Here is a 115,343-nt window from a genome sequence, read left to right as displayed (position 1 = left end):
TGTAGGTTTGCAAAAACGGAACATATAGAAAGGAGAACCTATTTTATTTATATTTACCTTTCTGGCTCCGTAATCAGGTAATATTTTTAAAATTTTATAACTATACAATGTTTAAAAGCTAATGGAGAAAAGACGCTGTAAAACCTATTCTTTTCTCCATTCCTTCAATTTATTTCAATTGTAATACTTCGTTGTCGCCAAAGTTTTCGTAAGACGAAGTAATCACCTGGTCTCCTACTTCTAAGCCTTCAAGTACCTCAAAGTATTCTGGATTTTTACGACCCAACGTAATTTTGCGTTTCACGGCCTTACCACCATTTTTATCTACCACATACACCCAGTTTCCACCAGTGTCAGAGAAGAAGCCACCTACCGGTAAAAGTACTGCTTTTGTAGCTTTACCTAATTCTAAACGGATAGGTGATGATTGACCTCTTTTGATACCCTCTGGTACGCCTTTGCTAAAAATCATATCAACCTGAAAACGGCCATTACGAACTTCAGGATAAATTTTGGTAATTTCTAGCGGATAATCTTTCCCGTTAAATTCAAACGAACCGCCTAAGCCTGCAAAAATTCTTGAGATATAGTGTTCATCAATATCAACACGCATCTTGAAACCGTTCAGGTCATCAATCTGGCCAATGTTTTGTCCTTGGCTGATATTAGAACCTACCTCTACATCAATTGATGACAACAAACCTGAAACCGGAGCTTTTACAACAAGGTTTTCAAGCGTTTCGCGCCACAATTGTACGTTTTTCTGTGTGCGCTCCAAAGTACCTTCCAGTTGTTTTATCTGCATAGCGGCATTTTCTTCCTGATACTTTTGCGACTCTACGTCAATTTCTTTCTGGCTTACCAGTTTTTCGTAATCACGTTTTGCCTTTAGGTAATCAGCCTCCGGAATCACTTTATCAGTATACAATTTTTTATTACGCTCGTATAAGTCTTTAGCCTGATCTGTCAAAAAGTCAAGGTCAGACATATTCTTGCGAATAGTAAATTTCTCTACTTTCAAGCGTTGGCGTGTGTTTTGTAGGTCGTTTACCAATCGGCTTGCTTCTGTTTCTGACTGTAAGAAATTAAGCTTTAAGTTCTGATTTTCTAATTTTAGTATTACCTCTCCTTGCTTCACCATATTTCCGCCATCTACAACTTTCTCTTTAACGTATCCTCCTACGATGGCATCTAAGCGAATAATTCTTAAAGGTAACACAACTCCTGTAACTACGATAAATTCATCAAAATTGCCATTAGTTACCTGCGAAATAGTCATTTTATCTTTTTCAGCATTCAGCGTTGAGCGTCTGTCTGCAAAAAGCAAGCTGTAAGCCGCAAATGATGCAAATAATACGCCACCGATGGTTAATAAGATTCGCTGTCTACTCCAGAATTTCTTTTTTATCTGCTTGTCCATTGTAATTTTAAATTTCTAATACAAATGCGTTTAGGCAAATTGTCTCTGTTACTGATTGTTAATTTACTGTCTAAAATAAGATTTAAATCTGTTCAATTATAATTCACAATGTGTGCCAAATATTTTAAACAACTGAATATCAACAATTTATAAAATAAATACATTTTAAATTTGTCCGTTTTCGGACAATCCTTGTACGCTCACGGACGAATACCTAAAGATAGGGATTTTATCAAAAAAAAATTAAGCTATTTATTATCAATTACTTATCTTCGCTTTCAGAAATTTACGCTTTGAACGGAATAATTTTTGTCGTAAAATGCGTAAAAAACACCTTTAATAAAGATTTTACTAAATCTGAACCTGAATTATGTCGAAACTTTTGATTATCGATGATGATGTAGATGTATTAAGTGCAGCTAAGTTATTTTTGAAAAGACATTTTGGTCAAGTTGATATTGAAAAAAATCCTGAGCGGATTCCGTTTTTAGTTTCTAATGGCAATTACGATGTGATATTACTTGATATGAATTTCACACGTGACGTAAATACGGGCAAAGAAGGTTTTGAATGGCTCGACCGCATTTTAGATATTGACCCACAAGCATCGGTAGTATTATTTACAGCCTACGGAGACGTTGAAATGGCTGTACGTGCCATTAAAGTTGGCGCTTCTGACTTTGTGCTGAAACCCTGGGAGAACGAAAAACTATTGGCAACCATGCAGTCGGCGCTAGAGATACGAGAGATGCGAACTGGTAAAACGCCAACTATAAAACGTAAAACCGAAAGCAAGGTTGAGATAATTGGCAAAAGCCCCGCTATGCAAAAAATATTTGAGACCATAGACAGAGTAGCTGCCACTGATGCTAATATTCTGATATTGGGCGAAAACGGAACAGGGAAAGACCTGATAGCAAGAGCAATACATGAGAAATCAGATAGAGCAGACAAGCCTTTTGTACATGCCGATTTGGGGTCTATTTCTGAAACCTTATTTGAAAGTGAGCTTTTTGGCCATGTAAAAGGTGCTTTTACTGATGCCCGTGAAGACCGCATAGGCCGCTTTGAAGAAGCCAACGAAGGTACTATTTTCTTAGACGAAATCGGGAATATTCCTTTGCCGCTGCAAGCTAAATTGCTTACTGTGTTGCAAAACAGAAGTGTAACAAAGGTAGGCTCAAGCAAAGCCAAAAATATCGATGTACGCCTGATTTGTGCTACCAATGAGCCTATTCATGCACGTATTGCACAGCGCACTTTCCGACAAGATTTATTGTATCGTATCAATACCATCGAAATCAAACTTCCGCCATTGCGTGAGCGTATTGAAGACATTGTGCCTATAGCTGAGCACTTTCTTAAAATATACCGCAAAAAATATGGTCGCCCTGTGAGCTCAATCAGTGCGGCACTTATCAAGCAATTGCAACGCTACCATTGGGCGGGTAATGTGCGTGAGCTACAACATGCTATTGAACGTGCCGTAATTTTGTGCCAGGGAAATGTGCTTCAACCGGAAGATTTCTTTGAAGGACAACCATTCGAAAACCAGCCGGATTCAGTTCCATCTTTCGACCAGACATTCCAATTGGAAGAAATGGAAAAAATGCTCATTATTAAGACCTTGAAGAAATTCAACGGTAATATTACCGAAGCAGCCAGAGAAATGGGCCTTACTCGCCAAGCACTTTACCGACGCGTAGAAAAATATGGTATCTGATAATTATTTGGCCTTCTCGAAGGCCATTTTTATTGCTAGTCCCGCCAAAACACTCGCCATAAACCATTTTTGTATTTTTATCCAGAAAGGGTTTCTTGCAAACCAGCTAGTCATTCTTGAAGCACTTAGAATAATAAGAAAATTTACCGAAAAACTAATAAATACCTGAGTAAAGCCTAACTCTAGGCTTTGACTAAGTATTGAACCGTATGCCACATTAATGAATTGTGGAAAAAATGATAAATAGAAAACCGCAATTTTGGGATTAAGCATACTTGTCAGAAAACCCATACTAAATAATTTACGGGGTGTATCATTTGCCAAACCTTGTTTTAGTTCAAAAAGCCCTGAGCTGTTAGGTAAAATGGCTTGCAAAGCAAGATATAAAAGATAACAAACACCCATTGACTTGAGCAATAGGTAAGCATACGGAATTGTCAACAATACAGCCGTTAGGCCAAAAGAAACCAGCATAATATGAATCAGAAAGCCTGCCACTACCCCAAGCAATGAAATAAACCCAGCCCAACGCCCTTGTGTAACAACACGAGAAACGAGGTAAATCATATTTGGGCCGGGTGTAATAACCAAACCAAAGGCCGCCAAAGCAAACACCAGAAGTTCTTTAACAGGTATCATTATTTTAGTCTTGTTTTGGTTTAGCAGCCTTATCATAGTTCAATACATAACTAGGCACTGGCATTTCAAATAACATTTTAGGGTCGGTTATAGGTGTTTGCGCTTGTAATTTTAAAGGTAAAACTCCGGCCCAGACTGGTACTTGATAGTCTTCTTCATCATCGTTTGGCCCTCCTGTTCTTACTTTTGCAGATGCTTCTTCTATCACAAAAGAAATAACCATAGTGGCTTTCATTTCTTTGGCGCTAGGTTCTCTGACCTCTGCCCAACGCCCCGGAATAACATGGTTTGTAAAAGCTTCTAGTGCAGCCCAACGTTCTTGCTCATCGGTTACTACAGTAGCAGGGCTGAAAATCACAACAGAGCGATAGTTAACCGAATGGCTAAAAGCCGAACGTGCCAATACCAAGCCATCAAGAAACGAAACCGTGAGGCAAACCTTTCGTCCGTCTGCCAGATTGCGCATAAAATGGCTACCCACTGAACCGTGGATATAAATTTTGTTACCAATACGGCAATAGCCCGTAGGTATCATCATTGGCTGGCCATCTTGCACATAAGCAATATGGCATAATAGACCCTCGTCTAAAATTTCGTTGATGGTTGCTTCATCATAAGCACCTCTTTTGGCACTTCTGCTGATTTTGGTATTAGGTGTAACCGGATACATAATTGAAAAAGTATAAAAGATAAATAGCTAATAATGCTACAAAAGTATATTTTCACTGGATTATCATATTCATCCATTTTTACATCATCAAGTAGTCCAGATGAAAATCCCGTTTAAGAGCCTTATTTCTTTCGATAAATCTTCTTCTGTTCCGGTTTATGTGCAGATTTCAAACGCCATTATTAAAAATATACAGGCCGGAGTTTTACAGACAAATACCCGATTGCCTGGCAGCAGGCAATTAGCCGAACTTTTAGGTGTACACCGCAAAACTGTGATTGCTGCTTATGATGAACTATTGTCACAGAATTGGGTTGAGACGCTCCCGCAAAAAGGAACTTTTGTTGCGCAAAAGCTGCCTACTCCCAACCCTGCAAGATTGGCAGAAGCTATACCTAAATCAACTATTAATACGATTCTACGAAGCCGATTAAATCAGAATAATTTCATAGCACAGCCACCTAATATTGAGCAGCGCCTGGCTTTTAATGATGGATTACCCGATGTACGCTTAGCTCCACGAGAAGAATGGGCAAGGCTTTATGCACATTATGTTCGCTATGCCGACTCACTTAGTATCAGTTATACCGAGCCACAGGGTAATATCAGGTTTCGTACACTTTTTGCCAAACATATCAACGAAACCCGAGGCATACAGGCTACTGCCGAAAACATTATTACAACCCGAGGCAGCCAGATGGGTATTTATCTGGCCGGTGTTACGATTCTGCAAAGAGGCGATGTAGCCATTGTTGGCGAATTGAGTTACAGAGCCGCCAATCTTACGTTTAAATATCTGGGGGCTGAGTTAGTTACGATTCCGGTAGATGATGATGGCTTGCAGGTAGATGCCATTGAGGAGATTTGCCAGCGCAAAAAAGTAAAAATGATTTATGTAACATCGCACCACTACCACCCTACTACTGTTACGTTACAACCCGAAAGACGATTAAAACTATTGGCACTAGCAGAAAAATACCAATTCTTTATTGTTGAAGACGACTACGACTACGACTATCATTATACCAATGCGCCTATTTTGCCTCTTGCAAGTGCAGATAGATACGGCTGGGTGATATATGTAGGCTCATTTAGTAAGCAGATTGCACCTACTTTCAGGGTAGGTTATATAGCGGCCAACGAAGCTATTATTGAAGAAATGACAAGGGTACGCCGCATAATTGACCGACAAAACGACCCGATCATGGAGAACTGTCTGGCTGATATGCTCGTAAATGGTGATTTGAAACGCTATTCGAACAAAGCCTTGAAAGTCTATAAAGAAAGACGTGATTTTACCTGCCAACTATTAAAAGATGAACTAGGCGATAAAATAGATTTCAAAATACCGAATGGTGGCATGGCTATCTGGGCAAAATTTGATGAGCACATTCCTCTACTAGCACTATCTGAAAAAGTGGCAAAGCAAGGCTTATATTTAGCCAATGGGCAAAATTATAAAATAGAACAAGCAACGCTGAATGCTTGCCGAATGGGCTTTGCCACCATGAATCAGAAAGAAACAGAAGATGCCGTAAGGATTCTAAAAAACGCTATAGGCTAGTTTTTTACGATTCAGAAAAAAATATGGCTTTGTACTGGTCGGGTTTAAAACCTACCGCCAATACTTTACCATCTTCTACCACAGGGCGTTTAATGGCTGAGTTTTTTTCGAGCATTAATTGCATAGCCGATTGCTTATCTACAATTGCGCTTTTTGCTTCAGGAGATAGTTCTTTAAATGTAGTGCTGGCTTTGTTGAGGAGTTTTTCCCAAGGTACTTGAGTGAGCCATTCTTCTAGTTTTTCGGCGCTGATACCTTCTTTTTTGTAATCATGAAAATGATAGGCAATGCCATTATCTTTGAGCCAAACTAATGTTTTTTTTACTGTATCGCAGTTGGGTATTCCGTAAACTGTAAGCATCTTGAATAGAGAACCTGTTTAAACTTATTTATTTGGCCTGCAAATTACTATTTATTTGATTATATTTCAGAGAAAAACTTCGTCCGTAGTTCTACTACGCACTTAATTTTTCCCTTTATCTAATCAAAAAATAGCCAATTTTCGGCTGCAAATAAAAAGTTTAAAAAGGTTCAAATATAAAAACGAGGAATGGGTTACACTCCTCATTTCATGAACAGGATATAATTTTTTACAAATTTTCTTTGATTTTATGATGCTTCGGCCTGCCACATTTGCAGCCCAATGCTAATTACCGAAATGGTTAAATCTCAAAAATCATTTTTCACACAAACTTTTATCAGATAGAAATATTACACGCTCATAGCAAAGTGTTAAAGCTCGTTTATCTTACGTGGTTTCTCCCCTGCCGCAAAAAGCGGATATTGGTCGAAAATATTTCGTACTACACTTCGGTAATAATTAATAGGTTTATTCACTTTTTTGTTGAAAACACCAGAAGCGTATCCACGCCAGATGAGTCGGCTACTTTCGGCATCAAGCAACGAAACCAGAATCATTCCACCACCAAAATGAAAGTTTTGTGTTTTATAGGTATCATCTTCATCGAAATGATTCACCCAGCGGTCTAAAGCAGGCTGAAAATACCCTTTATAATCTACACGGTCACGAATGATACTGTAACTTACCAGTAAACCCGGTTCTTTTTCAGTTACTTTATATCCGCGTGCTCTCATTTGTCGGCGAATAGCGTCCTGAATTTCGGTACAAACAAATGAAGTATCAATTTCACAATTCAAAAAATTGTAGGTTTTGTACTTCGTAAAGTCGGTTTCATAACTGTAATCGTTATCTACCAACAATTTAAGGGAATTACAACTTGAAAAGGCAAAGCCTAAAACAATAAGAGCAGAGAATAGATACAATTTTTTCATACGGCATACAGATTATTTTTGGTTAAATACAGCTTATTCTAAACTCATTTACAAACAATCTTACCTACATTGCACGACCGACGTCTATTCAAATATAGTAACTGTTTTATAAAAAGTCAAGATAAGTCTATTGATTGATTTTTACTTGTTTCTGTACAATGAATATACATTTTCAGCTTACCTATCTATAGCTTGTGCAGTATTCTCCAAAACCTTTTACCGTCAATTCACATAATATTCCAAAGCTCTTTTCATTTCTCCTTTTGATACTGCAATATCGTATAAACAACTACCTGCACCATTAATTAGCGAAAAACGTATTTCTTTACCTTTATTCTTTTTGTCTTGTTGGGTAAGTTTAATAATTGCCTCAAAGTCGTCGGCTTTCATCGGTACTTTCCCATATACTGAAAATATAAACTCTTCAATCTGTGCTAATGTTTGTTCGTTTATAAGTTTTCTTTCAAAAGATATATACGACTCACAGAGCATTCCGGTTGCAATTGCTTCGCCATGAAGCAACTTTTTTTTGCCTTTATCTAAAAAATAGGTTTCAATGGCGTGCCCGAGGGTATGTCCGAAGTTCAAAATCTTTCTTAATCCCTTCTCGGTGGGGTCTTGTTCCACTACTTTTTTCTTGATTTCAACCGAGTGTGCAATCAAATCAGGTAAGTCTTGTTGCGCTAAATCTTTTCTTCTTATTTCATCCCATTTCTCCCCGTCCTGTATCAAACAGTGTTTAATAATCTCGGCAAAACCCGAACGTTTTTCTCTTTCTGAAAGCGTTGCTAAAAACGTAGGGTCAATCAACACTGCTTTAGGCAAAGTAAAAACGCCTAAATGATTTTTGAAGCCCTGAAAATCGATGCCTAGTTTTCCGCCTACGCTGGCATCAACCTGAGCTAATAATGTAGTCGGGATTTGAATAAAGTCGATTCCACGTTTGTAAGTTGAAGCACAAAAACCGCCCATATCGCCAATTACTCCACCACCCAAGTCAATCATCAATGCATGGCGGTCTAGCTCAGAAGTAGTCATGGCCGACCAAATTTGCTCACAAGTGTTAAGATTTTTATATTCTTCGCCACTTTTTACAGTAATGAGCGTATGCTTAGGTAAAGCATCTTTGATGAAAGGGTAGCAGTATTTTTTTATATTGGTATCTGTCAGAACAATAATTTGGGAATAGTCTTTCTGACCCAAAAAATTCTGCAAACTTTCGGTGATAGGAGAAATAATAACAGACATCTTACCTTTGATTTGTTAAAAAACCAAAGGTAATGAATGATTTAAAGATTTACCAATTTGCTTTTGTGTCATTTTAGGGTTAAACCTGAAATGATACAAAACAAAAAGCCCAAAAAATTAATTTTTGGGCTGGTAATTTCTTGAAAAGTCTAATATTTTATCGATCGCTCTGTCAGAAGGCGAGAGTTGAACTTTGTCTAATCCTGTTTTGATATCTGCACAATCGAGGTAGAAGTCAAGTAAATCATAATCATGAAGTAAGGCTTCTTCAATGAGTTGGTTCTCTTGATTCGATGTTTCGTTATACAAATAGCGAATTACATCATCTTGCGTATTGGTAAAGGTTTGTATCATAAGCATATGCTGTTTTACTCATCATTTTTCTAAGGTTAATGAGAGCATAACGCATTCTGCCTAACGCTGTGTTGATGCTTACACCAGTAGCGTCTGCGATTTCCTGAAAACTCATGTCGTCATAATGACGCATTACCAGTACTTCGCGCTGCTGGTCAGGAAGACGTTTAATTAAATCTCTTAAGTGCTCGTGAGACTCTCTTTTAATTTGCATCGACTCAATAGAATCTTCTGCAAACTCAAGTGTATTAAACACGCTGCTTCCGTCTTCAAACACTACGCTAGGGTAGCGTTTCTCTCTACGGAAATAGTCAATTGCCAAATTGTGAGCTATTCTTAATACCCATGGAAGAAATTTACCTTCTTCGTTGTATTTACCTTCACGTAATACTTCTACAGCTTTTATAAAAGTATCTTGCAGCAAATCTTCTGCTACATATTGGTCTTTTACAACAAGATAAATGGTAGTATAGACTTTAGACTTATAACGTTGTACAAGTGTGGCAAAAGCCTTTTCATTACCGCGGATATACAATGATACTAGTTCACTATCGCTAACTTGGATTTTTCCCATTTCTGTATTTCAATTTAGTTAACGTAGAGCTTTATATCATATTGTATATTTTGGTTTTAAATTTCAGAAGTTTTTTTTTGAATGTTTAAAGATAGCTAATTAAAATGATTCTTGTCAAGTGTTTACTACAAAATTTTAGTTAATAATTTGTTAATAAACCAAATGATATTTCGACTTTATCGTTATATACCAAATATAAGGCTAGCTTGCAGTATTTAATTTTGCTTAGTTTAACCTAAATAAATAACTGAAAATCAACATCTTATGCATGCATAATATCACATTGTGTTTTTTCGGTATAGTTTTTGTAAATAGGTAGTATATCTATCAAAAAGTATTAACAAAAAATGTTACGATTGACTAACAACTTTTCCCTAAAGTTTCCTGAATTTCTGAAATTAGATAAAAAAGCTATACGAAACGGCTTTTTCGTATATGCAAAGGCTTTTCTGTTAGGGGCTGGGAAAATCCACTTTCTAAGCAAAGCAGTATTTGTACTTTTCTTAGTTCTATTCTTTTCAACCAGTGAGTCATTCGGACAAAGAGACCAGATAACAACCCAAGCCGGAGAAAAGATTCGATGCCGCATTTTGGACGAAACCGCCACGAGGTTTGTTTATGCTTATATAGCACCTAACGGAAAGGTTTTACGGAATGAAATCTTTAAGAATCTGGTAACCGATTTTAAATACGATTTTTATCCTGACGATATCATCACTAAAGGCAATAAGATTGTTTCTAAACCAAATACTAGCAAAGAGCCAACTACTAGCAATAATACTACTAAAACCCAACAAACCGATAAGACAGCAACTAACAAAAATGAAAATACAGCCAATCCAAAATCGAGTGAGAAAGTAGAGGCAAAACAGCAGAAGCCACAGAAAGAGGCAGTGGCTAAGGAAGATAAAACGACTGCCCCAATGGCTGAACCCAAAACCAAAAGCGAATATGACGATTATCTTAAATTCAGGGTTGGGGTAAGAGGTGGCTTTGGGAATATGCTCACAAAACTTAATACAGAAGACCAATTTGGACTTTATCAAGAAAAGCTTTTACGAGGCTGGACATGGGGCGCCGACTTTGCGTACTTCCCTACCGATAACTTCGGATTCGGGATTATGTTCAATAATTTTCAGAGTAAAAACAGTGCCGATAATATCAATTTTCAATATATAGAAAACGGTGAGTTGGTAAATGCTTCGGGTAGCCTGAGTAATAAGCGCTCAACCAAATTTGTAGGCCCTGTGGCTTATTTCCGTAAAAGTATTGATTTTAAGACTATGGTTATTCTGGGTCTGGCGCCTGGAGCCTATTTCTACAACGACAAAGGCTCTTATAAAGGCATTACGATTCCGTATAAAGGCTGGAACTGGGGTGGAGCTGCAACGCTGGGAATAGATTTCTTATTGGGTAATGATATTACAGGCCGAGATATTATTCTGAGCCTGGAGGCAGGCTATAATTATGGTAAAATCAGTTCTATGGATTTCAGCGATGGTAAAGGCCCTGTAAAACTCGTTAATGCCGTAGATTTAAGCAGATTAGACTTTACAGTTGGCCTACGCTTTATGCGTTATCCGAGATATTTCAAGAATTAAAAGCCCGTAAAGCCTTATAGTTAAAAAAGGTCTGATATATTCAGACCTTTTTTAATTTACAGAATCTCTTTTAATTCTATCAATTGCTTAATATCAAAAGTGGGCTTTTGCGTAGCCTCAAAATTATCAGGATTATAAAAAACCACATCCATGTTAGCATTGATAGCTCCCATAATATCTGCATCATAATTATCACCAATCATGATACTTTCTGACAATTGCGCTTTGGTTACCTGCAAGGCATAATCAAAAATCTTCTTGTTTGGCTTTCTTGCTTCGGCTCTCTCGTTGGTGATTACTTCGCCAAAATAATGCTCAATCTTAGAGCTTTTTATCTTTCTTGCCTGCACATCTTGCCAACCATTACTAATAATGTGTAGCTCGTAGTTAGGTGCCAGAAAATCAAGAATCTCAATTGCACCATCTATAAGGTGTGATTTCTGAGGAAGTAATTCTAAAAAAGCCTCGTTGAGTTTCAGACCAAATGCTTCGTCAGTATCAACGCCTAAATTAATAAGCGTATCTCTGAATCGACGGCGGCGAAGCTGTTCGTGGGTAATCTGATTGCTCTCGAGCATAGACCAATAACGTCGGTTTACAACCGAAAACTCTTGCTGAAAAGCACTTAGTTCAGAAATATTCAATGAATTTAGTTCGAAACTATGATACAATTCAGCCAAAGATTCACTTGAGTTCTTCTCAAAATCCCAAAGCGTATGATCAAGGTCAAAAAAGAGATGCTTGTACATAATAAAATATGTTTCTACGCTTAGGCTTTACCTGGGAATGTAAGTGTCAGTCTATCAACAGGTTCGTCTTTAACAAAGTGGCTTTCTACAATTTCTTCAACGTCGGCCAACTGCACGTTGCCATACCATACCGCCTCAGGGTACACTACCATCGAAGGGCCAAAGGCACAAGCATCTAAACAGCCTGCTTTTTGCGCTCTTACATCAAACTGTAAGCCTTTCTCTTTGATTGAAGCTTTAAAAGCTTCTACAAGCTCGTTACCGTGTATGCTACCACAAGATTTTTTGGGTGCAGGTTTATCGTTAGTACAGATAAATACGTGTTTTTTAAACTTCATAAAATAAAATTAAAATAAAATACGCCACAAAGGTACAAAAACTTTGTGGCGTCTTATGTGTTTTGTAAATGTTCTTTATGTTAATCAATAACTACTTAATGCAATCAGATCACAATTCTTTAATCACGAATTCCATATCTCCCAGGCTTTTTCAGCTTGCAGATGTAGCATTTTTAAGCCATTATGGGTTTTAGCTCCCTGTGCCTCACCTTTTTGTAAAAAAAGCGTCTGAACCGGATTATATACTAAATCGTATAGATAATGCTCGGTTGTCAGCTTCTCATACGGAATATCAGGGCACTGGTCTGCTTTAGGGTACGTGCCAACAGGTGAAGAATTAATAATAAGCTGGTAGTTGTGTATCTCGCTTACTAAATCTTCGTAGCCAAGCGTATCGGCCGATTTAGTACGAGAAACTATTTTGTAAGGAATCGATAAATCTTCTAATGCAGCTATCACAGCCTTAGCAGCCCCGCCGTAGCCTAAAACAAGGGCTTTTAGTGATGTATTGGCGGGGATAAACTCTTCTAAAGAAAGTTTAAAACCATAATAATCAGAATTATAACCTATCAGTTTGCCGCCCTCTCCTATCTTTATCACATTTACAGCACCCACTTTCTCGGCCGAGGCATCTAAACAATCAAGAAAAGGCATAATAGCCTGCTTGTGCGGAATAGTAACATTCAAACCTTTTAGCTCTGGCTGGTTTTTAATTAATTCAGGAAAAGCCTGAATATCAGCTAGCTCAAATAGCTCATAGGCATTGTTATCAGCAATGCCTATGAGTTCAAATTTTTCAGTAAAATATTTTTTTGAAAACGAATGGCCAAGAGGATAGCCAATCAGTCCGTAGATGTTCATCTTATTTTTTTAAGAATTTAGCTTTAATTATTGCCCATAACATTGGTGCAATAGAAATAAAGACTATACCTAAAACTACTTTTTCGAAATTTGCTTTTACCCACTGGTTTGAGCCTAAAAAATAGCCCAGAAGCGTAATGCTGGTTACCCACAAAATAGCTCCTAAAATACAGTACATAATGTACTTAGGATATTTCATACTTCCGGCACCTGCTACGAACGGAGCAATGGTGCGAACAATAGGCATAAAACGTGCTAAAATTACGGTTTTACCTCCATTTTTCTCATAAAACTCTTCGGTTTGCGTAATATATGAGCGCTTCAGAAAAAGTATTTTATCTCTTGATTTTATGTAATTGCTAAAATTTTTGCCGATAAAATAATTCACGTTATCGCCCAATAAAGCCGCCAGAATCAATAACGGTATGATAAGCGTAACATCAAGCTTGCCTGTAGACGAGGCCAATAAACCTGTGGCAAAAAGAAGAGAATCTCCTGGCAATAATGGCATCACTATCAGACCCGTTTCAACAAAAATTATCAGAAACAAGATGCCATAAGTAAGCGTATCATATTTATCAAGAAAACCCTGTAACGTAAGTAAAGGGTCTTTGAGTAGGTCTATAAGAAAATGTATAATTTCCATAAAAGTTTGCTCCCTTACCTAAAACAAGGGATACGTGTTTGGTTTTGAGATACTTAAAAGGTTTATTCGTCTTGAGTAATTCTTCTATCACTGCTGTATTTACCCAATTTGAAACGTTTTTTTGCTTTTTCGGTCAAAAAATTACCAAAGGTATCGCCTCTTAAGCCTAAACGTATGGTTTCGAGCGGAATTACTTCGTTTGGTGCTATGTTACCAACATTAACATTTGGCCCTACCAGTTTCACAAAATATACCTGTTGTGATTTTTGTGGTGCTTCCCAGATAATTTTCTCAGCCGGAATAGCGTGAATAATCTCATCTACCAAGCCTTGGCGTACTTCACCACTGCTACGGAACAAACCTACGTTTCCGCCTTCACGTGCTTCACCGATTACCTTCCATGCACCTGCATTAAGCTCGGCTTGCATCATTTCAATCCATTTGTATGGAGCAAAAATCTTTTCGGCATCTTTTGAACCTACTTCCGAAAGCACTTTGGCTCTGGTTGCTAAACGAGTAATATAAGCACATTTTTCGTCATGCGGAATCTCAATAGAACCATCAGAAACCTCGCAGTACTCTAAGTCGTATTGGTCTAATACTTTCAGATAATCTTCAAACTGGTCTCTCACCACAAAAGCTTCAAAGAGGGTACCACCAAAATAAACGGGTATACCGGCATCTTTATAAACTTTTAATTTATCTTTCAGATTAGGAGTTACGAAGGAAGTTGCCCAGCCTAGTTTTACGATATCTATGTGTGGTGCAGCAATAGACAACATATCTTCTACTTCTCTTATGCTCAGCCCTTTATCCATTACCATCGTTAGACCTGACTCCCGGGGCTTACCTGTACGTTTAGGAACTTGACTTAGGTTATAATTCATTCTTTAGTATTACTTTTTTGCAAATGTAATAATTTTTAGATTATCGTTGATATTAATCTCCTTAACTAGCAGTAAATAAAAAATGCCATAACTTGTGATTATGACATTTCTAAGAATCTTTATTTCTTTTATTAAATCATGTATTTTAATCTGATAACTTCTTTCTCTGTTAAGAAGCGCCATTTGCTACGAGGCAGGTCTTTTTTGTTTAAGCCTGCATAAGTAGTTCGGTCAAGTTTCAAGACTTCATAGCCAAAGTGCTCAAAAATACGACGCACGATACGGTTTTTACCACTATGAATCTCAATACCTACTACCTCGGCATCTGGTGTTACCAGTCCTAAATCATCAGCCTTTATGAATCCGTCTTCTAATTCAACACCAGCTTTTATGGCCTCAAAATGCTCGTCGCTAATTGGCTTATCTAATTCTACCTGATAAATTTTTCTTATTTCGTTTGATGGATGCGATAACTTTTCGGCAAGTTCACCATCATTAGTCAATAATAATAAACCAGTAGTATTTCTATCTAAACGCCCTACCGGATACACCCTTTCTTCACAGGCATTTGCTACTAAATCCATCACGGTTTTACGCTCGTTAGGGTCTTCGGTAGTAGTAATAAAATCTTTTGGTTTGTTTAGTAAAATATAAACCAGTTTCTCACGGTTTAATATTTTTTTACCATATTTCACTACATCATTTGGCTTTACTTTATAACCCATTTCGATTATAGTTTTGCCATTTACTGTAATTTGACCCGAAGCTATCAGCTCATCAGCATCACGACGTGAAGCAATACCTGCATTAGATATGTATCGGTTCAGTCTTATCAATCCATCAGAGTCTTTTTCTTCTTTTTCTACTTTACGTTGCACTCTTGCAGGCAACGAACTTTTCATCTTTTCAAGATTGTAGTTTGGTGCAAATGCTTTAGAAGAAGTTGCCTGATTCTCTCTCTTCTCTCCTTTACCATCTCTGCTATAACCTCTTTCTCTACGGTTATCGTCTCTTTTTTCAAAACGAGGTTTATCGTTTGAGAAAGAACGTTCTGTACGCTCGTTTTCAGAAGATTCGTTATCACCAAACGAACGATCTTTGTCAAATCCGCCTTCGATTCTTTTTATAAACGGACGGTCAGGGCGACCACTTCCATAAGGTTTTTTATCACCAAACGAACGGTCTTTGTCAAAGCCGCCTTCGCTTCTTTTTGCAAACGGACGGTCTCCACCAAATGTTTTTTTATCACCAAACGAACGATCTTTGTCAAACCCGCCTTCGCTTCTTTTTGCAAACGGACGGTCGCCGCCATAGGGTTTTTTATCACCAAACGAACGATCTTTGTCAAACCCGCCTTCGCTTCTTTTTGCAAACGGGCGGTCGCCACCATAAGGCTTTTTATCTCCAAATGAACGGTCTTTGTCAAACCCGCCTTCGCTTCTTTTTGCAAACGGGCGGTCATTGCCATAAGGTTTTTTATCACCAAATGAACGATCTTTATCGAATCCGCCTTCGCTTCTTTTTGCAAACGGGCGGTCACTACCATAAGGTTTTTTATCTCCAAACGAACGATCTTTGTCAAAGCCGCCTTCGCTTCTTTTTGCAAACGGGCGGTCATTGCCATAAGGTTTTTTATCACCAAATGAACGGTCTTTGTCAAATCCGCCTTCGCTTCTTTTTGCAAACGGGCGGTCACCACCATAAGGTTTTTTATCACCAAATGAACGGTCGCCACCAAATGACTTTTTATCGCCAAAACGAGGCTCTACAAAACTTCTTTCAAAACCATCTTTCTTAGGGAAATTGCCCTTAGGTCGGGCACTCGATGCAGATTTCTTGTCACTGAATGGGCGGCTATCGCCCGAAAAACTTTTTTTATCTGAGCGCTTGTCGGCTCTTGGTGAGAAAGATTTATCACTTTCTTCTTTCCTCGGTCTGCGAGGTCTTTCTGTATTTTTCATTGAGTTTGCAGCATCACTGCTGTAATTTATTGATTATCAAGTGCAAAGGTACAAAAATAAAATAATATTCCTATCAATTTATATGCTGGCTCTACTAGCATTTATAATAGCATATGCCAGTAAATACAAAAGAGGTATAAGTGCCCAAACACCTATACCTCTTTGCTGGTTTTAAAACGAAATATTATATCGGTTTAAAAATTAAATCACGGTAATCCATCATTGATTTTCTGATTACTTCGTGCGCAGCTTCTCTGCCATATACATTCGAAATCTCAATGGCATTTTTTTCGTCTGGCAAGCTCTTGTAAGTCAAGAAATAATGTTTCAATCTGGCAATAATTGCTTCCGGTAATTCAGTAATATCCTGATATTTCTGATAAATCGGGTCTGCTACCAATACTGCAATAATTTTATCGTCAGCTTCGCCTTTGTCTAACAAACACAAACCACCAATCGGAATAGCTTGTAAAAGAATATCGCCGTGCGGAATATTATGGCTAGATAGCACACAAATATCAAGCGGGTCACCATCGCCTTCTATCACTTTTTCAGCACCACGCTCACGGGCAAGTCGGGCCACTTCTTCTCCGCAGTATGTCTGCGGGATAAATCCGTATAAAGACGGAATAATGTTGGAGTACTTCTGTGGACGATCTATTTTTAAATAACCCGAATCTTTATCAATTTCATATTTAATGGTATCAGACGGGACAATCTCAATAAATGTTGTCACTGTTTCCGGGGCCTTTTCTCCAATCGGAATACCATGCCAAGGGTGCGCTTTGTAAACTGGTTTCATAAAAACTTTGATTTTTTCGGCAAATAAACACAATTCGGTTAAAATCACATACTGATTTTTTATAAACCTAATTTACAGTAGCCTTTATTTCTATAATCTGGTCGTTGTTTCCGCCATTGCTGGTGCATATATATACCTTACCATCAGGCGAAATAGCAATATCTCTTAAACGACCAAACTGGCTTGCATAATATAAAGTAGGCGCACCAATAATACTGGTGCCATCGTTGCTTAACTGGAAACTATAAAAGGTTTGGTTTTTAAGCGAAACCATCAGCAAATGATTCTGCCATGCCGGATACGCACTGTTGTTGTAATAATCTAAACCGCAAAATGCCCATGTGCTACCTCCAGAAGAAAAGATTGGCGGAATAATATTATTTGCATTACAGTAAGTTATTTCGCCGGGCGTATCGCAAGGGCCATCCACATTTGGCCAGCCATAATTTCCCTCTTTCTGAATCAGGTTTATTTCGTCTTCAATATTCGGGCCGTGCGACGAAACATAGAGCTTGTTGTTGGCAAATACCATTCCTTGCGGGTTCCGATGCCCGATACTCCAGATTGGGCTGCCGGAATACGGGTTATCTGGCGGAATACTACCATCAAGATTAATTCTGAGTATTTTACCGCTTAACGAAGAGGTATTCTGTGCCAACGAAGTATTGTTTGCGTCTCCGGTGGTAATAAACAATTTCAAATCAGGTGTAATTACCAATCGACTTCCGTTATGAATATTAGAGCCCAAGATATTATCTAACAAAATCTGTGGACTCGCCAACGTAGTGCCATTATAGGTATATCTGACGATTTTCTCTCTAACTGCCGACGTTGTGCCATAATTATAAACCACATAAACATAAGGTGAATTAGTAAAATCCGGGTGTAAAACCATACCGAGCAAGCCACCTTCTCCGTAGTTCAGTACTTCATCAATTGTTAGCACAGAAATTACCTGTCCTGTTTGCGGATTCACCCTGCTGATTTTTCCTACTTTCTCAGTCATCCAGATAAAATCATCAGGCCCCCATAAAATCTCCCAAGGCAAGCTAAGGCTATTGGTTACTCTACGGGTTTGTAACAGAGAAGTATCCCCACAGGCTTCAATACTTGCCTTAAAAATACTTCCCTGCTTTGCTTCAAAACCTGCATTGAGTGATACTTGCCTGCCTGCTTTAAAATGTACATTAGTGTTGGCATTGATAAAACTACTACCAGAAACCTGATTACTGGCTTCAAATACATGCGTACCGCTGGTAAGTCCGCTACTTACGTTAACATTTGCGGCACAAGGTGTTACTTCTACAACAACCTCGTTGGTTGATGCTTTCGAAGGAGACGTGCAATTAGCCGAATACTTTGTTGTAACCGTAGGAGAAACGCTGATACTGGTGCCCGTTTGGCCATTTGATGTACCGTTTGTAAACCAAGAAACAGAACCGTTACAGCCTGTAGCTAACAAAGTTATACTTTGCCCTACATTAATAACTGAACTTGAAGCAGACACATAAAAACTATTGTATTGCGCATACAGCAAATTTGTACTACAAAAAAGTAGCAGATAGAGGTTTTTCATGGCTGTTTTTGTTAAAATTTACGAAACTATAACTATATAACTTTTGTTTTTGTTTGATAGGCATTTGTCACGACTCTTTACTTTATGCAATACAAACTAACCTCGAATTACAAACCTACCGGCGACCAGCCCCAGGCTATTCAGAAACTGGTAGAAGGAATTAGAAACGGAGAACAAACCCAGGTTTTGCTGGGTGTTACAGGGTCGGGTAAAACTTTTACTGTTGCCAACGCAATAGCACAATTAGACCGCCCTGTGCTGATACTGAGTCATAATAAAACTTTAGCGGCTCAATTGTATGGAGAGTTCAAACAGTTTTTTCCAGAAAATGCAGTAGAGTATTTCATCAGCTACTACGATTACTACCAGCCCGAGGCTTACATTGCTACTACCAATACTTACATCGAAAAAGACCTTTTAATTAATGAAGAAATAGATAAACTTCGTCTTTCGGCGGTTTCTTCTTTGATGTCGGGCCGACGTGATGTGATTGTAGTGGCATCGGTTTCTTGTATTTATGGTGCAGGAAACCCTCACGAAATGAAGCAAAGCATCATTCAGATAAAAACGGGCCAAAACTTTAGCCGAAATCAGTTTCTCTATAAACTGGTTGAGGTGCTTTACTCCAGAACCGAAGCTGAATTTACACGTGGTAATTTCAGAGTAAAAGGCGATACGGTAGATTTATACCCAAGTTATGCCGACTTTGCTTATCGCTTTATCTTTTTTGGCGACGAAATAGAGGAAATACAGAAAATTGACCCAAATACCGGCAAGAAATTATCGACCGAAAAACATATTGCTATTTTTCCGGCCAACTTGTTTGTAACAGGGCGAGATGTAATGCACAATGCCATTCATGAAATACAAGACGAACTCGTAAAACAAGTGAAGTATTTTGAGTCTGATGGCCGCCTAATGGAAGCCCAACGCATACAAGAGCGTACGGAGTTTGACCTGGAAATGATGCGTGAACTAGGCTACTGCTCAGGTATTGAAAACTACTCAAGGTATTTCGACCGCCGCCAACCAGGCCAACGTCCTTTTTGCTTATTAGATTATTTCCCCGAAGATTTTTTGATGGTTGTTGATGAAAGCCACGTTTCTATGCCTCAGATACGAGCCATGTGGGGAGGCGACCGCTCTCGTAAAGAATCTTTGGTAGAATATGGTTTCCGTTTACCATCGGCAATGGATAATCGCCCACTAAAATTTCAGGAATTTGAAGACCTTGTAGGCCAAACAATTTTTGTAAGTGCTACCCCTGCCGACTACGAAATAAGAAGAGCCGAAGGTGTAGTAGTAGAACAGATTATTCGCCCAACAGGGCTACTTGACCCAGAAATTGAGGTAAGGCCAAGTATTAATCAGATTGATGATTTACTAGAGGAAATCCACCTAAGAGTAGAGCGAAAAGAGCGTGTGCTCGTAACTACACTTACCAAAAGAATGGCCGAAGAGCTCAGTAAATTTCTTGATAGAGTAGGAATTAAAGGCCGATACATACACTCGGAAGTGAAAACTTTTGAGCGAGTTGAAATTCTTAGAGAATTAAGGTTAGGGGTATTTGATGTGTTGGTAGGTGTAAACTTATTGAGAGAAGGGCTCGATTTACCCGAGGTATCGCTGGTTGCTATTATGGATGCTGATAAAGAAGGCTTTTTGAGAGATATTCGCTCTTTGATTCAGACCATTGGCCGTGCCGCACGTAACGAAAACGGCAAGGTGTTGATGTATGCCGATTCCATTACAGGCTCAATGGCTAAGGCTATTGAAGAAACAGAGCGCCGCCGTGGTTTACAGATGGCTTACAACGAAGCAAATGGTATTATACCTAAGACCGTCTTCAAATCGAAAGAAGCTATTATGGAGCAAACTTCAATTGCAGATAGCAAACCAAGCACTAAGACTTATTATCTTGAGCCACAAGAGGTAAATATAGCAGCCGACCCTGTTGTAGGTTACATGAACAAAGGGCAATTAGAAAAACTGCTTGAAGAAACGCAGCGTAAAATGGAAAGAGCGGCCAAAGAGCTCGACTTTCTGGAAGCGGCTCGTTTCAGAGATGAAATGCTACAATTGAAAGAAAAGATTGAGCGAGCATAAAACGCATAAAAAAAGGGGTTCAAAAATTTGAACCCCTACAATAATTTTCCAATTACTTAAAATGGCAAATCATCGCCTCCGTTTCCGGCCATTTCAATTGGTGGTGGGGTTGGCACAGGGGCAGGTTTGGGCGCGTAGCCTGTATTACTGCTGCCATACGACGAAGCCGAATCGTTATCTTCAACTGCATTGTTTGCTCTACCTCCTACCAATTGCATAGAAGTACCTCTTATTTTTTGCGTATATCTTTCCTGCCCATTCTGGTCAGTCCATTTTTCTGTTCTGATTTTGCCTTCAACATAGGCCATATCCCCTTTTTTCAGGTATTGCTCAGCAATGTTTGCTAAGTTTTCCCAAAGTTCAATACGATGCCACTCTGTTTGTTCTACTTTTTCTCCGTTTCTGTTTGTATAGTTTTCTGAAGTAGCGATGCTAAAGTTCACAACTTTACCACCACTCGGAAGTGTGCGGACCTCGGGGTCTGACCCCAATCTTCCTAAAATAATAACTTTATTTACGCCTGCCATTTTTCTTGGATTGTTTGAAATATTGACACTTTGATTAGAAACAAATTTACAAAGAAAAAATTGGATTTTTATTAAAAATTTATCATTTATTTTGGGTTTTAAGGGCTTTTTATCGCGCTTTTGTAAGCCACACTGAACCTTTCTCTATTTTTATAAAAATAGAGAAAAAGCCCCTGCTCAACTCGCTAAAAATAGCGTTTTTTTTTATTCAGAATTTCACCCTAAAGAAGCAAACTCAGCATGATGTTTCTTTAAATACTTCTCAATCAGAATGGGCTTGGGCAAGTCTTCTACTTCTTGCCATGTATAAAACTCATAATCTAGCGGCAAAGGCAAGCTAGCGGTTTCATTTAAAACCACATGCCAGAACTTGGCCTCTATGGTCTGGTGTGTAAGCACGTGTTTATACACTGCCGATTCGCTTTTAATAGTAGCAATCGGCAAAACTTCTTGCAAAAAATCATTATCTGTTTCTTCGAGCCGCAGCAATTCATCTTTGGTTTCTACCAGATAAAAATCATAGAGCCCCTCCCATATATCTTTTGGCCCTCTTTTAGCCATCAGTAGCTTACTGTTTTGCTCAATAACGAAGTAGTCAAAATAGCGTTTCTTAACTTTCACTTTCTTCGACTTTACAGGTAATACCGCCTGCTTGCCTTTAGCGTTCGCTTCGCAATCATAATGAAACAGGCAAAACATACAACCCGGGTTAGCCGGTGTACAATAAGTAGCCCCAAACTCCATAATAGCCTGATTGTGGGTTCCTGGAGAATTAGAAGAAATAAGTTCATTCGCCAATTCGCTGAATACCTTTTTGGCCTCGTGGCTTGCAATATCGGTTTCTACGCCAAATACTCTTGCTAACACTCTATAAACATTACCATCAACAACAGCTACTTTCTCGTCAAAAGCAAAAGAGGCAATGGCTGCCGCTGTATAAGGGCCTATCCCTTTTAGTTTTACCAATTCGGCATAAGTACCGGGAAACTCCCCGTTTAGCTCATCAGCAATGATTTTGGCTGTCTGGTGCATATTTCTTGCCCTTGAATAATACCCCAGCCCTTGCCATAGGCGTAGCACATCTTTTTCGTCAGCATTAGCCAAATCAACAACAGTAGCATACTTCTCAACAAATTTCTCGTAGTATGGCAAGCCCTGCACTACCCGGGTTTGCTGTAGAATCACCTCCGACAACCAAATCATGTAAGGGTCTTTGGTATTTCGCCAGGGCAAATCTCTTTTATTCCGATGATACCAGTTCTGAAGTACTTCGGAAAACGTTTGTCTTTCCAATTTTTATCGAAGTTTTCTTAATATTCTCTTATTTTTTCTTTTCCAAAAACATCAAATTACCATAAAAAAACACATAACTAGCTAATTACTAAGCGATTATGCAAAAAAATATTAAATTCTGTTTGGCAAAATATGTGTAAATCCTATATCTTTGCAAACCCAAAATAAAACCAAAGAGTTTTGAGTATGTTGAATTAATAAACCTGAGTACTTCTTAGTTAGTTTTTTACGTCCTTTCAATTCAATATTTATCTTGGTAAAAATAAATAACATAACTAAAAAAACGTTACGATCGTGACTAAAGCAGAAGTAATTTCAGCTATTGCCGACAAAACTGGCGTGGACAAGGCAAGTGTATCATCTACACTTGAGGCATTTTTCAACACTGTAAAAGACACATTAGCCCAAGGCGATGCTGTCTATGTAAGAGGTTTCGGAAGTTTTGTAAACAAAAGAAGAGCTGCTAAAAAAGCTCGTAACATTTCTGCTAAAACTACGGTAACCGTTCCTGCTCATTCTGTTCCTGGCTTTAAACCAGCCAAAGAATTTACGGAACAGGTAAAAGCAAACGTAAAATAATTTTAGTGCCCTTATGGGTAAAATTGCTCAATCATGGATAGCTTTGCGCTATCCATGATTAAAAAAACATTTATGAAACGACATTCTTTAATATTAATAGTAATAGCTATAGCCCTTACGGGCTTTCTTTATTATCGCCCCAAAGTAGTTGTAAAAAACGAAGCAAAGGCAAACCGTGATAAAGTAGCTGATAACAAGGGAAAAGCAGAAGAGCACCATGAAGGTGATGGACACGACCACAGCGGAGATATTACAACACAAGCACCGAAGCTCTCGGCTGAAGAGCAAAAACAAATAGACGCACTGAAACAAAAATTAGCTACTGCCAAAGACAAGATACCCGTGTATAACGAAATCGCAGAAGCTTTTGCTAAAGCTAACCAGTTTGATAGCGCGGCCTCGTACATAGAAAAAATTGCAGTGGCACAACCTACTACAGAACACTGGCTAAGAGCCGGAGATGCTTATTACCAAGCATATAATCTAGCTCTAAAACCCGAAAACGTAGAAAGCCTGGCAGGTAAAACCCGTGCAGCTTACAACAAAGTATTAGAAAAAAGCCCGAGGCAATTACAAGCCAAAACCAATTTGGCTATGACTTATGTACAGACTGACTCGCCGATGCAGGCAATTATGATGCTGAGAGAGGTATTGAACGAAGAACCTAACTTTGAGCCTGCTCTGATGCAAATGGGTGTATTGTCAATGCAATCAAACCAATATGCCAAAGCTGCTGACCGTTTCAGACAGGTACTAAGACTAAACCCTGCCAATGTAAATGCACAGTTTGGCCTTGGTTATAGTTTAATTGAATTAGGTGAAAAAGAACAGGCAAAAAAAATATTGCTAGACCTGAAACCAAAAGTTAAAGAGCCGACTTTATTAGAAGAACTCAACAAGACTTTGGAGAGTATAAAATAATTCATTATCTTTGCGGTTCGATAAAAACACCCTCATTTACAAATGAGGGCATATATATAAGAACTTTTTTTATTAAAATACCCTTAGGGGTTTATAATCAGTTACAAATATGCCTTGCGGAAAGAAAAGAAAAAGACACAAGATGTCAACGCACAAAAGAAAGAAACGTCTTAGAAAAAATCGTCATAAGAAAAAATAATCTTTCTTAAACTTTGATAGTCATAAGTTCTGACTTTTGCCCCTTATGACTATCAATTTCCATCAATTTAGCCAAAACAATATCTAACCTTTTGATTCTATCTCAGTTTTGAGTAACGAATTATATATCAGTACCACACAGAAAGGTGATAGAATAGCCCTAGTCCAAGACAAACGGTTGATCGAGTATCACTTTGATGAGACGGAACATCAGTTTTCCGTCGGAGATATCTATTTGGGTGTAGTCAAGAAAGTTGTACAAGGCAACAATGCTGCCTTTGTAGACGTAGGCTACGACAAAGACGGATTTCTGCACTACAACGAAATCATTTCTTATAACTCTCTCAGTAAGTTTGTTAAAGACGTTATTGCTAAGCGTCCGGTTAATCTTCGTTTAAAAGGTTTTCAGTTAGAAAAAGATATAGATAAATTAGGTAAGATAAACGACGTTGTTACCAAGAATACCCCTATTCTGGTGCAAGTTGTAAAAGAACCTATTTCTACCAAAGGTCCTCGTTTGTCGTGCGATATTTCTATTGCAGGGCGTAATATTGTATTGGTACCGTTTGGTAACTCTGTGAATATCTCTAAGAAAATAACCAATAAACAAGAGCGCCAACGTTTACATAAATTAGTTTCTTCTATCAAGCCCGAAAACTTTGGTGTTATTGTAAGAACAGTAGCAGAAAGCAAAGATTTAGATGAGTTAAGAAGAGATATTGATTTTTGTGTAGAGAAATGGGAATCGGGTATGAAAACCCTACGTGATGCCAAGCCTCGTGACCGCATCATTAGCGAGATGGACAGAGCCTCTTCGATTCTGAGAGATATGTTGAACGATGATTTCGACAATATCTATGTAGATTCAAAAGAAAACTTTGATGGTGTTAAGAGCTTTTTACATACGATTGCTCCTGATAAAGAGAAGATTTTAAAACTCCATACGGGCAAAAACAAGCTTTTTGAACAGTATGGTATAGAAAAACAAATCAAATCGCTTTTTGGGCGTTCGGTTAGTTTGTCAGGTGGTGGTTATCTGATTATTGAGCACACAGAAGCACTCCATGTAATTGATGTCAACAGTGGCAACAAATCTACTCAAGAGGGCGATCAGGAATCAACAGCTCTGACGGTTAACTTAGAAGCAGCCAAAGAAATTGCACGCCAGTTGCGCATGCGTGATATGGGCGGTATTATAGTAGTCGATTTCATTGATATGAAGAAAAACGAGAACCGTCGTTTGATTCAGGAAGCAATGAAAGAAGAAATGAAAGGCGATAGGTCTAAATACACCATTCTGCCTATTTCAAAATTCGGTCTGCTACAAATTACCCGCCAGCGTGTACGCCCCGAAATGAATATCGTAACCCGTGAAACCTGCCCTACTTGCGGTGGCACCGGAACGATACAGGCGAGCATTGTAATTACCGATTTGATTGAAAATAACCTCGATTATATTCTCTCAAAACAAAATGAAAGTGGTATAAGTATCATTCTTCATCCGTTTGTATATGCCTATTACCGTGAGGGAATTATCTCTAAACAAATGAGATGGTTCTTGAAGTATCGTACATGGGTAAAACTAACAAAAGATTCTTCTATTGGTATCACCGAATTCCATTTCCTGAATAAACACGGAGATGAAATTGAGATAACCTAATAGCTTCTTTCGTATAATTTCTCGGCTTTTATGTAGCATTCAGATTGCTTGCAAGGGATTTTAGGTCTAACTTGCCGGGAAATTATGCCTTAACCATGAACAGAAGAGACTTTATTCAAAAAAACACATTGGCGGGGCTTGCCGTTGTTGCAGCTCATGCCGGCGCTGATGCCCACACTAGTACTACTACTGAAGATACCCGAATTTACTGGGCAAAACTCCTCTACAAAATTGCAGAACCTGTATTAAAAAACCTGAGTGATAGCACCTTACAAAAAAACTGGCAGGTAGAATATAGCCCTATCTGGGACAACCGCAATGCAAAAGTAGCATTTCTGGAAGGCTTTGCCCGTACCATGACAGGTGTTGCCCCTTGGCTGGCATTACCTGACGATAATACCGAAGAAGGCAAGCTACGCAAACAGCTACGAAACTATGCTATCAAAAGCATTCAGAATAGTGTTGACCCAGCAAACCCTGATTATATGCTCTGGCGAAAAGAGGGGCAAACATTGGTTGATGCGGCTTTTCTGGCTCAGAGTTTTCTGAAAGCACCTGATGCACTATGGAAACCACTAGACGAAGCCACTAAAAAACGGGTAGCAGAAGAGTTCAGGCTATTGCGCAGAGTTGTGCCGCCCAACAATAACTGGCTTTTGTTTGCTGCCATTGTAGAAGTATTTCTATTATCGATTGGTGAAGAGGCCGACCGTTTCAGAATTGAATTTGGCCTTAGAAAAATTGAAGACTGGTATGTAGGCGATGGTTGGTTTAAAGACGGAGAGGTCTTCCACATGGATTATTACAATTCGTTTGTCATTCATTCGATGATAGTTGATGTGCTGGATACAATGATTAAAGTGCAACAGAGACAATCGCCGGATAAGAAAAACCAGAATTTAGAAGACCAATACACCAAAGCCGTAAAAAGAATGCAACGCCAGGCCGATTTTCTGGAACGTCTGATTTCGCCAGAAGGCAGCTTCCCTCCTTTTGGGCGTAGTATCACTTATCGTTTGGGGGCTTTCCAGGCTTTGGCACATACTGCACTTTTAGGCCAACTACCTGAGGGAGTCAGCCCTGCACAGGTAAGATGTGCGCTTACCGCTGTAGCAAAACGTATGTTTGGGCAAGAAGGTGTCTTCGATAAAGCAGGTTGGTTAAGTTTAGGTTTTGCGGGTCATCAACCCAATATTGCTGATTCTTACTCAAATGCCGGAAGTATGTACCTTACAACACTTGGCTTTTTACCTTTGGGCTTACCAGCCACCGACCCATTCTGGTCTGATGCTGATGCAGAATGGACACAACAAAAGGCTTGGTCGGGCAAACCATTTAAGAAAGATAAGGCTGTAAGTTATTAGGAGTTTAATTATCTCTGACTCTGACAGCAAATGCCTCGGCAGGATTTTTTACCAGTATTTGCTCAAAATCAGCATCGGTAAAGCCTTTTTGTTTAAGCAGAGGCATTAATTCTTTGAAGATATTGGTATAACCTACAAAATCTCCCCCATTGGGTTCATCGGGTTTGTACCAACCCGCATCATGCGAAATCAGCAAGCGGTTCAATGCACCGTTCGATTTCATTAAATCTATAGAGTCGGCATAGGTCTGGAAACTCCCCCAACCTATGCCATCTAAACTTACCCAAGTTCCCATTCGGGCCGCTCTGGTATATTCAGCTTTATTATTTTCAGCTTGGGCATGCACCCATACAAATGCAGATGGGCTAACGCCTATGCTTTTTAGTATTTTTATTTCTTCGAATGCAATGTTGCCGGGTCCTGTGTGTGAACAAATAGTAAGCCCCGTAGCCAAATGGGTAATTCCTGCTGCTTTTACTAGCTTCTGATGCAGTGCTGATAAGGTTTTGCCACCGTCTACGCTTATTTTTATGAATCCGGGCTTAACACTTGTACCATCAATCCCGTTCCTGAATTCTTTAATCCATCTGTCGGCCAGTTGCTCGGCAGTTTCGGTAAATGCCCATTGCGGCAAATATTTGTTATTTACTGCTCCGTAATAGCCAGTATTCGTAACTATTTGCAAGCCACTTCGCTCAGCTATTAATTTTAAAAGCTCTACATCTTTACCCAAAAAGCTAGGGGTACAATCAAAAACTGTTTGTATCCCTAAGGCTTTTACTTCTGCCAGGTACGGTAATACTTTAGCTATCACTTTTTCTTTATCCCAACGGTTCAGGTTCGTTTTATCAGCGCCTATAAAATCTACCAGAAAATGCTCATGGATTAAAGTCTTACCCATTTCTGTGGTATCTATCCAGCCATTAATCGTCATTACCTGTGATTTTTTCAATGTACAAGCCGTAAGACCAATACCTGCCAATAAAAATGAACGTCGGGAGATTTGCATGGGTATTTAGTAATTGAGTGAATTAATGATTTAGTGATTATTGTCTGAACTTTGCCGGAGCGGCGTACCGGCAAAGTTCAGACAATATAATCTCTAGTTAAAAAGTACTTCATCTATAAAGAACCAACCCGGTTTGCCTTTGTCTGAGTGCCATTTGGGTAATTTTGGTAAAGGTTTTACTATTAGCTTTATCACTTTATAGGAACCTTGCTTAATAGATACATTTATGCCCAGATTAGCATTATCCTGCATCTTTTCCGGTTGTTCTGGCATTACCTTTTGCAATTTCTTTAAATCTGCTTCGCTATTGCCACCCCAAACTTCTACTTCGGCAGGCGGCATAATATGCGAGCCTATTTTTTGCAGATAGCTGATAGTAATGGTAGTAAGCGGCACAGGCTTTTTGAATTCAATCAAGCTCACAAAATCTTTGTTCTGGTAACCCAACCATGCGGCATCCTGATGGTTATCGATAGGGCCTTTCTTTAAATCTATCAGGTTTTTTGCTCCTTTACCTGTGTATCTCGGATTAGGCTCTGAAAGCAAAATAGCTGTATCAGCACTGAAACTTGATTTGAAGAAAGTATAATCGATTCTTCCGCTGGCACGCCAGCCATCTTTGGTTGCCATTGCCTTAATGCGTGTATAATTATCTACTACCAGCGGTTTATCATAAATTGTCTGTGTAGTAGAATCAGGATTCTGGCCATCTAAAGTGTAATGAATCTGTACGTTTTTAAGCGTATGCTTCAATTCTATTGCTGTATTCTTTTTCAAAATAAACTCTTCATTTACCAGAATAGGCGGGTTAAGTTTCAAAATCTCATTCGGGTCTTCTCTGTATCCACCATTTATGGTTACTCTTGGGAATTGTTTTGAAAGCGCTTGTATAGCCACCGAATCAAGCGAGGTATTCCATACAAAAACCTCTGTCAGTGCCGGAAGTATTAATAATTTTTGTAGTTTATCCTTACTTATTTTTGTACCCGAAAGCGCAACCGAATTCAATAATTTGCATTGCGCAAGTTGGTCTAGCGTATTACCTGTAATATCAGTCTGATTCAGATTGAGTTTTTCAAGGTTCGGGAATTTCGCTATTAAGGCAATATCTTCATCTTTCACAGGCATTTTAGCCAAGCTCAATTCTACCAATTGTTCCTTTACCTTCGATAAATTCTCTAAAGATTTACGGTCGAATTTACGGCTTACAAAAAATTCAGCTTCCAAGGCAGGCGAGCCATTAGCCAAAGGTGCAACCACGCAAAAAGGCGTATTTACTTCTGCCAATGTGCTTTCAGAGGCTTCGGCAAAGCTATAAGTCTTTTCTGTGCTCTTACTGCCTGCTATTTTAAACGCTAAAGCCTTAGCCTTTGATAATGGCACATAATCTTTTACTGTCTTCTTCATGTCGGCTCCTTCCTTAATCCAGGCTGTCAGCAAGGCAACTTCTTCAACCGTTAGTTGTTCTTTACCTTTTGGCGGCATGTGTTCTTTTTGTTCTAAAGGCAAGTACACTCTTTGCAACAAAAGACTGTTGAGCGTATCACCCGCTTTCCATAAAGCCCCATGTTTCCCACCTTTCAGAATTTTCTGAATACTACTCATGTTGAGTTCGCCTTTTACTTTCTGGTCGTTATGACAACTAAAGCATTTCTTTTCCAGAATCGGTTGAATTGCTGCCTGATACATACTGCTATCTTGCGAAAAGCCTTGTATATCCTTCTTCTTTTCAAATGCTTCAAACACATAATTTTCGCCATGTGTGATAGCTGCGCCAAAATGCCCGGCCAATATGAAAAGTATCAAACCACCAACCGATGCCAGTTGAAGCATCTTTGTTTTTTGCGCCAGTTCTTCATGAAACCATGTAAGCGCATAGGTAAACAAACTTACTCCTACGCCCGTCCATTTGTGCCATTGTAGTAGATTAGCATCATAGCCCCCCTCTCTCGATAAAAAGAAACCCATCAGTGCAGCAATACATGAGCTAAGGGCTGTTATTATCAATATGAGTTTTAGAAGAAATGCATAGCTTTTAGTTTCAACTTCTTTTTTGAATAATAAGAGTAACACCAATACCACCGCAAACCCGATAGGCAAATGCAATAGCATTGGGTGTAGCCTACCAAAAGGGCTAACCCAAACTGGAATTCTTACTTTGGCTTCGAAAATGAGTAAGAAAACCAATAGAATATTGAATACAAGTAAAAGATACGAGCAAACTTTAAAAAAGCGATTCATTGATATGTTTAGGGTGCAATAGGTGGTTTGAGAAACGAAGCAAGGCTATGCTATAATGCCGGGCACCAGCTTACCTGCTACGTCAGTCAGTCTGTATCTTCTACCTAGGTGTTTATAGGTTAATTGTTCATGATTTAAGCCCATCAGGTGCATAACTGTGGCGTGGAAATCGTTGATATGCACAGGGTCTTTGATGATATTGTAACCAAATTCGTCGGTTTCGCCATAAACAATGCCGGGCTTCACGCCACCACCTGCCATCCAGATTGTGTACGCTCTTGGGTGATGGTCTCTACCGTAATTATCTTTGGTAAAAGTACCCTGGCAATAGTTTGTTCTTCCAAACTCGCCGCCCCATATTACCAGTGTTTCGTCTAATAAGCCTCTTTGTTTTAAATCCATAATCAAAGCAGCCGACGAGCGGTCTACGTCTTCGGCTTGCAATGGCATTTCGTTAGGCAGATTACCGTGTTGGTCCCAACCCTGATGATATAGTTGTACAAAGCGTACGCCTGATTCTGATAGTTTGCGAGCCAATAATACATTGGCGGCATAAGTGCCCGGCACCAAACATTCAGGGCCGTACATTTTTACAATATGGTCGGGTTCTTTCGAAAGGTCTGTTAATTCAGGCACAGCCGTTTGCATACGGTAGGCCATTTCGTATTGTTGTACTTTGGCTTGCACTTCGGGGTCGCCGTTTGTTTCAAAACCCAGATGGTTCAGTTCTGCCAGTTTATCCAGCATTCGGCGGCGAGAATCTTTGTCTATGCCATCTGTATCTTTCAGATAAAGAATCGGGTCTTCGCCACTACTGAATACCACACCTTGATGCGTTGAGTCCAGAAAACCATTTGTCCAGAGTTTAGAATAAACGCCTTGCCCATTGCCACGTCCACGAGAAAGCAAAACACAGAAAGCAGGTAGGTTCTTGTTTTCACTACCCAAACCATAGCTCATCCATGCACCCATACTGGGGCGATTGCCCACCTGTGCACCGGTTTGTATAAAAGTCAGCGCAGGGTCGTGGTTGATGGCCTCGGTATTCATTGTTTTAATAATACAGAGTTCATCAACAATCTTGGCCATATTCGGAAACATATCGCTTACCCAAGCGCCCGATTGACCGTATTGTTTAAAATCGAAATAAGAGCCAATCAAGGGGAACTTAGTCTGGCTGGCAGTCATGCCCGTTAATCTTTGTCCGCCTCTGATAGATTCAGGCAGGTCTTCACCTGCCATTTTATTAAGCAATGGTTTATAGTCGAATGTTTCTAGCTGCGAAGGAGCACCATTCTGGAACAGATAAATAACTCGCTTGGCTTTAGGGGCAAAATGCGGCAAACCCAAAGGCAATTGCGCAAGGCTTTCTTCTCCGCCTGTGAACAAATTAGGCACCAATAGCGAACCTAACGCCATACTACCTAAACCTACGGCCGATTTGCTCAGAAAATGGCGGCGGGTGATATTCAATCTGTTTTTAAAAAACTCGTTTTCCATCAGAAAAATCTATGATAAGTGGATGAACATCAGAGAGGTAGCCTACACTCTCATAATGGCCTCTTCCATGTTGTATAACATCTGTATTGTTTGCATTAAGGCTGCCGCCGAAGCTTTGTCTTTTACTGACTCATGCTTGTATTCGCCCAAATTCAGAAGCCGTTCGGCTCTTTTGGAATCTTTCTTTAGAAGGCCCACTTCATGCTCGAAATACTGCTTAATAACAGACATTTCTTTTTCTTTAGGCATTCGGCAAAGTACCTTTCTGAACGCCTTTTGGAGTTTCTCATCAATAGAGCTTTTTTCAAGGCTCAGATTCTCGGCCAGTACTCTTGCGCCTTCCATCATTTGTGGGTCGTTCATCATTACAAGCGCTTGCAAAGGCGTATTGGTGCGTACCCGTTGCACCTCGCATTGGTCACGGTTGCTGGCATCAAAAATAAGCATGGTAGGTGGCGGCACAGTGCGCTTGATAAACACATACATACCCCTACGATAAAGGTCTGACTCATGGTCTTGAACATATCTCGACAAACTACCTCTGCCCGATGTAGCCACTTCCCATAGCCCTTTTGGTTGATAAGGCTTAATACTTGGCCCACCTATTTCATCGTTCAGAATTCCGCTGCTTGACAATACATAATCACGAACATTTTCAGCAGGTAAGCGTATCCGTGACGTTCTTGCCAGAAATATATTTTCAGGGTCGGTTTTGAGGTGCTTATCTGTAATAACCGACGATTGCCTGTAAGTAGCCGACATAACTATCTGTTTCACCAGTCGCTTCACATTCCAGCCTTTTTCTTTAAAATCTACAGCCAGCCAGTCAAGCAATTCAGGGTGTGAGGGCAATTCGCCCTGCATACCAAAGTCGCCTAAGGTCTTAACAATGCCTCTGCCAAAAAACTGCGCCCACAATCTATTGACATACACTCTTGCCGTAAGCGGATTTTTATTGTCTAGCATCCATTTCACTAAACCTAGGCGGCCTTTGCCATATCGGGTAGTATCATAGGCCAGAATACTCTTGGGTAAGCCAAATGTTACTGAGTCGCCGTGTGCATCGTAATTACCTCTTTCCAGTAGATAAGTAGTACGCACTTTTGAAGTATCTTTCATCACCATTACCATCACTCTGGCTGTATCTTTCTTATTGATGAAATTCAATAAAGATTTCACATCGGCATCGGTAATAGCCATATTTGGTGGGTCGGCAAACGAAGCATCGATCGTTCCGAAAAGACCTTTTTCGGGCACCTGATTGAAAAATGCAAAAGTGCTGTAATAGTCTTTCTGCGATATAGGGTCATACTTATGGTCGTGGCATTTGGCACATTCAAATGTGAGCGCCAGAAACGATTTACCAAAGGTATTGGTACGGTCAGTAACGTATTCTACTCTGTATTCTTCATCTATTACCCCACCCTCTTGCGTAATTTTATGATTACGGTTAAAACCTGTAGCCAGTAGCATTTCTTTCGACGGCGACCCACTCCCATCAGGATTAGGCAATAAATCACCTGCCAATTGCCAACTTAAAAACTTATCGTACGGATAATTCTGGTTATAGGCATGAATCACCCAATCTCGCCAGGGCCACATCGTGCGCAAACCATCATCCTGATAACCGTGTGAATCGGCATAGCGGGCTACATCAAGCCAATAAGTAGCCATTTTTTCGCCGTAATGCTTATTTTTCAATAGTTCATCTACTACTTTTTCATAGGCATTTGGCGAATCATCTTTCAGGAAACGCTCCTGCATTTCAACACTTGGGGGCAATCCGGTTAAGTCAAGACTTACACGTTTCAACAATTGTTCTTTATCAGCTTCTTTGTTGGGTTTAAGCCCTTTTTCTTCCATTTTATGGTAAACAAAATTATCGATTTCATTTACTACCCAGTCTTCATCGGCTTTCGGGATATTGGTTTTCTTTGGTTCAATAAACGCCCAGTGAGCTTTGTATTTTGCGCCTTGTTTTATCCATTTTTCAATCAGTGCTATTTCGTGCTGAGTCAGTTTAAGATTAGACTCTACAGGAGGCATTATTTGGGTAGAATCTTTGGTAGTGATTCTCAGGAAAACCTCTGATAAATCAGGATTACCCGCTACAATTGCATGAGCTTTAGGATTATCTTTTAAAGCAGCATAAGCTCCTTCGGGCGTATCTAAGCGCAGATTGGCTTCTCTCTTATTAGCGTCGGGGCCGTGGCATTTAAAACAACGGTCAGACAGTATGGGGCGGATATGAAAATTATAGTCTACTTCGTCAGGCATGGCCGAGGTTTCAGCCGAAGCGCTCGTACAATTCCAGACAATAGAAGCTATGCTTACCGTAATAAGGCTAAGTATAAAAAAGTATTTAATTTTTACGGTTAAAGTTTTCATTATAGGGTATTTGAATAGTTTGCCTAAGAAACAAAATTAGTATTTTTTCGAGAAAAAATAAAACATTTTTAAAGATTATTAAAATATTTTAAAAATTCAATTCACACAAACTTGTCTAGACCAGTTTCTAACAAATTTATGTAAAAAAATGTAGAATTTTATACTAGCAGCAATGCTAAAAGTGAGAATAAATCACTCGAATACATGCAGAAGTAAAACTTAAAGAAGGTGAGTATTTAGCAAGTACCTATGCAAATACAATTGGCAAGCCTGATAATAAGACTTTTGAAGAGCTTATAACCATGAGTTTCGTGGTCGTTGTAAGTAAGTTTTAAAATTAGCTAATAGTTTTTTCCTCAGCCAGATATTGGTTTCGTCAACTTTTATATGGAGCATAGAACCATCATCTGAAATTATTCTGACAGCACTCCATGGAATAAGCATGGGCGGATGCCCGATTCTAAACAATGGGTTGGTTGCAAAAAACAACCCGTTGTTCGAAAACCCGACTGTGAGCGTATAATTATAATTTGATAGACCAAACTTGCCTGATTCACCAGTTAACTTCTGGTCAAGCGGAGTATCTTTTGCTGTTTCGTATTTTCTTGCTAAACCCTGCCAGCCTCCTATTGCTGCAATCAAGAAGCCAATACCACCCCACATACCTATAAAAAATACAGGAAAAACAATAACAATGGCTATGGTGAGTAATGTCTGTGAATTATCCATTTTGAGTCTGTTTTATCATTAATGTGAATTAACAGCTATTTATGATTTTAATCTGCACTGCTTTCTAAATTTTTTCTTTTTAATTTAAAGTAATTTGGAGGCGCTAGCATTTCATACCTTATTAGGTATTAAGCCATTGCATATACCTAACATACTATTTTATCAGATTTTAAGGGGTTTTATTGTAAAATTCATATATTTGTTTTAAAATTCATTGCTTTCCTATAAAATTAAAAGATGTCTAGTAATACATTTCGCAAAAAACAGCCGCCGAAGAATACGCCACGTACTCCTTCGAAAGGCCCAAGTAGCAGCGGAACTCAGGGAACTCAAAAGCCTATTGAGTTCAATGTGAGTACAGACAGCTACCTATTAGCGTTTGGTATCTTTCTACTAATTCTGTCAGTTATTCTTCTTGTATCGTTTTTGTCGCACCTCATGGTAGGCGATGCCGACCAGGATATTGTTCAACGTACTTTTAGTGCTGCCCTTGAGCAAACCGACCGCAAGCCTAGCAACATGATGGGTCTGATGGGTGCCTATATCTCACATTATTTTATTTTCGAATGGTTTGGTATAGCTGCCTTCGGCTGGTTACCTGTTATTTTCTGGTCAGGCTATCGATTGGTTTTCAAAAGAGATTTATTGCCCCAAAGCCTTAACCGCTTTACGCTGGCAACTATTTTCTATATTTTCTGGGCGAGTATTTTTGTAGGTTATTTCGTGTTATTGTTTGAGCTTCCAGCAGGTGTCTTCTGCGGAGGTATCGGGTATTCGGTCAATAAGTTTTTGTATCATGCCATAGGTTCTGGAGGTATTTTAATCATTTTACTGGCATTGGCGGCATGGGTTATTTTCTTTCATGGCTATACCAATATCGACGACTGGTTTCTGGCTAAATACTTTAACCGCCCGCCAAAAGAAGATGTATCTACCGAGCGTATCCGTAATGCGGTACAGGTTGACTTAGAGGATATAGATAATGGTTTCAGAGAACCAGTAAGGCGTACAGAACCTGTTCAGAATGACTATAACCAGGCTCAGTACGAAGAAGAAATTGAAGTACCAAAACCATTTGACGAAAAACCATTTATTGAGAAACCAATCCCGGCTCCGGTTAATAATACTGCCGTTAAACTTGAAGTAGAAAAACCAGAGCCTGTCAGAACTATTACGCCTAGCGAGCCAGTTAAAGCTCCGACTTTTATCATTGAAGATACCCGAAACAATGATACAGCAGAGGAAGACTTTGAAGGAGACCTTGACGATGATGATGTAAACGAAAAAGTACTGAAAGACTTTGGTTTATACGACCCTACGCTCGACCTCGATAATTATCAATATCCGCCTATTACTTTATTGAGCGAATACAGCAATGCCGGTGGCAAGGTAACCGAAGAAGAGCTTGAGGCCAATAAAAACAAAATTGTAGAAACGATGCGAAACTTCCAGATTGGGATTTCGAGCATTAAAGCTACTATTGGGCCAACTGTAACACTATACGAAATTGTACCCGATGCAGGTATCAGAATCTCTAAAATCAAGAATCTTGAAGATGACATTGCCCTGAATCTTGCGGCTTTGGGTATTCGTATTATTGCCCCAATGCCAGGAAAAGGTACTGTGGGTATTGAAGTGCCGAACAAAAATCGTGAAATGGTTACGATGAAATCGGTTATTTCGAACGAGAAATTCCAGAAAAGCAGCTTTGAGTTGCCTATTATTTTAGGGAAGACCATCTCGAACGAAGCCTATATTACCGACTTAGCCAAAATGCCTCACTTATTGATGGCGGGGGCTACGGGTCAGGGTAAATCGGTTGGTTTGAACGTTATCCTTACATCTCTGCTTTACAAAAAACACCCTTCGCAAATAAAATTTGTGCTAGTTGACCCTAAAAAGGTAGAGCTTACGCTATATAACAAAATTGAGCGCCATTTTCTGGCCATGTTGCCAAACTCAGAAGAGGCTATTATTACCGATACCAAGAAAGTAATCTATACACTTAACTCGCTTTGTATCGAAATGGATAGTCGCTACAACTTGTTGAAAGATGCGGGTGTACGTAATATTCGTGAGTACAATGCGAAGTTCGTTCAGCGACGACTAAACCCTGAAAAAGGGCATAAATATCTGCCTTATATTGTACTGGTAATAGATGAGTTGGCCGATTTGATGATGACAGCCGGCAAAGAGGTAGAGCAACCAATTGCCCGTTTGGCGCAGCTTGCCCGTGCCATTGGTATCCATTTAATTGTAGCAACCCAGCGTCCATCGGTAAACGTTATTACAGGTCTTATTAAGGCCAACTTCCCTGCTCGTTTGTCGTTTAAAGTTACTTCTAAAATCGACTCACGCACCATTTTAGATACGGGCGGCTCTGAGCAATTGGTAGGTAATGGAGATATGTTGCTTTCGATGGGCTCTGATATGGTTCGTTTGCAATGCCCGTTTGTTGATACGCCAGAGGTTGAAGAAATCTGTGAATTTATTGGTAGCCAGAGAGCTTATGAGTCTGCTTATATGTTGCCAGAATTTTATGGAGACGAAGAAAGCGAAACGCTTGATTTTGACCCATCAGAGCTTGACCCAATGTTTGAAGAAGCTGCACGCCTGCTGGTTACTCACCAACAAGGTAGCACTTCGCTGATTCAAAGAAAAATGAAACTAGGCTATAACAGAGCCGGAAGAATAATCGACCAGCTTGAAGGAGCCGGAATTGTAGGGCCATTTGAGGGCAGCAAAGCACGCGAAGTGCTAGTGAAAGACCTTACTCAATTAGAAGAAACCTTACGTAGTTTGAGATAATATTAATCCTTGGTACAGTTTTTTTGTCTAAGCTTAAAATAAAAATCCCGAATTAACACTTTATAAATTGATGAAGAAACTATTTTTAACAATCACTAACCTACTAATAGTTTGTAGTTTAGTATATGCACAAAAAGACCAGAAAGCTACTGCTATTCTGGATGAAATGAGTAAGAAATACCAGAATATGAAGTCGTTTAACGCTTCATTTACCTACGGTACCGAAGGCAATAACGCTAAACTGACCGATAGCTATACAGGCGATGTAATAGTAAAAGGAGCTAAGTTTCGTTTAAAAATGGCAGGTCAGGATATATTTACCGATGGTAAAGACCTTTATACCTACGTAAAAGAAACCAACGAAATAAACATTACGGAGTTTGACCCAAGCATGCAAGAAGAGCTTTCTCCTAGTAGAATTTATAATATCTACAAAAAAGGCTACAAATATGTGTTTGTAGAAGAAGCCAAAGAAGCAGGACAGACTTACGAAGTGGTTGAACTTACGCCTGAAGACAAATCAAGTAAAATTTCGAAATTACAGATAAAGGTCGATAAAAAAGACAAATCGGTGAAATCGTGGAAAGTATGGGACAAAAGCGGCAAACGTACGGTTTTCAGAATCAACAAGTTTGTAGCAAATGCCCCAGCCGACGATAAACTTTTTGCATTTGACAAAAAACTGTATCCCGGCGCAGAGGTAGTTGACCTACGATAAGATGATATACTAACATATACTAGCACCCCGATATTCAAAGCATCGGGGTGTTTTATTTTAACCTGTTTCATTTCTTAACTTTTGTCAATGCAGGGTAAAAACGCATAAGGTACTTTTGTGCTCATAATCTTTTTAATTCAATGAGTACAAATACAACAAGTTCTAATATCCGTCAGGCTGCTATTACAGTAGGTATCTCTTCTGTTATCATGTTTTTTGGTGCTATGATTGCTGAGTTTTATGCACGGCAAAATCTTATTGTTGCCAATAATGCCGATGTAACCGCACTCAATATCATCAACCACACTGGCTCTTTCAAAATAGGTATTCTAGGCTTTATTATAGTGCTTATATGCGATGTGCTGGTAAGTTGGGCGCTTTATATTTTTCTTAACCCTATCAATAAAAATATTTCATTACTTGCCGCTCTGTTTAGGCTGGTTTATACAGCTATTTTTGGCGTAGTATTATTGAACCTGATAACAGGTTTTCGTTTGCTCACCGAAACAAGATATGCTGTTGGTGCCATAAATATTCAGGCCCTTTTATTGTTCAATTCCTTTGATGACGGCTGGGCTGTGGGTTTACTTTTCTTTGGTATTCATCTGTTACTTTTGGGCTACCTGATTCTCAACTCAAGCTTTATTCCGAAACTCATAGGAATTTTACTGTTGCTGGCATCTTTAGCTTATATGACAGATAATCTGGCCAAACTCCTGTTGAATGATTATGCAAGCTATAAAAATATATTGACGCTATTCGTAGCGATTCCATCAATTCTCGGTGAAGTAGGTTTTGCTATATGGCTTTTGGTAAAAGGCAGAAAATTGAGAGATGCTATTTCTTAAGACTTATTCGTTTTCTGATTCGACTCAATGATTCGGGTTTGATACCCAGATAACTGGCTATCTGGTGTTGAGGGGCACGTTGTAGTAAATCAGGGCGATTTTTTAATAGAAGCTCATAACGTTCTTCGGGAGACGAGGCAATAAAAGTAGCAAAACTCTCTTGTGTTTTGCCAAAGTCTTGTTCCATGAGTTCTCTTGTAATAAGAGCGAGCTTAGGAAATTTCTTATACATTTCTTGCTCTCTGTCAAGATACCCCACCATAGCAACAGTATCTTCTACGCAAGACCAATAATGCGTGGCCGGAATTTGCTGGCTAGCACTGCTGAACGATGCTACGGCCTGTTCTTCAGTAAAAAAGGCCGTAGTTTTTTCTTCGCCATCGGTAAGATGATATTGCCTTATACAACCTTGCAGAATAAAATAGCACTTTGTAGCTATTTCCCCTTCATGCAATAGTATTGTACCCTTTTTAAAAGTTTGCACTATCAGATTATCAGCAATATCTTTTACCTCTTGCTCAGTGAGCGAACCGAATTTACTTAGATATTTAAGTAGTATTTCATGCATTTGCAAATAAGCAAAAAGAGTCTTTTCCTTGTAAAAGGCAAGCGAGACAAACTTAAAATTTGTCCCGCTCCGAAATATTATTTACACCCTCTCAAAAATAGTAGCAATACCCATACCGCCACCAATACACAAACTCACCAAGCCTACCGATTTATTGGCTCTTTCCATTTCGTCAATTAATGTTGATGAAAGAATAGCCCCCGTAGCACCCAGCGGATGCCCTAGTGCAATGGCTCCTCCGTTTACATTAAGCTTGCTATGGTCGGCACCTAGTTGGTCCATAAATAGCATTGGTATAGCAGCAAAGGCTTCGTTAACTTCAAACAAATCTATATCGCTTAAGCTCATTCCGGCTTTTTTCAATACTTTTTGTGTTGCAGGCACAGGGCCAGTCAGCATAATAGTAGGGTCTGAACCTACTATAGCAAAAGCCTTGATTTTGGCACGTGGCTTCAAGCTCAGTTTTTGTCCTGTTTCTTTATTACCAATCAACACCGCTCCTGCTCCATCACTAATCTGTGATGAATTTCCGGCATGATGCACATGGTTAATGCCAGTAAGGGTATTATATTTTAGCAAAGCCAAAGCATCAAGCCCCATGCTACCTATCATCTCAAAAGCAGGCTTTAACTTGCTTAAGGATTCTACTGTGGTGTCTGGTCGTATGCCTTCGTCCCGGTCTAATACTGTTAATCCTATTTCATCTTTTACGGCTACTATCGATTTATAATAAGCATTCTTTTGTGCTTCTACTGCTCTACGTACCGACTCAGCCGCAAAAGTATCTACATCGGTTCTTGAGTAGCCATATTTGGTAGCAATCAAGTCGGCCGAAATACCTTGTGGCACAAGGCTATGCTGTGCTATCAGTTGTGGATTCATCATTAATGCTCCACCATCAGAACCCATAGGCACGCGCGACATAGACTCAACCCCACCTGCAACCAGTAAATCTACCTGTCCCGACATTACATAAGCCGCCGCCATATTGATAGCCTCTAAACCCGACGAGCAGAAACGATTTACCTGTACCCCTGCTACAGTTTCGGCATAGCCCGAATCTAACACCGCTGCACGGGCAATATCACCTCCTTGCTCACCAATCGGTGACACACAGCCCACAATTATATCGTCTATATAGCTGGTATCTAAATTGTTACGCTCTTTTAGTGCTTTTAAAACCGTTGAAAGTAGTTTTATAGGCTGAATATCGTGCAGAGCACCATCTGACTTGCCACGCCCCCGGGGAGTTCTGATGGCATCGTATATATATGCTTCCATGAGAAATAGTATATGTTTAATAGGATTGGTATGCAAGCATACCTCTTTTGACAAAACTAAGAAATAGTTTAGTTTGATGCAAGCATAGAAAATATTACCTTTGCTTAGGTGCTATTATCTTCTTTTCCTCTCACATGATTTCCTTATTTCGTAACGCTTTCGGTGGCCTTTCACGACAGGTATGGCTATTGGCAATAGTGATGTTTATCAACCGTAGCGGCACGATGGTGATTGCTTTCCTGACGGTTTATCTTACTCAAAAACTCCATTTCAGTGTACAAGAAGCCGGAGTAGTAATGACCTTCTTTGGTGTAGGTTCTATTTTTGGTACATGGATGGGAGGCAAACTAACCGATAAAATAGGGTATTACCCGGTGCAATTCTGGAGTTTGTTTCTGGGAGGACTTATGTTTATTGTAATGGTTCATACGCATAGTTTTTACCCTCTGTGTGTTTGCGCATTTTTGCTTAGTGCTTTTGGTGAAGCATATCGACCTGCTAATTCTGCCTCAATTGCTGATTTTAGTACTCCCGAAACCTTTACACGTTCTGTTTCGCTCATCCGATTAGCTATTAATATTGGCTGGTCTATCGGGCCAGCTATTGGTGGGTTTCTGGCAGCACGAGATTATGAGCTTTTGTTCTGGGCTGATGGTTTTACAAATATGGGTGCCGGAATACTGGTATGGACATTTTTGAGAAGCACAAAGAAGAAAAAAGAATCAACCGAACATGTACTGGTAGTTGATAAAAAAGACTCCGCTTTACGAGACCGCACTTATATGATATTTATTGTACTGGCTTCTTTGTATGCCATTGCGTTTTCGCAGTTGTTTACAATCGGGCCACTTTTTTATAAACAAGCCTGTAAATTATCCGAAATTCAGATTGGTTATTTACTAGGCTTGAATGGATTAATAGTAGCGTTGTTTGAAATGATTTTTATTTATAAAATCGAAGGCAAATTCCAGCGCTTGTCGCTTATCAGTTTCGGCGCTTTTCTGGTAATTCCCAATTATGTTATTTTCTTGCTTACCCACAATTATATCTGGCTTATTGTAGGTATTTTATTTGCTACATTTTCAGAAATGTTTGCTATGCCTTTCATGAACGCTGTAAGCATTGAAAGAGCAAAACCACATAACAGAGGACAATATTCGGCACTTTATGCCATGAGCTGGTCAGTTGCTCAGATTTCAGCACCTTTAATAGGCACACAAACCATTGCTTTATTTGGCTTCGATGCCCTTTGGTATATACTAGGTTCTCTGGGCTTTATAGCCACTATAGGATTTGGAGCTTTAAGCAAAAAAATGACATAAAGCCCCTGCTTCCTTATGTTCAGTACAGAATAGGGTTCAGTTTCCCATCGGCGATACTTCCTACCGGCTTGCTGTCAAGCCATGTCTGCCAATCTGCTACACGATATTCGTTGGTAGGTTCAATAATTCTTATGTCTTTATCCATATAAATCATGGTCATTACCTTCCGGGCTTTACCCGATTTATTGGCTCCTGCCCGGTGGTAGGTCCAGCCTGCATGATAACTCACTTCGCCTAATTCAAAAGGCGTATCGTTCATATTGAACTGTTTCAGAGTTTCAGCCAGTAAAGATTCCGAGTCGTCTGATATTTCTTTATCTCGCCCAATTTCTACATTCTGGCTTTTTTCGGCAAATGCCAGAGGCCCCATCTCCATAGGTGTAGCTTGTAGCGGAATCCAGACCGTGATAGTATTAGGGTTTGACAAAGGCCAGTAAAACTGGTCGGCATGCCAGGGTGTAATGCCTCCCGTTGGTTCTTTATAGAGTGCTTGGTCATGATAGAGTCTCACACCTGAGACTCCCATCAATTCTGTAGCAATACGAGCCAGCCGTTTCGAAAACACAAACTCTTTTACCTCTTCATTTTCTTGCCACATATTCATGATTTGCAAAAAAGCTTTTTCATACGTTGTGCGCTCTTCCATCGGTTTTGTGAGCCTGTTGAGTTTAAAAACCCAATCGGTTATTATCTCGCCATAGTATGCCAGTACTTCGGGCGAAAGCACATTTTTGAGTTTTACATAGCCATTTTCTCTATAAAAAGCGATGGCTTCGGCTGACAAATGAAAAGGTTCATCGAGTTGATTTAAAAATGCGATTTTCTCTGATTGAGTAGACATTGTTTTATGTTAAGGTTGAATAGAGACCACAAAGTACGATAGATTTTTTCTTAGAAAAATATTTATTATTTTCATTTTTATGTATTATTTTAACGTAAAAATATCAAACATAACCCTATATATGTTAATTCGTGTATATTTTCATAGAAATAGATACACGTTTTGGCTTATTAAGCATTCAATGAAAGCCTTTTTTGAAAAAATATTAGCCGACGAAGGCTCTTCTTTTCTGACCCGATACATTGCTTTACCTCGGTTTGATGCACCTCTGCATTATCATCCCGAATATGAACTGACTCTTATCATAAAAGGGCAAGGCAGGAGATTTGTAGGCGACCACGTAGGTAATTTTGAAGCTGGAGATTTAGTTTTATTAGGGTCAAACCTGCCTCATTTCTGGCGGAGTGATACCTTTAGCAAAAACAATGAAGAACTTCATGAAGCCATAGTTATTCAGTTTTCTACCTGTTTTGTAACTAATGTACTGAATAAACTACCGGAATGTCGGTCTGTTGTTTCGCTTCTGAATGCTTCTAAAGGAGGCATCAGGTTTTCAGAAAAGCTCGCGCCTTATATATGGGAGGTATTTGAAAACGAAGGGGTAAGCCGTTTGCTAGCATTCATAAAAGCACTGGAACAATTAGCAATAAGTGAAAATCAAGAATTACTGGCAAGTGAAGGTTTTAACATTAAGCCTGATGAAACAGAGAATGAGCGTATGAGAAAAATACTGGAATTTACGCTGGAGAATTACAAAGAAGATATTTCGCTTGAAACCATTGCCGAAATCGCCAATCTGACAGTGCCTTCGTTTTGCCGTTATTTTAAATCACGCACCCGCAAAACCTATATTTATTTTCTGAACGAAATACGCCTGAGTAATGCCCGTAAAATGCTGATTGATAACCAGCTAGATATAAGCCAGATAAGTATTGAATGTGGTTTCCAGAATTTATCACATTTCCATCGGATTTTCAAAAACCAAACCGGTGTTACGCCAATGGCTTATCGCCGAGGATTTGGGTAATCACTAAACTTTTAATTTTTCTTGAAGATACCTTTAGGGTCGTTTGTTTTTTCTAACAAAGCTTGTAGAATTTCTGGGCTGGCGTTTTGAGGGTCAAGCTCGTATGCTTTATGGAAATTTTCCCAAGCCTCATCAATCTGGTTATTGGTCAGCCTAGCCAACGCTAATTGCATATACGCATTGGCAAACTCAGGAGATTTTCTGATTGCTCCCGTTAATAGCTCAAAGGTTTTATCTATATAGAGTGCCTTTTTATCAATCATATACCATTTAAGATATACCGTCGATAAATCGACCATCAGCGTTACATTTTCTTCATCATCAAGCTGTAAACCATGTTCCATCAGGTCAACGGCCTCTTCGTATTTCTCATTCTGATAGTTGATCACGCCCAAACCCCAATATACATCAATATTCTCGTCATCGAGTAGGTATGCAAGATTGAAGCGATAGGTAGCTGTATCTTGCTGCCCTTCACTCAGGTACTCCCATGCTCTTGATGAGAAAAATTCGCTTGCCTCTTTCCGGTTTTTAAAGTTTACATCACAAACTTTCAGAAACTCAGTGTCCACAGCTTTCTGGCTATCGGTTTTGTCGTATCCACCAAACAAGGGCATCAGATGGATATTTATACCGGCAGGAGCATAGTGTTTTTTGGTATTCTTTTTTTCGGTTTCCTGAATAAAAGAATTAGGCTTAGTAATACTGTGCGAGGTACTAGACGAAAAAGTACCAAAACTTGTACTTTGTGAACGAAAAACGGGTTGTTGTGCCAGCAGTTCGATCGACACAAGTACAGAGACACACGAAAACAAATACAATTTCATCACTTTTCTTGACATGAACATCGTATAAATAACGGCAGATTTGCTAAATTATTAGAATTTTTAAAAATTTTAATAATCATCCTGAAAGCTATTTTTCAATATTTTTCAGGATTGCTTATAATTGGCTCATGTAAAAAAGAAAGCTATTAGTAGCATAATGGTGAAGCACTAAGCTACTACTTCACCATATAAATCAAACTCGGTTGCATCGGTTATTCTGACATTGGCAAAATCGCCTTGACGCACATATTGAGAAGCAGGTATCAGCACCTCATTATCAACCTCCGGAGAATCAAACTCTGTACGACCAATAAAGTGCCCACCCTCTTTTCTATCGAATAATACTTTAAATGTTTTACCTATTTTCGCTTGATTCAATTCTTGTGAAATACCCTGTTGTAATTCCATAATCAAATCATTTCGCTCTTCTTTCACTTCGGCAGGAATATCGTCAGGCATTGAGTAGGCATGGGTATTTTCTTCGTGCGAATACTGGAAAACACCCAATCGTTCAAATCTCGTTTGCTCAACAAAACGATACATTTCTTCAAAATGCTCTTCTGTTTCGCCGGGGTGACCTGTAATAAGGGTTGTACGCAGGGCAATATCTGGCACAGTATCACGTATCGTCTTGATTAAGTCTTCTGTTTTTTCTCTTGTAATACCTCTACGCATAATTTTCAACATCTCGGTTGAGCCATGTTGCAAAGGCATATCAAGGTATTTACATACGTTCGAACGGTTTTTAATAACGTCTAATACTTCAAGCGGAAATCCTGATGGGTAAGCATATTGTAGGCGAATCCACTCTAGCCCTTCTACATCTGATAGTTGGTCGAGCAAATTGGCTAGTTCTCTTTTCTTATACAAATCCAAGCCGTAGTAGGTCAAATCTTGTGCAATCAGAATCAATTCTTTTGTACCTTTTTTGACAAGGTTTTTGGCCTCTAAAAGCAATTGCTCAATTGATTTTGAAACGTGCTTGCCCCTCATCAACGGAATAGCACAAAAACTACAAGGGCGGTCGCAGCCTTCAGCAATCTTCATATAGGCATAGTGTGCAGGTGTAGTAAGTAGGCGTTCTCCTACCAGTTCTTGCTTATAGTCAGCCTTAAGGGTCTTTAATAAGCGTGGTAGTTCGTTAGTACCAAACCAGGCATCAACCATCGGTATTTCTACCTCAAGTTCATCTTTATAACGATGCGATAAACAACCTGTAACATATACTTTATCTACTACGCCAGCATCTTTTGCATCGGCGTATCTAAGAATAGTATCGATAGATTCCTGCTTAGCATTATCAATAAAGCCACAGGTATTTATGATAACTATGTTGGCGTCGTCTTTTTTTGATTCGTGGCTTACATTATAGCCATTACCTTTTAATTGTGTATAAAGTACTTCCGAATCCACAAGATTTTTCGAGCAACCAAGGGTAACTATATTTACTTTATTTTTAACAGAACCTTTTGTTTTCAACTTTGTATTAATTGAGATATGATAACGTATAGAATAGCTTAACGGCTATTCAGTCTACAAAGTTCGGAAAAGAATGGGAGATTAAAAAACTTAGGGGTATTAACAGGCTTAATTACAAGTATTTATCAGTATTATTAAATATCATCCTTGCATTCGTTAGGGCAATCTTATGGCAGTTTGAAAACTGATATAAAATAAAAAAGGGTATCGGTTAAGATACCCTTCTCAATTTATTCAGTTAATTATTAAGCCAATAAGTTATTGCGAAGCAAATACTCTGCAATCTGAACAGCATTGGTAGCTGCACCTTTACGAAGGTTATCTGCTACAATCCAAAGGTTCAGGGTTTTTGCCTGCGACTCATCACGACGGATACGGCCTACAAAAACTTCATCTTTTCCGTGTGCATTGATTGGCATCGGATACACAAAGTTTTTAGGGTCGTCTTGTACAATTACCCCTTCTGTTTCGCTTAGCAATTTGGTAACTTCTGCCAAATCGAAATCGTTCTCGAACTCAATATTTACTGCCTCTGAGTGCCCGCCGATAGTTGGGATACGAACAGTAGTTGCTGTAACAGCAATGCTATCGTCGCCCATGATTTTCTTGGTCTCGTTGGTCATTTTCATTTCTTCTTTGGTATAACCATTGTCTAAGAAAACATCAATATGAGGCAATACATTCAGGTCAATTTTATGTGGATATACCTTTTTAGATGCATCGTCGTCTCCACCTCTTTCAGCGAAAAGCTGGTCAACCGCTGCTTTTCCGGTACCTGTAACCGACTGATACGTTGAAACAACCACACGTTTAATCTTGTATTTATCGTGCAATGGTTTCATCACAACTACCATCTGGATAGTTGAACAGTTTGGGTTAGCAATAATTTTGTCTTCTGCTGTTAGTGTATCAGCGTTTACTTCCGGCACAACCAATTTCTTGGTAGGGTCCATTCTCCAGGCTGATGAATTATCAATAACCGGAATGCCTGCTTCTGCAAATTTCGGAGCCAACGCCAACGAAGTACTTCCACCTGCCGAAAATATTGCCACCGCAGGCTTCATCTTGATTGCGTCTTCGTAGCCTACTACCGTAAACTGCTTACCTTTGAACTCAACCTGTTTACCAATAGATTTTTCAGAAGCAACAGGAATAATTTCGGTAACGGGGAAATTGCGTTCCGCCAAGACTTTCAAGATTTCAGTGCCTACCAGTCCGGTAGCACCTACAACTGCGATTTTCATGATTAATAACCCGCTTTTAAAGGGGTAAAATTTTAGTTAGACATATATTTACAAGAAAGCCCCAATTTTCAAAGGGGCTTGGAAATACAAAAATAATAGTTTTTTTGTTTGTTTTTCTTGGAATAATACAAAATATTTTAAAAGCTCCAGATACCCTTAGGTGTAATGCAATAATTCATCTTTACATCACCAGCATTAAGGTCTTCTATCTGCTCTACAGGTTCAAAAAAAGAGACACCAATTTTTACTACATCGGGGCGGCATTGTGCCAGAAAACGGTCATAATAACCCTTGCCATAACCGACCCTATACCCTTTTTTATCAAAAGCAAGTAAAGGCAGTAGCACCAAATCAATGTCTTTGGCATTAACTGTCAATGGTGAGCAATTTACGGGCTCAGGTACGCCAAACTTATTTTCAATCAAGATGGTATCGTCTCTTAAGGCATAATTGGTCATGCTGCCATCGTCATGGCTTTTAGGAATCACGATGTCGGCTTTGAAATCTTTTTTTAAAGTACTGATAAGCAATTGCGTATCTACCTCATTCTTTTTTTTTATTGGCAAAAAAGTATGAATTACAGCATAATTATGAACAGGGAAACTCTTGAAAAGCCAATCATGAATTTGCTTCGAATACCCTCGGATATCTGCATCTTGCAAATCTTGCCTTTTCTGAAGATACTGCTTCCTTATTGCTGCTTTGTTCATTATAAATTAAGCCTCTTGTAAAGATTGCCTTGCTTTTTCTTGTGCTTTATTTTCTTTCCACTCTTTCCACTGAGGGCCCAGCATCTTGGCCATTCCTTTGTCTACAAAAGTATGGCGTACCAAGTTCCATCCACCTCTTACAGTAGTAAAGATTGAGTCGTTTGCTCTTAAAGCCAAGCTGAAACCACCATCAACATATTTGATATAGTGCCACCAAAGCGACGGAATAAATACCGTTTCGCCATGCCCGAATGTAGTCTCATAACCCACCGCTTTCTCAAAAGCAGGGAATTTCTCGAAATCAGGCTTTAGCGGATGTACGTGGCTTTGTACCGTATATGGGTGATGATACAAATTTATGCTCTCTTCTTGAGGGAAAAGAATGATTTGCTTGCGTGTCTGAAACTGAGTCAGAAACACGTGCGAACAGTCCATGTCATAATGAAGATTTACCTCAGAATTCTGCCCTCCGAAAAACATAAACTTATAGCTTTTCAAGAAGCCATCCATGATAGTCGGAAAACGAATATCGTTTGCTAGTTCGGGTACTTTCTTGAATATATCAAACAAGAAAATACGTAAGTCGGTAGGACCTTTTTCTATCAGACTCAGGTATTCACCAAAAGGCATTGTTTTAGCAGCCTTGTAATAAGATTTTGCGTCGTGCACGTGATTATCAAACAATGGAACCTCGATTTTTCCATGATTCTCACGAAGCCAATCAAAAGTCCATTTCTCTAAAGCCGGCCAATCTTTTACTAAATCAGTAAAAACAACTGGTTTTTTTGGTTTTAAATAATTTTCTATGAACTCTTCTCGGCTTAAGTTGCTGCGTCTTTCGATAGGTATCAGTTTCATAAACAAAAAATAATTTAATTTTTATCGAATAATATCAAATCAATAAAAATACTAGAATGGTGGAGTGTTATATCTGAGTGCTATCCATAAAAACCAATGCCACAAAAAAATGGTTTCAAAAAAACACCTACTCTAGAAAATTTTTATTGCCCGATTTATACGATTTTCTTTTGGAAATAAATTTTAACAATTAGTATGCTTGCATAATATTTTCTTTACAGTATATTTGTCATGAAATTATGCTTGCATACTACTTAAATGATTACAAAAAAATCATTTAAATATACTAAATCTTTCTCTCAATTCTAATGGAATATAATAACTCACTTAACCGAAACCTTGCAAGGGTTCAGAAAATGCCAGTTTTTCTGCAAAGTTGGTTACGTGATTATTCTATCGGAAAATTCGTCAAGTTCGTTGGTACAGCAGGTATTCATTTCGAAAAAATGACCTGCCGAGAGGTCGTAATTACACTTCCAAACAAAACTAAAGTTCATAACCATATCGGGCAAATACATGCTGCTGCCACTACCCTGTTGGCTGAAACAGCCACAGGCATGATTGTGGGGATGAATATCCCCGATAACAAACTGCCATTGATGAAAAATCTCTCGGTGAAATTTATCAAGCGTAGCCAAGGCCAACAAAAAGCTGTGGCAATGCTAACCGAGCAGCAAATAAGCCAAATCAGAGAAATTGATAAAGGCGATATACTTGTAACCGTAAAAATAAGCGACGAAACGGAAGAAGAAGTTGTTATAGCAGAAATGAACTGGGCTTGGGTGCTTAAAAAATAATGTTTCTGAAATGGCAGAAATATCCTGATTAGTAGAATCAATTGGTAATAGCTAATTATTAAAATTCAAACTAATATTAAAGGCAAGAAAGATGATAACAATAGATAACTATTTAGACCAGCACTATATACACAAAAGCAACTGGCTAAGAGCTGCTGTACTAGGCGCAAACGATGGTATTATATCTATATCTAGTCTTGCCATAGGGGTAGCTGCTGCAAGTACAACAAGAGAACCGATAATTTTGGCAACAGTAGCAGGCCTGGTAGCAGGTGCTTTGTCAATGGCTGCCGGCGAGTATGTATCTGTTAGTTCACAAACAGACATAGAAAAAGCTGATATTCAAAGAGAAAGCAAAGAATTACAGGAAATGCCCGAAACAGAATTACAAATTCTGGCTCAGATTTATGAGAAACGTGGATTAAAAAAAGAGACTGCTTTACAGGTTGCCACAGAATTAACGGCAAAAGATGCACTAGCTGCCCATGTGAGAGACGAGCTAGGTATCACAGAAACCAGCCAGGCCAATCCGCTTCAAGCGGCACTTGCCTCTGGTTCAGCTTTTACTGTAGGCGGTATATTACCTCTTTTGGTAACTTTATTAAGTCCCGTAAAAGGGATGGAGTATTGGCTCTATGGCTTTACCTTATTATTTCTAACTATTTTGGGCATAATATCGGCAAAAGCCGGGGGGGCGAGTATTCCAAAAGCCATTATAAGAATCACTGTTTGGGGTACACTTGCTATGGGGCTTTCGGCATTAGTTGGTTATTTGTTTGGGGTAAATGTTTAATTGGCCGATTGTACCAACATCAATTTTTGGTAAAGCTCAGAAGCAACAAAAGCTGATGATTTGTGTTTTTTATTAAAGTGAGCCTATATTAAAAATTATGTATAGCATTGTCTATTCGTATATAGAGTATCAATTATTTACTATTTCTGTTTAAAAATCATATTCAATCAACGCATGAATCGTAGTATAAAAAAAGTAGTTGTATTAGGTGCGGGTATTATGGGTAGTCGTATTGCCTTGCACTTTGCTAATATCGGAGTTGAAGTACTATTGCTTGATATGGTACCCAAAGAGCCCAATGATGCTGAAAAAGCTAAAGGCTTAGACACCTCTCATCCGGCAGTACGCAACCGAATCGTCGGTGAATTATTTCAGGCGGCTGTTAAAGCCAGCCCTTCGCCTATTTTTAATCAACAATCGGTATCTCGTGTGAAGCTAGGTAATTTCGATGATGATATGCCGAAAATTAAAGATTATGACTGGATTATAGAAGTTGTGGTGGAGCGTCTGGATATAAAAAAACTGATTTACGAAAAAGTTGAACAGTTCCGTAAGCCGGGTACACTTATTACTTCAAATACATCGGGTATTCCTATTCATCTGATGGCCGAGGGACGCTCAGAAGACTTCCAGAAACATTTTTGCGGAACGCACTTCTTTAACCCTCCTCGCTATTTACGTTTGCTAGAGATTATCCCAACGCCTGCAACAGATCCTGCTATTGTAGATTTCTTGATGCACTACGGCGACCTGTATTTAGGCAAAACTACCGTATTGTGTAAAGATACACCTGCTTTTATCGCTAACCGTCTGGGTATTTATGCAATGGTGCAAACTATCAGAGTAGCCGAAGAAATGGGGCTAACGGTAGAAGAAGTTGATAAACTGACAGGCCCTGTGGTTGGTCGTCCGAAATCGGGGACTTTCCGTCTGTCTGACGTTGTGGGACTTGATACTACCGTAAATGTGTGTAACAACCTATCGAAAGTTTTACAACACGATGAGTCTAAAGATGCGTTCCAATTACCGCCTGTAATGGCTAAGTTGATGGAAAACAAATGGCTTGGCGATAAAACCGGACAGGGTTTCTATAAAAAAACCAAAGACGAAACAGGCAAAACAGTAATATTGGCTCTTGACCTGAAAACCTTTGAGTACAAACCATCGCAAAAAGTAAAATTTGCTACGCTCGAAGGCACCAAGAGCATTGATAATCTGAAAAAACGATTCTCGGTACTTTTGGCCGGAAAAGATAACGCAGGTGAATTTTACAGAAAAACATTTGCCGATTTCTTCCGCTATGCTACCAATCGTATTCCTGAAATAGCTGACGAATTATACAGAATAGACTCAGCCATTTGCGCAGGCTTTGGTTGGGAACTAGGTCTTTTTGAAACATGGGATGCCATCGGTGTAAAACCGATGCTCAAAATCATGGAAGACCTGAATATGAAACCAGCCGCCTGGGTATATGAAATGCTGGAAGCAGGCAACGAAACGTTCTACAAAGTAGAGGGCGGCAAGAAACTATATTATGATATTCCGAGCAAATCATATAAAGTAATTCCGGGTACAGAGTCGTTTATTATCCTTGATAATATCCGCCAAACAAACGTTATCTGGAAAAACGCAGGCTCAACAATTTTCGATTTGGGCGATGGCATTGCAGGTGTTGAGTTCCACTCAAAAATGAACACCTTTGGCGCCGAAGTTGTTGAAGGATTAAACAAGGCATACGCCATTGCAGAAAAAGATTTCAGAGGCTTGGTAGTAGGAAACGACTCAAACGAAGCATTCTCGGCAGGTGCAAACCTGGCCATGTTGTTTATGTTTGCCATTGAGCAGGAATACGACGAAATCAACATGATGATTGCACAATTCCAACAAACCATGATGCGTGCTCGATATTCATCAGTGCCGGTTGTAACGGCGGTTCATAGCCTTGCTTTAGGCGGTGGTTGTGAGCTTAATTTACATGCCGACAGAGTATTGGCGCATGCCGAAACTTATATGGGCTTAGTAGAACTAGGCGTAGGTCTTATTCCGGCAGGTGGTGGGACAAAAGAAATGGCGGTTCGTTGTTCAGACTTGTATCAGACAGGCGACCCTGAATTGAATATTCTACAAAGTGCCTTTATGAACATTGCTCAGGCAAAAGTTTCAACCTCGGCACAAGAGGCATTTGATATGAATTACCTGAAAGCCGATAAAGACCGTATCGTGCTAAACCGTAGCCGATTGATTGCCGAAGCGAAAGAAGAGGCTATAAAACTAGCAGAAGATGGGTATACACAGCCGAAACAACGTACTGATATAAAAGTACAGGGTAAAACCGGAATCGCACTTTTCAAAGCCGGAATTACAGGTATGCTTATGGGTAGATACATTACAGAGCATGATGCTAAAATTGCCGAAAAACTGGCTTATGTAATTTGCGGTGGCGATTTGAGTTACCCACAACAAGTTTCGGAGCAATACCTGTTAGACCTTGAAAGAGAGGCTTTCCTTTCATTGACAGGCGAAAAGAAAACAATGGAGCGTATGCAGGGACTATTAAGTGGTGGTAAACCTCCGAGAAATTAAGCCATAGTTTATTTCATTAAACAAAACAGTCTCCAGAGCATACAGAGATTGGTCTGGAACATTTATTAAACGAACAATAACATGAATGCATATATAGTCGCCGGCTACCGTAGTGCAGTCGGCAAAGCACCAAAAGGAGTATTTCGTTTTACCCGCCCCGACGATTTAGCGGCCGATGTCATCAAGCATCTGATGGCCAGCGTACCTAATTTAGACCCTGCCCGTGTTGATGACGTAATTGTAGGAAACGCCGTGCCGGAAGCAGAACAAGGTATGCAAATGGCTCGTTATATTTCATTATTGGCTCTAGGTAAAAGTGTGCCGGGTGTAACCGTGAACCGTTACTGCGGCTCAGGTGTAGAAACCATTGCTATGGCAGCGGCCAAAATCCATGCAGGTATGGCCGATTGTATTGTGGCTGGTGGTACTGAGTCAATGTCGCTAGTACCTACAATGGGCTGGAAAACAGCCTTGAACTACAATCTGGCTTCTACTCACCCTGATTATTATATTGGCATGGGCTTAACTGCCGAGCAAGTAGCTCAACAGTTCAATATTAGCCGTGAAGAGCAGGATTTGTTCTCTTACAACTCGCATCAAAAAGCACTAGCTGCGCAAGCCGCTGGCAAATTCGATGAAGAGATTGTACCAATAACTGTAAAAGAAACTTTCTTCGACCAAAACTCTGGCAAGAAGAAAACCAAAGAATATGTAGTTAACAAAGATGAAGGCCCACGTGCTGACACCAGCATTGAAGCATTGGCTAAACTGAAACCTGTGTTTACAATGGGGGGAAGCGTAACTGCGGGTAACTCATCGCAAACATCTGACGGTGCAGCCTTCGTGATTGTGATGTCGGAGAAAATGGTGAATGAATTAGGTTTGAAACCTATCGCCCGTATGTTGGCTTATGCCTCAGCCGGAGTTGAGCCTCGTATTATGGGTATTGGGCCTGTAGCAGCTATTCCGGTAGCATTAAAACAAGCAGGCTTGAAACAAGATGATATTGATGTAATAGAATTGAACGAAGCCTTTGCGGCACAATCTTTAGCCGTAATCAAAGAACTAGGCTTGGATATGGACAAAATCAATCCTAACGGTGGTGCTATTGCCCTTGGTCATGCTTTGGGTTCTACCGGAGGGCGTTTGTCAGTACAGGTTCTGAATGAGCTTCGCCGTCAGAACAAAAAATATGGTATGGTAACTGCCTGCGTTGGCGGTGGCCAGGGTGTAGCAGGTATTTATGAACTGCTGAATTAAGTTCTTGCTTAATATATACACATGCCTGTCAGAACGAAACCTCTTGCTTTTATTAGCAGGAGGTTTTATTTTATTAGATAGTGAACGAATTCAACACCTAAATTAACAAAGGTATTATTTCAAGTGCCTGACTTAAGTCGGCACTTCTTCATAAAACCCCTATCAATCTTTTATAAATTTTATTACTTTTGGCTTTTCAATATTCTATTCAACCATGCGATTAAAAAATAAAGTTACACTCATTACAGGTGCCGGACGTGGAATTGGCGAGGCCGTTGCTTTAGGGTATGCCAGAGAAGGAGCCGACGTAATTATTAACGAAATAGCAGGAGCCGATTACGCCGAAGAAGTAGCTGCGAAAATACGAGCAATGGGCAGAAAGTCGGAGGTTATTTATGCCGATATTTCGAAGGTATCAGAAATACGAGGAATGTTTGCTTACATAGCCCAGAAATACCAAAAACTTGATGTATTGGTAAATAACGCCGGAATTACAGGCTGGAGCGACTTCTTCGAAACCGATGAAGCTGTTTTTGATACGGTAATGGGCGTTAACCTGAAAGGCACTTTATTTTGCTCAATAGAAGCCGCTAAAATTATGCGTGCCAATGGTGGCGGAAGCATCATCAATGTGTCAACCATTTGTGCGGCTTTAAGCGTAAAAAATCTTATCACCTACTCTACAAGCAAAGGCGGCATTCATGCCATGGCCGAGCAAATGGCAGTAGAGTTGGCACCATACAATATTCGTGTAAATACCTTTGGTCCTGGCCCTATTAATGTAGAACGTAATCTAAAAGAAGACCCAAACTACCGCACAAACTGGGGCGGAGTTGTGCCACTAGGCCGCACAGGCGAACCCGAAGAAATGGTAGGCCCTGCAGTTTTTCTAGCCTCTGACGACTCAAGTTATGTATCAGGGCAATTGTTCTTCGTAGATGGTGGATGGAGTGTACAAGGGAAAATCCCAGTTAACAGTATGGATAGCCAACTGGCAAACAGTAAGTAAGTTTGAACTACACAAGATGTATTTTCGTTGGGAATATATATATACCTTGAAGATTCTCTGTGATGAGTTCGAAAGAAAAACTACTACTTTTTATACTTTCCTGCATCAACTTTACACACATCGTTGACTTTATGATAATGATGCCCCTTGGGCCTCAGTTAATGCAGATTTTTGATATTTCTCCCCGACATTTTGGCTTTATTGTGTCAGCTTATGGCATAAGTGCCGGTATTTCGGGATTTCTGGCAGCTTTTTTTGTTGATAATTACGATAGAAAGAAAGTTGTACTATTTGCCTATATAGGCTTTGTAATGGGCACGTTTGCCTGTGCTTTTGCTCCTACCCACCAGTTTCTGATTATTGCCCGTGTAATAGCAGGCACATTCGGCGGGTTGATTGGCGCACAGGTGATGTCAATAGTAGCCGATACTTTCGATTACCAACGTAGAGCAACGGCTATGGGCTTTATTACCACAGCCTTTTCGGTGGCATCGGTAGTGGGTATTCCGGCAGGTTTGTTTTTAGCTGCTCGTTTTGGCTGGCATACGCCATTTTTGGTCGTAGCTTGCCTGGGGCTTGTAGTTATATTTCTGATTGTAAAATACGTACCACCTATTGATAAACACCTGAAAAACCGTCAGGAAAAACAAAGCCCTTTTGATGCCATTACTAATATCACCAAAAACCCGAATCAATTAAGAGCCTTGTGGCTATCGGCCACTATTATGTTGGGGCATTTCAGTATTATTCCTTACATCTCCCCTACCCTTGTTGCCAATGTAGGTTTCAGCGAGAAAAACATTTTTCTTATTTATCTGGTAGGTGGTTTGCTCACCATATTTTCGGCGCCTATGGTTGGTAAATTAGCCGATAAAAAGGGCAAATACCCTATCTTTGTTATTTTTGCTATTCTTTCATTAATCCCGATTTATCTTATCACCAATATGTTTTCGGGTGCGGTGTGGGCTGTTTTGTTTGTAGCCGGAATATTCTTCATATTCTCAAACGGGCGTATGATTCCTACCCAAGCCATGATTTCTAATGTGGTAACGCCTCAGCAGAGAGGCAGTTTCATGGCTATTAATTCGTCGTTACAGCTTTTTGCGCAGGCTATTGCTGCCAATATCGGTGGTTTTATTATACATAAAACTGCATCAGGCTATATAGAAAATTATAATTGGGTTGGCTATTTTGCTATTACCATGATACTCATAAGTATTTTTATTGCCCGCACCGTGAAACCAATTGCTCAGCCAAACGTTAGTAAAGAAAGTGCCGTAAACGTTTCATAAATAACCCTTTTCAAAACCATGCTACGTATTAACAACTTATTTGCCTGTGTATTCATGTTTGTATCGTTAAATACTTTTGCACAAGACTATACAACAGAAATAGAGAAGTTCAGAGAAGAGTATAAAGCTGAATTTCTGAAGTCGAAGTTTTCGCCTCTAAAAGAAGAAGATTTTAAGTACCTGCGTTTTTATGAACCAAACGAGAAATTCAAGGTAGAATGTGAGTTTAAAGCCACCACAGGTGGGAAGCCTTTTCAGCTCCCCACTACTACAGGTGAGTCAAAAACTTATGTCAAATTCGGAGAATTATCTTTTCAGATAGATGGTAAGGCTTATAAACTGGCTGTTTATAAATCGCCGGATTTACAGCGTATACCTCAATACCGTGACTACCTCTTTATTCCGTTTAAAGATTTAACCAATGGCAAAGAAAGCTACGGTGGCGGGCGCTATATTGATCTACGCATGAAACAAATCGAAAACGATAAAATTATTCTTGATTTCAATAAGGCTTACAACCCTTACTGTGCCTTTGGTGAAGGTTTCAGTTGCCCGATACCCCCTCGTGAAAACCATTTAAAAGTAGCTATTGAGGCCGGGGAAAAGAATTATGCGAAAGAGTAATTAGTGTTAGAAATTATTTATTGAGGTGAAAGCAACCGGAATAATTTTATGATACTAGTTTTGTTTTAGCCAGTTAACTGTGTCACGAAATACTTTATCCCAATTATATATCTTTTCCATTTTTCCTGTTGCTTTATCCTCTTTTATTTCAAAGAAATTATGATCAAGCCCTATATAGGGTTTTACTATAATATTGCTTTTTTGTTTTTTTATTAACTCATACCGAAATTCGTCACAATCAATATCTTGCACACTATTGGTTCCATACACTAATAAGGCACGTGTTTTTAAGGCCATCAATTTAGTAGAAATATTCGGAAAGGTAAAAGAGGCGTAAGAGAAGTAAGTATTGCTATCAAATAATTTGTCATTATTATCTCTGTTTTGATATAAATCTAAGTAAGATTTATATAGTGAATCTATTTGTACTTGGGCCTCTTGGCTTGATATACGCATTTGTTGCTCCGAGTTTCTTATTTTTCTTGTTGCCTCCGTAAATCTATCTCCAACATGGGTTGCAAGTAGAGCTATTTTTGAAATTCTTTTATTTTTTAATGCTGTACTTAAAGCAACATTTGCTCCTTGTGAATGCCCAATCAAATAAATTTTATCCTTCTGCACATAAGGCTGCTTTCTTAAATAGTCAATTACTTCACTATACCTATCTACATAATATTGTAAATTGTTATTTTTAACAAATTGCGCAGGAACTTGAGCCGAATTATCTAAATAATATCCTTGAGTATAGGTCTCATTGATAAACTTGCTCTGCGTGCTGTCTGAAAAAACAGGTATTCCGGGCTTGGGAAGAACAACAATATTAAAGTCTTTCTGATATTTCTTTATATCAAATGGAAACATAATAGACTCTCCATTTACAAAAAGAGGGGCAAAATCAGAACCTCTGATAAATATAAGTACGGGTTTCGGGTCTTCTGTTTTAGAAATTATGAAATACTGGCTTTTTGCTTTTTCCAGACTAAAGCCATATTTATTCAATATCTGTTTTTCATTAAAAATAGCGTTTCTCTCCTGCGCAATTCCAAGACTTACCAAGTAGAAAGTTAAGGCAATTATTGAAATAGCTTTTTTAAAGCCTTGATAAATCATGATTTCCGACAATATTTCTTGTTTCATAATAATTACATATTTCATCAATTCTTATTTTCTCAAACCATTTATCAGCCTAGAACTTCAAATCGGTAAGTCTAAAACTTTAGAAACTATTTGAGTTAAATTTAAAAATAAAAAGAGTTTTTTTGATTCAATACAAGATTTAAAAATCAAAGTTTAGCAGAATGCTATTCAGGATTTTTAAAGCGAAATATTGAGCAAAAAAACTCTTTAGTTGAATACTATTAATTCAAACAGTCTCTAAACTTTCTTAGCCGGATTACCAAAAACAGTAGCATTATCTGGCACATCTTCTATCACTACCGAGCCGGCACCTACACGGGCATTTTTGCCTACTTTAATGCCTGTTACGATTACGGCACCTGAGCCGATAAATGCGCCTTCGGCTATTTCGGCACCTGTGTTTATCATAGCACCTGTACCAATGTTTACAAAGTCGGCTACTTTGGCTTCGGTATCTATTACTGCCCCTGAGTGTACAATACTATGGTTACCAATCTGAGCATAAGGATTAACAACAGCATTTGCCATTATTAAATTACCGTGGCCTAATATGGCATTTTCTGAAACTATTGAGCGGTCGTGTATGGCATTAACAGGCATCACATGGCGACGCTCGTTGAGTACTTCTACTACTTTCTTTTTTACTTTAGTATTGCCAATAGCTACAAAAGCTTCTGTTTTTTGGCCAACAATTTTCAAGAAACCATCGTCGTCTGTTTCTCCTAATACTACTATCTCTCCAATCTCGGTGTTGTGTAGTTTTTTATCATCGTCTAAAAAACCATATACCAATACATTATTACGGTTGAAAATATCCAGAGCGATTTTACCAAGTGTACCTGCTCCAAAAATCAATACGGGATTTTGCATTCTTAATTTTCTTTTATCTGAAATATTGAGTAGTCATTTCATTGCTAATAGATAAAGTATCAGATAACAATGAGTCAATTATGTGTTTGCACTATGCGTTTAATAACAATTCTTCTCGGCGTTTCCGATATAATTCAACAGCCTTCTCTAATAAAACGTTCATTGCAACGGGCATCTGGGTAGAGAGAATACCGCCATAAATAGCGGTATCTACATCTCGAAGCGATTCTTCAAGCGATTCACTCGGAAGACGGTTAATGATTTCTTTACTGGTATAAGAAGTATAAGGGCGGTTTTCAAGCCATTCTAAATGCTCTTTCCACATTACCAGTGCTCTGCCTATATTGCTGCTATCTAGCGTACCACGGGTTATTTTTTTATAAGTATTCGTAAACTCTCTGTGCCTGCGTGCAAACAAAAAAAGCCTGTATCTTTTCTCGAGCCATTTACCAAAAAATGCATAAATTATACCTAAAACCCCTAATAAACCGAGCAAATAACCAAAAATTTTCGGGTAGTTTACCTGTTGCTCCAAGGGCATTAATTTTGTATCGGTTTTCAGCATCAGCGAATCGGTACTTGTCTTAATCATTTCCCTCAGAAAAACCGAATCTAACGGAGAATATACGGCGGTGCAATCTCTTTTACCTAACACATACACCGGTAGGCTGAATCGCTGGGTTTTACTAATATCAAATGTAACCAGAGTATAAACTACGCTGTCGAGGCTTCGGTTATTGACGGTACTAGTAGTGAAATAATTCCGCCTTACCATTTCGAAGGGGTAAAAATTATAGGTTGTATCAGGAAAAAATACTTCGGCAGAAGGTGAATGATAATAACTCAATGCATAATCGAAAGGTTTACCTAACTCAACGCTATCGGTCAGAAACCGCCCGATGGGCTTTTGAGCAATTACAGTCTGGGGAGTCAACCAATAAAAAAACATTATGCAGCTAAACACTATACGCATAGCGGCAAAATATTTGATTCGATAAGATGCTTGATTACTGTACATTGGTTTACTTTCTGACTCTAAACAATTGTATAAGTTTTGATACATAATCTTCTCTTGAGTCAATAGCCAGATAGTTAGCATTATGTTGCTTACAGAGTTTCTCTAAACGCTCCTGATTATCTTCAAACATTTCTTTCATTTCCTTTTTAAAAGTTGGCGACGACGTATTAAGCCACACAGTACGTTTGCTTTCTTTATCACGCACAGGTATAATACCAAGGCTTGGGAGTTTTATCTCTCTCTGGTCGTAGATATGAATCACAACTAAATCGTGCTTACGTGCCAGGGCTTTCAGGTTATGCTCATAGCCTTTATCCAGAAAATCAGAAATCAGAAACACAACACTACGGCGTTTAAGAATATTGAGCGCAAAGCCAATAGCTGCAGGAATATTGGTAAGCTGCGATAATGGCTTCATTTTAAACAAACTTAATATGATTTCATAGCCATGTTTCAAGCCATTAGCAGGCTTAAAATAGAGTTCTTTCTGGTCTGAAAAACAATATAAACCTACGTGCCCGGCCTCTTTAATGGCCGAAAGCGAGAGTACTCCACATATTTCTTTGGCTGTATCCAGTTTCAATCTGCCGGTATTCCCAACCTCTTGCGAGGCACTCACATCGAGCATAAAAAAAACGGTCTGCTCTTTTTCTTCCTTAAAAATCTTCACATAGGCACCATGCCCTTTGGCAGTTGTAATCCAGTCGATGGTTCGCACATCATCGCCATACTGGTAGGTACGCAAGTCGCTGAATTCTAGCCCCGACCCCTTAAACACAGAACGAAAGTTTCCGTGCATCTGCGAGTCGACAGCCTTGCGGATTTTTATTTCGTACTTATTGAGTTTAGAGATTATATCTTCTACCACGGTCTTTTAACAATTAATGCGCTGATTTTTTATAATGAGCTCGTCTAAATATTTTTATTTAACGTCTGTAAATGACAGCGAATGAATTCGCTGGCTAATATAACAAAGGCGGCCGCCGCTGCGGTATTTTTTCTTACATAAGCGGACTTAAGTCCGCTTTAACTACTAAAATTGTTCCTTTGTTACTTTAGCCACCGAATTCATTCGGTGAAAATAACATCAGATAACTTTAATGATTAACAAACTTTAACGTATTCAATCTCTTATTTTTTTCCGTAATTTGTTGTTTAATCTGAAAACGAAGATAAAGTGAAAATACTGACAAAAAAAATATTCTTACATTTAGCCATTATTTCAACACTTATTTCGTGTATCGGCGACCCTAAGCCCCCTGCCAATGTGATTGATGTAAAGACTATGGGTAAAATATTGGCCGATATACACTTAACAGAAGCCAAAGTTAACAGATTAAGTTTTCAGGTATATGACTCAACCCGTGTAGTGTATATGGAATTTGAGCGCCGAATTATGGCCAAATACAAAGTAGATACTGCCCGTTATAGAGAAAGTTATAAGTTTTATGCCCAAAACCCGGCCCTAATGGTAAAAGTATATGAAGAAACACTTAATGTGCTGGACGAGAAAAAGAAAAACAAACAGATTAAAACAGATTAGATATAATCACACAGAATCTCTAAGATAAATGTTTAAAGAAAACCTTGTCATTATCCCGACCTACAACGAAATTGAAAACATTGAAGCCATTATAAGAAAAGTCATGCATCTCGATGAAAGATTCGATGTGCTGATTATAGACGATGGCTCGCCGGATAATACTGCCCTGAAAGTAAAAGAACTACAAGAAGAATACCCCAACGAACTACACCTGATAGAACGTAGTGGCAAGCTAGGGCTCGGCACAGCTTATATTCATGGTTTTAAGTGGGCAATAGAGCAAGGCTATGAGTTTATCTATGAGATGGATGCTGATTTTTCTCACCCCCCTGAAGACCTTGTGCGCTTGTATAAAGCCTGTAAGATAGATGGTTTTGATGTAGCCGTAGGCTCAAGATACATCAAAGGCGTAAATGTAGTAAACTGGCCTATGGGGCGTGTACTGATGTCTTATTTTGCCGGCGTTTACGTGCGCTTCATTACAGGCATGAAAATAATGGACCCAACCGCCGGATTTATCTGCTACCGCAGAGAGGTATTAAAAACAATACCCCTCGACAAAATCGCTTTTGTGGGTTATGCCTTTCAGATTGAAATGAAGTTTAATGCGTTTCTTTTCAAATTCAACATTACCGAAGTACCAATCATTTTTACCGACCGAACCAAAGGCGTATCCAAGATGTCGACCAAGATATTCAGAGAGGCCGTTTTTGGCGTAGTTATGATGAAAATCTGGAGTTGGTTCAAGAGCTTTAAACGCTAATTTAAACGATACCCATTTGTTTCATCAGAAACAGGGCATTCATATTTTGTGTAACACCCGGCCGTAATTTATAATCGAAAGTCATTTTATCATCTTTTATTATAATTTCGAAACAGATGTTCTTAATCTTATCTGGGTATTGGGTTGCCATGTTTGTGAGGTCTAAATCATGCGTGGCAATCATTCCGAATGCTGTTTTGTATTGAATCAGTTTTTCAAGAAACAACTCTGAGCCTTGAAGCTTATCTTTAGAGTTTGTTCCTTTCAATAACTCATCAAGAATAACAAATATCTCTTGCCCTGCTTCAAGCAGTTTCACTGCGTTTTGTAAACGCAACAATTCAGCATGGAAATAAGACTCACCTTCATCTATCGAGTCGGTAATACGCATACAAGTATAAACCTGAATCGGCTTAAACACAAAGCGTTCAGCCCTCACTCTTGCCCCTATCATGGCCAATATAAGATTGGCCCCAACTGCTCGTAGAAAAGTACTTTTACCGGCCATATTTGCCCCGGTTACAATAAATATCTGCTCGCCTTTATTAATCTTAAAATCGTTGTTTACGCTTTTATTCTTTTTAAGCAATGGGTGGCCTAACTGCTTAACATCAAGAATCACATTCTCTGAAACCTGCGGAACAGTGTAGGTATTGTTAGCAAAATCGTAACAAGCTATTGAAACCAGTACTTCCCATTCATGCAAAACATCAAAGGCTTCCAGCAAGGCTGCGCTATGTTGTTTCTTCCATAGCTCGAAACGATATGCACATTGGTAATCCCACAAGAAAAAAGCATTGAGCACAGGGCTAAAGAAGCTATTTCTGATAGCAAAATAGGCCGATATAGTAGCCAGTTTTTGAATAATAGCCGAAATATATGAAGGATTTGCCAGTGAGTCTCTCCCTTGTTTCAATACTAAAGCCTTAAATTCTTCTTTTTCTATCAGCCGGAATAACTGAATATACCTTTGTAGATTAGGCGTATTCTTGCTCATTTTTAAGTAAAGCGCATTCAGTTTCTTTCGGTTGACAAAAGAAAAGCCAGATTGTACTATAAGCGTCAATAACCAGACTTTGAAAGAAATGATACCCGTAATCCAGATACCTAGAATGACGGTATTGATGGCAGGTATCAGCCATAGCAAAACTTTCATTTTGTCCAATAAATCAACTTCTTCGCTTTTGAGCCAGGTTATTAGTTGACTATACTTTTCTTCGTCTTTCTCCAGCAAATTTCCCGTTGCCAGAAAATCAACCCGCCAGTCTATTTTATGGCTTAGTTCTTCAACGGCATCCTGTCTGGTTTCAATAGTTTCTTTTACAAGAAAAGGAAATTTGAGTTGATGGGCCAATGCATCGCTACCCGATTTTGTAATGCTTCTGTTGAGTAATTGAAAGATGGAGTGGCGGCCAAAAATATCTAAATCGTGCGCATAAAAATGTGCTTTGTTCAAATACTCCTTCCCATCGGCAAACTGTTCGTAAACACCCTCGGCAGCTAAAATCTCGTTCTCACAAACCTTTAGCATTGACTCATGATACTGAATCTTTTCGATGATTTTCTGATGGTAATTAACAAAGAAGAAGAAAGCTGATAGAACTGCTAATGCGCCTATAACTAAGATAGTACTAGAGCCGTCTCTGATAATGATAAACAAGAGGTATGCTTCTAGAATTGCCAGCAAAAGCCTTAAATAAGAAATTTGGTTAGCGGTGGTTTTATTCTTTTTTATAAATGCAGTAGCATCGCCTGCAATACGCTGATAGCTCATAATTTTGTTTTTGAGGGTTGACTCTATTAAAAATAATACTCCCTATCAGCCAAAAAAGTTCTTACTCATCAAGAATATTTTCTTCTACGCTCGATTGCTTACCTTCGTGCAGAATATCTACAATCTCTTTAATATTATAAACTGAGCGGTTGTAGCGATTGCTCAATAGTATAATAACGAAGTCTTCGCGGGGGTCAAAAAACATAATGGTATTATAGCCTTTCCACCAGCCTGTATGATATACATAGTCGGTCTGTTGTTTGGCATTTACCCACAATCTGAATCCATAGCCATAATTACGCAGGCCGGGATGCTCAAAACTACGAGGCATAATCATTTCTTTGAACGACTCTTTCTTTATTAGCACATTATCTCTCAATGCTCTATACCAATTCAGTAAGTCTTCTACAGTAGAATAAACACCTTTATCGCCAGTAATATCATCATAATAGTCTTTTGGTAAACGATGCCCGAACTGATAACCGTAAGTACGATTCACATTAATAGAATCATTTTTTGTGGTAGCAACAAAAGAGTTTTTCATACCTGCAGGCAGAAAGATGCTCTCACGCATATACACATCAAAAGGCTTGCCTGAGGCTTTTTCTACTAAAGCAGCTAAAATCGCATAATTGGTATTGTTGTAACTAAAAAAGTGGTCGGGTTTATTAAATATTGCAGGCGTAGGTTGTGCTTTAGCAAACCACTGCATCATTTCCTGATTGCTTGGGTATAGTTTTTCGCCTCTCACTATTTTATCAAATGTGTACTGATAAAACGGCAAACCCGAACGATGGCAAAGTAGGCTTCTGATAGTAACACCATCGTACGGGAAATCAGGAAAATAATCTTTTACGGTATTATCTATGCCTAGTTTGCCTTCTTCGGTCAGTTTCATTACTGCTACTGCCGTGAAGGTTTTAGATAAGGATGCCAACTGAAACTTAGATGGCAATATATTACGAACGGTATCTTTAAAATTGGCAAAACCAAAGGCTTTTTCGTAGATAATAATATCTTTTTGAGCAACCAGCACATTGCCGTTAAAACCTTGCGCCAGTTTCTTCTTCATTATCTCTTCAATCAAAGCTGCTTTCATGTCAGCTTTAATTTCTTTTCTGATTTTGGCTTCTTTCTTTCGTATGGCAACGCTATCTACAACGGGTGCAGAGGTAGTATTGTCGGCAGTTTTGGTTTGGCATGAAAAAACGGCAATAAAACAGAAGAAAGCAAAGGTATATAAATACAAACGCATTTTTAAAATCTACTAAATAAGTCCTACGATTATCCCCAACACGATTCAAAAAATCGTTTTAAACCACACACTAATTCCCTCTTACGTACTGCAAAATAATAATCATGAAAGATGTAAAAATTACACTACAGATAATTTTCAGTATTGTAATAAGAAAGAACGAAAAGCCTCCTGCTTCTACAAAAAACAAAGCCGAATGATGTATCAAAGTCAGGATAGCTACATAGCGAACAAAGCGCTCGGCGCCCATATCTTTCAGAGATATAACGATTTCGTTTTCGATACCTTTGGTTGGAAAAAGGAATTTTATGATATAGCCTCTAAGGTACCCGATAAGCACACTCGCCGAAGCATGTACCCCGGCTGTATTATAAAAAATATCGACCAGTAAGCCTGTAAGAAAACTTATCAGAATAACCCATACCGGCGAAATCTCGTCAGGCAACAATAAGATACAAGCAATATAAACGAAGCAAAAAGCCACATCAAAAAATACAAAATTGCGAAGAACCACAATTTGCAGTAATAAATAAATCAAAAACGTGACTACGAGCCTTATGACTGTTTGCGAATTCATTTAAAGTCCGGGGTATAATTACCATAGAATAGGCAATGCTTACATATTCTGTGGCTTGTCTAAAATCTTATTTTTTAATTTCAGGCTTGGTGGTTTCTTCAATTTTCTCCTGTTCGTTTTTCAACTTATTGTTCACAACATATACATAAGAAATGTTCTGAAAATCGGTTGCTAACTCAACTTCGATGTCAAAGAAAGCCTGGTCTTGTTTAGCACTCAGCTTTCGTATCTTACCCACCATTGTACCTGAGGGGAAGATAACGTTTTGCTCAGAGGTCATCACAGAGTCGCCTTGTTTAATTGGCTTAAAGCGGTCGATAGTTGTAAGGTCAATTACCTTAGGATTCAGCCCGCCCCATTTAGCAATTCCGAGTGCCTTTTCGCTTTTTGCTCTCAATGCCTGATTTCTTACTTCGCTCGATACATTAAATTCAGAGTGAAGCACCGAGTACACACGTGAGAAGTGGTCGGAACATTGCATAACCTGCCCTACTACACCTTGCGGACAAATAACACCCATACCCGGCTCTATACCATCTAGCTTACCCTTATCGATAGTCAGATAGTTTTTCGATAAATTGACTGTATTATTAACAACCTTGGCTACTTTAAATTCAAATCTTTTTGCAAAAGCCGAGTCTACCTTGTAGTAGTCTCCCTCACGGCCTTTTGACTGTTGCATGGCTATTACCGCATTTTTAAGCTCGGCGTTTTCTTTTACCAATTGGTCGTTTACATTACCCAGGTTCATGTAGCCCTTTACATAGTTTGAGGTCTCAAGGGTTTTAGCAGCATAGTAGTTTGAGGTATTAAAAAAAGAAACTTCCCAGTAGTAGTCATTTTTTACTATCAACCAGAAACTAACTAATTCTAAAATTACAAACAATAGGAAATTTCGTATCCGAAATATTAAACGGAAGAGTTGCGACATAAGTCTTTTTGTATTGAAGAGGTAACCTTAAAAGCAAAAGTGCTAAATACAATTTAGAAACAAATAACCCCACTCCCTAAATCCCTCTCCCCAACAATGGGGAGAGGGACTTTCTTGTTCCCCTCTCCACTGTTGGGGAGGGCTAGGGTGGGGTAAGCCAAATAACACTTAGCACAGGAAATCTTATAAGATATCCCCTTGAAGCTTATTAAATCTACTGAACTATAACAGCTCTATATTTTTCAATGTTTTTCAAAACCTCACCAGTACCACGAACCACAGCACGAAGTGGATCGTCGGCAACGTGAATCGGAAGTTTTGTTTTGATAGCCAAACGCTTGTCTAAACCGTGCAACAAAGCACCACCACCTGTAAGGTAGATACCGTTTTCGTAAATGTCGGCTGAAAGCTCAGGCGGCGACATCTCCAATGCACGCATAATTGCTTCTTCTATTTTAGAGATAGATTTATCTAAGGCGTAGGCGATTTCGCTATAAGTAACTTTAATTTCTTTCGGAATACCAGTCATTAAATCACGGCCACGGATTTCAATATCTGCCGGAGGATTGTCAAGATCTGGCAATGCAGCACCAACCTGAATCTTGATAAACTCTGCCGAACGCTCACCAATCAATAAATTGTGCTCACGACGCATGTAGTCTACAATGTCTCTCGTAAACAAATCACCTGCAATACGAATTGACGCCTCACAAACGATACCCGACAATGCAATTACAGCAATCTCGGTTGTACCACCGCCAATATCAGCAATCATTGACCCATTAGGTTGCTCAATATCAATACCGATTCCGATAGCTGCTGCGATAGGCTCATGCACCATATATACTTCTTTTGCACCTGCGTGCTCACAAGAGTCTTTTACTGCACGTTTCTCTACCTCAGTAATGCCAGACGGAATACAAACTACCATGCGGTGCGATGGTGAAAAAAACCAGTTACGACCAGTTTCTATCATTTTTATCATACCACGAATCATTAATTCGGCAGCTGTAAAGTCGGCAATTACACCATCTTTTAATGGGCGGATAGTTTTTATATTTTCGTTTGTTTTTTCATGCATTTGCATTGCTTTGTGTCCGATAGCCAACACTTTTCCAGTAATTTTATCCAAAGCAATAATAGAAGGTTCATCTACTACAATCTGATCTTTGTAGATAATAAGGGTATTTGCCGTACCCAAGTCAATCGCGATGTCACTCGTGAGAAAGTTAAACAATCCAGCCATATCGAGCTTTATGAGTTAATGAGTTTTTTAAATTTGCCCGCAAATTTACAATTATTATTTGCAAAGTTTTGTGAAAAATAAATTTTTTACTTTTTAATTGGTTGAATAATATAAATAAATTCAACGGAATATCTCTCTATTTTATTTTAGAAGGTTTTTATTGAATTTTTAAAAGAAATTAAAATTTGCAAATAATTCTGGCTACCAACCCATACATTGGTTTTGATTGTAAATTAGCACAAATATATCAACAAAATACGTTTTCATTTGTTTAGAGATACACAAAAACAGTAATTACAAATTTACAAGATGAAATAAACAAATTACTACTCGTGAACAACATTTAGTCTAAAATCCTATATTTGCCTCATTATGGGAATTCGTTCAATACTTAGTAAACCTTTGGCGGCTTATATAGTTGCCCAACAAAAAAAATGGATTGCCCGCTCGGCACAGGTCCAAGCTGAATGGCGGCAAAAATTGGTTGAACAAGCAACCAACACCACCTTTGGCAAAGACCACCATTTTAAGGATATTCAGTCTTACGAAGATTACAAACAGGCCGTTCCTGTGCGTGATTACGAAGATGTCAAACACTACATTAACCAGATTTTAGAGGGCGAACAAAATGTATTGTGGCCGGGTAAGCCTTTGTACTTTGCCAAGACTTCGGGCACTACTTCGGGCACAAAATATATTCCTATCACCAAAGACTCTATAGGTAATCATATTGGCTCAGCCAAAAATGCCCTGCTTAACTACATTCATGAAACAGGCAAATCAAAATTTCTTGATTATAAACTTATTTTCTTATCGGGCAGTCCTGAAATGGTAGAAAAACACGGGATCCATATAGGCCGCCTCTCGGGTATTTCTACACACCATGTGCCGGCATATCTGCAAAGCAACCGAATGCCTTCTTACGAAACCAATTGTATAGAAGACTGGGAAGAAAAACTAGAGAAAATAATTGATGAAACCATCAATCAGCCCATGAGCCTTATCTCTGGTATTCCGCCGTGGGTACAGATGTATTTCGACAGAATACAGGCACGCACGGGCAAAAAGATAAAAGATGTATTTCCACAATTCGATTTGTTTGTGTACGGAGGCGTAAACTTTGAACCTTATAGGGCTAAGTTATTTGAGTCTATTGGCAGGCCGGTCGATTCAGTAGAATTATATCCTGCCTCTGAGGGCTTTTTTGCCTATCAGAACGAACAAAACGACCCGGGCATGCTGCTCTTGCTCGATACCGGTATCTTCTATGAGTTCATTCCGGCCGAAGAGTATTTCAACGAAAAACCCACACGCTTGAGCATTGAGCAAGTAGAACTAGGCAAAAATTACGCACTGGTTGTTAACAATAATGCAGGACTGTGGGGTTATTCTATTGGCGATACAGTAAAATTTGTTTCGCTCGACCCTTACAAAGTTATTGTATCAGGCCGCATCAAACATTTCATCTCTGCTTTTGGTGAGCACGTAATTGGCGAAGAAGTAGAAAAAGCCATGAAATATGCCTGCCAACGCCACCCCGAGGTAGAAGTTGTAGAGTTTACTGTGGCACCAATGGTGAGCCCGACAGAAGGTTTGCCCTACCATGAATGGCTGATTGAATTTGCTACCCCTCCGAAAGACCTGGAACAGTTTACCGAAGATTTAGATAAAAAAATGGTTGAGTTGAATGTTTACTACGACGACCTCATTACGGGCAGTATTCTCAGACGTTTGGTTATCACTTCATTAAAACGAGATGCCTTTATAAATTATATGCGTTCGCTTGGCAAACTAGGTGGCCAAAACAAAGTGCCTCGTTTATCGAACGATCGAAAAATTGCTGACGAACTAGGCAAAATGGTTTAAACATCAAAGCCTACAGCACACTATTAAATGTTCATATACTGCTATTATGAAAAGCGTATATGAACATTTTTTTTTAATTTCACGTTGAAAAATTCAAACAGCTACATCAACAATACATGAAAGTCGAACAAATTTATACGGGTTGTCTGGCACAGGGAGCCTATTATATTGAATCAGACGGAGAAGCCGCCATCATTGACCCACTACGTGAAGTAAATACTTACATCAACAAAGCGCAAAAAAACGGCGCAAGTATCAAATACATTTTTGAGACCCACTTCCATGCCGATTTTGTTTCGGGCCATCTGGAGCTTTCGCAAAAAACCAATGCGCCTATTGTGTATGGGCCAAATGCCAACCCGGCCTTTGAGAGCATTATAGCTACCGATGGGCAGGTATTTGAGCTAGGTAAAATCAAAATTAAAGTTTTGCATACACCCGGCCATACAATGGAGTCGTCGTGTTATTTGTTGTTCGACGAAAACAATAAAGAATATTGCATTTTCACAGGCGATACCCTATTTATAGGAGACGTAGGCCGCCCTGACCTTGCTCAGAAGTCAGACCTGACGATAGAAGATTTAGCTGGCTATTTATATGATTCGCTCAGAAATAAAATCCTTCCTCTACCCGACCACCTCATTGTCTATCCGGCACATGGCGCAGGCTCGGCTTGTGGAAAAAATATGAGCAAAGAAACCTTCGATTCGCTAGGGCATCAGAAACAAGTAAACTATGCCTTACAAGACCAAAGCAAAGAAGATTTCATAAAAGCCGTAACCGATGGGCTTACACCTCCACCTTATTATTTTCCGAAAAACGTTCAACTGAACAAAACAGGTTCGGCAAGTTTAGAAAAAGTAATGGAGTCGGGCATGCAAGCACTTTCACCGGAAGCTTTTGAGGTAGCCGCCAACGAAACCGGAGCCATCATTCTGGATACCCGCCAGGCTGCCGAGTTCAAAGATGCTTTTATACCCAACAGCATTAACATTGGCCTCAAAGGTGATTTTGCACCTTGGGTTGGTACACTTATCACCGATATTCAACAGCCTATTCTCTTTGTGGCTGATGCCGATATGGAGAAAGAAGTAATCACGCGCTTATCAAGAGTAGGTTATGATAATGTAATCGGGTATCTGGCTGGTGGTATCGATGCATGGAAAGCAGCAGACAAAGAAACCGACAGCATTGTGTCAATCTCTGCCAAAGAATTTGCCGAGAAATACCAGCAAGAAGATTTAGTGGTAAAAGATGTACGTAAAAACACAGAATTTGAAGCCGAACACTTGGCCAATGCCGAGAATGTACCGCTGGCTTATATCAGCGAAAACATGGCTGAGTTTTCAAAGAAAGATACTAACTATATTCATTGTGCAGGAGGCTACCGCTCTATGATTGCCTCTTCAATATTAAAATCAAGAGGCTTCGATAACGTAGTAAATGTAGAAGGCGGCATTGGGGCTATTAAGCAATTGTTACCTGTTACAGAGCTCGTCTCTTCTCACTAAAATCAGGCACTTATAGCCGCAAGGTTATAAGTGTTTTTTTTCTTATCATTCTAAATATCCTCTTAGCTAAAACTTCTACCACTTATCAAAATATTTATACAAATTACTGTATATACATATACTTTTGTAGAGTAAACCTGCTTTAGGCTTATACACACTAATTGCTATTATATGGCTACGATGTGTCTTTAATTACTAAAGTAATTTTATAGTGCGTGAAAACTCTAATTAACTATACCGTTTTATAAATATGTTACAATTCTTAAAATATGTCTTTGCGACAATCGTTGGGCTGTTTGTGTTTTTTGTGGTTTGCTTCTTTATCCTTGTAGGGATTGGCTCAATGATGTCAAGTTCTGATGAAAAGACTTTCGTATCAAAAAACTCTGTACTAAAAATAGACCTTAACCAGATTATCAGAGAGAACACCCCTCCAAACGACCCTTTCACCGAGATGTTTGGTGGCCAAGGTGCTAGCCAATTAGGTTTACCTCAACTTAAAGAGGCAATTGCCAATGCTAAACTCGACCCGAATATTAAAGGTATCTATCTACATGCCGAATACCCAAGTGCTGGCTTTGCTACTTTAGAAGAAATCAGAAGCTATCTGGTTGATTTCAAAAAATCTAAAAAGTTTGTGTATTCGTATGGTGAGGTAATGACAGAAGGCGCTGTGTATCTTACTTCTGTAGCAGACAAAAGTTATCTGACACCAAGCGGAGGCTTAGACTTTAACGGTCTTAATGCTAAATATACTTTCATGAAAGGCTTATTTGAAAAAATCGGCGTAAAACCTGAGATTTTCAGAGTTGGCGAATACAAAAGTGCTGTTGAGCCGTTTTTCAGAACTAATATGAGTGATGCCAATCGTGAGCAGACACAATCGTTTATCAATGATATTGCCGCTCGTTTCTATGGCGATATTTCTCAATCAAGAAATATTCCGATGGATGAACTGAATAATATCCTAAATAATGCTCTGATTCAAGAGCCTGCTGATGCAGCAAAATATAAATTAATTACCAATGTTGGTTACTGGGACGAGTTCGAGAAAGAGCTACGCAGTAAAATTGGGGTAAAAGAAGATGCAAAAATTGAATATGTTACCCTTAGCAAATATCTGAAAGCTGAAAAATTTGTAAAAGAAGGAAGTTTGTCTAACAGAATTGCAGTAATAGTTGGCGAAGGTGATATTGTAAGCGGCGACGGTGAAGATAACAGCATTGGCTCAGACAAAATTGTAAAAGAACTACAAAAAGCTCGTAAAGATTCTAAAGTAAAAGCAATTGTACTAAGAATTAACTCTGGTGGCGGTAGCTCTCTGGCTTCTGATGTGATGTGGAGAGAAATTGAAATTACCAAAAAAGTAAAACCTGTAATTGCTTCAATGGGTGACTACGCTGCTTCGGGGGGTTACTACATGGCTATGGCTTGCGATACCATTGTGGCACGCCCTAATACTATTACGGGTTCAATCGGTATTTTCGGAATGATATTCAATGTTGAAACGCTGATGAACCAGAAATTAGGCATTACGTTCGATGCCGTTGGTTCACACAAATACGCTGACTTTCCGTCGGCTACCCGTACTATGACAGACGCTGAGAAAATGATGATGCAAAATAGCGTGAATCATGGTTATGAAACATTTACTAGTAAAGCTGCAAAAGGACGCCGCATGAGTATCGAACAACTAAAAGCCATTGCAGGCGGAAGAGTATGGACAGGCACACAAGCAAAAGCCAATGGATTAGTTGATGTACTAGGCGGAATTGATGATGCCATTAAAATTGCAGCACAAAAGGTTAAATTAAAAGAAGGAGATTACAGAGTGAGATATTACCCAATCCAGAAGTCGGGTATCGAAGCTGTATTAGATAAATTTGGTAAAGACAAAGAAGAAGAAAAAGTAAGAGCTTATTTGGGTGCCCTTGCGCCATTTGCCAAACAAATAAAAACGCTTCAGAGCATGGATAAACTACAAGCTCGTATGCCATTTGAATTAGAAATAAAATAAGGCTTTAATAGTAAGCCGAACTAATAAAACCATAAGAAGAGAGAAAAAAGTGCTACCTTTGTGCTTTATTCTCTCTTCTTTATTTATGTAGATGCGAGAGAAAAATGCAATTGTTAAAGATTGCCTGAATCGAAATTTATATGAAACTTACCGAAGCAAAATTTGTTCAAAGCGCCTCCGATTACCGCAAAAGCCCTAAGCCTTTGCTACCCGAATATGCTTTTATTGGGAGGTCGAACGTAGGAAAATCATCTTTGATTAATATGCTTACGGCTAATAAAAACTTAGCTAAAACATCTCAGACCCCCGGTAAAACCCAGCTTATCAACCATTTTATTGTAAATAACTCTTGGTTTTTAGTCGATTTACCCGGCTATGGATTTGCCAGAGCTCCAAAGGCCGAGCGTGAGAAATGGGATAAAATGATTTGGGACTACCTGAGCAACAGAGAAAACCTGATGTGTGTATTTGTGCTTATTGATATAAGAATTGAGCCACAAACGGTTGACCTTAATTTTATTGATGCACTGGGCGAAAGAGGGATACCATTCTACCTGATATTTACCAAAGCCGATAAAGTAGGCAAGGTAACAGCCGATGAAAACATTGATTTATTTAAAAAAACAATGCTGATGACCTGGAGCAAAGTACCTCCGTATTTTGTTACATCATCTGAAAGAAAGATAGGCCGTGAAGAATTATTGAAAGCAATAGAAGACTTAAATCAGTCTTTTAAAAAATAATTTATAATTTTGCACCTGCATGAGACGTTGATTAGCAAATACAAAGGCTATATCATCTGAGAGTATCCAAACAATTTACAAAATTGGCAAGGCTATTGCCTTTAATAAAGTTTACTTATTTATCAAATGGAATTATTAAGAGACATCGCCCATATTTCGGGAAAAAGCGGATTGTATAAAATCTTAAAGCCGGGTCGTAATGGCGTAATCGTAGAAACGCTCGACGATAAAAAACAACGCGAAATGGTAAGTGCAAATGCACGTGTATCGGTTTTAAAAGATATTTCGATTTATACCGAAGACCAGAATAAATCAGTACCGCTTTCAGATATTTTTCTGAAAATCCGTGAGCTACATGGCGAGACCGTAGCCGATGAGTATAAAAACTTTTCGAACAATCAGTTGTTTGATTTCTTCGGAGAAATCGTATCAGATTTCGACCGCCAGAGAGTTTATGCTTCCGACATCAAGAAAATCATAGGTTGGTACAATGTTCTTTCAAAAAACTTGCCTGAAGTATTCACTGCATCTGCAAGCGAAGAAACAAGCGAGCCGGTAGCAGAAGAAACAAAAGCATAAGAGCTTTTTGCTTATCAACAAAAAATCCTTGTTCGGCCCCGAGCAGGGATTTTTTGTTATTACCTTTGCACAAGTGCAAGCAAAACATAAGCTCGCCCCACCACTATCTATGAAACGTATTCTTATTACAGGCGCTAACGGGCTGCTGGGTAGCGCTACTGCTAAAAGATTTGTTGAAGCCGGATTCGAAGTATCGGCCCTGTGCCGTGCCGAAAGTGATACAAGTTCACTGAAAGAAATTGCCTCAAAAATAACAATTGTTGAAGGAGATATTCTGGATATTATGTCTCTGGAAAAAGCCCTTGAAAATATTGATTACGTGGTGCATTCGGCTGCGGTGGTATCTTATGCCCCTAAAGACAAAAACCGTATGTATAAGGCCAATGTAGAAGGCACAGCTAATGTTGTGAATATGTGCCTAGCAAAAGGTATAAAAAAACTTTGCCATATAAGCTCAATTGCGGCCCTGGGTAAACCTAACGTTCAGCTGAAACTATCGGCCACCGATACCTTTATAGACGAAGAACAAAAATGGGAAGATTCTCCTATTAACTCGCATTATGCCAAAACTAAATACCTTTCTGAATTAGAAGTATGGCGGGGTAAAGCCGAAGGGCTTCCTATTGTTATCGTGAATCCGTCGGTTATTCTGGGTGAAAGCAACTGGACAAAAAGTAGCACACAATTATTCAAATATGCTTATGACGAGCACCGTTTTTATAGCGAAGGCAACCTGAACTATGTTGATGTACGAGACGTAATTGAGGCGATTTATCAATTAATCAATTCTGACATTGAAGGTGAGCGGTTCATATTAAACGGCGGAACAGTAAGCTACCGAGAGTTTTTCGAAAAAGTAGCGAAACTCTTTAACAAAAAACCACCAGTACAGAAAGTTTCGCCAATCTTAACCGAAATCATCTGGCGTGTTGAGGCTTTCAGGTCGTTTATCACCGGAAAAGCGCCTTTGATTACCAAAGAAACAGCCAAAAACTCGTTAATGAAGTTTGTTTATAAAAACGACAAGATTCGGAGGGAACTCAATTTCAAGTTTACTGATTTTGACGAAACCATTAAGCGGGTAAGTATGTTTTTATTAGAGAGTCATTGATTTTTCCGATAAAAATACGCGTTGAGCCGTAGTTTATTTCATTCATATTTGCAGAAATTTTATTGGACTAAATCCTTGACATCTGACAAAAAATACTTATATTGAATCATAATTAAAGAGTAACATTTGTCGGGATTGAGCGCTTTTAATCGAAAACACTTTAAAATCTTTATATAAAGCGGTTTATTAAGAACATAAGACCAACCCGAACAAATAACCGTATAATTACCGTCCTATGGTTGGGCCGTAAAAAACTTTGAGTAATCTTACATGCAACACGAATTCAGCGACAGATTCGAAAACTTCGATGGGGCAGATGTAAAAGCAACCGTCGAACGTTTTGAAAGAATGCTCAAAAGCCAAGAAACGGTCTTCTTCGATGAAGAAACGTATGAACAACTATCTGAGTACTATCTTCTAACCGGACAATGGGAGATGGCTATGAAAGCCTGCCGGATGGGTCTGCAACAATACCCGTATTCCCTTGACCTCCTTCTGGACCAAGCACAGGTTCATGCCAACTTTGAACAGTTTGACGACGCAATGGAAGTGCTCGACAGAGCAGCTACCTTTAACCCGTCTGACTACGAAATAACTTATATGCGTGGTGTTATCTGTAACTTAATGGGTAGTTACGAAGAAGCCATTGAGCATCTAAGAGAAGCCTTGTTGATGTCGGAAGAGAAAGAATCAGTGTACTTTCAGCTGGCGCAGACTTATCAGAACTGGCAAAAATTTGAAGAAGCCGCTCATTTTTATAAAAAAGCTATCAAATATCAGTTTAATGAAGAAATAGCCTTTTATGAATTGGTCTTTTGCTTAGAGCAAATCAATAAATTAAATGAAAACGTATCCTATTTTCAGGATTTAGTAGATAACAACCCTTATTCGCACCTAGCATGGTTTGCCTTAGGTATGGTGCATGGCAGGTTAAACAACCATAAAGATGCCGCCTATGCCTATGATTATGCCGTAACCATAAACGAGAAATTTGCTTCGGGCTGGTTCAATCTGGCATATACTTATATCAATCTGGAAAACCACCTTGATGCCAAAGAGTGTTATCTGAACGTATTGAAACACGAGAAGCCTACTGCCGAAGTTTATACACATCTGGGAGTAGCTTGCGAGAAATTGGAAGAGTATGAAGAGGCCTATCGCTATTATCAGGAGGCTGTTCGACTAGACGAAAGTTGGGACGAAGCCTGGTTTGGTATAGGGTCTTCTTTATATGAATTAAATCGTTGGCTCGAAGGCATTCATTTTACAAAGAAGGCCATTAAACTCAACGAAGGCAATGCCGATTATTGGCTTTTACTAGCCGATACAGAAGCTAAATTAGGTAACTTCACATCGAGCACTGAAGCTTATGCTTATGCGATGGGACTTGACCCTAAAAACGCCGACATCTGGTTGAGCTGGTCTTTGTTGTATTTTGAGCAAGGCGAATATGCCAAAGCTTTTGAGCTTATTTATGATGCCATCAACGAAATACCCGATGATGCCGATTTGTTTTACAGAGCCGCTATCTATCTTATACTTGATGGCAAATTCAACGAAGCTTATCAGTATCTCGAAACAGGCTTAACACTCAATTATGATGCGCATATTCAGGTTTACGATTTCTTCCCGAATCTGAATACCCAGAAAGCACTTTTCAAGATAATAGAGCAATACAAATAAAAAAGCCTGTATTCATCCCGAATTTTGATAGAGTGTTAAGTTACTTAATGCAATCAAACAATTAGAGATGTCTGTTCTTAATCTGTAAATCGGTACCGACGCTAATCGGTACCGATTTATTGCTTTATGGCACATTTTTTTATAAGAATAGAGATAAAACTACTCCAATCGTCCAAGTATCTTTGTTAGCTAAAACCTCACAAGAGGTAAGCAGATACATTGGCACTTTTAGCAACTATAGGTGCATGAGCAAAACCATACAAATTTAATCAGAAGGTTCTTTTTCATCCTAAAATTCAGGATGACTCATGTTTCCCTTAAATCGTACTTCCCACGGCTTAGCCTATCATTTCATCACCTTATCATAATTTTATTCGGTAGCTCGTTTATCTAATCTACATTTGTTCATCAAAACAATGTATATGAAAAAGCTATTTTTTATTATTCTTTCCTCCGTTTCTCTGTTTATTGTATCGTTCCGCATCATGGCGCAAGACTCCGGCTTGGCAGTAGGTGCCGATGCTCCGGCTTTTGATCCTTATCATGTTTCGGGTAAAGACAAAGGCACAAAAACCTGCCCTATGTGTAAATATGGTGCAAAAACCGATGGTTTGATACTATGGATAAACGACGATTTAAAAAATTACGAAAAAATGCTGAACTTTCTCGAAGGACAGTACTTTACCAAAAACGTCAATAAATGGAAAACCTTTGTAGTTTTTATGAATCCTAAGCATGAAGAACAGCATTTACTTAAACAAAAACTCAATGCCTTTGCGCAGAAATTAGATTTGCAAAATGTGGCTTTTACTTTCATAAACTCACCTACCGATGCAGAAACCGCCGGAGTGTATGAAATAAACCCTAAAGTAAAAAACACCATTTTTGCGTATAAAAAGCGAGTTATCACAAAAAAATTCATCAATTTCGATACACAAAGCGAAAACTTTGGTGCACTTCTGAACTTTTAATTTTCACCTTAAACAAATAAAACTATGAAAAACCAACGAATGCCACTGTTGCTTAGCCTGTTTAATCTGATACTGGTTTTATTTATTGCAGCTAAACCAAGCCAAGAAAACTTTGAGAAAATAACAGTAAAAGAATTTGAACTACTTGATAAAACAGGCGTTAAAAGGGCCTCATTCAAAACCGAAGCCGATGGCACTGTAATGATGCGGCTAATGGACAAAACAGGTACTATCAGAGTAAAACTAGGTGCTGACGATAATGGTTCGGGTTTAGTACTGCTCAACAGCTCTACTGAAGTGGGTTTGCATGCATTGGCTAAAAAAGAGGGTACTACATTGGTATTGGAAGATAAAAACGGCAAAAAAAGAGAATATTAGCCATGAAAAACTATCTTAAATACTTCGCCATTGTAGGCATCCTTTTCATTTCATGTGTGCAAGATTCAAAACCTTTTGCGGTTTTTGTAGGTAGCAGCCCCTGTGGCAATATCATCAAGCCTTTGTTGGGCATTAAAGATGAGAATGAATGTGAGTTTACAAAGTGGTCGCTTACGCTTTATCCGCAAAATACAAATGCCCCCTCGGCTGTAAAGCTCGTCTACCGTTATGGAATCGGCAAACCCAACACAAGTGGTTTTGTAGATGAACGAAACGCTGAATTTGCCGGGCATTGGACTATCCAGAAAGGCACCCAAACCAAGCCTGAGGCTACGGTGTATCAGGTAACGCTTTATGGCGTAGACAAAAATCTGCTCTTTGTAAAATTAAGCGATAAAGCCATTCATTTGCTAGATAGTCAGCGTAACCTTATGATAGGCAACTCGGGGCATAGTTATACATTCAGCAAAGCAAAACCCTGATAGATTATGAGAAATATTGCACTGATATTTATAACTTTAATGGTTTTCTGTGAGGTACGGGCTCAAGAAAATGGCGCAGAAAATGCACCGTATGTTACCACCTCATCGAAGCCGATTCCGGCAGGGAAAAATGTTTATGGCATATTTGAAGGGCGATGCGCCTGCCAGGAATTGGCTCAGGTACTAAAGAAAGAAGTTTCGCCCGATTGTTTCAAAACCAAGTGGGGGCTTGTGCTTTATCAGAATCCTGATACGCAGGCTACGACCAATTATGTACTTGAAGGCTCGTTTTACAGACAAGCCATTCGTAAAGGAACATGGACTATTAGCCAAGGTTCACAAACTGATGCAGAGGCGGTAGTTTTTGAATTGCAAGCCGATAACCAGCAAACGATATTTTTGCTTAAAGGAGACGACAATGTGTTGTTTTTCTTAGACCAGAATAAAAATATACTCACAGGCAACGAACTCTTTAACTATACACTTAACCGAGTAGAGAAAAAACCCGCAGAATGAAAATCAAACAATTAAAATACTACCTGATTCCTGCTTTCTGGCTGATAGTTACGCTGCTAATGATTGGGCAAGATTTGCTATTCAGCAGCATGAGGAGTAGTCAGGTAGTATGGGCTGATACGCTGATTTTCAAAATCAAGTGGTTGTTATACATTCCTATCACGTTTTTTGTATTCTGGTTAGGTGAAAAACTCCCGTTGCAGTCGCCTTATGTGCTTAGAAATTTACTCATTAACTTGTTTGTATCTTTGGCAATCAGCTTTCTGGCGGTAGTAGTTTATTCTATCATTGTTACTTTTTGTTGGAATCTGTTCATTGGTAAAGTGCAATTTCAAGTCATTTTTAAACGCAATCTGGCAGTTTCTCTTTTCAATGAATTTGTGAATTACTGGATAATTCTGGCTGCCCATAAAGCCTATACCATTTTTCGACAGTTTCAACAGGCCCAGTTAGACAAAGCAAACCTTGAAAAACAATTGTCTGATGCCAAGCTTAGTTTCTTAAAAATGCAGTTACAGCCGCATTTTTTGTTTAATACGCACCACAATATCATAGGTTTAATGCAAAAAGGTGATACTGAAAAAGCTACCAGAATGCTGATGAAACTAAGCGATTTATTACGCTTGAGCCTGAAAGAAACCAACGATGACCTTGTGCCACTCAAAAACGAAGTGGAATTGCTGCAACTGTATTTAGCTATTCTGAAAATAAGGTTTGAAGAACGCCTCGATTACCAGATACTTATCAATCAGGATTTACAAAAGGCTTTTGTACCTCCTATGCTCTTGCAACCTTTGGTTGAAAATGCCATAAAATATGGCATTGAGCCTTTTGCAAAACAGGGAAAGATAGAAATTTCGGCACAGAATGGGCAGGATAAATTGAAGTTGCAAGTAAAAGATAATGGCATTGAAACCTTTGAGCATTTCAATTTTGGCATTGGACTAATGAATACACAAGAACGCTTGAAAAATCTTTTTGGTGAAGATGCAAGCCTGGAAATAATGAGTAACACACCCGAAAATGGCATTACGGTTACGCTCACTTTACCTCTATTAAAATGACTTACAAAGTTCTGATAGCTGACGACGAATCGATAGCACGTGATATTCTGCAAAAACAATTGCAGAAATACCCACAGGTTGAAATAGTAGCTACGTGTAAAAACAGTAAAGAGGCATTTACAGCCATTGAAAAACACCAACCTGACTTGGTTTTTCTTGATATTCAGATGCCCGAACTCAATGGTATAGAATTAGCCAAAAGTCTTGATACAGAAAAACTGCCGCTCATTATTTTTGTTACGGCTTATGATAATTATGCCCTGCAAGCCTTTGAAGCCAATGCTATTGATTATCTGCTGAAACCTTTCGACAAAGAGCGTTTTGATAGAACTTTCCAGAAAGCATTGAAACAATTGCAACTGGCAAACAAAGAAGATCTAACGAATGTATTTGACAAATACAGCAAGTTTTTTCAGCAATTTGCTCAACCAAATTACCCCGAAATTGTAACAGTAAAAGATGGTGGCAGAATACAATTAATAAAAACTGCTGACTTAATTTACATCGAAGCCGAAGGAAATTATATATGCCTGCAAACTGAAAAATCGAAGCATTTGTTGTACGAAACGCTTTCAAGTTTTGAGCAAAAGCTCAATCCTAAAATCTTTGTCCGTATTCATCGCTCTACTATCGTTAATATCAACTTTATCAAAGAAATCCAATCTCATTTCAATGGCGATTACTCCGTATTACTGAAAAACACAAAGGTCTTACGCATGAGCCGCAATTATAAAGAAAACCTAATTAAGAATTGAGTGAATGAGCGATTGAGTGGTTGAGTAATTGCTAATTAGAGAATAGTCTAAAACGTACAAAACAATTATTCACTAATTCACCATTCGTTATTCGCCATCAACAAAATCACTCAATCGCTCATCATTAAATCACTAAATTTCTCTCATCTATCATGAAAAAGTTAGCATTATTACTTTGCTTTCCTGGGCTGCTATTTGCTCAGAAAAAAGTTGGTGGCCCTTGCGAATGCTGTGAGGCTATTTACCAAGGTATGCCCAAAAGCATATCGTGGGAAACCCATATTTCGGATAAAACCGAAGAAGGCGAGCCAATGGAAATTACAGGAATTATCTATCAGCAAGATGGCAAAACACCCGCACCAAATGTAATTTTATATGTGTATCATACTGATGCCAGAGGAAAATACTCAAGAGGAGCAGGTGAAGAATGCGCCAAGCGCAATGGCAAACTTCGTGGCTGGATGAAGACCGATAACATGGGCAGGTACAAGTTTGTAAGCATCAGACCTGCCTCCTACCCTAACGACAATATTCCGGCACATATTCATCCGGTTATTAAAGAGCCTAATAAAAACGAATATTACATTGACGAATATCGCTTTGAAGGCGATAAGTTTCTACGCAAAGAAGACATTGCCCGAGACGAGAATCGTGGTGGTAGCGGAATCATTAAACTCATCAAAAACGATAAAGGCATCTGGATTGGCAAACGGGATATTATTTTGGGGAAGAATATTCCGAATTACTAAATGGTATTGTGGCGCAAACTGGAAGTTCGCGACGCAAATTCTTTTTATTTCCTATCACTATGCCCCAATGATTTTTCTGGAGCAACAAGGTCTCTTACGAGCTGTTTTAGTTCTTTAATCTCAGGAAAACGACCTTCACGCTTACGGTCGAATATCACTTCTGCGTTCAACAAAACCTTAAAGCTACCTGCAATTTCACTAGGCCGTAGGCTTACTTCGCCAAGTTCTTCTTCAAAAGTAGTCAATAGCTCTTGCGCCATCCATGCCGAACGCATTAGCCAATGGCATTTGGGGCAATATTCAAATGTAATTTTAGGTTTCATTTCCTTATATTTTCAACCCGTGCCACGCCTATACTCGTTAGCATGAGGGCGTGGCACGGTTATGGGGTATCAGACACTAATATTTTACTTCTTCAATGTAGATAAATACTCAACTAAATCAACAAATTCTTGTTTTTGTAGCGGGAATTTAGGCATCAAAGACTCTTTTAATTCTTCCATCGAAGCAATTTCCGAACGCTTATAGGTTGTAGGCGTTGCACTACCTAAAGCCTTTATTGTTATCTCACTTTCAGCCTTGGTCAGAATCATGCCATCTACTTCACTACCATTTTTAAGTTTTATCTTGAAGCCTTCAAAACCAAAGCTAATACCTTGACTAGGGTTTAAAATAGCTGAGTATAAACCATCTTTTGATAATTTACTACCGATTTCAGATAAAGCAGGGCCAAAATTCACGCCTTCACCCTTACCTAAGTGGCAGGTAGTACAATACATCTTAAATACTTCGTGCCCTTTGTTGGCATCGCCTGTAAGTTTTACCAAATCACTGATATTACCCACCGACTTATCCACATCAGCGCCAAACATCTTCATGGCCTCTGTGCGAATATCGCCGTGCCAAGTACCTAGTAACAGTTTCTTTGCAATAGGCATTACTTCGTCAGGTACTTTATTGGCTTTTACCAAATCCCACAGAATCTCTTCGCTATTCCAGCCATTCATGGCTTGCATAGCCCTTTCACGCACTGGCAGGCTCAATTTTTTATTGTTAAATAAGCTTATCAGATAATCTGTTACAGGCTTATCGTCTACACTACCAAACATATTAATGGCTTTCAGAACTACGGCTTCATCTTTGTCTTTAGTTAGTTTCTGAAACTCGCCAATGCCATTAATTCTTACTTGCAATTTAGCAGCTTCACCTCCGTAAACGCTATCAGTCATGGTAATATTAACCAGACGTTCGTTCTGATTTTTGAGTTGATAACGCTTCACAATGTCGAGATAATCAGCCGGATTCTGTATGCTGTTTAACACTTTGGGTAATAATGTAGCATAAACCGGGTCTTTTTTGGCGCTCTCAATATCAAGGTGTTTAAATACCAATGTCATCACATCGGCAGGGGCATTGCCACCATCAAGCATACCTATCAACACCTTTGTTTTCTCAGGGCTTGTCTGGAAATCGAAAGCACGGAAATAGCGCAATTTATCATTACCAACCGTTGTTTTAGCCAATTCGGCCAAGCGATAAACATTATCAGTCGAGCGGCTTCTCCACACAATATCTTTCGATGCATTGTCTACTTTCCATTTATCGCCTACACGGGCAATATATTTAGCAAAAAAAGCATCCCATTGGTTGTCGGCAGCAATACCTAATGTTTCTAAATACCAACGGTCTTTGCCATCGTATTGCGTGGCTAGGGTTGTCCAGATGTCAGCAGCCTCGGGGCTTGTATTATGGCGAAGTGCCAAAGCTACCTCTCTGCGAATTTGTGACGATGGGTCTTCCGAAAGTTTTTTCAACATAGCCGCATCAGCCATTTTCAATTCACGAGCCAAACGGATACCTGTTATTCTGATGTCTTCATCTTTATCGGCTAAAGCAGCATCAATGTATTTTTTCTCTTCTCCTTTAATATTGCCCAACAACCATAAGGCTCTTGCACGCATACGAGAATTATCTGACTCCCAAAGGTCAACCAAAGCTTCTTCGGCCTTCTTTTGCCAGCCATTGAGTTTTGTCCATGCCAGATAACGCACCGCCAGATTCGGATTTTGCAAAGCTTTCACACAGCCTTCCGGTGTTTCAAAATCAAAAGTTGGTACCGAATAGTTTTCTCCTTTTGGAGCAATGCGGTAGATACGGCCTCTTAAGCTATCGCCCATTGCATGGCCACCCACACCTGGGTCGTACCAGTCAGCCACAAAAACAGAACCATCTGGCGCCATTGTTACATCTGACGGACGGAACCATTGGTCACGTTTTGAGCCATCAAGCATATTGTTGATAGTAGCTTTAAAACCCGCACCATCTTTTTCGGCAGCATAAGAACGCACAATGTTTGGCCCTGCATCGCAATGAATCACCTGATTACGGTATTTCTCAGGCAATAAATCCCCCTCATAAACAATCATACCTGTTGGTGAGCCTGCTCCGGTTTGCAGTAAGTTCGGCATTACACCAGGGTCGTTTAAATGCCAGTGACGTAGAGGTATTTCGCTTTCCCAGTTAGTACGGCGCTCCTGCCAGCTTGCGCCCGACATTTCATCTTTATAACCGTAGTTACCATAATCTACTACGTAGTTGATACGCACGCCTTTGTTGCCATCGTCGTCGTTATCCGACTGCCACATTCTGCCGTATGAGTCAACGGCTACTTCGTAGTTATTTCTGAAATTATGCCCCAGAATCTCTACGTCAGAGCCATCAACATTACATCTGAAAACTTTTCCTTGTTTATAGCTTGAAAACGGGCGACCTAAGTCGTCTTTCAGTTCAACACCGTTTTTATCGCTTAGTGTTTCTATTTCATTTCCGCCGTTGAAATATAGCTTACCATCAGGCCCGAAAGTAAAGGCATGAATGGCGTGGTCGTGTTGTACTCCTTTAAGATTCGTAAAGAGTATTTCTTTTTTATCTGACCTATCATCACCGTTTTCGTCGGTAAATACAAAAACATTAGGGCTACACGAAACAATAACCTTATTGCCTAATACCGATATGCCCAGTGCAGAGTTAATTTCTTCACCTTGATAAAACACAGTAGTTTTATCTGCTTTACCGTCTTTATCTGTATCTTCCAGAATCAGAATCCTATCTCCTTTTTTGTTGTAAGGGTTTTGCGGATTCAGTTTATTCCGGTAATTATACCCTTCACAAATCCAGACTCTACCCTTGGCGTCAATGTCCATGTTGGTAGGGTTCATCATCATAGGCTCAGAGGCAAACAGTGTTACTTCTAAATCAGGGTCTTCTACCTTGATCCCGTCTACTGCGTGCTCTACCTTACGTTTATCTTCTTCTGATAGTTTGGCATATTCTTCATCAGGAAGTGTCTTGGGGCTTTGTTTACAGGCACCGGCCAGTAACAAAACGGATAAAGAAAAAATGATTGATTTTTTCATTGTGAATGGTTGTATTATAGGCGTTTGAATAGATATGCGAAAGTTATAGAATAAGTGTTAATTTGACAAATAAAATAGTACCTGATTAATTCTTCATTGATACCACTCCTTTTTCTATGCTTGAACCCAGTATGCGCCTGGCTCTTAAATACCGACCTACGTTATAGGCATCATAAGTAGTACTTTCTGGGTTAAAACTACTTATACGCACCATGCCTGACGAATGAATAAACTCACTGTTGCCTATCCACATACCCACGTGTACAACCTTTTCGGGTTTTTCATGAGTAGCTTTTTCGCCAAAAAAGAGCAAATCACCTACTTTCAGATTTTCAAAGGCTACATCGTCACCCACAAAAGCCTGTTGCGAGGCATCTCTTGGCAGTAGAATGCCATTTGTTTGGTAAACCATACGCATATAACCACTACAATCAACGCCTTTCCATGAAGTGCCACCCCATAAATAAGGCAGCCCCATCATTCTATAAGCAGTTTTGGTAAGTGCTTCGGGGTTTGGGGTACTAATACGTTTCCATTCCTGCTCTGAAATTACCTCCGGTTTTGAAACAAAACCTTTGCGGGCATCCGGATATACCACTTCGTAGAAATCAGCCACGGTATCTTTTACTACAAGCAAATCGCCCCAAGTGAGGTCTGATATTGTCTGGGCATTTTCGTCAGCTTCGGTGTAGGCAAAACCAAAAGGCTTGGCAAACATCAGCTTTGGCTGGTTTTTGTAAGTATCTATTTCGGCTTTTACTTTGCGCTTGATAGTGCCACCATCTACCCAACCTATGTAATGGTCGGGCGTTTGTACCATATACCAGTTGCGTTCTTTATCTAATACTTTCAGGTTTGTCCCCAACAAAGCTTGTGTAGCCAACTCGGCGGCCTCTCTTGGTTGCGTACGAATGTTAGCTACCGATATATTCACCAAAGCATATATTTTCCCGTCTAACTGTTCTTCGTCTGGCAAAACTCTTATTCCGTCTTCTAATGTGTAGCCATTATTTTTCAAAAGACCCAGTAATTCTTTTTTGGCTAGTGGCAGATTTGTTCTCCCTACCAGCAAATTACTGTCTAATTCTACCTGAAACACCGCCACCCGTTTATCAGGCGCATACTTTTTCTTTACCTGCTCAATAATAGACTGAACAGTAGAATGTGCACCATTGTGTTGATTTACCTGTGCAAAAAGTTCATTGCTCAAGCATACAAACACAATTAAGAAGAGAAGTTTGCTATGAGTGTTTAGGGAATTGTACATGTAATATAACTATTGTAAATGATTCCAACCTTGGGCTTGTATGCTTGCCTTTGCGCCACTGTTTAATACCAATTCTACGGCTTTGTCTTCGGTCATATAACCAATAGGCGTAATATCTGATATATTTTTGATTTTGTCAAAATCCGCCTGCTTTACCGTAAATAATAATTGGTAATCTTCTCCGCCATTCAGGGCTGCCGTAACAGGGCTGATATTAAATTCAGTTGCGGTTAGCATTGTAATGTCTTCAATCGGCAATTTGTCTTCAAATATCAACGCACCCACCCCCGACTGTGTGCTTAAATGTAGTATTTCAGAAGCCAGTCCATCAGAAATATCTATCATTGCACTTGGCACTACGCCTACTTCTGCCAGCTCGTGAATAATATCGGCTCTGGCTTCCGGTTTTAATTGTTTGCCCACCAGATACGATTTTTCTTCCAGATCCGGCTGCATTGATGGGTTAGCAATGTACTCTTGTTTTTCTCTTTCTAAAATCTGTAAGCCAAAGTATGCAGCGCCTAAGTCGCCGGTTACACACAAAATATCGTTGACTTTAGCTCCACTTCTGTAAGCTACTTTGTCTTTATCTACTACACCCGTAACTGTTATAGAAATAACAAGCCCCGAACGTGAAGAAGTAGTGTCACCACCAATCAGGTCAACTTTGTAGTCTTCGCAGGCAAATTTTATTCCCTCATATATTTCATCAACGGCCTCTACCGAAATACGGTTACTAAGGCCAATCCCTACCGTAATGCTTTTGGCAATACCGTTCATGGCTGCAATGTCAGACACATTTACGGCCACAGCCTTATAACCTAAATGGCGAAGCGGTGCATAAGATAAATCGAAATGGACACCTTCTAAGAGCATATCTGTCGAAATCAGCATATATTGATTCCCAATATCTATCACGGCCGCATCATCGCCGATACCTTTTACCGATTCGGTGTTTTGTAAGTTAAATTTTGTTTTTATTCGGTCTATTAAACCAAATTCGCCTAATGTATTCAGTTCTGTTCTTTCCATAGCTCTTGTTTACTGTTTCTTACAGCTAATCTCTTTTTTTTTACAAAGATAAAAAAAGGTGAGCTTTTCAGCTCACCTTTTTACAAAGACCTTCCTTTTGTACCGTATTATTGTACAGTAAGTGTGTATGTATTAGTAGTTTTACCAGTTTTTTCGCTTGGTGTTGTACGGGTTAATATCAATTGAGTATCGTTGATATTATCAATAGTAAATTCTATAGTACCACCTGTACCAGTTGGTGCAGGGCTAAGGTTTTTCAGAATCAATTTTGTATCGCCTACCAATTCGTATTGCCCTGTAAATGAATTACCATCAAACTCTATTAAAGTTGCTGATGGCGGAGTCAATAACTTTAATTGGAAATTAGAGTAGCCGGGTCTAGTGTTGCTGGCAGCACCTTTGGTATAAACAATTGCACTACCCTCTTTTACTGTATTAGCTATCCAATTCTTTTTAATTTTCTCTGACACAGGCACTGTTTTGTCTTTTCCGCATGAAAAGATAAAAAAACTACAAGCAAATAATAAAATGGCAATCTTTTTCATAGAATGATATTTTTGATATTTATTTCAAGGCTCTTTTTTAATCAATGTATATTGCCGTTGCAGCCAAAACAGCCGACAAAGATGGCTTAAATATAAACTAAAAAAAAATGTTCTTTGATATTATTGACGTATTTTTTACTGAATAGGTTGTAATAGTAATACGAAATAAACAATCAGAAAAACGAATTAATCTGAATTTTCATTGTTTGCATTCATAAATCTTTACGACCTTTGTGAAAAATATTTAGTACACATTGAAAGAGTACACACGAAATCAGCTGGCACTTCGCAACGGACAAGACAAAGAAGAAATCTGGGTAGCCTATCAGTCAATTATTTATGATGTAACGCACTCAAGACTTTGGCGCAAAGGCAAGCATTATGAACACTGGGCTGGCCAGGACCTAACCGAAGAACTGAAAGATGCTCCGCATACCGAAGCCGTCTTTCAGAAATTCAAAGCCATTGGTAAACTTATTTCCTGATTCGTAGCCAACACTAACTATTTATTTACTCATTCACATTCGTAAATACGCATGAAACTCATTGATTCAATTATACTTTTTGCAAGTCTTGCCTTTTTAGTAATGTTTGTCGACCAGGCACTTTACAAAAAAGTGGCATTGAAAGACAGCTATTTCTTTCTGATGTTTTCTTTGTCTGGTTTTCTGTATTACACCTATCGTCGTGGTTTAAGAAAAATCAAAGAAAAACAGGAAGAAAATGCCAAAAAAGCTGAAAAGCCGAAAAGTATTCAGCAACGCCTCAAGAAAAAATAAGTATCCCCGGCAACCAGAAAACCAGTTCGCCAAGCCAACGATAACGTTGATGCAAGGAAAGCTTTTTGAAGAAAAATAAGAGAAGCAGCGACATGACTGCCATCAGTAGCTCTATCAGAAAAACTTTTTTCATGTAGCCCTCAATGCTTATCAGCAAGCTAACACCTATAAAAACCGTGATGCTTATTACTGAGAGTCTCACCCGTTTTTCGCCTATTTTTTGCGCAAAATTCTTCACATCAGGTATCTCCTGCATTTCGTACCACGAAAACACCAGAATACTTTGATGAACTAGAAGCACAAAGTTAAAAGCAGATAAATATTGCCATAAACCCAGCGCTTTGCCTACAAAAGCACTCCCGAATACAGGTATGCTGTAAAGCAACGCTGTGGCTATTTCTTTGTAATAATGATAGGCCGATGCAGTAGTTTTCTTTTGTAGCACACGAAAATAAAGCACAAGAAGACAAGAAAAAGCAATGCCGAAACCTATAACAGGCTTTGGCAGAAAGAAGACCAGAAATAAGGCTAAAAAGCCCAGCACAATAATAACCACTTGCAGGTAATACTGGTTATCAAAATGAAATTGGTGTCGTTTGTCTTGCGGTGCTGTTTTTAGGTTATCGAGCAATCTGTCAAAAATATAAATAATCCAGGTACAAATGGCTAATACTATCAATACATGCCCGTTTGGTTGGTCAAAACCATCGGGCATTTTCCAGAACATAACGCTGCTCAATACTGCTCCCGCCACTACGTCAAGGCTAAGGTAGTGTAGTATCCGAAAAATATGAGCGGCTTTAGTGTTCATGCTCTTATAACTTATTCAGCTTCTAGTATTATCTCATCGCCTACGGTTATTTTTCCCTTCTCTACCACCAATAGGTTTTGCCCGAATAATATTTTATTACCATCTTTTCTGTAGGTTGCCAGTGTTTTTAAAGGTTCTTTCCCTTTTTTGGCTGTTTCGGGGTTAATAGTTGTAAGCACACAACGGGCGCAAAGTTTTACACCTGCAAATCTGGCACTACCTGCACTAAAGTACCTAAACTTATCTTCGTCGTGAGGTTCACCCCCAGAAAAAACCAGATTTGGGCGAAAGCGCTTCATCTCCATTTTTTCGTCGAGTTTTGCATTCAGAAAATCAAGGCTTAGCTCTCCTATAATTAGCAAAGGATACGCATCAGCAAAACTCGTATGTTCTTCATGTGTAATCGAATATCTAGGGTCGGTTGGGCGTATAGAATCATCGGGTTGGTAATATAAGTAGGTTTCATTCCCCAACACTTCTGTAAACCAGGCATCGGCTTCATCGCTTACCCGCACGCCTCTCATAACGTCGTCCCAAATAGTTATCATTTGGTTATCCTCTGTCTGAGGTTCAAACGGTACTTTCAGAGGAGCAATCGCTTTTTTTCTATGGCTTACTATGAGTCCTTCAGGGCTCAGTGCCACATCTATTAGTGCCATCTGCTCATTTTCACGCTGAGTTCTGAACATATTTTCGGCATCGGCCAATACCCAACGGCGGTCGTACTGCAAGCCACGGTCTTGTACTTCTGCCTCCTTAAGGGAGATTCCGCCTAAAGATTTAATCGGATAAATATTTATTTCGGTAATAATTATTGCCATATTTACTTATATTTTTTCTGACACAACATTTCTCGTTTAAAATCGTTTGACTTATTAGGTCAAACATATAACTTGGAGGAAATTTTAAGCTTATTGCAGCCCTCTGTTTTGTGTCGGTGATTAAAACAACAAACTTATAGCTACAACCTATAAAAATTGTGGGCGTATGTGATGGCCCTATCCATTTGTACGATGAAAAAAATATTCTATCTCTTTGCATTTTTGCTCCTTTCTGATGGTGTTTTCGCACAACTTCAGCTATATAAACGAGGGCTGGCAAGTTTCGAGAAAGGTCAGTATGATTTAGCTATTAAAGACCTGGCAAAGGTAACTAATATTGCCGAAAGTGAAAAAGCGAATCTTAACTACAAAATAGCAGAAGCCTATCGTTTATCAAACCGTTGGGTTGAGGCAATTCCGTATTATGAAAAGGCGCTTGAAGCAAAAATATTGATACCCGAGGCGCATTTTCATTATGCTTTTGCTTTGAAAGCTGCCGAAAAATATGATTTAGCACTAAGTGAACTCCAACAGTTTATTGACTCTAAAAGTACAATTAAAGCTTATAACGAAAAAGCCTACCGTGAAGTAAACACGCTGAAAATAATAGGTGAGTTAAAGAAGAAACAGACCGAAATTACTTTCAAAAACCTCTCTCAATTAAATACTGCCGGAGCAGAGTTTGCGCCGATGGTACTTGGTGATGAATTGGTTTTTACGGCTTCTCGCAAGTCTAAAACTTACTCAAATGGTTTGCCTTATGTAGGCTTGTATAAAGCAAGACTAGCTCGCTCAATGGCCGAAATCGGTAAACCTGAAAAGTTTAGTGCTGCTATTTTTGATGAAGAACGCAATGAAGGTACACCTACGTTTTCTCCTGATGGTAAAACTATGATTTATGCCCGCGGAAACACAGGTAAAAGAAAAGACCTTTCGCCTGACATGGATTTGTACATTTCTCGCTTTGTAGATGGCAGCGGCTGGACAGAACCACGTTATGTAAGCGCATCAGACTCAGCTAGCTGGGATGGTTGCCCTGCATTCTCACGCGATGGTAAAACTATTTACTTTGCCTCAAATCGCCCCGGTGGTTTAGGTGGCATCGACCTTTATCGGGTAAATATGGATGCCTCTGGCCGTTTTGGTAATCCGGTTAATTTAGGTAAAGAAGTTAATACTGCCGGAGACGAGATGTTTCCGTATGTATCAGAAGACGGTAAATTGTTTTTTGCCTCAGACGGGCACCCCGGCCTTGGTAAACTAGACCTTTTTGTAGCGGTTCGTTCGGGTGGTAAAATTACGGTTGAGAACATGGGTGCTCCATACAACTCAAACATGGATGATTTTGGATTGACCATGAGCAAAAAAGGTGATATTTTCTTCTCGTCGAACAGGGCAGGTGGTACAGGTGATGATGATATTTATTACTACGAAGCCCCTCGCACACCTGATTTGGCTGAGAACGACCCTAGTAAAACACCTTTGATTCCGATTTCAACGCCTGACAGCCTTAGCAAACCAAAAGATATAAAGACTGTTAGGTACTTCCTGGCAGGTACTATTTATACCAAAAATGCCAACAATGAGAATATTCCGCTCGATTCGGTGAGTGTAAAAATTCTTACTAGTGGGCAAGACGACCCATTGAAAGAGATTGTAACAACGAAAGACGGTAAGTTTGGTCCTATTGCAGTTGAAGAAGATGGCGATTACGTGATTTTGGGGAGCAAGAAGAATTATTTGGCCAAACGCGAAGACTTTTCGATGAATGGACGTGCCATTCCGCAAGCATTGCTTACAAAAGCTATTACTGATACAACGTTTTATACTTCGTTGAATCTTGAAGAAGTAGCTTTGGAGAAGACCTTCCGTGTAGAGAATATTTATTATGATTTAGATAAATGGGACATCAGACCTGATGCGGCTCTTGAGCTAGATAAACTGGTGCAAATATTAATCGATAACCCGACTATTAAAATTGAGCTGGGCTCACATACTGACTCTCGTTCGAGCGATGTATATAACCAACGTCTATCGCAACGACGTGCTGAGTCGGCCGTGAATTATATAGCCTCTAAAGGAATCGATAAAGCCCGTATGTCGGCCAAAGGCTATGGTGAAAGTGAGTTGTTGATTAAGAATGCAAAAACTGAAGACGAACACCAAACCAACCGCCGTACAGAATTTAAAATTGTGGAAATTGAATAATTATTGAAGTCTATAAATGCAAGAGCCTCAGAAAGTTTTCTGGGGCTCTTTTGTTTTTTGGTATTCCAAGACTTTTCAAATTACTAAATAATTCAGTAACCCTGCATATATCTACTGATTTCTTAATTCAAAAGCTTAGTTATATTACCACTCAATAAAAATGTAAGAAATGAGCTAAAGAATGTAAGATTTGAGCTAATAATTGCTGCTTTTATTTCTCCAATTTTACATTAGCTATTCATAGCCATGAGTAGGTTTCCTAATTATTATCTAATCAAAAAAATATTTACGTATGAAACACCTGATTAACTTAGCACTTGCTGCCCTTATTTTTATGATGGGTTGCGAAAAAACCGAAGAACCCGGCAACCCTACCTACAAAGGCCCCGAACAATCGTTGGGTAACGGAAAGGCTTACTCATGGGTGAGTTTCGCTGCCGACAACAAGCCTACTTCTATTGGTATTACGCTTACCAAAGGCGCACTAGACAATATACCGCATAGTGGCGTAGCTTTGGTATTAGAATTACCTAGCCAGGCCGTTGGAAAAACCCCCTTCGACCACATTATGATTGATTACTTACACACAGGCCATGAGCCTCCGGGCACGTATGATGTGGCTCACTTTGACATGCACTTTTACATTCAGTCGTTGGCCGACCGTAAAGCGATTCCTGCCTACCCGGTTGCACCTGCAAAGTTTGATAATTTGCCTGCGGCGGGGTATTTGCCAGCAAATTATATCCGTCTTCCGGCAGGTGTGCCTGAAATGGGTGTACACTGGGCAAATCCGGCTTCGCCAGAGTTGGCAGGTACAGGCAAGTTTACAGAGACCTTAATCTATGGCTCTTATGATGGTAAATTTACATTTATTGAACCTATGATTGCACATGAGTTTCTGAAAACCAAACCAAATGTAACGAAAACAATGCCGCTCCCGACTAAATTTGAAAAAGCAGGTTTATACCCGATGACATACAGCATTAAACAAGTTGGCGATGATATTCAGGTAAGCCTTGATGGCTTGATGCAAATGCAATAAAGTACTCAGATAGCTTTTGTGATACTATAAAAAGTAAAAGGGAATGTTCTGATAAAACATTCCCTTTTGTATATATGTGCTAATACATATTACCAGCGAATTAAGGCCGAGCCCCATGTAAAGCCGCTACCGAAAGCAGCCAAACATACCAAGTCTCCGTCTTTTACTTTTCCTGCTTCCCAAGCCTCGCATAAAGCAATCGGAATAGATGCTGCCGTAGTATTACCATACTTCATTATGTTATTAAATACTTTTTCATCAGGCAGTTTCAATGTTTTTTGCACAAACTGCGCAATGCGTAAATTGGCCTGATGTGGCACTAGCATATCAATATCGGCAGGAGTCATGCCTACTTTATTGAGTGCCTCCATAATTACCTCAGGGAACTTCGTAACGGCAGTTTTAAATACTAGTTGCCCGTTCATGTTTGGGTAATACGTTTTATTTTCAATCAGGTTCTCGTACACAAAAATCTCTCCGTACAAAGCATCAGGAAAACCAAATTGCTCTTTGCCTAAGTGATAACCACCGTGGCTACCCGGACTAATCAAAGCTAATTCTTCGGCATAAGTCCCATCTGAATGTAAATGCGTTGTCAGAATCCCTTTTCCTTCTTCGGTAGTTGGTTGGAGTAATACAGCTCCGGCACCATCGCCGAAAAGTACGGCTACGTTACGCCCACGCGTTGTGAAATCGAGACCCATTGAGTGCATTTCAGACCCTACCACCAATATATTTTTATACATACCCGTTTTAATAAACTGGTCGGCCACCGAAAGTGAGTAGATAAAACCCGAGCATTGGTTTCTTATATCAATAGCTCCCATTTCTTTATGAGTAATACCCAACTCTCTTTGTAATAATACACCACAACCCGGAAAATAATAATCGGGACTAAGGGTGGCAAATACGATAAAATCTATCTCCTCAGGTTTTATACCTGCTCTTTCACACGCTATTCTGGCCGCGTTAGCTGCCATAGTAGTGGGCGTTTCTTCGTGTTTTTTGCCGTATCGTCTTTCTTTAATACCCGAACGCTCCTGTATCCACTCATCAGAAGTGTCCATCACTTGCATTAAATCCTGATTAGTAACTACTTGTTCAGGCACATAGAAACCTATACCTGCTATTTTTGAATTTACCATATTTGTTGCTTTTTTGAATCCTGCCACGAAATTACAAGAAAAACTCATAAATGTGCAAGGTATTCTTGGAATAGTGATTAGAATGATTTTAATAATATATAGCTCGCTATAAGTCCTCAAAAATGGGAGATATTTCTTTATTTTCAGAAATGGTTTGATTTATTTATTTAATTTAGGAACTGTTTGAGCCAAAGGATAAGTCTGAACCTATCATAACTAATTAAATGGGGCTTTACTTTTTCCCACCTAGCGTAGCACTGAGCGATATTATCCGTACATATCGGGTAGTAAACTTTAAGTTTACCGATATGAATGGTATTCAGGCCAAACCATATCCGCCCCGCCCTGAGCATTGCCTTAGCTTTTATCCCAGAGATACCGAAACTGTTCGATACATCAATAGTGGTAAAACTTTCTCGAAATTAAGGACTGTTTTGTTTGGGCAACAAAGTGAGGTAAGCAATCGCTATGTGGGCAAAGACTTTTTATTATTTCAGATAGTATTTCGTCCCGGCGGGCTGTATCGACTCACAGGGATTCCGTCTCACCAAATAACCAATGCTTATATTGATGCTGAAACAGTTTTTCCGGCCACTGAATTACGGGAAATCAATGAAAAATTGGCAGAAAGCGATAATGCTCACTACATGATTACATGCGTAGAAGCATTTCTGAAAAGAAGAATAAGCCGGAGCAAAATAGACATACATGCGCTGGATAAAGTTTGTAACCTGATGCTGAGTACAGAAAAAAAACTGAGCCTCGATTGGCTAGCCCATGAGTCTTGCTTAAGTGTGCGGCAATATGAACGTAAATTTATGGAGCGCATGGGAGTATCGCCTAAATACTATCAAAAGATTATTCGCTTCGAACACGCTTTCAGGATGAAGAACCAATTTCCAAAACTTGATTGGCTCAGTATAGCTCTGCAATGTGGTTATTATGATTATCAGCATCTGGTAAAAGATTACAAAACACTTACCCAACAAAGCCCCAACGAATTTCATTTCATAGATTTATCATCGCCCGAAAGAGCATTTGGCGATGCCGATACTTACTAATAACCATAAGCTTTCCTACAATACTTTGTTTATCTGTGATTAAAGATGTCGTGTTTTTACCACCAGACATTTATCTGCATATACGAGCTTTGCATCATAAAATCACATTGAACTATGCAAAGAAGAAACTTTTTACTCACCTCAGCATTAGCTACGCCTACAGTAGTTGCAGCAAAACTAACCGAGTTTACCGACGAACGTACCGACAAAGGCTTTGTTGTGAAAGCCAACGAAAGCCGATTTAACGAAAAATCGATGGTTGGTGGCAAGAGCCCCAATAATATTAAAATATCTACCAAAGATACCAATGGGCAACTAAGCGTTTTTGAATACATTGGTAACGAAAAGGGAGGCCCACCTCTGCATATACATCCGAACCAGGATGAAATATTCTTTGTAGTTGAAGGAGAATACCTTTTTCAGGTGGGAGAAGTAAAATATGAACTAAAAAGTGGTGATACGATTTTTTTGCCACGCAAAGTGCCTCATACTTTTGCACAGAAAAGTGAACAAGGAAAAATGTTTTTTATGTTTCAGCCATCAGGAAAAATGGAGGATTTCTTTCGTAGCCTCGGGAAACTTACCGCCGAACCAAGCCCACAAGAAGGCGCTCAGTTATTTGCCAAGCACGATATGCAGGTAGTTGGCCCACCTTTAGCCTTTTAAGCAGCTATAAATAAAATAATCTTCAAAACCAGCAGAAACACGAGTTGGTTTTGAAGATTATTTCACCCAGTTATTCATTAGCTTTTAATAGAACTTTGTAATCTGTTTCTATATTGCCAAACCCAAAAGGCTATACCGCTCAACAATAAAAATATCCACAGCCTTGCTAGTACTACAATTACATCTTCAAAGAAAATCCAGCCTGCTTTAATCGAATCCCAGATACGTAAGAATACATTTGTTCTGTAGCTATCGATTCCTTCATGGTTTTCAATTATCGCTTTGTCGAGAATAGTATTCTGATACAGATTAATTGTAACAGTACTGAAATCTACCTGATCTTGCAAGTTCATATTCTGCACTTTGTGCTCATCGGCACTTAGTTGGCGGCTTAATACTGTATCTTCTGCATCAGTAGCTGCTGCAATATCGCCTTTTCTATGCTGATGCACGCTTTGTGCTCGCTCCGAAAACTTTTCTACACGTTTATTATATAATTCATGCGATAACATTTGTAGACTCACATCTTCGGCCTTAATAATTCTGTGATTTACATAGAGCATCATACCATTCAGGTCTTTCAGCAAAGCTTGCAGATTTTGATTTGGTACTCTGATATTAATGGCGTTTTGTATATTTATTGAGCTTACTTCGAGTACAGAATCTCGGCTGATGATTACCGTTTTCTTATCGAGTATATCAGAATACAAATTTGAATAAGCAATAAAGCCTCCGTACTTAGTTGTAAGGTCCTCTATTTCTTCTGAAGATTTTCTGACATCTTTTACCTTAAATTGTAGGTCGGCTGTGCGGATAAACTTGCGTTGGGGTTTGTCGGTCGTTACACCAGTTTGAGGCTCAACCATAGCAGAATCAAGTGCTATGTTTTCCTCTGTCTTTTGAAAAGTGTTTTCATTCTGGCCTGAACAGGCTACAAAAAAACAGCCTATTGCTCCGAATAGCACCGTTTTAGATAAAAAAATAAATCGCATAAGTTTAAGAAGTTTTGATTATACCTCAAAAACGTATGCGATTTAAAATAATTGCAATTATTTTAAGAATATTTTAAGGAAAATTTAAGGCAATCTTAAGCATTAATAAGGTATTGGCTGCTCAGGATTAAAATCCTTAAATGTACGCTTGATATTTGTATCTGATGGTTTGTTTTTAGGCTCCCATGCAGCATCTAAATCTAATACTACCAAACCTTTCAGATTCATAGCGTTCATAAAATCATCTACTTTTCGGATAAAGTCAGGGCTTCGGCGCGACGATTTTAAAGAGAAATCGCGTGCGAAGATATCACCCTTAGTCTGTATCTCGTTTTTCTTCTCAATAATATAATTCAATCGGTCTATCAAATCCTTCATTGATTTACCAATTACCTCTGTTGCCTCTAAAGTACCAATAGTAAGCACAGTTGTACCACCCAGCGTTGATGCCAGTCTTTGTTGTTCGGCTCGTTCTTTTGGAATCAAAAATGACGATAAGCTAGTAGTAGCTCCCAAAGAAGCCGTTACTATTGACCGATTTTTTTTACCCTTTTTGGCTTGAGAATAAAGTTTCTTTAACTCAGACTCTTTCTCTTTCATTTGCTCCATCAGTTCCCAGCCTCTTAACAATGTTCCTCTATAAAGGTTATATAATTTCTGGTCTGTTTCGGCCTCGTTAATAGCATTCTTTACTACAAACCTAATCGTTTTTACATCTCTTTTCTTTGTTTTATCCAACACAAAGAAATCTACAGTAAATGCCAGTGTATCAAGTGGGTCTCGCACAAAATCATAGCTAGGCTTAAAGATAAACTCATACTGGTTTGGCGTATTTTTCACCAGCATATCTTTAGTGATTTGCGGATTATCAGTCAGAAAATCAAATACCTGTATATCATCATCGCCGTTCGGGTCTGACAAATAAAAACGTAAGCTAACCGTCTGGTTTTCTTTCAAAAAGAAATTACTTTCTCTTGGCACTACTACAATTTCAGGCGATAGGTCAATCTGTGTTGCTTCTACTTTAAGCCGGCCTTTTACATGTGCCTTAGAAGGCTGGTCTTCCACATAAAATTCTATGTAGATAGGCTGATTTTTTATTTGCTTAAACTGTGTAAGCGAGGGTGTCCACGACACTTCTCCCTGCGACGACATCTTCATACCCTCGGGCAGAGTTTCCATTGATGGCACTATTACAATTGGGTCGTTATCTTCGTCAAATACAGAATAACGGTCAATCTTATACATATTGGTTGTGTTATACTGCACATAAAATGGCTTAAGGTCTTTTACAACAGGCGGGCGGTTTACGTGCTGAATTCTGAACTCAACCTTTGCAGAAATAGCATCGGTAGCGGTGTCGCATCGAGCCTCAAAAATAACTTGTTGATACTTAAATCCTGATAGACGGTCAACCAGGTCATAAGAGGGATTCCAGGTGAATTTACCCAATGAATCCAACACCATGCCATCTAGTTGGCCCTGAGGAATTGAGAATTTAAAGTTTTCACAATTTTTACCTTCTATCTTTAGCATAAACGAAACCGGAACACCCTCTTTTAATTGAGTCCAATCGCTGCCTGCAGGTAAAATAATTTTTGGTGAGTCTTGTGCGAATAATTGCTGAAACAATACTACTAAACTAAAAATTAGTATCTTAGTTCTCATTTTAATCATACAGTGTAAAATTTAAAAATTGGTAGATAAAGTAATAATCAAGCTTACAGTCTAACCAATTACTTCTCTTCGGTAGCCATCTCCTGCTTACTCATGCCCGGAACAACCACACAAGGGAAGCCAAACAAACAACGGTCTTTTATCATTTTTATTACCTCGTCAGGTACGTTTTCTTCCCAGCCTTCTTCACCTTGTTTGATGAGTTCGAGGGTTTTATCCGTATTTATTGTAAGGTTCTTTTCATTATAATGATGTATATCTTCAATTTTGTTATTGGCAATCAGATAACGATACAAATCAATCAAGTGCATTGGCGGTGTAAAACGCATACAATTCATGATATTGGCATTCTGATATGTCGGGTACACAAACAATTTCAGATTTCGGCTAAACAATGTGGCAAACGATTCCAGAATTCCTCCTGGCAAATCTTTATAGTGTTTTTCTTCAAAAATGTATTCCAGATTCGGATAACCAATAATGAGCCCCATCTTCAATTTGGTAATTTTTGATAGATACGCCACCAGTTTGTAGTATTCCTGATAGTTAGATATCATTACCATCTGGCCCAAAGAACACAAAATATCAACTCTGTCCAGAAAATCCTTTTCGTCAATCTCGGCGTCGTCTTGCTGCAAGCCTTGCAGGGTAATTTCAGAAAGCACTACTACTTTATCTTTTTCCACATCTGGCTCTCGCATAAATTGCTTTCGTCCGGTTTCAAGCATATCTAAATGCACATTTACCAATGGGCGGAAACGACCTCTGAGAACCAATGCGTGTTTTCTGAAAAGTACCTCCGATGGCTGTAAATTCTGTCCATCGGCACCAAAAAGGGCAATATCTGAGAATCCATAGCTTACCAGTCTCAGACTCATCAGACGATTATCAACGTGTTTGAAGTCAGGGCCTTCAAAACGAATCATATCAATCTGAATCCTGTCTTTCGACAAATCGTCCATCAACGAAAGCAACAAAGTTTCAGGGTCTTTGTTGTAAAAATAACAGCCGTACATCAGGTTTACACCCAAAGTTCCTAAAGCCTGATGCTGCAAAACGTTATCATTATCAAGCATTTTTACGTGAATAATAATATCGTTGTATTCACCTTTAGGTGTTAACTGAAAACGCACACCCATCCAGCCGTGTGCATCATTGGTTTTATGATAGTTCAGGGCTGCAACTGTATCCGAAAATGCAAAAAACGTAGAAGTTTCTCCCCTTTTTTCATCTAAACGTTCAATCAGCAGGCCATACTCGTGATCGAGCATACTCATTAGACGAGGCTCACACACATAGCGTCCGTTTTCCATGACCCCATAAATGGCGTCAGAGAAAGTCATATCATAGGCCGACATCGTTTTGGCAATTGTATTCGATGCGCCACCTGCCTTAAAAAAATTAGCTGCTACATCTTGCCCTGCACCAATTTCGGCAAAACAACCGTAAATCTGTTTATTCAGATTAATCCTTAATGCCTTTTGCTTGGTACCCAGGTTTTTTTCATATATGGTCTCCATTGCTGATGCTTTTTTAATCATGTTGTGCTTTCGCTCCTTATCATTTTTCTCTCTACAAAGGTAGCCTCCTATTTGTACTTTTCCAAGTATATAAGGCAAAAACAAGCAAGTGAATTGCCGAATTAATAGGATAATAACAATGTTTTTTTGAACTGAAAAACACTTTTTAATAAATTTTTAACGAGTATTTGTCAGATAAAGTCTTTGTTAAGCTCTAATTTTGATATTGAAAAGGTTTGTACCGATTATGGTAAAAAACCAATCTTAGTATATACGCTCAATTTCATATATCAGGCCCTTAGTGGCTTGTTTTACAAAAGTACTTCCTATTATTAGAAACTATTAGCAATGTTAAAGCGGATTATACATATAATACTGTTTTTAAGCTTAAGTGGGCTACTCTATGCCAAAGAGCAGAAGACAGTTTCGCTTTCGCTTTCTGTTGCTAAAAATAAGCGCACCTGGGCTAGTAATCAGCAAAATACGCCTCCCACTGCCGACGATGTAATTTCTGTAGATTTTCGTACTAATTATTGCCTTGTACGTTGCCTGAACGACGAACAAGACGACTGTAGCCATTTTAACACACAAGCTTATCTTTTCTTAAAAGAAAATGCTTTATCAGACATATTCGTTCAAAAAACCTTAAACTTTTTCAGTAGCCAGTCTATTTATCTGCTTAATTGTATCTGGCTTATTTGATACGCTCTTCTCGTTTCTGTTTTTATCTAATCCAAAAATATCTGAGTTTGTCAGACACCCTCTCTCATTTGCTATTTCAAATGAGCTTATAATGCTGTGTTTCAAATTACCTTATAAATAACGCGTTTCCGTGAAAAGAATAAAAAAAACTGTTTTTCTATGGCTTTTCTGTGTAAAAGCATTTGCCGCTGGCGACTCGCTAAAGATAAATCTGCGAGAGTTAGAGGAAGTGTTTTTACAGAAAAATGCCCTCTTGATGGCGCACAAATTTGATATTGATGCCAATCGTGCGGCCATCATACAAGCCAAGTTGTGGGAAAACCCCACCTTATCTTTTGAGCAGATGCTCTATAACAACCAAACCAGAAGTATATTACCTATACTAGGCTTAAACGATGCCAAGGGTTCTCCAACTACCCAGCAGGCGGTACAATTACAACAACTTTTTTATCTGGCTGGTAAACGTACCAAACGTGCCGCTTTGGCCGAAACAAGTACACAAATAGCCGAAGATGCTTACTATGATGCACTAAGAGGGCTAAAATATGAGTTACGTAATAGTTTTTATGACCTCTACTACCTTCAGAACATAATAAAGATTTATGATGAAGAAATTACTTCTTTAGTAAAAACGCTCTCAGGCATGAATACCCTACTGGAAAAAGGCATTATTCCTATCAAAGACATTACCCGTGTAAGAGCCTTACAGTTTGCGCTTGAAACTGAGCGTAAAGATTTAACAGTACAGATGCTTGAACGCCAGGCAACATTACGAATCATTACTGGTACTCGTAATGAGGTATATTTTGTACCGCAGGCCGAGAAAAACGCTATTGATGCCATTAGCCTTCAGTCGCTGACACTAGACAACCTGATTACAACTGCGCTTGAAAACCGCCCTGACCTGAAACTACAACAATCGTCACTGAAACTTGAGCAGCAGAACCTTGTTTACCAAAAGGCACTAAAAGTACCCGACTTACAAGCGGGCCTTAGCTACGACCGTGCCGGTAGTAGTGTGCCTAATTACTTTGCAGCTACTTTTCAGATAGGCTTGCCCATCTTCAATAAAAATCAAGGCAACATTAAAGCTGCTGAGTATCGGATTCAAGCCGCTCAAAAGCAAGTAGTAAGCCAGGAAGACCGCATAATTGGCGACATACAACTGGCTTACAGAAAAGCTATTGAAGCCGACCAGCTATATAAAGGCTACGACAAAGCCTTTATGATAGATTTCGACAAACTATTTGATAACGTAAAGGTGAGTTTCGAGAAACAGATTATTTCAATGCTTGAGTTCATCGATTTCTATGAATCTTATAAAAGTAGTGCAGTACAGATGAATCGCCTGCAAAACGACCGCATGAATGCCATTGAAGAAATCAATTTTATGGCAGGTAAAGACGTAATCGGTTTGCCTTAGTAACGAATTGAAGACCAGACAAAATTAATATAATGAAAAATACCAAACCAGTTATTTATTTATTCAGCTTGTTGCTTATTGGTCCGCTGGCGTTTCAGAGCTGCAAGAGCGAAAAGAAACAAGAAGAAACACCTAAAGAAGCCTTTGTATTGACCGACACCATGATGGCAAAACTAGGTTTTGACGAAGTTGCCTCAAAAGTACTTTTATCAGAAGTAAAACTCAGCGGAAAAGTAACAGCCAACGAAGACAAAGTGGCCAAGGTGTTTCCGAGGGTTGACGGCAATATCGAAAAGCTAAACGTACAATTAGGCGACTATGTACAAAAGGGGCAGGTGCTGGCTATTATTCGCAGCCGTCAGGTTGCCGAAATGGATAATCAACTTAGCATGGCCTTATCGAACCTACAAATAGCTAAAAAGAATCTTGGCGTAGAAGAAGAACTCTTCAAGTCAGGGCTTGAAGCTGAACGAAACGTGGTAAATGCTCGTCAGGAAGTACAAAAGGCTGAATCGGAGCTAAAACGTGTACACGAAACCATGAAAATATATGATATAGGCAAAGAAGCTACGTATCAGATAAAATCGCCGATTTCAGGCTTTTTGATTGAAAAAAATGCAGTAGAAGGCATGGATTTCAATATCGAAAACATTGATAATTTCTTTACTATCTCTGACCTGAGCGATATATGGATATTGGCCGATGTTTATGAAACCGACATAAACAAAGTAAAGGTAGGCTTTGAATGTGATATTACAACACTAGCCGACCCCGATAGAAAAATTAAAGGGAAAATTGACAAAATATTTAATGTGCTAGACCCCGAAAGCCGTGTAATGAAAGTGCGTATCCGCCTGCCAAACCCGGGTTATACCCTTAAGCCACAAATGTTTGCCATTGTGAGGGTGTATCATGAAGAGCCCCAAAGTATGCTGGCGATTCCTGCCAAAGCTATCATTTTCGACAAGAGCAAACAATGGGTAATGGTATATAAAGACCGTAAACATATAGAAACCCGCAGGGTAACGGTATTTAAAACCGTGGGTGACTATGCCTACATCGAGGCGGGTCTTAACGCAGGTGAGAAAATTATCTCAAACCAGCAATTATTGGTGTACGATGCGCTGAACGATTAACCCGTATTGATTAACAACAAGACAAAACATGAAAAAAGTCTTATTTATTACTATCCTATTATTAAGCTATCAAGGCTTTGCACAAAAGCCTGTTAATCAACGGTTTAATTTTCACTTTCAGCAAACAGTTGTTACACAATACCAACCGGGCGTTAATGCCGCCTATTCGGGGCCAAATAGTTTTTCGGTAAAAGAAGAAGCTCAAACCTCTGTTACCTCTACATTTTTTGTGGGTGTAAGATTAGGAAAAAACACTGAGTTTTATTTCAACCCCGAGCTAGCCGGTGGTAGTGGCCTCAGCAGAGCCACAGGTATAGCGGGTTTCCCGAATGGCGAGACTTTCAGGGTTGGTAACCCCAAGCCAACGGTTTATGTAGGTCGGGCGTATATCAGGCAATATATTCCTTTAAGCAAAGAAACCACAATGGCCGACGATGCGCCGAATCAATTAAGAGGTGTGCGCCCGGCCAAATATCTATCTTTTGCAATAGGTAAGTTTTCTTTAGCCGATTTCTTTGATGGTAATTCTTACAGCCACGACCCTCGCACACAGTTTCTGAACTGGTCGTTGATGAATCATGGCGCCTGGGACTACGCCGCTAACGTAAGAGGCTATACACAAGGTATTATGATAGAGTTTGTAAGCCCTGCTTATGCTGTAAGATACGCCGCAACCCAAGTGCCCGAAGAAGCAAATGGGGCGAAGCTAGAAAAGCAAATAGGCAAGGCACTTTCGCATCAGATAGAAGTCGAAAAGCCTTTCAGAACTGCCAAAATTCGCTTACTGGGCTACATCAATAAAGCAAATATGGGTAATTATAAACTGGCAGCACAACTACCGGTACCTGATATTACTGAAACCCGACAATATGGCCGCACAAAAGCCGGCTTCGGGGTCAATTATGAGCAACAAGTTACTAGCGACCTTGGTCTTTTTGCCCGATATAGCTACAACGATGGCCGTAACGAAACATGGGCATTTACCGAAATAGACCGCTCTGCAAGTGTAGGAATAGCCCTGAAAGGCTCTAAATGGAAACGTGAAGAAGACACAATAGGCTTGGCTGTGGTTTCAAACGGCATTTCAAAAGACCACAGAGCCTACTTGAATGCAGGCGGCTTGGGTTTTATGGTAGGCGATGGCAAACTAAGATATGGCTCTGAAGACATAGTTGAGGTTTATTATCGCTATTATTTACACGAAGACCATTTCTGGATTTCGCCCGATTATCAGTTTATTCTACACCCTGCCTATAACAAAGACCGTGGCCCGGCTAATGTCTTTGGTGCAAGAGTACATGTAGAGTTCTGACAAACAGGCTAAGCCCAATAATGGTGAAGCATAAACATTGAGTAAGCTCATTAAGCAAAATTCTCATGAATAAATTCATTAAAAATATCATAGCGTTTTCGTTAAAGAACCGCTTTTTCACATTTTTCTTTGTCGGGGCACTATCCATTGCCGGACTCGTGAGTTATCTCCACACCCCTATCGAAGCTTTTCCCGACGTAACTAACACACAAATAATTATCGTAACCGAATGGAACGGGCGCAGTGCCGAAGAAATCGAGCGCTTTGTGACTGTCCCGATAGAGGTAGCCATGAACTCTGTACAGAAAAAAACCAATGTGCGGAGTATCACAATGTTTGGGCTATCGGTTATGAAAATCATCTTTGAAGATGATGTAGACGATTTCTTCGCCCGTCAGCAGGTCAATAACCAGCTACGAACCGTGAGTCTGCCTGATGGTGTTGAACCCGATGTGCAGCCTCCGTATGGCCCAACAGGCGAGATTTTTCGCTACACTTTAAAAAGCCCTAATCGTGATTCGAAAGATTTATTGACGATTCAGAACTGGGTAATCGACCGACAGCTAAGAGCAGTGCCAGGCGTTGCCGACTTAGTAGCTTTTGGAGGTCGTGAGAAGATTTACGAAATCATGGTTAATCCGCTTCTGTTGCATAAATATGATATTACTCCTCTTGAAGTTTTCAATGCTGTTGAAAAAAGCAATGTAAACGTAGGTGGAGATGTAATAGAAAAAAACGGACAAGCCTATGTAGTAAGGGGCTTAGGTTTATTGACCAAAGAAGAAGACATCGAGAATATAATCGTCGAAAACATTAACGGCACGCCTATCTATGTTAAAAACGTAGCACAGGTAACCGAGTCAAACTTTCCACGTGTAGGGCAGGTTGGCTTAGATGATGATGACGACGTTGTTGAAGGCATTGTAGTAATGCGCAAAGGTGAAAACCCTAGTGAGGTACTGCAAAGAGTAAAAGACAAAATTGATGAGTTAAACAACAAAATTTTGCCCTCAGATGTAAAAATGGTTACGTTCTACGACCGTGACAATCTGATGAAATTTTGCACCGAAACTGTTTTACACAACTTAACCGAGGGAATTATTCTGGTTACAGTAATTGTATTGTTGTTTATGGCCGACTGGCGCACAACCGTTATTGTCTCAATCATTATTCCATTGGCCTTACTCTTTGCTTTCTTCTGTTTGCGGCTTAAAGGTATGTCGGCTAACTTGCTTTCGATGGGAGCAGTAGACTTCGGGATTATAATTGATGGTGCCGTTGTGATGGTAGAAGGTATCTTTGTATCGCTCGACCATCTCTCCCATAGGGTCGGTATGGAGCGATATAATAAACTTTCAAAACTAGGCTTAATTAAAAAGACGGGAGCCGAAATGGGTAAAGCCGTATTCTTCTCAAAGCTTATTATCATTACAGCCCTGATGCCTATTTTCAGTTTTCAGAAAGTAGAAGGTAAGATGTTCAGCCCACTAGCCTGGACACTCGGTTTTGCGCTTTTAGGTGCTTTGATATTTACGCTTACGTTAGTGCCTGTATTATGCTCTATTCTCTTAAAAAAGAATGTGAGAGAAAAGAACAACCCTATCGTAAGGTTTTTCGACAAAGGCATTACTTCATGTTTTAACTGGACTTACGCCAACAAGCGTTTAAGCGTATTGGCGTCATTCGTTATTATGGGCCTTACTTTTGCATCTACGGCATTATTAGGAACTGAATTCTTACCACAGCTTAATGAAGGTGCATTGTGGGTAGAAGCCAAAATGCCAATGAGTATGTCGCTTAACGAAACCGTAAAAATGGTACATACCTTACGCGATAAATTAGGAAAATACCCTGAAGTAAATGGTGTTTTGTCTCAAACAGGCCGCTCAAACGATGGCACTGACCCTTCAGGTTTTTACTATGTGCAGATGCAGGTAAACCTAAAGCCTAAAAAAGAATGGCAAAGGAATATTACAACCGACGGCCTGATTGAAGAAATGGACAAAGATTTGAAACAGTTTCAGGGAGTTAATTATAACTATTCACAGCCTATTATTGATAACGTAGCTGAAGCTGTGGCAGGGATGAACGCCTCTAATGCCGTGAAGATTTTTGGCAGTAATCTGGACGACCTGAATAAATATGCCGACGAAGTGCTGGAAGCCATTAAAGATGTGCCGGGTATTAAAGACATTGGTATTTTACGGAATGTAGGGCAACCCGAAATGCGGGTAAACCTGAACTTACGCCGTATGGCATTCTATGGCGTACAAACCAGCGATGCCCAAGCCGTGATTGAAATGGCTATTGGTGGCAAAACAGCCTCGGTTATGTATGAAGGCGAGCGTAAGTTTGACATCAGAATACGTTATCTGCAAGAATATCGTAAAGATGAAAATGACCTGAGCAGCCTATTGGTACCTACTACAAGAGGCACAAAAGTACCTTTGAAAGAAATAGCTACCATAGAAACCGTAACAGGCCCTGCCTTTGTGTATCGTGATAAAAACAAACGATTTATTGGGGTGAAATTCTCGGTTCGTGAAAGAGACCTTGGTAGTACTATTGCCGAAGCGCAAGCCAAAGTAGCACAAAAAGTTAAGCTAGACCGAGACACAAGCATTGAATGGACAGGTGAATTTGAGAATCAGGTGCGTGCAAGCCAACGCTTAGGGCAGGTTGTACCTCTGTGTTTGGCCGCTATTTTTGTTATTCTGTTTGTTATGTTTGGTAACGCCAAAGACGCTGGTCTGGTATTGGTAAACGTACCGTTTGCGCTGATTGGAGGTATTATGGCCCTGCATGCCACAGGTACAATTTTTGGTATTTCGGCAGGTGTTGGTTTTATAGCTTTGTTTGGTATTTGTGTGCAAAATGGGGTAATTCTGATTTCGGTTTTTAATAAAAACCTCGCTTCTCGTATGACACTCGACGAAGCTATTAAAGAAGGTGTAAAAACCAGAATACGCCCGGTTGTTATGACCGCCCTCATGGCAGCCATTGGTTTATTACCTGCGGCTATATCGACCGGAATTGGTTCTGAAACTCAGAAACCACTAGCCATTGTAGTAATCGGAGGTTTAATTTCGGCTACAATTCTTACGCTATTGGTTTTCCCAATTATTTATCGGTTCTTTTACCGCCACAATATGCATACATTGAGAGATTTGGAATAATTTATAGACCCCATCCCCGCCCCTTCCCCAACAATGGGGAAGGGAGATAAAAGTCCTCTCTCCAGTTGCAAAGGGATTTAGGGTGTGGGGTTTTCAACATTCCAACCCATCAATACCCAACATTAAACTTTATAGCGCCAAAACCCATATCGGCAAACCAACCACCTTGAAACCCACCATTGTTTATTGATTCTACCCTTATAATGTAGCTATAAAGGTTATTATCTACTATTTTGTTTACGTTGTTAGATAAAGGCACGGCATTTACATTGTCGCTATTGGTTGAAACGCAATAAATATCTTTAGCCCCACTTGCATTATTCAAAACTGTAAAGCAAGCCTGCATTCTACCACTAGCATTATTATCAAGCAAATAAGCTGTAAAGCTCTTAATTGTTGAGCCTTGCGGCAAATTCAGTGTTTTCTCAACATAATGATAACTTCCTATCGGCGACCAAGTAGCCGACGAAAAACCCGGAATATATCCTGTATTTGACTTGGTCAGTGTACCCTGATCTGAATAAGTAAATTCAAACGGCGAGATACTTACAGTTGGTTGCGCCGCTACTTTAGCCAAAACATTATCAGTTTTAATCTTTACTATACTTCTATCGGCTCCTGCCAAAGCATTGAGTCTTATTGTGCCGTTTACATCTAATGCAACACCAGGATTCGTAGTACCGATTCCTACCCTTGCCAAGCCTGATACATTCTTAAAAACAACCTCGTATTGATTTGATGCATACGATTTGAATCCGAACGTGGTAGCATCCATCATCCCCAGAAAAGCAACATTAGTATTACCTGCATTATTGGTAAAATCTATACCCGCAGGCTTGCCTGCATTTTCCCAAGCTGTTAAAGATATACGTCCGTTTTTAATTTCCAGTTTTTCTGCAGGCATTATGCCATCAGCAAGATTTATCCCTAACAATCCATTCGTTGCAAAAACAACTTTTGGGCTAGCATTGCTATTATTACCAAAGTAAATAGGATGATTACTATGGGTCTGCAAATAGGCAATTGAAGACGTATTATAAGTACCGAAACTTATAGCACCATTTGTATGATTCAAACCCTGCCCGTCCTTACGGTCTTCATAACCCTGAGCAGGGTTATATGAGCTTGACTGAGCAATTACATAGCCTGGTAATAACAACAACAAAGAGTATATAAATTTTTTCATGGTTTTAGTAAGCATAAGAGATTGTAACAGTACCCAATTGCAAATTTGAAGTTGGCCAAAAAGTAGGCGCATCGTCGCTACTTTTTTGTACTGTTATGCTAAGAATATAATACATAGTATCGCAATCGGTAGTATGATTCAAGCTTCTACTAACTTCTGCAAGAGCAGCACTTGTAGCACTACTTTTAGAATCAAAACTTCCTACTAAAAGCGAGCTGCCGGAGTTTCCGATGCCCCACAAATAAAACTTTATATAGCTTGTAGCAGAATTATCTATTAAATTAACCTTTATGTTTTCCAACTTTACACCATGAGGCAAATGCAATGGGGCAGTTAAATCAACACCACTGCCGTTAGTACTTGAATAAAAACCTAAACCCGAACTAATAGTGTAATTATCACTACCAAAACCACCGAATCTGGTATAATTCCAAGGCGTAACCTCAATCTTATCCATTTCGCCTTTTACTAAGTCACCATTAGCAGTTGCCAATAAGATAGTATTTTTTGAATCCGAGTTCTCCAATTGTGTATTGTGCACATTACCCGAGATACTAAGGGCTTCGGCAGACGGCGGTATGCCAATACCCACATTTCCGGTATTTACGTTCATCACAAAGTTTTCCACACTATTGGTGTTGATAATTCTTAAATTATCATCATCTTTCATTTCAAGTCTGAAAACAGCAATGCCATTCATATCGGTAAAGACATAGCCAGAGGGTTCACTTACAGACTTTTGACCTGTAAATCTTATTCTTCCTTTCTTAATATCGAGCCTTTCTGTGGCTGTAGACGGCCCAATACTTAGATACCCTTGTTGATTCAACCACATTAATCCGGTGCCATTTCCTATAGCAAATGCTAAAGGTGTATTGGTTGTTGTCTGAATAGTAGGAACACTAGAAGCATACGAAAATTTAAGAATTGAGGCATTATTGGTGCTTGAATGGATATATCCATTTTCGATATGCCTCAACTGTGCAGTTGGCGATAAATCGGGCGATAAGATAAGTGATTGTGCTTTTACCATATTTAGCCATAAAACAAAAGCCAGCATTAGAATCTTTTTCATAAGGGTATTAGTATGAGTAATAAAAATTAGCACGATTAAACTTAATAACATTGCCAGGCCAGGCTACGAGCGTGCTTCCGTTTAGCACCCTTAAGCGGAAAAAATATTGATAGATGTTTGTATCAATAGTTGCAGGAGAAGCTAAAAAAGCTGTTGTTTCGGCAGCAGTTGGGCTACTGCCCGAAGTAATAATGCATTGAACATCGGTCTGGTTAGTAGTACCTATATCAACTCTTACAAGGCATGTTTCAAGGTTAACGGAAGACGAATTATCAATAAAGCCTATTTTTATGCGGCTTAGAGTTACTCCATTTGGCAAATTAAAAGGAGCCATAAAAACGGGTGTCCCAGAGCTGTTTGAACTATAAAATAATCCGTAGGGAGTATCGACAGGTAAAGAAGTTGAACCCGTTCGATGAACAAAATCGCTGGCAGAAATTGTATAAATTTCATCCTTTGTACGATTCTGTAAGATACCATACTGGCTCGCCGAAACCAGATATTCAGTTAGTGGGCTGCCCAATTCAATTATTTTCATACTACCGTTAACATGCAGCCTTGTAGCCGGATTGATAGCGCCGATTCCCATAAAACCATTATTGGCTCCCAGTCTCACATTGTATTTATTATTGCCATATCCCCAGAAACCAAGATGACCGCCGTCGTCAGCCATGCCTACAAAACCTCGCAGAGCTGTACCTGTTGTATTAGTAAACTCGGTGCCCGAAGCATTAATATTATCTTTATTACCGGTAAACTTTAGTCGGCCCTGAGAAATATTAAGCATTTCGGGCGAGAAAACAGGAGGCCCTAGAGAAACCTTACTATTATAAATAACAAAGCTGTTATTTGGGTTGTTATTGGTTCTGAATGCAAGTGGCTCATCGGTATGTGCCTGAAAAATAGCCTTACCGCCAATAATAGCAGTACCTACTCTTGAAGAGCCGTTGATAACATCGAGGCCAATACCTGCCGCCTTGATTGTAAATTCGTTAAGGGCTGAGGGGTCTATGGTAATACTTTGCTGAGCCTGAGCGGCTCCAAGTAAAGCCAGAATTCCTAATAAAGTAAAGATTTTTTTCATGGTAAGAATAAATAGAATTATTTAGCAAATGACACATACATACGCTTAAAAATTAATTACGGAAATCCGTAATGGCTTGCAAAAGCAAGTAGCTAGAGGAAGAAAAAAAGAGAATTGTAATAAGAGCTTTACCTGATAAATGTAGCTATTGTAAGAGGAAGCATAAAATTTCGGAACGAAAATTTACTGGGCGGTAGATGAAAACAGCAAAAAACAAACAATATTTAGTTAAAAATAGCGTAATTTGTAATTTAGAACCTATTTGAGTAGCATCCACATACAAAGTAATTCAATTGTTGAAAAGTATGATTAACATTCTTGCCTTCTGCCTGAACCTTCTGATTTTTCAGAAGGATAGCTCGAGCATTTCTTATAAAGAGTACCAGACTGCCATTAACAATTATAAACCCTTACTGGTTGACATCAGAGAATACAGAACGAACCCTGATGAAGCCCGTCTTCGTTTTCAGCAAATCATGAAGACTTTCAAAAAAGCACACCCTACGGTAGCCTACGATTCTTCAGAAGTAAATATTTTTTTCCCTTTACTGGGCTTTGATTACAGAGCTGTTGGTGGTAGAAATGGGAGTGGTTTCCGTGGAGCAGGTTATGATTTATTCGACCAAGATGCCAAAGGGAGCCATCCGGCGCACGATATTTTTATCAAAGACAAAAATCAGGATTGTAAAGACGACCGAACCGGCGATTACGTGAGTATTCTCTCTGTAAGCGATGGGGTTGTAATAGGCACCGAAACCAACTGGCAACCTGGCAGTGAGTACAGAGGAGGAAACTATATCTGGATTTACGATACCATAACGGGTGGGTTGTGGTATTATGCACATCAGAAAGAAGTTTATGTAAAAACAGGAGATATAGTAAAGGCGGGGCAAAAAATATCTATTATTGGCCGCACAGGTTATAATGCTTATATGAAGCGTTCGGATACTCATCTACACCTTACTTATCTTGCCATAGACGAATACGGCAACCCACTCCCTATTAATACTTATGGTTGGTTGAAAAATGCGGTAACCCTACTCGACCCACGTATTGCGGCCGATTTGAAGCCATTAGCCTATAAACATAACATCAGACCTATGAAGGTAAAGCCTAAAATCTTACCTGCACTTGCATTCAAAGCGCCAATAGTAAAAAACGAGGCAACACCAAGCGACGACAAAAAGAAAAAAAGACGCTCAAAGACCTAAAGCAAATAAAACATATATAAAAAGCGGTACAACCTTTTAAAGAATTGTACCGCTTTTTTATTTATTCAAAGTGACTGAGAGCTAAAATAAACGTCTAACATATACGTGTGATGATGCATTAATTTGCATTAATGGACAAACAACGGGAGTGTAAACTGAACTGTGTCAAGTATTTTTACTACTCACTTGGAGTTGTCTTCAAGTGAG

At 39.3% G+C, this 115,343-nt stretch carries 102 protein-coding genes; 48 read left to right on the top strand and 54 right to left on the bottom strand.

The window, feature by feature from the left end:
- Nucleotides 1–169 precede the first annotated feature (169 nt).
- On the bottom strand, nucleotides 170–1,420 hold the full coding sequence (locus WAE64_RS15890) for an efflux RND transporter periplasmic adaptor subunit (RefSeq protein WP_340238115.1): 1,251 nt from the start codon (nucleotides 1,418–1,420) through the stop codon (nucleotides 170–172).
- A gap of 370 nt (nucleotides 1,421–1,790) precedes the next feature.
- Between WAE64_RS15890 and WAE64_RS15885 the strand changes: the two genes are divergently transcribed.
- A complete protein-coding gene (locus tag WAE64_RS15885; protein ID WP_340238112.1) occupies nucleotides 1,791–3,143 on the top strand; it encodes a sigma-54-dependent transcriptional regulator in 1,353 nt (450 codons plus the stop codon).
- A 3-nt stretch (nucleotides 3,144–3,146) separates the two neighbouring features.
- Here the strand turns inward: WAE64_RS15885 and WAE64_RS15880 are convergent, their stop codons facing one another.
- Nucleotides 3,147–3,782, bottom strand: a complete 636-nt coding sequence (locus WAE64_RS15880; RefSeq protein WP_340238109.1) for a LysE family translocator — start codon at nucleotides 3,780–3,782, stop codon at nucleotides 3,147–3,149.
- A gap of 4 nt (nucleotides 3,783–3,786) precedes the next feature.
- Nucleotides 3,787–4,452 carry a pyridoxamine 5'-phosphate oxidase family protein gene (locus WAE64_RS15875; protein ID WP_340238107.1) on the bottom strand — a complete coding sequence of 222 codons (666 nt, stop codon included), beginning with the start codon at nucleotides 4,450–4,452 and terminating at the stop codon, nucleotides 3,787–3,789.
- A gap of 100 nt (nucleotides 4,453–4,552) precedes the next feature.
- On the opposite strand from WAE64_RS15875, the gene WAE64_RS15870 reads away from it, so the two are divergent.
- On the top strand, nucleotides 4,553–6,016 hold the full coding sequence (locus WAE64_RS15870) for an aminotransferase-like domain-containing protein (RefSeq protein WP_340238104.1): 1,464 nt from the start codon (nucleotides 4,553–4,555) through the stop codon (nucleotides 6,014–6,016).
- Nucleotides 6,017–6,020: 4 nt separating this feature from the next.
- Here the strand turns inward: WAE64_RS15870 and WAE64_RS15865 are convergent, their stop codons facing one another.
- From WAE64_RS15865 to WAE64_RS15845, 5 genes are all read right to left on the bottom strand, one after another.
- Complete coding sequence (locus tag WAE64_RS15865; RefSeq protein ID WP_340238102.1) at nucleotides 6,021–6,377, bottom strand: arsenate reductase; 357 nt, start codon at nucleotides 6,375–6,377, stop codon at nucleotides 6,021–6,023.
- 371 nt (nucleotides 6,378–6,748) lie between these two features.
- A complete protein-coding gene (locus WAE64_RS15860; protein WP_340238100.1) occupies nucleotides 6,749–7,309 on the bottom strand; it encodes a DUF4136 domain-containing protein in 561 nt (186 codons plus the stop codon).
- 222 nt (nucleotides 7,310–7,531) lie between these two features.
- Entirely contained in the window at nucleotides 7,532–8,557 is a 1,026-nt protein-coding gene (gene aroB / locus WAE64_RS15855; protein WP_340238096.1) for a 3-dehydroquinate synthase, read from the bottom strand.
- 117 nt (nucleotides 8,558–8,674) lie between these two features.
- Nucleotides 8,675–8,911 carry a hypothetical protein gene (locus WAE64_RS15850; protein WP_340238095.1) on the bottom strand — a complete coding sequence of 79 codons (237 nt, stop codon included), beginning with the start codon at nucleotides 8,909–8,911 and terminating at the stop codon, nucleotides 8,675–8,677.
- Nucleotides 8,880–9,485: an RNA polymerase sigma factor gene (locus tag WAE64_RS15845; protein WP_340238093.1), complete on the bottom strand. Its 606-nt coding sequence runs from the start codon at nucleotides 9,483–9,485 to the stop codon at nucleotides 8,880–8,882. The genes WAE64_RS15850 and WAE64_RS15845 overlap by 32 nt, the downstream gene beginning before the upstream one ends.
- A gap of 347 nt (nucleotides 9,486–9,832) precedes the next feature.
- Between WAE64_RS15845 and WAE64_RS15840 the strand changes: the two genes are divergently transcribed.
- Nucleotides 9,833–11,086 carry an autotransporter outer membrane beta-barrel domain-containing protein gene (locus WAE64_RS15840; protein ID WP_340238091.1) on the top strand — a complete coding sequence of 418 codons (1,254 nt, stop codon included), beginning with the start codon at nucleotides 9,833–9,835 and terminating at the stop codon, nucleotides 11,084–11,086.
- A gap of 56 nt (nucleotides 11,087–11,142) precedes the next feature.
- Here the strand turns inward: WAE64_RS15840 and WAE64_RS15835 are convergent, their stop codons facing one another.
- The 8 genes from WAE64_RS15835 to WAE64_RS15800 form a co-directional block, all read right to left on the bottom strand.
- Nucleotides 11,143–11,835: a YjjG family noncanonical pyrimidine nucleotidase gene (locus tag WAE64_RS15835; protein WP_340238089.1), complete on the bottom strand. Its 693-nt coding sequence runs from the start codon at nucleotides 11,833–11,835 to the stop codon at nucleotides 11,143–11,145.
- Between the two features lie 20 nt (nucleotides 11,836–11,855).
- Complete coding sequence (locus WAE64_RS15830; RefSeq protein ID WP_340238087.1) at nucleotides 11,856–12,173, bottom strand: (2Fe-2S) ferredoxin domain-containing protein; 318 nt, start codon at nucleotides 12,171–12,173, stop codon at nucleotides 11,856–11,858.
- 123 nt (nucleotides 12,174–12,296) lie between these two features.
- The gene (locus tag WAE64_RS15825) at nucleotides 12,297–13,034 is read right to left on the bottom strand and encodes a shikimate dehydrogenase family protein (protein WP_340238085.1); all 738 of its coding nucleotides are present in this window, start codon (nucleotides 13,032–13,034) and stop codon (nucleotides 12,297–12,299) included.
- 1 nt (nucleotide 13,035) lies between these two features.
- Nucleotides 13,036–13,680 (bottom strand): VTT domain-containing protein, encoded by a 645-nt coding sequence (locus WAE64_RS15820; RefSeq protein ID WP_340238083.1) that lies wholly within the window; start codon nucleotides 13,678–13,680, stop codon nucleotides 13,036–13,038.
- Nucleotides 13,681–13,742: 62 nt separating this feature from the next.
- Nucleotides 13,743–14,567: a phosphosulfolactate synthase gene (locus WAE64_RS15815; protein ID WP_340238082.1), complete on the bottom strand. Its 825-nt coding sequence runs from the start codon at nucleotides 14,565–14,567 to the stop codon at nucleotides 13,743–13,745.
- Nucleotides 14,568–14,698: 131 nt separating this feature from the next.
- Nucleotides 14,699–16,528, bottom strand: a complete 1,830-nt coding sequence (locus WAE64_RS15810; RefSeq protein WP_340238080.1) for a pseudouridine synthase — start codon at nucleotides 16,526–16,528, stop codon at nucleotides 14,699–14,701.
- Between the two features lie 184 nt (nucleotides 16,529–16,712).
- The gene (locus tag WAE64_RS15805) at nucleotides 16,713–17,330 is read right to left on the bottom strand and encodes an inorganic pyrophosphatase (RefSeq protein ID WP_340238078.1); all 618 of its coding nucleotides are present in this window, start codon (nucleotides 17,328–17,330) and stop codon (nucleotides 16,713–16,715) included.
- A 67-nt stretch (nucleotides 17,331–17,397) separates the two neighbouring features.
- Nucleotides 17,398–18,906 (bottom strand): PQQ-dependent sugar dehydrogenase, encoded by a 1,509-nt coding sequence (locus WAE64_RS15800; RefSeq protein WP_340238076.1) that lies wholly within the window; start codon nucleotides 18,904–18,906, stop codon nucleotides 17,398–17,400.
- 84 nt (nucleotides 18,907–18,990) lie between these two features.
- Here WAE64_RS15800 and uvrB point away from each other — a divergent pair, with 84 nt between their 5' ends.
- Nucleotides 18,991–21,012: an excinuclease ABC subunit UvrB gene (uvrB, locus tag WAE64_RS15795; RefSeq protein ID WP_340238074.1), complete on the top strand. Its 2,022-nt coding sequence runs from the start codon at nucleotides 18,991–18,993 to the stop codon at nucleotides 21,010–21,012.
- A 56-nt stretch (nucleotides 21,013–21,068) separates the two neighbouring features.
- On the opposite strand, the gene WAE64_RS15790 is transcribed toward uvrB, so the two are convergent.
- Complete coding sequence (locus WAE64_RS15790; protein WP_340238072.1) at nucleotides 21,069–21,539, bottom strand: single-stranded DNA-binding protein; 471 nt, start codon at nucleotides 21,537–21,539, stop codon at nucleotides 21,069–21,071.
- Between the two features lie 216 nt (nucleotides 21,540–21,755).
- Nucleotides 21,756–22,832 carry an A/G-specific adenine glycosylase gene (mutY, locus tag WAE64_RS15785; RefSeq protein ID WP_340238071.1) on the bottom strand — a complete coding sequence of 359 codons (1,077 nt, stop codon included), beginning with the start codon at nucleotides 22,830–22,832 and terminating at the stop codon, nucleotides 21,756–21,758.
- A 294-nt stretch (nucleotides 22,833–23,126) separates the two neighbouring features.
- Between mutY and WAE64_RS15780 the strand changes: the two genes are divergently transcribed.
- The 4 genes from WAE64_RS15780 to WAE64_RS15765 all read left to right on the top strand — a co-directional run bounded on the left by WAE64_RS15780 (nucleotide 23,127) and on the right by WAE64_RS15765 (nucleotide 27,554).
- Nucleotides 23,127–23,411 (top strand): HU family DNA-binding protein, encoded by a 285-nt coding sequence (locus WAE64_RS15780; RefSeq protein WP_101728035.1) that lies wholly within the window; start codon nucleotides 23,127–23,129, stop codon nucleotides 23,409–23,411.
- 72 nt (nucleotides 23,412–23,483) lie between these two features.
- A complete protein-coding gene (locus WAE64_RS15775) occupies nucleotides 23,484–24,332 on the top strand; it encodes a tetratricopeptide repeat protein (protein WP_340238069.1) in 849 nt (282 codons plus the stop codon).
- Nucleotides 24,333–24,639: 307 nt separating this feature from the next.
- Nucleotides 24,640–26,190, top strand: coding sequence for an Rne/Rng family ribonuclease (locus tag WAE64_RS15770; RefSeq protein ID WP_340238068.1), 1,551 nt, complete (start codon nucleotides 24,640–24,642; stop codon nucleotides 26,188–26,190).
- A 95-nt stretch (nucleotides 26,191–26,285) separates the two neighbouring features.
- On the top strand, nucleotides 26,286–27,554 hold the full coding sequence (locus tag WAE64_RS15765) for a DUF2264 domain-containing protein (protein WP_340238067.1): 1,269 nt from the start codon (nucleotides 26,286–26,288) through the stop codon (nucleotides 27,552–27,554).
- Nucleotides 27,555–27,558: 4 nt separating this feature from the next.
- Here the strand turns inward: WAE64_RS15765 and WAE64_RS15760 are convergent, their stop codons facing one another.
- The 5 genes from WAE64_RS15760 to WAE64_RS15740 form a co-directional block, all read right to left on the bottom strand.
- A complete protein-coding gene (locus tag WAE64_RS15760; RefSeq protein WP_340238066.1) occupies nucleotides 27,559–28,563 on the bottom strand; it encodes a phosphotriesterase family protein in 1,005 nt (334 codons plus the stop codon).
- A gap of 93 nt (nucleotides 28,564–28,656) precedes the next feature.
- Complete coding sequence (locus WAE64_RS15755; protein ID WP_340238064.1) at nucleotides 28,657–30,804, bottom strand: chitobiase/beta-hexosaminidase C-terminal domain-containing protein; 2,148 nt, start codon at nucleotides 30,802–30,804, stop codon at nucleotides 28,657–28,659.
- A gap of 45 nt (nucleotides 30,805–30,849) precedes the next feature.
- The gene (locus WAE64_RS15750) at nucleotides 30,850–32,304 is read right to left on the bottom strand and encodes a DUF1501 domain-containing protein (protein WP_340238062.1); all 1,455 of its coding nucleotides are present in this window, start codon (nucleotides 32,302–32,304) and stop codon (nucleotides 30,850–30,852) included.
- A gap of 42 nt (nucleotides 32,305–32,346) precedes the next feature.
- A complete protein-coding gene (locus WAE64_RS15745; RefSeq protein ID WP_340238061.1) occupies nucleotides 32,347–34,692 on the bottom strand; it encodes a PSD1 and planctomycete cytochrome C domain-containing protein in 2,346 nt (781 codons plus the stop codon).
- Between the two features lie 294 nt (nucleotides 34,693–34,986).
- Nucleotides 34,987–35,421, bottom strand: a complete 435-nt coding sequence (locus tag WAE64_RS15740; protein ID WP_340238060.1) for a hypothetical protein — start codon at nucleotides 35,419–35,421, stop codon at nucleotides 34,987–34,989.
- Nucleotides 35,422–35,658: 237 nt separating this feature from the next.
- Here WAE64_RS15740 and WAE64_RS15735 point away from each other — a divergent pair, with 237 nt between their 5' ends.
- The 3 genes from WAE64_RS15735 to WAE64_RS15725 all read left to right on the top strand — a co-directional run bounded on the left by WAE64_RS15735 (nucleotide 35,659) and on the right by WAE64_RS15725 (nucleotide 39,795).
- Nucleotides 35,659–38,229 carry an FtsK/SpoIIIE family DNA translocase gene (locus WAE64_RS15735; RefSeq protein ID WP_340238058.1) on the top strand — a complete coding sequence of 857 codons (2,571 nt, stop codon included), beginning with the start codon at nucleotides 35,659–35,661 and terminating at the stop codon, nucleotides 38,227–38,229.
- Between the two features lie 70 nt (nucleotides 38,230–38,299).
- Nucleotides 38,300–38,947 (top strand): outer membrane lipoprotein periplasmic chaperone LolA1, encoded by a 648-nt coding sequence (gene lolA1 / locus WAE64_RS15730; protein WP_340238057.1) that lies wholly within the window; start codon nucleotides 38,300–38,302, stop codon nucleotides 38,945–38,947.
- 140 nt (nucleotides 38,948–39,087) lie between these two features.
- On the top strand, nucleotides 39,088–39,795 hold the full coding sequence (locus WAE64_RS15725) for a DUF4386 domain-containing protein (protein WP_340238056.1): 708 nt from the start codon (nucleotides 39,088–39,090) through the stop codon (nucleotides 39,793–39,795).
- Here WAE64_RS15725 and WAE64_RS15720 read toward each other — a convergent pair.
- Nucleotides 39,785–40,363 carry a Crp/Fnr family transcriptional regulator gene (locus WAE64_RS15720; protein ID WP_340238054.1) on the bottom strand — a complete coding sequence of 193 codons (579 nt, stop codon included), beginning with the start codon at nucleotides 40,361–40,363 and terminating at the stop codon, nucleotides 39,785–39,787. The two genes, WAE64_RS15725 and WAE64_RS15720, sit on opposite strands and share 11 nt — an antisense overlap.
- A gap of 81 nt (nucleotides 40,364–40,444) precedes the next feature.
- Nucleotides 40,445–41,644, bottom strand: a complete 1,200-nt coding sequence (locus tag WAE64_RS15715; RefSeq protein WP_340238053.1) for an acetyl-CoA C-acetyltransferase — start codon at nucleotides 41,642–41,644, stop codon at nucleotides 40,445–40,447.
- A gap of 134 nt (nucleotides 41,645–41,778) precedes the next feature.
- Between WAE64_RS15715 and WAE64_RS15710 the strand changes: the two genes are divergently transcribed.
- Nucleotides 41,779–42,966, top strand: coding sequence for an MDR family MFS transporter (locus WAE64_RS15710; RefSeq protein ID WP_340238052.1), 1,188 nt, complete (start codon nucleotides 41,779–41,781; stop codon nucleotides 42,964–42,966).
- A gap of 19 nt (nucleotides 42,967–42,985) precedes the next feature.
- Here the strand turns inward: WAE64_RS15710 and WAE64_RS15705 are convergent, their stop codons facing one another.
- The gene (locus WAE64_RS15705) at nucleotides 42,986–43,807 is read right to left on the bottom strand and encodes a phytanoyl-CoA dioxygenase family protein (protein WP_340238051.1); all 822 of its coding nucleotides are present in this window, start codon (nucleotides 43,805–43,807) and stop codon (nucleotides 42,986–42,988) included.
- Between the two features lie 181 nt (nucleotides 43,808–43,988).
- Here WAE64_RS15705 and WAE64_RS15700 point away from each other — a divergent pair, with 181 nt between their 5' ends.
- A complete protein-coding gene (locus tag WAE64_RS15700) occupies nucleotides 43,989–44,834 on the top strand; it encodes a helix-turn-helix domain-containing protein (RefSeq protein WP_340238049.1) in 846 nt (281 codons plus the stop codon).
- Between the two features lie 11 nt (nucleotides 44,835–44,845).
- Here the strand turns inward: WAE64_RS15700 and WAE64_RS15695 are convergent, their stop codons facing one another.
- The 5 genes from WAE64_RS15695 to WAE64_RS15675 all read right to left on the bottom strand — a co-directional run bounded on the left by WAE64_RS15695 (nucleotide 44,846) and on the right by WAE64_RS15675 (nucleotide 49,952).
- Nucleotides 44,846–45,625 carry a tetratricopeptide repeat protein gene (locus tag WAE64_RS15695; RefSeq protein ID WP_340238047.1) on the bottom strand — a complete coding sequence of 260 codons (780 nt, stop codon included), beginning with the start codon at nucleotides 45,623–45,625 and terminating at the stop codon, nucleotides 44,846–44,848.
- Between the two features lie 204 nt (nucleotides 45,626–45,829).
- A complete protein-coding gene (gene rimO / locus WAE64_RS15690; protein ID WP_340238044.1) occupies nucleotides 45,830–47,140 on the bottom strand; it encodes a 30S ribosomal protein S12 methylthiotransferase RimO in 1,311 nt (436 codons plus the stop codon).
- 245 nt (nucleotides 47,141–47,385) lie between these two features.
- A complete protein-coding gene (locus tag WAE64_RS15685; RefSeq protein WP_340238042.1) occupies nucleotides 47,386–48,384 on the bottom strand; it encodes an aspartate-semialdehyde dehydrogenase in 999 nt (332 codons plus the stop codon).
- Nucleotides 48,385–48,521: 137 nt separating this feature from the next.
- The gene (locus tag WAE64_RS15680; RefSeq protein ID WP_340238040.1) at nucleotides 48,522–49,094 is read right to left on the bottom strand and encodes a 5-formyltetrahydrofolate cyclo-ligase; all 573 of its coding nucleotides are present in this window, start codon (nucleotides 49,092–49,094) and stop codon (nucleotides 48,522–48,524) included.
- 6 nt (nucleotides 49,095–49,100) lie between these two features.
- Nucleotides 49,101–49,952, bottom strand: a complete 852-nt coding sequence (locus WAE64_RS15675; RefSeq protein ID WP_340238039.1) for a cupin-like domain-containing protein — start codon at nucleotides 49,950–49,952, stop codon at nucleotides 49,101–49,103.
- A gap of 308 nt (nucleotides 49,953–50,260) precedes the next feature.
- Between WAE64_RS15675 and WAE64_RS15670 the strand changes: the two genes are divergently transcribed.
- The 7 genes from WAE64_RS15670 to WAE64_RS15640 all read left to right on the top strand — a co-directional run bounded on the left by WAE64_RS15670 (nucleotide 50,261) and on the right by WAE64_RS15640 (nucleotide 58,310).
- Complete coding sequence (locus WAE64_RS15670) at nucleotides 50,261–50,749, top strand: DUF4442 domain-containing protein (protein WP_340238036.1); 489 nt, start codon at nucleotides 50,261–50,263, stop codon at nucleotides 50,747–50,749.
- A gap of 91 nt (nucleotides 50,750–50,840) precedes the next feature.
- A complete protein-coding gene (locus WAE64_RS15665; protein WP_340238032.1) occupies nucleotides 50,841–51,542 on the top strand; it encodes a VIT1/CCC1 transporter family protein in 702 nt (233 codons plus the stop codon).
- Nucleotides 51,543–51,716: 174 nt separating this feature from the next.
- Nucleotides 51,717–54,125, top strand: coding sequence for a 3-hydroxyacyl-CoA dehydrogenase/enoyl-CoA hydratase family protein (locus WAE64_RS15660; protein WP_340238031.1), 2,409 nt, complete (start codon nucleotides 51,717–51,719; stop codon nucleotides 54,123–54,125).
- Between the two features lie 81 nt (nucleotides 54,126–54,206).
- The gene (locus WAE64_RS15655; protein WP_340238030.1) at nucleotides 54,207–55,385 is read left to right on the top strand and encodes an acetyl-CoA C-acyltransferase; all 1,179 of its coding nucleotides are present in this window, start codon (nucleotides 54,207–54,209) and stop codon (nucleotides 55,383–55,385) included.
- A 214-nt stretch (nucleotides 55,386–55,599) separates the two neighbouring features.
- Nucleotides 55,600–56,394, top strand: coding sequence for an SDR family NAD(P)-dependent oxidoreductase (locus tag WAE64_RS15650; RefSeq protein ID WP_340238028.1), 795 nt, complete (start codon nucleotides 55,600–55,602; stop codon nucleotides 56,392–56,394).
- 62 nt (nucleotides 56,395–56,456) lie between these two features.
- Nucleotides 56,457–57,686, top strand: coding sequence for an MFS transporter (locus WAE64_RS15645; protein WP_340238025.1), 1,230 nt, complete (start codon nucleotides 56,457–56,459; stop codon nucleotides 57,684–57,686).
- An 18-nt stretch (nucleotides 57,687–57,704) separates the two neighbouring features.
- The gene (locus WAE64_RS15640; RefSeq protein ID WP_340238024.1) at nucleotides 57,705–58,310 is read left to right on the top strand and encodes a DUF1684 domain-containing protein; all 606 of its coding nucleotides are present in this window, start codon (nucleotides 57,705–57,707) and stop codon (nucleotides 58,308–58,310) included.
- Between the two features lie 54 nt (nucleotides 58,311–58,364).
- Here WAE64_RS15640 and WAE64_RS15635 read toward each other — a convergent pair whose 3' ends face one another.
- The 4 genes from WAE64_RS15635 to WAE64_RS15620 all read right to left on the bottom strand — a co-directional run bounded on the left by WAE64_RS15635 (nucleotide 58,365) and on the right by WAE64_RS15620 (nucleotide 62,203).
- Complete coding sequence (locus tag WAE64_RS15635; protein ID WP_340238023.1) at nucleotides 58,365–59,447, bottom strand: alpha/beta fold hydrolase; 1,083 nt, start codon at nucleotides 59,445–59,447, stop codon at nucleotides 58,365–58,367.
- 237 nt (nucleotides 59,448–59,684) lie between these two features.
- Nucleotides 59,685–60,317: an acetyltransferase gene (locus WAE64_RS15630; protein ID WP_340238021.1), complete on the bottom strand. Its 633-nt coding sequence runs from the start codon at nucleotides 60,315–60,317 to the stop codon at nucleotides 59,685–59,687.
- Between the two features lie 91 nt (nucleotides 60,318–60,408).
- Nucleotides 60,409–61,335 (bottom strand): hypothetical protein, encoded by a 927-nt coding sequence (locus WAE64_RS15625; RefSeq protein ID WP_340238020.1) that lies wholly within the window; start codon nucleotides 61,333–61,335, stop codon nucleotides 60,409–60,411.
- A 4-nt stretch (nucleotides 61,336–61,339) separates the two neighbouring features.
- Entirely contained in the window at nucleotides 61,340–62,203 is an 864-nt protein-coding gene (locus WAE64_RS15620; protein WP_340238018.1) for a DUF58 domain-containing protein, read from the bottom strand.
- 309 nt (nucleotides 62,204–62,512) lie between these two features.
- On the opposite strand from WAE64_RS15620, the gene WAE64_RS15615 reads away from it, so the two are divergent.
- Complete coding sequence (locus tag WAE64_RS15615) at nucleotides 62,513–62,878, top strand: DUF4296 domain-containing protein (RefSeq protein ID WP_340238016.1); 366 nt, start codon at nucleotides 62,513–62,515, stop codon at nucleotides 62,876–62,878.
- A 28-nt stretch (nucleotides 62,879–62,906) separates the two neighbouring features.
- Nucleotides 62,907–63,641 carry a polyprenol monophosphomannose synthase gene (locus WAE64_RS15610; protein WP_340238012.1) on the top strand — a complete coding sequence of 245 codons (735 nt, stop codon included), beginning with the start codon at nucleotides 62,907–62,909 and terminating at the stop codon, nucleotides 63,639–63,641.
- Nucleotide 63,642: 1 nt separating this feature from the next.
- Here WAE64_RS15610 and WAE64_RS15605 read toward each other — a convergent pair whose 3' ends face one another.
- From WAE64_RS15605 to WAE64_RS15585, 5 genes are all read right to left on the bottom strand, one after another.
- The gene (locus WAE64_RS15605; protein WP_340238009.1) at nucleotides 63,643–65,415 is read right to left on the bottom strand and encodes a MutS-related protein; all 1,773 of its coding nucleotides are present in this window, start codon (nucleotides 65,413–65,415) and stop codon (nucleotides 63,643–63,645) included.
- A gap of 61 nt (nucleotides 65,416–65,476) precedes the next feature.
- The gene (locus WAE64_RS15600; protein ID WP_340238008.1) at nucleotides 65,477–66,670 is read right to left on the bottom strand and encodes a serine hydrolase domain-containing protein; all 1,194 of its coding nucleotides are present in this window, start codon (nucleotides 66,668–66,670) and stop codon (nucleotides 65,477–65,479) included.
- Nucleotides 66,671–66,740: 70 nt separating this feature from the next.
- A complete protein-coding gene (locus WAE64_RS15595) occupies nucleotides 66,741–67,247 on the bottom strand; it encodes a hypothetical protein (protein ID WP_340238006.1) in 507 nt (168 codons plus the stop codon).
- Between the two features lie 67 nt (nucleotides 67,248–67,314).
- Nucleotides 67,315–68,178 (bottom strand): rod shape-determining protein MreC, encoded by an 864-nt coding sequence (gene mreC / locus WAE64_RS15590; protein ID WP_340238005.1) that lies wholly within the window; start codon nucleotides 68,176–68,178, stop codon nucleotides 67,315–67,317.
- A 214-nt stretch (nucleotides 68,179–68,392) separates the two neighbouring features.
- Nucleotides 68,393–69,424: a rod shape-determining protein gene (locus WAE64_RS15585; RefSeq protein WP_101728069.1), complete on the bottom strand. Its 1,032-nt coding sequence runs from the start codon at nucleotides 69,422–69,424 to the stop codon at nucleotides 68,393–68,395.
- A gap of 372 nt (nucleotides 69,425–69,796) precedes the next feature.
- Between WAE64_RS15585 and WAE64_RS15580 the strand changes: the two genes are divergently transcribed.
- The 14 genes from WAE64_RS15580 to WAE64_RS15515 all read left to right on the top strand — a co-directional run bounded on the left by WAE64_RS15580 (nucleotide 69,797) and on the right by WAE64_RS15515 (nucleotide 83,849).
- A complete protein-coding gene (locus WAE64_RS15580) occupies nucleotides 69,797–71,290 on the top strand; it encodes a GH3 auxin-responsive promoter family protein (protein WP_340237999.1) in 1,494 nt (497 codons plus the stop codon).
- Nucleotides 71,291–71,406: 116 nt separating this feature from the next.
- Nucleotides 71,407–72,801 (top strand): MBL fold metallo-hydrolase, encoded by a 1,395-nt coding sequence (locus WAE64_RS15575; RefSeq protein WP_340237998.1) that lies wholly within the window; start codon nucleotides 71,407–71,409, stop codon nucleotides 72,799–72,801.
- A gap of 250 nt (nucleotides 72,802–73,051) precedes the next feature.
- Nucleotides 73,052–74,818 carry a signal peptide peptidase SppA gene (gene sppA / locus WAE64_RS15570; protein WP_340237996.1) on the top strand — a complete coding sequence of 589 codons (1,767 nt, stop codon included), beginning with the start codon at nucleotides 73,052–73,054 and terminating at the stop codon, nucleotides 74,816–74,818.
- A 140-nt stretch (nucleotides 74,819–74,958) separates the two neighbouring features.
- Nucleotides 74,959–75,561: a ribosome biogenesis GTP-binding protein YihA/YsxC gene (yihA, locus tag WAE64_RS15565; protein ID WP_340237994.1), complete on the top strand. Its 603-nt coding sequence runs from the start codon at nucleotides 74,959–74,961 to the stop codon at nucleotides 75,559–75,561.
- Nucleotides 75,562–75,687: 126 nt separating this feature from the next.
- Entirely contained in the window at nucleotides 75,688–76,140 is a 453-nt protein-coding gene (locus tag WAE64_RS15560; RefSeq protein WP_340237993.1) for a DUF5606 family protein, read from the top strand.
- 109 nt (nucleotides 76,141–76,249) lie between these two features.
- Complete coding sequence (locus WAE64_RS15555) at nucleotides 76,250–77,251, top strand: SDR family NAD(P)-dependent oxidoreductase (protein WP_340237992.1); 1,002 nt, start codon at nucleotides 76,250–76,252, stop codon at nucleotides 77,249–77,251.
- Between the two features lie 270 nt (nucleotides 77,252–77,521).
- Entirely contained in the window at nucleotides 77,522–78,934 is a 1,413-nt protein-coding gene (locus WAE64_RS15550) for a tetratricopeptide repeat protein (RefSeq protein WP_340237989.1), read from the top strand.
- A 422-nt stretch (nucleotides 78,935–79,356) separates the two neighbouring features.
- Entirely contained in the window at nucleotides 79,357–79,905 is a 549-nt protein-coding gene (locus tag WAE64_RS15545; protein ID WP_340237988.1) for a hypothetical protein, read from the top strand.
- Nucleotides 79,906–79,929: 24 nt separating this feature from the next.
- Nucleotides 79,930–80,283, top strand: coding sequence for a hypothetical protein (locus tag WAE64_RS15540; RefSeq protein ID WP_340237987.1), 354 nt, complete (start codon nucleotides 79,930–79,932; stop codon nucleotides 80,281–80,283).
- A gap of 2 nt (nucleotides 80,284–80,285) precedes the next feature.
- Nucleotides 80,286–80,765, top strand: coding sequence for a hypothetical protein (locus WAE64_RS15535; protein WP_340237986.1), 480 nt, complete (start codon nucleotides 80,286–80,288; stop codon nucleotides 80,763–80,765).
- Between the two features lie 6 nt (nucleotides 80,766–80,771).
- The gene (locus tag WAE64_RS15530) at nucleotides 80,772–81,281 is read left to right on the top strand and encodes a hypothetical protein (RefSeq protein WP_340237984.1); all 510 of its coding nucleotides are present in this window, start codon (nucleotides 80,772–80,774) and stop codon (nucleotides 81,279–81,281) included.
- The gene (locus WAE64_RS15525) at nucleotides 81,278–82,345 is read left to right on the top strand and encodes a sensor histidine kinase (protein ID WP_340237982.1); all 1,068 of its coding nucleotides are present in this window, start codon (nucleotides 81,278–81,280) and stop codon (nucleotides 82,343–82,345) included. The genes WAE64_RS15530 and WAE64_RS15525 overlap by 4 nt, the downstream gene beginning before the upstream one ends.
- The gene (locus WAE64_RS15520; protein ID WP_340237980.1) at nucleotides 82,342–83,100 is read left to right on the top strand and encodes a LytR/AlgR family response regulator transcription factor; all 759 of its coding nucleotides are present in this window, start codon (nucleotides 82,342–82,344) and stop codon (nucleotides 83,098–83,100) included. Before WAE64_RS15525 ends, WAE64_RS15520 begins: the two co-directional genes overlap by 4 nt.
- Before the next feature lie 152 nt (nucleotides 83,101–83,252).
- Nucleotides 83,253–83,849 (top strand): dioxygenase family protein, encoded by a 597-nt coding sequence (locus tag WAE64_RS15515; RefSeq protein ID WP_340237979.1) that lies wholly within the window; start codon nucleotides 83,253–83,255, stop codon nucleotides 83,847–83,849.
- Between the two features lie 44 nt (nucleotides 83,850–83,893).
- Here WAE64_RS15515 and WAE64_RS15510 read toward each other — a convergent pair whose 3' ends face one another.
- The 5 genes from WAE64_RS15510 to WAE64_RS15490 form a co-directional block, all read right to left on the bottom strand.
- Nucleotides 83,894–84,172 (bottom strand): Rdx family protein, encoded by a 279-nt coding sequence (locus tag WAE64_RS15510; protein ID WP_340237977.1) that lies wholly within the window; start codon nucleotides 84,170–84,172, stop codon nucleotides 83,894–83,896.
- Between the two features lie 84 nt (nucleotides 84,173–84,256).
- The gene (locus WAE64_RS15505; protein ID WP_340237974.1) at nucleotides 84,257–87,265 is read right to left on the bottom strand and encodes a PVC-type heme-binding CxxCH protein; all 3,009 of its coding nucleotides are present in this window, start codon (nucleotides 87,263–87,265) and stop codon (nucleotides 84,257–84,259) included.
- 85 nt (nucleotides 87,266–87,350) lie between these two features.
- Entirely contained in the window at nucleotides 87,351–88,475 is a 1,125-nt protein-coding gene (locus tag WAE64_RS15500) for a C40 family peptidase (protein WP_340237972.1), read from the bottom strand.
- Nucleotides 88,476–88,541: 66 nt separating this feature from the next.
- The gene (gene thiL, locus WAE64_RS15495; RefSeq protein WP_340237970.1) at nucleotides 88,542–89,564 is read right to left on the bottom strand and encodes a thiamine-phosphate kinase; all 1,023 of its coding nucleotides are present in this window, start codon (nucleotides 89,562–89,564) and stop codon (nucleotides 88,542–88,544) included.
- A 107-nt stretch (nucleotides 89,565–89,671) separates the two neighbouring features.
- Nucleotides 89,672–90,109 carry a hypothetical protein gene (locus WAE64_RS15490; RefSeq protein ID WP_340237969.1) on the bottom strand — a complete coding sequence of 146 codons (438 nt, stop codon included), beginning with the start codon at nucleotides 90,107–90,109 and terminating at the stop codon, nucleotides 89,672–89,674.
- Nucleotides 90,110–90,363: 254 nt separating this feature from the next.
- On the opposite strand from WAE64_RS15490, the gene WAE64_RS15485 reads away from it, so the two are divergent.
- Both WAE64_RS15485 and WAE64_RS15480 read left to right on the top strand, forming a co-directional pair.
- Entirely contained in the window at nucleotides 90,364–90,594 is a 231-nt protein-coding gene (locus WAE64_RS15485) for a cytochrome b5 domain-containing protein (RefSeq protein WP_340237968.1), read from the top strand.
- Between the two features lie 51 nt (nucleotides 90,595–90,645).
- Entirely contained in the window at nucleotides 90,646–90,888 is a 243-nt protein-coding gene (locus tag WAE64_RS15480) for a hypothetical protein (RefSeq protein WP_340237966.1), read from the top strand.
- On the opposite strand, the gene WAE64_RS15475 is transcribed toward WAE64_RS15480, so the two are convergent.
- Entirely contained in the window at nucleotides 90,875–91,699 is an 825-nt protein-coding gene (locus tag WAE64_RS15475) for a hypothetical protein (RefSeq protein WP_340237964.1), read from the bottom strand. The two genes, WAE64_RS15480 and WAE64_RS15475, sit on opposite strands and share 14 nt — an antisense overlap.
- Before the next feature lie 11 nt (nucleotides 91,700–91,710).
- Nucleotides 91,711–92,520, bottom strand: a complete 810-nt coding sequence (locus WAE64_RS15470; RefSeq protein WP_340237962.1) for an MOSC domain-containing protein — start codon at nucleotides 92,518–92,520, stop codon at nucleotides 91,711–91,713.
- A 192-nt stretch (nucleotides 92,521–92,712) separates the two neighbouring features.
- Between WAE64_RS15470 and WAE64_RS15465 the strand changes: the two genes are divergently transcribed.
- Together WAE64_RS15465 and WAE64_RS15460 are read left to right on the top strand one after the other, a co-directional pair.
- Complete coding sequence (locus tag WAE64_RS15465; protein WP_340237960.1) at nucleotides 92,713–94,728, top strand: CHU_0125 family OmpA-like outer membrane integrity protein; 2,016 nt, start codon at nucleotides 92,713–92,715, stop codon at nucleotides 94,726–94,728.
- A 292-nt stretch (nucleotides 94,729–95,020) separates the two neighbouring features.
- Nucleotides 95,021–95,770, top strand: a complete 750-nt coding sequence (locus WAE64_RS15460) for a DUF5602 domain-containing protein (RefSeq protein ID WP_340237958.1) — start codon at nucleotides 95,021–95,023, stop codon at nucleotides 95,768–95,770.
- 89 nt (nucleotides 95,771–95,859) lie between these two features.
- Here the strand turns inward: WAE64_RS15460 and WAE64_RS15455 are convergent, their stop codons facing one another.
- Nucleotides 95,860–96,915, bottom strand: coding sequence for a 3-oxoacyl-ACP synthase III family protein (locus WAE64_RS15455; RefSeq protein ID WP_340237956.1), 1,056 nt, complete (start codon nucleotides 96,913–96,915; stop codon nucleotides 95,860–95,862).
- A 224-nt stretch (nucleotides 96,916–97,139) separates the two neighbouring features.
- On the opposite strand from WAE64_RS15455, the gene WAE64_RS15450 reads away from it, so the two are divergent.
- Together WAE64_RS15450 and WAE64_RS15445 are read left to right on the top strand one after the other, a co-directional pair.
- A complete protein-coding gene (locus WAE64_RS15450) occupies nucleotides 97,140–97,976 on the top strand; it encodes a helix-turn-helix domain-containing protein (protein WP_340237954.1) in 837 nt (278 codons plus the stop codon).
- 114 nt (nucleotides 97,977–98,090) lie between these two features.
- Nucleotides 98,091–98,642: a cupin domain-containing protein gene (locus WAE64_RS15445; RefSeq protein WP_340237953.1), complete on the top strand. Its 552-nt coding sequence runs from the start codon at nucleotides 98,091–98,093 to the stop codon at nucleotides 98,640–98,642.
- A 77-nt stretch (nucleotides 98,643–98,719) separates the two neighbouring features.
- On the opposite strand, the gene WAE64_RS15440 is transcribed toward WAE64_RS15445, so the two are convergent.
- The 3 genes from WAE64_RS15440 to WAE64_RS15430 form a co-directional block, all read right to left on the bottom strand.
- Nucleotides 98,720–99,634: a DUF4349 domain-containing protein gene (locus WAE64_RS15440; protein ID WP_340237950.1), complete on the bottom strand. Its 915-nt coding sequence runs from the start codon at nucleotides 99,632–99,634 to the stop codon at nucleotides 98,720–98,722.
- A 102-nt stretch (nucleotides 99,635–99,736) separates the two neighbouring features.
- Complete coding sequence (locus WAE64_RS15435) at nucleotides 99,737–101,302, bottom strand: hypothetical protein (protein WP_340237948.1); 1,566 nt, start codon at nucleotides 101,300–101,302, stop codon at nucleotides 99,737–99,739.
- A gap of 68 nt (nucleotides 101,303–101,370) precedes the next feature.
- On the bottom strand, nucleotides 101,371–102,822 hold the full coding sequence (locus WAE64_RS15430) for a TonB-dependent receptor (RefSeq protein WP_379976452.1): 1,452 nt from the start codon (nucleotides 102,820–102,822) through the stop codon (nucleotides 101,371–101,373).
- Between the two features lie 357 nt (nucleotides 102,823–103,179).
- On the opposite strand from WAE64_RS15430, the gene WAE64_RS15425 reads away from it, so the two are divergent.
- The 5 genes from WAE64_RS15425 to WAE64_RS15405 all read left to right on the top strand — a co-directional run bounded on the left by WAE64_RS15425 (nucleotide 103,180) and on the right by WAE64_RS15405 (nucleotide 110,580).
- Nucleotides 103,180–103,533: a hypothetical protein gene (locus WAE64_RS15425; RefSeq protein WP_340237944.1), complete on the top strand. Its 354-nt coding sequence runs from the start codon at nucleotides 103,180–103,182 to the stop codon at nucleotides 103,531–103,533.
- 130 nt (nucleotides 103,534–103,663) lie between these two features.
- Nucleotides 103,664–104,956, top strand: a complete 1,293-nt coding sequence (locus tag WAE64_RS15420; protein ID WP_340237942.1) for a TolC family protein — start codon at nucleotides 103,664–103,666, stop codon at nucleotides 104,954–104,956.
- Nucleotides 104,957–104,988: 32 nt separating this feature from the next.
- Nucleotides 104,989–106,092: an efflux RND transporter periplasmic adaptor subunit gene (locus WAE64_RS15415; RefSeq protein WP_340237940.1), complete on the top strand. Its 1,104-nt coding sequence runs from the start codon at nucleotides 104,989–104,991 to the stop codon at nucleotides 106,090–106,092.
- A gap of 28 nt (nucleotides 106,093–106,120) precedes the next feature.
- Nucleotides 106,121–107,404, top strand: a complete 1,284-nt coding sequence (locus tag WAE64_RS15410) for a carbohydrate porin (protein WP_340237938.1) — start codon at nucleotides 106,121–106,123, stop codon at nucleotides 107,402–107,404.
- 65 nt (nucleotides 107,405–107,469) lie between these two features.
- A complete protein-coding gene (locus WAE64_RS15405) occupies nucleotides 107,470–110,580 on the top strand; it encodes an efflux RND transporter permease subunit (protein ID WP_340237936.1) in 3,111 nt (1,036 codons plus the stop codon).
- A 109-nt stretch (nucleotides 110,581–110,689) separates the two neighbouring features.
- Here the strand turns inward: WAE64_RS15405 and WAE64_RS15400 are convergent, their stop codons facing one another.
- From WAE64_RS15400 to WAE64_RS15390, 3 genes are read right to left on the bottom strand one after another with little or no spacing between them, the layout of a single operon-like run.
- Nucleotides 110,690–111,766, bottom strand: a complete 1,077-nt coding sequence (locus WAE64_RS15400) for a hypothetical protein (RefSeq protein ID WP_340237934.1) — start codon at nucleotides 111,764–111,766, stop codon at nucleotides 110,690–110,692.
- Nucleotides 111,767–111,770: 4 nt separating this feature from the next.
- On the bottom strand, nucleotides 111,771–112,841 hold the full coding sequence (locus WAE64_RS15395; RefSeq protein WP_340237933.1) for a hypothetical protein: 1,071 nt from the start codon (nucleotides 112,839–112,841) through the stop codon (nucleotides 111,771–111,773).
- Between the two features lie 7 nt (nucleotides 112,842–112,848).
- On the bottom strand, nucleotides 112,849–113,925 hold the full coding sequence (locus tag WAE64_RS15390) for a hypothetical protein (RefSeq protein WP_340237930.1): 1,077 nt from the start codon (nucleotides 113,923–113,925) through the stop codon (nucleotides 112,849–112,851).
- A gap of 305 nt (nucleotides 113,926–114,230) precedes the next feature.
- On the opposite strand from WAE64_RS15390, the gene WAE64_RS15385 reads away from it, so the two are divergent.
- Complete coding sequence (locus WAE64_RS15385; RefSeq protein ID WP_340237929.1) at nucleotides 114,231–115,136, top strand: M23 family metallopeptidase; 906 nt, start codon at nucleotides 114,231–114,233, stop codon at nucleotides 115,134–115,136.
- Nucleotides 115,137–115,343 lie beyond the last annotated feature (207 nt).

It is taken from the genome of Emticicia soli, assembly GCF_037860775.1.
GTDB classification, from domain to species: Bacteria; Bacteroidota; Bacteroidia; order Cytophagales; family Spirosomataceae; genus Emticicia; species Emticicia soli.
The sequence above is the reverse complement of the archived record's forward strand: the minus strand, read 5'-3'. Positions and strand labels throughout refer to the sequence as shown.

Bases quoted from the DNA above. Each gene is read 5' to 3' on its own strand.
- WAE64_RS15890 (WP_340238115.1), bottom strand. From the start codon at position 1,420: ATGGACAAGCAGATAAAAAAGAAATTCTGGAGTAGACAGCGAATCTTA.
- WAE64_RS15885 (WP_340238112.1), top strand. From the start codon at position 1,791: ATGTCGAAACTTTTGATTATCGATGATGATGTAGATGTATTAAGTGCA.
- WAE64_RS15880 (WP_340238109.1), bottom strand. From the start codon at position 3,782: ATGATACCTGTTAAAGAACTTCTGGTGTTTGCTTTGGCGGCCTTTGGT.
- WAE64_RS15875 (WP_340238107.1), bottom strand. From the start codon at position 4,452: ATGTATCCGGTTACACCTAATACCAAAATCAGCAGAAGTGCCAAAAGA.
- WAE64_RS15870 (WP_340238104.1), top strand. From the start codon at position 4,553: ATGAAAATCCCGTTTAAGAGCCTTATTTCTTTCGATAAATCTTCTTCT.
- WAE64_RS15865 (WP_340238102.1), bottom strand. From the start codon at position 6,377: ATGCTTACAGTTTACGGAATACCCAACTGCGATACAGTAAAAAAAACA.
- WAE64_RS15860 (WP_340238100.1), bottom strand. From the start codon at position 7,309: ATGAAAAAATTGTATCTATTCTCTGCTCTTATTGTTTTAGGCTTTGCC.
- aroB (WP_340238096.1), bottom strand. From the start codon at position 8,557: ATGTCTGTTATTATTTCTCCTATCACCGAAAGTTTGCAGAATTTTTTG.
- WAE64_RS15850 (WP_340238095.1), bottom strand. From the start codon at position 8,911: ATGATACAAACCTTTACCAATACGCAAGATGATGTAATTCGCTATTTG.
- WAE64_RS15845 (WP_340238093.1), bottom strand. From the start codon at position 9,485: ATGGGAAAAATCCAAGTTAGCGATAGTGAACTAGTATCATTGTATATC.
- WAE64_RS15840 (WP_340238091.1), top strand. From the start codon at position 9,833: ATGTTACGATTGACTAACAACTTTTCCCTAAAGTTTCCTGAATTTCTG.
- WAE64_RS15835 (WP_340238089.1), bottom strand. From the start codon at position 11,835: ATGTACAAGCATCTCTTTTTTGACCTTGATCATACGCTTTGGGATTTT.
- WAE64_RS15830 (WP_340238087.1), bottom strand. From the start codon at position 12,173: ATGAAGTTTAAAAAACACGTATTTATCTGTACTAACGATAAACCTGCA.
- WAE64_RS15825 (WP_340238085.1), bottom strand. From the start codon at position 13,034: ATGAACATCTACGGACTGATTGGCTATCCTCTTGGCCATTCGTTTTCA.
- WAE64_RS15820 (WP_340238083.1), bottom strand. From the start codon at position 13,680: ATGGAAATTATACATTTTCTTATAGACCTACTCAAAGACCCTTTACTT.
- WAE64_RS15815 (WP_340238082.1), bottom strand. From the start codon at position 14,567: ATGAATTATAACCTAAGTCAAGTTCCTAAACGTACAGGTAAGCCCCGG.
- WAE64_RS15810 (WP_340238080.1), bottom strand. From the start codon at position 16,528: ATGAAAAATACAGAAAGACCTCGCAGACCGAGGAAAGAAGAAAGTGAT.
- WAE64_RS15805 (WP_340238078.1), bottom strand. From the start codon at position 17,330: ATGAAACCAGTTTACAAAGCGCACCCTTGGCATGGTATTCCGATTGGA.
- WAE64_RS15800 (WP_340238076.1), bottom strand. From the start codon at position 18,906: ATGAAAAACCTCTATCTGCTACTTTTTTGTAGTACAAATTTGCTGTAT.
- uvrB (WP_340238074.1), top strand. From the start codon at position 18,991: ATGCAATACAAACTAACCTCGAATTACAAACCTACCGGCGACCAGCCC.
- WAE64_RS15790 (WP_340238072.1), bottom strand. From the start codon at position 21,539: ATGGCAGGCGTAAATAAAGTTATTATTTTAGGAAGATTGGGGTCAGAC.
- WAE64_RS15775 (WP_340238069.1), top strand. From the start codon at position 23,484: ATGAAACGACATTCTTTAATATTAATAGTAATAGCTATAGCCCTTACG.
- WAE64_RS15765 (WP_340238067.1), top strand. From the start codon at position 26,286: ATGAACAGAAGAGACTTTATTCAAAAAAACACATTGGCGGGGCTTGCC.
- WAE64_RS15760 (WP_340238066.1), bottom strand. From the start codon at position 28,563: ATGCAAATCTCCCGACGTTCATTTTTATTGGCAGGTATTGGTCTTACG.
- WAE64_RS15755 (WP_340238064.1), bottom strand. From the start codon at position 30,804: ATGAATCGCTTTTTTAAAGTTTGCTCGTATCTTTTACTTGTATTCAAT.
- WAE64_RS15750 (WP_340238062.1), bottom strand. From the start codon at position 32,304: ATGGAAAACGAGTTTTTTAAAAACAGATTGAATATCACCCGCCGCCAT.
- WAE64_RS15745 (WP_340238061.1), bottom strand. From the start codon at position 34,692: ATGAAAACTTTAACCGTAAAAATTAAATACTTTTTTATACTTAGCCTT.
- WAE64_RS15740 (WP_340238060.1), bottom strand. From the start codon at position 35,421: ATGGATAATTCACAGACATTACTCACCATAGCCATTGTTATTGTTTTT.
- WAE64_RS15735 (WP_340238058.1), top strand. From the start codon at position 35,659: ATGTCTAGTAATACATTTCGCAAAAAACAGCCGCCGAAGAATACGCCA.
- lolA1 (WP_340238057.1), top strand. From the start codon at position 38,300: ATGAAGAAACTATTTTTAACAATCACTAACCTACTAATAGTTTGTAGT.
- WAE64_RS15725 (WP_340238056.1), top strand. From the start codon at position 39,088: ATGAGTACAAATACAACAAGTTCTAATATCCGTCAGGCTGCTATTACA.
- WAE64_RS15720 (WP_340238054.1), bottom strand. From the start codon at position 40,363: ATGCATGAAATACTACTTAAATATCTAAGTAAATTCGGTTCGCTCACT.
- WAE64_RS15715 (WP_340238053.1), bottom strand. From the start codon at position 41,644: ATGGAAGCATATATATACGATGCCATCAGAACTCCCCGGGGGCGTGGC.
- WAE64_RS15710 (WP_340238052.1), top strand. From the start codon at position 41,779: ATGATTTCCTTATTTCGTAACGCTTTCGGTGGCCTTTCACGACAGGTA.
- WAE64_RS15705 (WP_340238051.1), bottom strand. From the start codon at position 43,807: ATGTCTACTCAATCAGAGAAAATCGCATTTTTAAATCAACTCGATGAA.
- WAE64_RS15700 (WP_340238049.1), top strand. From the start codon at position 43,989: ATGAAAGCCTTTTTTGAAAAAATATTAGCCGACGAAGGCTCTTCTTTT.
- WAE64_RS15685 (WP_340238042.1), bottom strand. From the start codon at position 48,384: ATGAAAATCGCAGTTGTAGGTGCTACCGGACTGGTAGGCACTGAAATC.
- WAE64_RS15680 (WP_340238040.1), bottom strand. From the start codon at position 49,094: ATGAACAAAGCAGCAATAAGGAAGCAGTATCTTCAGAAAAGGCAAGAT.
- WAE64_RS15675 (WP_340238039.1), bottom strand. From the start codon at position 49,952: ATGAAACTGATACCTATCGAAAGACGCAGCAACTTAAGCCGAGAAGAG.
- WAE64_RS15670 (WP_340238036.1), top strand. From the start codon at position 50,261: ATGGAATATAATAACTCACTTAACCGAAACCTTGCAAGGGTTCAGAAA.
- WAE64_RS15665 (WP_340238032.1), top strand. From the start codon at position 50,841: ATGATAACAATAGATAACTATTTAGACCAGCACTATATACACAAAAGC.
- WAE64_RS15660 (WP_340238031.1), top strand. From the start codon at position 51,717: ATGAATCGTAGTATAAAAAAAGTAGTTGTATTAGGTGCGGGTATTATG.
- WAE64_RS15655 (WP_340238030.1), top strand. From the start codon at position 54,207: ATGAATGCATATATAGTCGCCGGCTACCGTAGTGCAGTCGGCAAAGCA.
- WAE64_RS15650 (WP_340238028.1), top strand. From the start codon at position 55,600: ATGCGATTAAAAAATAAAGTTACACTCATTACAGGTGCCGGACGTGGA.
- WAE64_RS15645 (WP_340238025.1), top strand. From the start codon at position 56,457: ATGAGTTCGAAAGAAAAACTACTACTTTTTATACTTTCCTGCATCAAC.
- WAE64_RS15640 (WP_340238024.1), top strand. From the start codon at position 57,705: ATGCTACGTATTAACAACTTATTTGCCTGTGTATTCATGTTTGTATCG.
- WAE64_RS15635 (WP_340238023.1), bottom strand. From the start codon at position 59,447: ATGAAACAAGAAATATTGTCGGAAATCATGATTTATCAAGGCTTTAAA.
- WAE64_RS15630 (WP_340238021.1), bottom strand. From the start codon at position 60,317: ATGCAAAATCCCGTATTGATTTTTGGAGCAGGTACACTTGGTAAAATC.
- WAE64_RS15625 (WP_340238020.1), bottom strand. From the start codon at position 61,335: ATGTACAGTAATCAAGCATCTTATCGAATCAAATATTTTGCCGCTATG.
- WAE64_RS15610 (WP_340238012.1), top strand. From the start codon at position 62,907: ATGTTTAAAGAAAACCTTGTCATTATCCCGACCTACAACGAAATTGAA.
- WAE64_RS15605 (WP_340238009.1), bottom strand. From the start codon at position 65,415: ATGAGCTATCAGCGTATTGCAGGCGATGCTACTGCATTTATAAAAAAG.
- WAE64_RS15600 (WP_340238008.1), bottom strand. From the start codon at position 66,670: ATGCGTTTGTATTTATATACCTTTGCTTTCTTCTGTTTTATTGCCGTT.
- WAE64_RS15595 (WP_340238006.1), bottom strand. From the start codon at position 67,247: ATGAATTCGCAAACAGTCATAAGGCTCGTAGTCACGTTTTTGATTTAT.
- mreC (WP_340238005.1), bottom strand. From the start codon at position 68,178: ATGTCGCAACTCTTCCGTTTAATATTTCGGATACGAAATTTCCTATTG.
- WAE64_RS15585 (WP_101728069.1), bottom strand. From the start codon at position 69,424: ATGGCTGGATTGTTTAACTTTCTCACGAGTGACATCGCGATTGACTTG.
- WAE64_RS15580 (WP_340237999.1), top strand. From the start codon at position 69,797: ATGGGAATTCGTTCAATACTTAGTAAACCTTTGGCGGCTTATATAGTT.
- WAE64_RS15575 (WP_340237998.1), top strand. From the start codon at position 71,407: ATGAAAGTCGAACAAATTTATACGGGTTGTCTGGCACAGGGAGCCTAT.
- sppA (WP_340237996.1), top strand. From the start codon at position 73,052: ATGTTACAATTCTTAAAATATGTCTTTGCGACAATCGTTGGGCTGTTT.
- yihA (WP_340237994.1), top strand. From the start codon at position 74,959: ATGAAACTTACCGAAGCAAAATTTGTTCAAAGCGCCTCCGATTACCGC.
- WAE64_RS15560 (WP_340237993.1), top strand. From the start codon at position 75,688: ATGGAATTATTAAGAGACATCGCCCATATTTCGGGAAAAAGCGGATTG.
- WAE64_RS15555 (WP_340237992.1), top strand. From the start codon at position 76,250: ATGAAACGTATTCTTATTACAGGCGCTAACGGGCTGCTGGGTAGCGCT.
- WAE64_RS15550 (WP_340237989.1), top strand. From the start codon at position 77,522: ATGCAACACGAATTCAGCGACAGATTCGAAAACTTCGATGGGGCAGAT.
- WAE64_RS15545 (WP_340237988.1), top strand. From the start codon at position 79,357: ATGAAAAAGCTATTTTTTATTATTCTTTCCTCCGTTTCTCTGTTTATT.
- WAE64_RS15540 (WP_340237987.1), top strand. From the start codon at position 79,930: ATGAAAAACCAACGAATGCCACTGTTGCTTAGCCTGTTTAATCTGATA.
- WAE64_RS15535 (WP_340237986.1), top strand. From the start codon at position 80,286: ATGAAAAACTATCTTAAATACTTCGCCATTGTAGGCATCCTTTTCATT.
- WAE64_RS15530 (WP_340237984.1), top strand. From the start codon at position 80,772: ATGAGAAATATTGCACTGATATTTATAACTTTAATGGTTTTCTGTGAG.
- WAE64_RS15525 (WP_340237982.1), top strand. From the start codon at position 81,278: ATGAAAATCAAACAATTAAAATACTACCTGATTCCTGCTTTCTGGCTG.
- WAE64_RS15520 (WP_340237980.1), top strand. From the start codon at position 82,342: ATGACTTACAAAGTTCTGATAGCTGACGACGAATCGATAGCACGTGAT.
- WAE64_RS15515 (WP_340237979.1), top strand. From the start codon at position 83,253: ATGAAAAAGTTAGCATTATTACTTTGCTTTCCTGGGCTGCTATTTGCT.
- WAE64_RS15510 (WP_340237977.1), bottom strand. From the start codon at position 84,172: ATGAAACCTAAAATTACATTTGAATATTGCCCCAAATGCCATTGGCTA.
- WAE64_RS15505 (WP_340237974.1), bottom strand. From the start codon at position 87,265: ATGAAAAAATCAATCATTTTTTCTTTATCCGTTTTGTTACTGGCCGGT.
- thiL (WP_340237970.1), bottom strand. From the start codon at position 89,564: ATGGAAAGAACAGAACTGAATACATTAGGCGAATTTGGTTTAATAGAC.
- WAE64_RS15490 (WP_340237969.1), bottom strand. From the start codon at position 90,109: ATGAAAAAGATTGCCATTTTATTATTTGCTTGTAGTTTTTTTATCTTT.
- WAE64_RS15480 (WP_340237966.1), top strand. From the start codon at position 90,646: ATGAAACTCATTGATTCAATTATACTTTTTGCAAGTCTTGCCTTTTTA.
- WAE64_RS15475 (WP_340237964.1), bottom strand. From the start codon at position 91,699: ATGAACACTAAAGCCGCTCATATTTTTCGGATACTACACTACCTTAGC.
- WAE64_RS15470 (WP_340237962.1), bottom strand. From the start codon at position 92,520: ATGGCAATAATTATTACCGAAATAAATATTTATCCGATTAAATCTTTA.
- WAE64_RS15465 (WP_340237960.1), top strand. From the start codon at position 92,713: ATGAAAAAAATATTCTATCTCTTTGCATTTTTGCTCCTTTCTGATGGT.
- WAE64_RS15460 (WP_340237958.1), top strand. From the start codon at position 95,021: ATGAAACACCTGATTAACTTAGCACTTGCTGCCCTTATTTTTATGATG.
- WAE64_RS15455 (WP_340237956.1), bottom strand. From the start codon at position 96,915: ATGGTAAATTCAAAAATAGCAGGTATAGGTTTCTATGTGCCTGAACAA.
- WAE64_RS15450 (WP_340237954.1), top strand. From the start codon at position 97,140: ATGGGGCTTTACTTTTTCCCACCTAGCGTAGCACTGAGCGATATTATC.
- WAE64_RS15445 (WP_340237953.1), top strand. From the start codon at position 98,091: ATGCAAAGAAGAAACTTTTTACTCACCTCAGCATTAGCTACGCCTACA.
- WAE64_RS15440 (WP_340237950.1), bottom strand. From the start codon at position 99,634: ATGCGATTTATTTTTTTATCTAAAACGGTGCTATTCGGAGCAATAGGC.
- WAE64_RS15435 (WP_340237948.1), bottom strand. From the start codon at position 101,302: ATGAGAACTAAGATACTAATTTTTAGTTTAGTAGTATTGTTTCAGCAA.
- WAE64_RS15425 (WP_340237944.1), top strand. From the start codon at position 103,180: ATGTTAAAGCGGATTATACATATAATACTGTTTTTAAGCTTAAGTGGG.
- WAE64_RS15415 (WP_340237940.1), top strand. From the start codon at position 104,989: ATGAAAAATACCAAACCAGTTATTTATTTATTCAGCTTGTTGCTTATT.
- WAE64_RS15410 (WP_340237938.1), top strand. From the start codon at position 106,121: ATGAAAAAAGTCTTATTTATTACTATCCTATTATTAAGCTATCAAGGC.
- WAE64_RS15405 (WP_340237936.1), top strand. From the start codon at position 107,470: ATGAATAAATTCATTAAAAATATCATAGCGTTTTCGTTAAAGAACCGC.
- WAE64_RS15400 (WP_340237934.1), bottom strand. From the start codon at position 111,766: ATGAAAAAATTTATATACTCTTTGTTGTTGTTATTACCAGGCTATGTA.
- WAE64_RS15395 (WP_340237933.1), bottom strand. From the start codon at position 112,841: ATGAAAAAGATTCTAATGCTGGCTTTTGTTTTATGGCTAAATATGGTA.
- WAE64_RS15390 (WP_340237930.1), bottom strand. From the start codon at position 113,925: ATGAAAAAAATCTTTACTTTATTAGGAATTCTGGCTTTACTTGGAGCC.
- WAE64_RS15385 (WP_340237929.1), top strand. From the start codon at position 114,231: ATGATTAACATTCTTGCCTTCTGCCTGAACCTTCTGATTTTTCAGAAG.